Raw genomic sequence first — 115,343 nt, 5'->3', positions numbered from 1 at the left:
AAGGAATGCCCAGGTTGATCTTTTCAACCGGGAACCCTGCTTTTGTGTGCATGTCCACCGCATTAACTACGCTGTTCATGTCCAGCTCCGGTTGAGCCGAAGGATACAGGTTGCTGTGGTGTCCGTTAACGGTATGTAATCCGTTGTAAAAATCGTAGGTCATAATGTTCAGAAAATCGAGGTATTCGCCCAGTTTGCCCAGTTCGGTGTTATCAACATAAGCTTGGTCGGCTCCCGTGGCAATACTAAGCAGGTAATGTTTGCCCTTGCCTTCTTCCACAGCCATTTTATCCAGCTCTTCCCGCACTGCCTTCAGCATTAAGGTGAAGTTGTGAACATCCTCCGGACGGTGGATATTTCCTGCTCCGGTTTGGTTGGGGTATTCCCAGTCGAGGTCGATTCCATCGAGTTGATAGTCCTTTACAAACTTCGCACAACTTTGGGCAAAGCGGGCACGCGATGCTTCGCTTAGTGCCGCATCAGAAAAACCACCCGACCATGACCAGCCACCGATGGAAGCCAAAACTTTCAAGTCAGGATTTTTTGATTTCAGCGAGTTTAGCTTTACAATGTCAGCGGGAGTCAGGTTTTTGCCATCAATTTTTGTGGTGTCAAATATGGCTTCTCCATCGCGAATGTTTCCAAAAGCATAATTGATGTGCGTAATTCCCGATACATCAATGGTCGAGAAATCAAAGTCGCGATAGCCCGCCACATAGGCTACCACCATATAATCTTTCGAAGTGTTGTCTGTCTGGGCTTCCGTTTTGGGTTTTGGCGCCGGGTTGCAGCCTGATAAGATCAGCAAAACGGCAAGGGTTAAAGTAGATAGAAAGGATTGTTTCATGATGTACAGCTTTAATTATTGAGGGTAAAAATATGGCTTTTCCAAATTCAATCTAAAAACTTTTTTAAAAAATTTAAAATCCTTATTGAAATCTCTAAAAAGAAATAAATTATAATGTAATTTCGAATCCTCGTTTTTAGACGAATCAATCAACCGGATGAATTAAAATCTATTACATGCTGAAAGAAAGAAAGAAACAGGTAAAGCCGGCATATTTTTGGGTGCCAACTGCTTATTTTGCGATGGGCCTTCCTTTTATTGCCATTAATCTGGTCTCCGTATTTATGTTCAAGGATCTTGGAATCTCGGATACACAAATTGCATTTTGGACCTCTCTTATTATGATGCCCTGGACACTGAAGTTCTTATGGAGTCCGTTTCTTGAAATGTACCGGACCAAAAAGTTCTTTGTAGTAGTAACGCAATTAACAAGTGGCGTTTTATTCGGAATCGTGGCTTTCTCCTTGTTTTTCGACTACTTTTTTGCGATCAGCATTTCTACCATGGCGGTGATTGCCTTTAGCGGAGCTACCCACGACATTGCCTGCGACGGCGTTTACATGGCCGAGCTCGATAAAGAAACACAGGCGAAATACATAGGAGTGCAAGGTGCTTTTTACAATGTGGCCAAACTGGTAGCCAACGGAGGTTTGGTGGCATTGGCCGGAGCATTGGCCCAGCATTTTGGAGCGATCGAGGGAGCTTCTTTAAGTGTGAACAAGGAAGCTTATTCGTCGGCCTGGATGATTATTTTCGGCGTTATTGCTGCCGTTATGGTTTTGATAGGAATGTATCACATACGGGTTTTGCCTTCCACGCAGGTTCCGTCAACTACCAAAAAAACATCGCGTGAAGTGGGGCGGGAGCTTGTTGCCGTAATTGCCAATTTCTTTACGAAAAAACACATTCTCTACTATATCAGCTTTATTATTCTGTACCGCTTGGGAGAAGGCTTTATCATGAAGATTGCACCTTTGTTTTTAAGGGCCTCAAGAGACGTGGGCGGACTTGGACTGACACTTACCGAGATTGGGACTCTGAATGGTGTTTTTGGCTCTGCTGCCTTTGTTATTGGTTCTTTACTGGCTGGCATTTATGTTTCCCGGTTTGGATTAAAGAGAACTCTTTTTACCCTGTGTTGTGTATTTAACCTTCCTTTTATGGCTTATACATTTCTGGCGGTTACACAGCCCACTAATCTTTATTTAATCGGAAGTTGCATCACCTTGGAATATTTTGGCTATGGATTTGGTTTTGTGGGCTTGATATTGTTTATGATGCAACAAATTGCTCCCGGAAAGCACCAGATGTCGCATTACGCATTTGCTTCCGGAATTATGAATCTGGGAGTAATGCTTCCGGGAATGGCAAGTGGTTATTTTAGTGATTTACTGGGGTACCGTGACTTCTTTATCTATGTGCTGATTGCCACAATCCCGGCATTCCTGATAACTTATTTTATCCCCTTCACGTATGACGATTCAAAAAAGAAACAACATAAAAATCAATGATTATGAGTAAGATTCAAATTCCTTTTGAAGAGCGCCCGCAGGGATGCCCCGATGTAATGTGGCGCTACTCACAAAATCCGGTGATCGGTCGTTACCACATTCCTACTTCGAATAGTATTTTTAACAGTGCTGTGGTACCGTTTGAAGATGGTTTTGCCGGTGTTTTCCGTTGCGACAACAAAGCGGTTCAGATGAATATTTTTGCCGGGTTCAGCAAAGACGGCATCAATTGGGAGATCAATCACGAACCCATTGAAATGATAGCCGGAAATACCGAAATGATTGAATCGGCTTATAAATACGACCCGCGCGTAACCTGGATCGAGGACCGCTACTGGGTTACCTGGTGTAACGGCTACCACGGCCCAACCATCGGGATTGCCTATACTTTCGATTTTAAGACTTTTCATCAGTGCGAAAATGCCTTTCTTCCTTTTAACCGGAACGGAGTGCTTTTCCCTGAAAAGATCAATGGGAAATATGCCATGCTAAGCCGCCCCAGCGACAACGGGCACACGCCGTTTGGAGACATCTGGATCAGTTACAGCCCGGACATGAAATACTGGGGCGAACACCGTTGTGTTATGAAAGTTACTCCTTTTGAACTCAGCGCGTGGCAGTGTACCAAAATCGGAGCCGGTTCGGTGCCGATCAAAACAAAAGATGGCTGGCTGGAATTTTATCACGGCGTAATCAATACCTGTAATGGTTTTCGCTATTCGATGGGTGCTGCTCTGCTCGATTTGGAAGATCCTTCGAAAGTGCTGTACCGCACACAACCGTATTTGCTGGCTCCGGCCGAGTCGTACGAGTTGGCCGGTGATGTGCCGAACGTAGTATTCCCGTGTGCTGCTCTTAGCGACGGAGAAAAAGTAGCTGTTTATTACGGTGCCGCCGACACGGTGGTAGGAATGGCCTTTGGCTACCAACAGGAGATCATCGACTTTATTAAAGCCAATTCAATCTGATTTTAGTGCTTGCGCATCATACAATATTCACCGGTTGATAGTTGTTCAGCCGGTGAATTTTTGTTTCTACAGAATAGAGTGCTTTATCTGAAGTTTGGAGCGTAGCCGCCAGATCGTAGCCGATGGTGCAAAGATCGTGGCTCTCAGCTTCTAACAATTTTCTTTTTCCTGAATTTTGGCCCCCTTTTAACTTTACTTTAAATCGTTTACTTTAAACTTGTTAAGAGGAGCCATCCTGCCAAATTCCCCGTATTTTTGGAGCGCTTTTCGAAAAATCAATTAATACATATTAAAATGAATATTAGCGCATTACAAAAAGAAAGGGCCAAATACCAGCCAAAACTCCCGAAATCGTTAAAAGGAGCTGTTAAAGTGGTGGAAGGTGCAAAAACCGAATCGGTTGCCGATCAGAAGGAGATTGCAGCCTTGTTCCCGAACACCTACGGCATGCCCATCCTTACGTTTGAAGAAGGTGGAAAGGCTGCTGAAAGTGCTCCTGTTAATGTGGGTGTAATTCTTTCGGGTGGTCAGGCTCCGGGCGGACACAATGTGATTTCCGGAATTTTTGACGGCATCAAAAACATTCATCCCGACAGCAAACTTTTTGGATTTTTAGGTGGTCCCGGCGGATTGGTAGATCATAAATATGTTGAGCTGACTGCCGAGATTGTGGATGAATACCGCAACACCGGTGGTTTTGACATCATTGGTTCGGGCCGTACAAAACTGGAAGACGAAGCCCAGTTCGACAAAGGCTTGGAAATTGCCAAAGACCTGAACCTGAATGCGCTGGTTATTATTGGTGGCGACGATTCAAACACCAACGCCTGTGTGTTGGCTGAATACTATGCTAGAATCAATGCTGGTGTGCAGGTAATCGGTTGTCCGAAAACCATCGATGGTGACCTGAAAAACGAAATGATTGAAACTTCGTTTGGTTTCGATACCGCTACAAAAGTTTATTCTGAGCTGATCGGTAACATCCAGCGTGATGCCAATTCTGCTAAAAAATACTGGCACTTTATTAAACTGATGGGGCGTTCAGCTTCGCATATCGGTTTGGAATGTGCGTTAAAAACACAACCCAACATTACGCTTATTTCAGAAGAAATTGCCGATAAAAAACTGACTTTGGGCGAAGTGGTTGATTACATGGCAAAAGTGGTTGCCAAACGTGCCGACAACGGTGATAATTTTGGTGTAGCGCTAATTCCTGAAGGTTTGGTTGAGTTCATTCCTGAAATGAAAGTGCTGATTTCGGAATTGAACGACCTGCTAGCTGAAGGCACTGATTCAGAAAAGGAATTCAAAATGTTGCGTAAAAGCCACCGTAACGAGTGGGTTGCTACGCACCTGACTGAAATTTCTTCGAGCGTATTCCGTTCGTTGCCTGATGGTATTGCTACCCAGTTGACACTTGATCGCGACCCGCACGGAAACGTTCAGGTTTCATTGATTGAAACTGAAAAGTTACTGGGCGAAATGGTTAGCACCCGTTTGGATGAAATGAAAGCAAACGGAGAATACGTTGGTAAATTCGGAACACAATACCACTTCTTCGGTTACGAAGGACGTTGTGCTGCTCCGTCGAATTTCGATGCCGACTACTGCTATTCTTTGGGTTACACAGCTTCTGTTTTGGTGGCTGCCGGAAAAACCGGTTATATGTCATCGGTAAGAAATACGACTGCTCCGGCCGATAAATGGATTGCCGGTGGTGTGCCTGTAACCATGATGATGAACATGGAAAAACGTCACGGTCATATGAAACCGGTGATTCAAAAAGCTTTGGTTGAATTGGAAGGCGCTCCGTTCAAATACTTTGTATCGAAAAGAGGAGAGTGGGCTTACAATACCGACTTTGTTTACCCGGGCCCGATCCAGTATTTTGGACCAACCGAGGTTTGCGACCTTACTACCGAAACGCTGAAATTCGAGCAAAATAAGTAAGACTCAATTAGACTATATAGTATATTATAGCAAGGCCATCCGTCAATTGACGGATGGCCTTTTTTTACCTGCCAAAAATCAACGAGAAAATACAGTTGTATTATTTCGACGAAGCTATCAGAAAAGCAAAAGAGATAATTTAAACCAAATAGAACACCGATAACTCAGATACTACTGTTTTTCGCTGTTTTATTCGTGATTATCTGTCAAAATCAATGCTCCCAGCGTTCCGTTTTCACGTTTTGCTTTCATTGTAAAACTTCTGGCAGGTAACGTATCATTATGAACGCGAAATTCGTTAATATAGCGTAATAAAAATCAGAAAGGTATGAACAGGTTATTTATTGCAGTGATCTTGGTAACAGTAGCAGTTTCCTGCCAGAATTATAAAAAGGATGTATCAAAACTTACCCAGGAAAGAGACAGCATTACGCGGGAGGCCGAGCTAAAGGATTCCGCAGTGACAGGCTATCTCGAAGATTTCAACGAGATAATGGCCACGCTCGATTCCATTAAAACGATGGAAAAGTTGGTGACCGTGAAATCAAGCGGACAACGTGAGATGAGCTACAGCCAGAAACAGGCGATACTGGATGATGTGGCGCTGCTGAATGAGATGTTGCAAAAGAACAAGGAGCAGTTGGCTGCCTTGCAAAAAAAGCTGAACAACGCGAACTACAAAGTTGGAAAGCTGAATTCGACCATTGCCGAGCTTGAACGGCTGGTAAGCAGTTTGCAAAAGCAGGTAGACGAAAAGGATGCAGAAATTGCGCGTTTGAATACCGACGTTCAGAACCTAAGCCGCGACGTGATTCAGCTGAATGAGAAGATTGCGGTGATGGAATCGGAAAGCCAGGAGAAATCGAATACCATTGACAGACAGGTGCATGAGCTCAACAAGGCTTTTTATGTAATTGGCAGCCGCAAGGAACTGGAGGAAAGTGGTGTGGTTGACCGGAGCGGCGGTTTCCTGGGAATTGGCCGTACATCGGTTGTAAAAGAAGATTTCAACAAAGAAGTATTTACCGCGGTTGATATTCGCGACTTTGCCTATATCCCGTTAAATACCAAAAAAGCAGAGGTGATCACGGTTCATCCGGCGGGATCGTTTCATATTTCGGGTGAAAAAACAGCCGACACCTTGTTTGTTGACAACCAGAATATTTTCTGGAACGCTTCGAAGTTTTTGGTGGTAGTAACCAAATAAAACCTACTTTTTTAGTTGATTGAGGAGCCAGACCATGTTGTCGGCCAGGGTGCGAATGGTTTGCATACCTTCGTCATCGTTTAGCACATCTCCCGGATTACGCCCGATGGCAAAGTTCCAGTAACTCGATCCCGGAACGATCATTTGGTTGATCAAGAAAAAGTTGTTGATCGTTTCAAAGGCATGAAGTGCTCCGCCGCGACGGACCGCGATAACACCGGCTCCCACTTTTCTTTTCAGAAGATGGCCACTTGCACGGGTTGCATATCCGGCTACGTCAATCAAAGCTTTAATTTCGGTGGTGACATCGGCAAAATACACCGGCGATCCGATGATGATCCCATCTGCTTCCAGCATTTTCCCGATGCACAAGTTCAGGTGATCGTTTTTGATGTGGCACCGTCCGTCTTGCTCTTCTTTGCATTTGGCACAAGCGGTGCAGCCATGCACAGGTTTGTTCCCCAATTGTACCAAGTCGGTTTGAAAACCTTCCGCTTCAAAAATTTTGAACATCTCATGGATCAAAAGTGCAGTGTTTCCGTTTTTCCGTGGGCTTCCGTTTATGGCTAGTATCTTCATAATTAATGCTAAAATGCTTGAATGCGTTAATGCTTTAATGATTATTTATCTCAATATGTAAGCTAATTGGGCATAAAATAGCTGCAGGCTTTAGCTTATTCAATTTGTGCTGAATCGCGGTTTTTGGTATTCTTTCCGTTTTATTATCTTATTGCAAGTGTATTATTTGCAGTTGTTTTCAGTATTTATGCATTTCAGCATTCACGCATTTCTTCTACTACTGATTAAACACAAATGAAATGATGTTGGCACCCATTTGAAGTGCTTTCTCGCGGAGTTCGGGCGGATCGTTGTGTACGGCTTCGTCTTCCCAGCCATCGCCCAAGTCACATTCGTAGGTATACAAACAAACGAGGCGGTCTTCAATAAAAATTCCAAAGGCCTGCGCAGGTTTCCCATCGTGTTCGTGGATTTTGGGAATTCCGTTGGGAAAATCAAACTTCTGGTGAAAAACCGGATGCGAAGGTGGTAATTCAACCAGCTCTTTTTCAGGGAAAACTTTTTTCATTTCCCTGCGAAAATATTCATCCATCCCGTAATTGTCGTCAGCATATAAAAAGCCGCCGCCTTCGAGGTAGTGGCGCAGGTTTGTGGCATCGCTTTCCGAGAAAATAATATTGCCGTGCCCGGTTAAGCCTACAAACGGGAAATTAAAAATCTCAGGACTGCCCACTTCAATGGTAGATGGTTCAGTTTGAATGTTGGTGTTTATCGTGCGGTTGCAATATTCGATCAGGTTTGGGAGTGCGGTCGGATCAGAATACCAGTCGCCACCTCCGTTGTATTTCAGCAAAGCGATTTTTACACCGCTGTTTTGCGCATTTACAGCCGCTGCCAGAAAAATAATCCAAATTACCAGTTGAAACCGCATGTCTTAAATTTTCCGAAAAATACAACACGAATCTGAAACCCAAAACTATTCCTTCAATTTTTAAAAGATGTGGAGAGGTGTTTCTCGTGCCTCTACCCATCAGTTACAAAGTTCCTGGACGATGAATAAATCGTAGTGTTTTTGGGAATAAGGATAATCCCAGCAACCCATTCGGTGATACAAATTGCCGCCGAAACCTTTCTTGTAAATATGAATTCCGTGCAAAGGATGGCTCTGGTTGATGTTGGGAGCCGAGCCAAACATATCGTACTCGGAACAGCCCCAGTTCTTCGCCATTTTTATGGACTCCCACTGCAGGGCATAGCTGGCCATAATGTTTTGCTTATTGGTGGCTGAAGCTCCGTAAAGATAGGTGCCGCGCTTGTGCGACAGCGCCAAAAACATAGAGGCCATGTATTCTCCTTTCCAGTCGGCCATTAGCATTTTTACCTTCACCCCTTTTTTGTTATTATCCTGTTTTTTAAGGATGCTCAGAAAATACTGTTCGTTTTGCAAAGGCAGGTTGTGCCGAACCGCTGTATCGTAATACAAACGGTACCATTCGCTGATGTGTTCGACGCCGTATTCCTGAATTCTGATGCCCTGGTTCAGCGCCCGTTTTACATTGTAGCGGGTGTTGTAACGCATGTTCGACAAAAGTGTATCTTCCTGCTGGGTGAGATCCAGGAAAAACGTATTCTTGGGGAGAATGTCGCTCGGGCTTTTTTTCAGTCTCCAGTTAATGGTTTTATAATTAACCCTGAACTCCTGAACCTGCTCGTCGGGTGGCCCGGTCCAGTTTCCATGGGCATCAAAATAATCGTCATCGGCCGACCACTGGTTTTGCCAGGCCAGATCGTAGCGGATGAAAATACAGTTGTGCGGAAGGTAAGGCTTGATGGTTTCCGACAGTTGTTCCAGAAAAACACCCTGGTTTTCGAACTCCGGCTCCAACTCCGGACCGTACGGAACATAGGCAAAACAATGAGTGGCATCGATGTATTTGATGAGCACCAAAAGATCATCGCTCTCACTTCCCAGCACATCGCCATGGCTGAAAAGTGTATCCTTTGACACTGAAATTTCAAATCCTTTGGGTTGAAAGCCTTGCTTATCCTTTAATCTTCCCCAGAAAGGTGTTTGAGAGAGAATGTTGCTTGGCTTAATCTCCTCAATATCCTTTTGAACAATCGTACAATCCATCTCCAAAATTTTGGGCAAAGCTATCCAATATAAAGGGGAATAAAAATTTAATTGTCAAAACACCGGGTATTTCAGCTTTGGTTACATACTGCTAACATTGCCCCAAAAGAGGCGGCAGAATTCGGATGGAAAGAGGATTTATGGGGCTATTTTTTCAGGAATTTTGTTAAGGGAGTGATGAATTGATCAAAGCTTTCAATGTGCGGCAGATGACCAATATTCGGAATCTCTACTAATTCAGAGTGGGGGATGGCTGCCTGTGTTTTTTTCCCAAGTTCTTCGTACAATCCCATTTTTTCCCTGACTTCTTCCGAAACCAGTCCTTTTCCCAGTGCCGTCCGGTCGCGGGTTCCGATAATCAGCAGGGTAGGCACCTGTACCTGCGGAAATTCGTACAATACCGGTTGCGTAAAAATCATATCGTAGGTTAGCGCCGCATTCCAGGCAATACGCGGGTAATCCGAATTTAATGTCCATCCGGCCAAAAGGTTTACCCATTCATCGTAATCGGGGCTCCATTTTCCGTCGTAATAACTTGCCAGCTGGTAATCCTTTATTTGCTGATAGCTTTTTTTAAGCTCGTTTTCGTACCACCATTCCACCGGTTTGTAAGGAGCAACCAGTTTCCAGTCTTCCAGCCCGATTGGGTTTTCAAGAACCAGTTTTTCGGTTGTTTCCGGAAACATCAACGCAAAGCGGGTGGCCAGCATTCCGCCCATGGAGTGCCCCAAAACGGCGGTTTTTGTAACCTGAAGATAATACAGCAGCATTTTTGTATTGATTGCCAATTGCTGAAATGTATAATGAAAATGCTCGGGTTTCGACGATTTCCCAAAGCCAACCTGGTCGGGCACAATCACCCTGAAACCTTCTTTTGTCAAAGCTTCGATTGTGGTTTTCCAGTAAGCCCCGTTAAAATTTTTTCCGTGAAGAAGTACGATGTTTTTTCCGTTGTAATTGTCGGGTTTAACATCCATGTAAGCCATTTTCAGGTTTTGCAATTGCACATTTAACCGAAGGTATTCAACCGGATAGGGGTAGTCATAATTTGTCAGCTCCAGATCGAGCCATTTTAGCTGGTTCGATTGTGCGGATGCCGCTGCCTGAACAAAAATAAATAGAATAAAAGCAGTCATCATTCTCGTTGTCTTCATGGTAATTTCTGTTTTAATCTTTCTGAAACGAAATTCTTTCGTTCAATGTTCAGGCTTGCGGCTTTATTCGTTGGCCAGGTTTACGATGTGGCAGGCCACCACGCCGGCGGTTTCGGTACGCAGCCGGGCTTTCCCGAGCGAAATTTCGGTGAAGCCTGCAGCTTTGGCCTGTTCAACTTCTTCGGGGCTGAAATCACCTTCGGGGCCAATCAGTATCAGAACATCTTTTCCCATTGAAACTTGTTTCTGTAAATGTGGTTTTTCTCCGTCGTTACAGTGGGCAATGTATTTTTCTCCCTGAAAATCAGCGCTGACCAAGTCTTCAAAACGGGTGAGTTCGTTGAGCTTCGGAAGGTATGCTTTGACCGATTGCTTCATGGCTGAAACAAGGATCTTTTCCAGCCGTTCGGGTTTGATGATTTTTCGTTCTGAATGCGCCGAAAGCAAGGGAGTAATCGTATCAATGCCTATTTCAGTGCATTTCTCCAGAGACCATTCAAAACGGTCGATGTTTTTGGTTGGGGCAATGGCCAGGTGCAGGCTAAAGTCGCGCTTTTCAAATTCTTTATGGGTTTCCAGAATCGAAAGGCTGCAGCTTTTGGGGTGGGCATCCAGTATTTCAGCCCGGTAAAAACCACCCTTCCCGTCCACAATCTGTATTTGGTCGCCGCTGATTAATCGCAGTACTTTTACCGCATGTTTCGATTCATCGGCATCAAGTGTGACTGTGTTTCCTGTTATTTCCGGGATGTAAAAAAGCTGCATTTTGTTTCGATTTGTGATTTACACAAAAGTAATCAAATCATGCTTATTGCTTACTTTTGCCGGCATTCGAGCTTCAGCCCGCCGGATTTATTTTCCAGTTAACCAAACTTGAATTGTGTAAAAACCTGTGATTGCCAATGTTTGGTGGTTTATTCATTTTCCCTGACCGACTTTTCTTCGAATTTGAAAACCTTGTAAAGGTAAGCAACCGACGGAAGGATAATTATAACACCTACCACGAGTGCGATCAGCAGATACAACTGAACTTTGTAGGGTGCCCCGGCATTTTGCAGGGTGATATCCGGTGCGTCTTTGATGTTTACAATAATTGGAAATTGTATGGCAAACCAACCAATCACGATCATGGTGGTTTGAAAACCCCCGATCAGCCGAAGCATCAACCGGTTCGGGTTGTTCAGGTATTTCCACAAAAAGGGTAGGGCGAGTGTTGCCAGCACAATGGCTGCAATACTTACCGGCGACTGGATAAATTCCATCAGCAAAGGATGGCCTTCGAGTTCGGCGGTGATAAAAACCAAGGCTCCGGTGAGTACCAATCCCAACAGCAGGCGTTTGGTCACTTTGGCAAAATACTGCACGTACTCTTGGTCTTTTATTTCGCTTACGGTAAAAATGCCGGCCAGAAATGCGAACAGCAAAACCAGGAACAAGCCCATGCTCATTGAGAAGAGATTCAACCAGGGGTGAATGTACACCTCGAAAAAGCCTTCGCGGTAATCGACAGTGATTTCGCCCAGAATAATTCCGCCCAGCGTAACACCTAAAAAGAAGGTAGTAACAAGACTGGAATACTGAAAGATGGCTGAATAGATTTTCATCGGGCGCTTCTCATCAATGTCGTAATGCCTGAAGGTAAAAGCCGATCCGCGCATGATGATGCCCAGCAGCACAAGCAAAACCGGAATATGCAAAGCCGTCAGAACCGTGGAGTAAACCGTTGGAAATCCAACAAAAAGGATTACCACCACCAGGATCAGCCACATGTGGTTGGCCTCCCAAACCGGGGCGATCGCTTTGGTGACAATTTTGGCCGCTTTCCCGCGGGTAAATAATTCAAGAATTCCACCTCCAAAATCGGCCCCTCCGAGCAGCACGTACAAAAAGAGGCTGATGACCATTATCAGGAAATTTATTTCAACCATTGGACATGTATTTAGCTTGTAATACTTTGATTTGCCTGCTCAGAAGCCAGATAACCACAAAGCTCAGGATGAGGTAAACCACTGATATGGTGTAAAAAGTATATTGGATTCCCGGCATGGGTGTGAGCGAGTCCTTTGTTTTCATAATGCCGTAAATGATCCAGGGTTGACGGCCCACTTCGGTAACAATCCAGCCGGCTTCTACGGCAATGAAGCCCAGAGGCGTGGCAATAAACAACATTCTCAGCCACCATTTCTTTTCCAGCCAGTGTTTGTATTTGAAGGTAGCGGCCAGGAAAATTGCCGCAATCAGCATTAGAAACATGCCGATGCCCACCATAATCTGAAACGAATAATGCGTGATCGGAATGGGTGGCCATTCATCTTTTGGGAACTGGTCCAAACCTTTTACTTCGGCATTGAAATCGCCATGTGCCAGAAAGCTCAGGAAGCCCGGAAGTTTGATGGCGTATTTTACGGTTTCATTTTCTACATCGGGTATTCCGCCAATAATAAGCGGTGCGCGTTCCTGGGTTTCGAAATGAGACTCAAAAGCAGCCAGCTTGGCGGGTTGCAGTTTGGCCACATTTTTTGCTGCCAGGTCGCCACTTATGGGCTGCAGAATTGCTGCCGCTGAAGCAAAGGTCAATGCAATGGTAATGGCTTTTGCATGAATCTCCAGTTTGTTTTTCAAATAAAGAATGGCATGTACGCCCGCTACGGCAAAGCCTGTGGCCGAGAAGGCAGCAATGGTCATGTGATGCGCCTGCGAGAACCAGGCTTTGTTAAACATTGCTTTTACTGGGTCGATATTATAGGCTTTTCCATCTATCCAATCGAAGCCGGAAGGAGCATTCATCCAGCCATTGGCGGCCACTACAAAAATTCCTGAAAGTACTCCGGCGATTCCTACTATCAGGCCTGTGTAAAGGTGTACCCATTTATTCAGGCGTTTCCATCCGTAAAGGAACAAGCCCAGTGCAATGGCTTCCACAAAAAAGGCGGTTCCTTCCCACGAGAAAGGCATCCCGAAAATGGGGCCGGCGTGCTCCATAAAGCCGGGCCAAAGCATGCCCAGTTCAAACGATAGAACGGTACCCGAAACGGCACCAACGGCAAAGAAAATTGCCACTCCTTTCGACCAGGCCTTGGCCAGATCGAGATAAACCGGGTTATTGGTTCGCAGCCATTTCCATTCGGCCACAAACATAAACCAGGGCATCACCATGCCAATACAGGCAAAAATGATATGAAATCCAAGCGAAACCCCCATTTGCATGCGGGCAGCCATAAATGCATCCATGTTGTAGTATTAATTGTTTGTAACTGTTTTCACATTCATCAACATTTTAAATACGTTTCGGTTTGATGAAACACAAAAAGTTAACATCCTGCAAGGATAAGAGAGGATTCAATATGTTGATAATTGGTGGATTAAGAGGCTTTGGAGAACGGCCGAAAAGAATCATATTTAACGTTGGATGTATTCTGTTAATTTAGTTTAGACTTTGTCGTATTGCCCATTGTTAATGTTCAGCAATCATACATTCCAATGGCATTATTTTAACATCCGCGGAACCAAATGAAACGCCAGCGAACCGGTACGTGCATTTACTTCTTTCCAGTCATCCACTTCGAAATTAATTCCGACGGTGGAGGTGGTAGGCATGTCGCCGTGAAACGATTGCAACAGGTTGGCTACGTAGTAATAAAAACCCGGATTATGCCCGAAAAAGAAAACCGTGTCTGCATTTTCGGGCAATTCCCGGATAAGGTCGACAAACTCACCGGTTGTAAGTCCATCGTAAATATCTTCCACTTCCTGAATTTTATTTTGGCTGAAGCCCAGGTTGTCAGCAAAAATACGCGCGGTTTTAAGCGCTCTTTTGGCCGGGCTCGATATCATCAGGTCGGGTGCAACTTTTCGCTGGTTTAATTCGGAACTCACCAGTGCCGCATCGCTTTTGCCCCGATCCTGAAGGTCGCGGTTGAAATCGTCGTCGTAACCGTACGGTACGGCTTTTCCGTGTCGAACTATCACTACCTGTTTCATTTTGCTATTTTAAGATGGAAGTTTTACGTAAAACTCGGTGGCGCGGTTCGCTTACACTCTTAAAGACTTGTGTAAACATCAATTTCAGCCCCGGCAAGTTCTACTATTTTGGGGACAATTCCGGTAAAATGAGGCGTGTTGTTGTGGAAATCTACGGCTTCCTGGTCTTTCCATTTTTCAATTAAACAATAGATATTGGCGTTTTTAACATCTTTATGCAAGATGTATTCAAGGCATCCGGCTTCCGCTCTCGACGCTTCTCCCAATTCGTTAATCAATTTCAGGAACTCTGTTTCTTTTCCCTGCTTTACCGTAAATTTGGCTACTATTGAAATCATGCTTATTATTTTTGGTTATTTGATTTTGGTTCAAACAAATTTAACTTAATTTATCGCAATAGAAAATACAGAAATGAGGCGCATCGGACTTTTATCAGACACACACGGATTTATCCACGACCGGATTTTTACTTTTTTTGAAAAGGTGGACGAGATTTGGCACGCAGGCGATATTGGCAACATTCAAACTGCCGACCGGCTGGCGGCCTTTAAACCCTTAAAAGCCGTTTACGGCAACATCGATGGACAGGATGTTCGGATTGTTCACCCCATGCATCAGCGCTTTAAGTGCGAACAGGTAGATGTTTGGATGACACACATTGGTGGTTACCCGGGGCGCTACGAACGCTATGTAAAGCCGGATATTTTTACCAACTCACCCGATCTGTTCATCAGCGGGCACTCACACATTCTGAAAGTGATTTACGATCAGAAATATAATTTCTTGCACATAAACCCCGGGGCTGCCGGCTACAAAGGCTTTCACAAAGTGTGCACCGCTGTGCGTTTTACAATTGAAGGGAAGGAAATACGCGACCTGGAAGTTTGGCAAATTCCAAGAGACGAAGTGGCTCCTACTTTTTAAATGAATAAGCTACCCAGTTGTTTTTTTCTTTGAACCCGGCATCTTTCAAGCCCAAACTTTCGGCTTTTGTTTTGATGGCCGGAATATCCTCTTTGTAAAAACCACTCATGATCAGGATTCCGCCGTTGTTCAGAACGTGGTTGTAGGCGGGCAGGTCGTTGAGCAATACATTGCGTTGGATATTGGCAAAAATCACATCGTAAGACTCATCGTTCAGCAGTTTGGCGTCGCCCAGCTTTACAGCGAGGTTTTGGATGTTGTTGAGTTTTGCATTTTCCTGGCTCCCTTCGTACGACCACTTGTCGATGTCGATGGCAGTGATTTTATCCGCACCTTTCATCGAAGCCATAATGCCGAGTATTCCTGTTCCGCAACCCATATCGAGCACCGATTTTCCTGACATATCGTTCTGAAGTATCGACTCCAGCACCAGCGAAGTAGTTTCGTGGTTTCCGGTTCCGAAAGCCATGTTGGGCTCAATCACAATCTCGTATTTCAGCTTTGGGTAATCGGTATGAAAAGGAGCCCTGACCACGCATTCGTTGGCAATTACCAGCGGTTTAAAATAATTTTTCTCCCATTCTTCGTTCCAGTTCTGGTCCTCAATCAGTTCCGATTTTACATCAAAACAAAAGTCTTCGGAGAACTCGTTCAGTACCTCGTTCAATTCTCCTTTGTGGTATTCCGAAGCCGGAATATAAGCGTCGAATCCCATTTCTGAATCCACAAAACTATCAAACCCAATGTCGGCAAGCTGCGCTGTCAACACTTCGCGAAGCCATTCCTGGAAGGGGGTTATTTCGATGCTTACTTTTTTGTAGTCCATGGGAAATTTTTTTTGTGAAGGTATAAAAAAAACAGCCATCCGTGTATCGAATGGCTGCTTCTATTTATCTTTTTCCTTCTAGCTGAAAAATTTGTTGGGGAAGAAATTTACTGCCAAAAAACCAACAATTCCTGTTAGACAGATAATCAGGATATCGGGTAACTGATTGAGTAATTTTTGTTTTCTTTTCCGGATAAGGATAAACTGAACAAAGGCAAGCAGAAGGCTTGCTGCAAAGCAATAATAAGTAGTACTTGGTTGAAAATAAAAGTTGATAAATTCGGAGTTGGGATCGGTCATGCTTAGTTGAACAGGGAATAGAGCAGCGGCTATTTTCCCTTCTTTTCGTTGGCTTTGAACCGGCCAGTTTTCTGAATATTCATCCACCGGATTCAGGTTGCGGTCGAAAATATGCGAGCGGACAAAGCCTTCGCCCAAAACACTGACATTGAAATTCAGCAGATCGCCGTATATGCGTATTTCGTGCTTTTCGGGGTCAATGTTATCCACCGGGAAACGTTCCAGCAGGTAGTCGTACTGTGTTAGCATGTACAGGTGCTTATCTTCCGAAAAAAGGTAGGCATAATAAAGTTTGTCGCTGTTGTCGGTACACTGAACGGTTTTGAACTTCAGTCCTTCGGGTAAATCAACCTGTCGGACAAAAGGTTTTCCTTCCACCATTTTTATATGAAAGAGCTGATTGGCCGAATCGACCACCAGGTAACCTTCGTCGCACGATTTGAGCGTAGTGGGAATGCCGTTGATGGAGGTGGCCGGAAACTGAAAGCCGCGTTTGTACAAAACGGCTGAAAACATGCGGCTTTTCTCTTCGTTAATTTGGTTGGTTTGGGCATTGATAAACTCCATCCGCCAGGTGATGCGGAAAAAATCTTCGGGCATTTCAAGATTTACGCGGCCCGATTGCGACTCAAACAAAGGGAACAGCGAGGGCTGGGGAGCGCGAATGTCTTCCGGTTTTAGTCTGAAAATGGAACGGTACTTACTGATTTGGTGCGGATCCATCTCTTCTCCGTTCAGCGAATCGGGTAAAGTCTGATTCATGAGTAGCTGTCGCGTATACACAAACGGAAGCCGGGCTTCGTACTCTTCGCGTGTGAATGTTTCCCCTTTTGTGTTGGTAAAAACTGTCTCCCCTTCGTTGCGAAGGATCATGAAATCATGGTCGACTGCACTGTACTGGACAAACGGGCTTTTTATGGGCTGGGCAAAGGCTATCCAGTAAAGTTTCGGAAGGGCAATTGCCAACCCGGTAATGGCAATAAGTATTAATATGTATCGGCTAAGTTTTACCATTTTACATTTCTCCTTTTCTAAACCGGTAACCCGAGAACAACAATGAAATACTTAATAAAACAGTAAGAACAGCCAGCGTAATGTTGACCGGCTGGTAGGCTGCGGTGGAACCGTTAATAAAAAACAACGGAATAAATGTGGCAGCCACCAGCAAGTACAGAAAACGGAATTTCCAAACCGGTTCCAGAACGATCAGCGCCACCAGGTAGTAGGTGGAAAAACCCGCCAGAAACCAGGGAATAAGCGAAACCAGTGCCGGAAGAATAATGTTGGAAGGGAAATAAAACGCGGCAATTCCTGAAAAGAGTGTTATTAAAATGAGGTACACCGCCAGCAGGCAACACGAGCCAAAGCCCATCATGCACAGCAGAACTTTGTTTTCGTTAAACGGCAGATGAAAAGTAAGTTTTATGCGTTTGTTCACCGTTTCGGGGAAATACTGGGCTACAGCTACCAGTAAGCCGCCTGCCAGGGGGATAAATTTTAGGGGGCTGAAAAATTTAAGACCTTTAAAAAGAATAAGATTCCAGTAGTTATTGGGCTGGTTAAAGGTGGTGTCGTGTTGCACTTTCAAAAAAAGATAGCCCACTGCCAACATGCCCAACAGAGCATAAAGGATGGTAAACCACCTGATTTTTAGCCACTCTTTGTATATCATTGCTTTCCACATATTCCTAATACTTTCCGGTTAAACCAATAAAGGCATCTTCCAGTCCCATTTCCACCTGTTGAAAGGCACGGTGTTCAATGCCATTTTTCTCCAGAAACTTCTTCACAAACTCTTCCGATTCGTAGGTGTAAATCTCCACCTTGTTGTGTACTTTTTCGACGTTCACCACAAAATCCTCCTTTTTCAGGTCGATGGACGGATCTTCCACTTCGAGGTAAAACTGTTTGAAGGAGCGCATAAAATCGTTTACGTTTTGTTGTGCCAGCACGCAGTTGTAATCCATAATCAGCACATCGTCGATCAGGCGCTCCATGTCCTGGATAATGTGCGAAGTGGTGAAAATGGTTTTCTTTTTGGCTTTGGCATATTCGCGCAGGTAATCGATAAACAGCCGCCGGTAACCCGGATCAAGCCCCATCGAGAAGTCGTCGAGAATCAGCAGATCGGGGTCTTGCGCCAAAATCAGTCCGAGAGCTACCTGTGACCGCTGTCCGCACGACATGGTCGAAATTTTTTGCCGCGAGGTAACTTTTAGTTTCGACATCAACTCCCAGTACGGCTCCGGATTCCATTGCCGGTAAACACGGGCATAGAATTTTTCGATCTGGTGAATGTTCATAAAAGTATATTGAACGTGGCCTTCGATCAGAAAACCAATACGTGCCTTGTTTTGCGGTGTAAGGTGTTGCGTATTCTCGCCATAGATGAGGCACTCGCCGCTGCGGGGCTGTAAAAAACCATTCAAAATATTGATGGTGGTGGTTTTGCCCGCTCCGTTTTTCCCCAGTAGCCCCAGTATGCTTCCGTCTTCTACCCGGAAATTCAGGTTCTCATAAACCATTTTTTTCCCGTAATAGTGGGTGAGATTATTGCATTCTATCGCGTATGAAGTCATGTTTCGTTAAAAGTTGATTCCTACTTGTATGCTTGTACTGTTCTTCTCTGGATCGCCAGTCATTTGCGAGAAGCGTTTTGTATAATCGATACCTGTATAGAGCTGTACTCTGTGTTCGTACATTTTTACTCTTCTTGCCAGCTGTATTTTTCCACCCAGCTCTGTCATTCCTTTGTTCCAAAAATCGAAATCGTGTTGTACCATTGCAGTATGCGTCGTTTCCAGCAAAGCCGGGTCGCTAACCAGGTTCAACCGACTGTTAAATCCTTTTCGGTAGGCTCCGTTGGCTGAAAGAATAATATCGGCCACGTTTGTGCTAATCTCTTTCTCGATGGCCGCATTGATTTTATACTGGTTAAGTTTCTGTTTGTTTTTCTCCGGAACAAAGTAATAAGAGGTTTCCGAGCCTGTGATCATGGCACTGGCTTTCACTCCCCAATTTATGTGATCCCTGTCTTGAAACGTGTACCACGAATAATCAAATCCGAAATTATCTTCCCGGTGCCAGTACAGAACGTATTTGGCAATGGTTTCCCACTGAAATTTTTCCTGCGTGGCTTTGGGTTCCATTACCGGCTCGTGTCCGTAAATGTGTTTATCCGTAAAGTACAATTTGAGTTTATGAATACTTCCGTTAGTGTTGCGCAGGATAAAAGTGGATGCTGCATCGGTTTGGAATTTCTCGAGCAACACCAGTTGAATGGGCGACAGTTTGCCGCGTTTTATGTCGGTTTCTTTTTGAAAGAAAGAGATTTCGGTGAGGTTTGACAAGCGATCTCCTTTCCATCCCAATTGAAGGCCTGCCCCCAAAAGAGTGGATTGGTTGCTTCGGTCGTCCATTTCGGTGGTGGCGGAGTACACACCCATTCCTCTGAAATGAAAGAAATTATAGGTAGAATCGCTGAGCGTTTTCAGTGAAATGTCTTCTTTGGCAGTTTGAAGATGAAGGTTTAAACCCGCCATGAACTTTCCGGGGCTGAAAACGATCCCCGGTTTAAAGTCGAACTCGGTTGCTTTGTTGGTTGGCCTTGGATCTTTTCTGCGGGCTCCAACTCCTGTTTGGTACTTTACATCAAAACCCAGATCGATCAGCGAACTTAACTTTAAGGCACCGCGCACCTGCATGTCAAAAAATTCTTTGCGATAGGTACCTCCGGTTCCATCTCCCAAAGTATAGGGGTTGTCGTCATAAGGATTCAGTACATCTACCCATTTTACTTTTTTCTCTTCCTGGCTGTAATACGAAAACGCCCCGTAAAATTTCCAGTTGTTGAGTTTCTGGTAACCGTAGGTCTGAAATCCATACTGGTTTTGTTTTTCCCCTTCCTGGAAGCGATGATAATCGCCGTTCTCGTGCTGATACAAAAGACGTGCTGTGCCTAAGCGGTGCTGTATGTCGAAAGATTGCAAACCGGCCGCATTGCCCGACTCCGACCAAAGCGTATTCAAAAGCAGTATTTTTTCTGATGACAAAGAATTTCGCAACGAATCCTGCTTCTGTGCCAAAGTCTGAAAACTCATGACCAGAGCCATAAAAAAGAGCGGTATTTTGCGGTGTCCTTTCATTATTGTTGTGCGATCACTCCCGGTGTTGGCACCTGGTTGGTGAGAAAATCGTTGCTTGAGTTGTTGGTATCCTGGTAAACGGTTCGCCCGTTGATCACTTCTTTTACTTTTCGTCTGATAGATACCCCTTCGTATCCACCTCTGGTTTGAATGTAGCCCACATCAATGCTGTTGGGCAATCGTTTGTAAACAGTCTCATTTAATTGCGGGTTTTCAATACCGTCAATGATCCAGCCGTATGGAACCATGAAGCAATTCATTGATCCTCCCGGCTCTGTCATAAAGTTGTCGGGATTTGTAAAAATATTTTCATATTCATCAGAAGGCAGTCTGAACAGAATGCAGATCATTCCCCGTGTATCCATCAGCATGGTGGTGCCTGCCGTGATTCTTTGCATTAGCAGATTGGGGACTGATGGAACATCTGCGTATTTGCCGTTTTCTACATACATTTCCCACGCAGCACCCGAAAGGTCCACCGAGTTTGAGTTTCCGTTTGGATCGTCGCGGTGATTCAGTCCCGATAAAGCAATGATAAAAGACTCTCCGGGCTGAACCGGATGTTCCTGTCCTGATCCGGGAACAATGGGGACAAAACTCCACAGGGGAATACGGGGCATAAGATTGCCGTTTGCATCTACCCAGGGAGTAGGCTCGTACGTTCTGGTATAACGAACAGCCCCGAAACACAAGCCATCAGAGTAGAGCACTTTGTCGCTGTTGTTATAAATTTCAACAAACTTATCGGCGCTGTAAACAGCTCCTTCCGGAGTTCTGCTACCCGATGAATAGAGTTCTTTTATTACAAAGCCTTCTGATTCAATCACGTATTCGGTGTTTATTTTTAACTGAATTCCGTTCTCCATAATCTGTTGCCCGGTGAGGCTCCCGCTGAACAAAAGCATTTTCATACTTGGGTAGCCATCCAGCTCTATTTGGTGTTTTTCCTGGAACGAGATCACCAGATCGTAATTTCCTCCCCTTACATCAAAAACGGCCACTCCACTGGCATTGGTTGTTGCCATAAATTCGCGGCCTGTTTGCGTGTTTCGAACCAATATATCGGTATTGGCAACAGGGCCTCCGCTTTCAACGTTTTCAGGATAAAATACTTTTACCGTAAAACTATAGGTTGTCGGTTCGTCGTACTTTTCACAAGCCACCATCAAGGCAATCAGTAGTATAAATACTATTCTTTTCATTTGTCAGGTTTGTTAAAATTGCATTTGTATATCTGCTCCAAAATAAGGTTCTGCATTTCTTCTAAGGTAAGTGCCTTCCCGTTTATCAAGTTCCCAGGGGCGTATGTTTAGAAAGTTATTGGCAAAAAAGGATAATTTAAGACGTTGTGCAATTTCTTTCGAAATTTTAATGTTAAAAACAAAAAGCGGATCAAGAGTGCGGGCTGCAAACCGGTAACGTTTTTCTTTTTCGATGGCTTGCTGTGCCAGGGTATTCTGAAAGTCCGCAACCAGGTAGGGGTGCTCCACGTCGTCGTAGTTCCGGTAACTTACCGGCAGGTAATAGTAATATTCATCTTCTTGCTCGTTTTGAAACAGGTTGGGCTGTCCGAGGTAGTCGCGAAGATCGCTGAGCGAATATAATTGATAATCATCGTAACGTTTTCTCCAGTCTTTTTCGTACCATATTGCCTGTGTTGTGAGGGTTACCAGCATCCTTATCTCCGGGATGTGGGTGATAATGCTGAGGTTCGAGTTAAGTCGTTCCTGAACAACCCCATAGCCGTACTGGTTGGGGAATTTTACCACAAATGATTCCTGCGTGCTGGTGTTGTTGTTATAAGTGGTGTAACGTTGCTGGCTCCAGTAAGGTACATCCGTTTTGTACGATTCTGTTTGTAACCAGGCGCCGTTCAAAACAAAGGAGGTGTGCAATGCTTCAATCCTGCCAAAATCAATGTTGTACTCAATGCCTTTTTTCCTCCGGCTTTGTGCATTCCGGTAGATACCGTAGCTGTAAAATTTTTCATTCATTTCATAAGGAACTGCTACCGGCGTTTCCGTGTCCGGGGCAGTGTAATAAACTCCTTGGCCTTTTACAAAATAAGGATGAAGTCCCGGTGCAATTTGTTCGTACTGACGATACATTAACAGGAAAAAGTTATGATCCAGGATAAAACCACCTTCCTGCTTTTCATAAAAACCGGTAATTCGTGCTTTTACATTGTTGATCCGGAAGTCGATTCCCGCTTCCAGTTTTTCGCTGGTAGAAGCTTTCAGTTCCGGATTACGCGTGTCTTCCTTCACGTTGGTGGTTGCTACTGCAAGGTCGGGGTAGTAGTTAAAGTTGACGTAGTCGCTGTAATGCTTGTCGGGATATAAATGAAGGAGGGTAGGAGCTTTGGTGGTTTGTCCGTAACCCGCCCTAAGCGTGAGATTTCGGAAGGTGTGCGAACTGTTTCTGTTGAAGAGTGTGTAACTTACATTCAGACGCGGATCAACAGCCAAAGTGCCATTTGTTTTCAGCAAACCTTTGGGCTGAATGTTGTCCATGCGAATACCGGCCATAATGTGAAGAACGGTTTTTCCCAGTTTCAGATCGATTTTATCTTCGGCAAAAATAGAAAGTTGGTGCAACGAGGGGATATCAGTAAAAGGCCGCGGGCGGGTTCCTTCTCCTGCCGGAGGATGCGTGGGGTCAAAAGTTCGTCCTTCCCCGTTGTTGCCGGTGGTTCGCCATTCGGTTCCAAGCAGAACATTGTTGCTTAAACGCCCTGTTTGGTGGTAAAACTTTGCCTTGAGCTTCGAATAAATATCAAACGGACGTCCGTTGTAATTCACTTCCGAGTAATAGGTAGCAGGGCCGTACTCAACCGGAAATTCACCATCGACCAAAGAGGTAACAAAAAAGTTGGCTCCTGTCGAAGTTGTTTCAAGCGTTTTTTCGTAGCCTTCCTGCCAGGTTTTACTTACTCCCAAATCGAATGAAAGACTTTTGAAAAGGCTTTTGTTGACCGACCACAAAGCAGAAATTTTGGAATTCAGGTTTTTGTCTTTTGCAAAATGTTCTTCCCGGGCTTTCATATCCGGGTCCCATTTTTTCCCATCGAGCGAGCTCGTAAAATCCATCTTCCATTCGATGTTCAGAGGTGTGGAATTCCGAAAGAAAGTATTGGAGTACTTGGCCGAAGTGTTGACTCTTTTGAAACGATCGGTTTGGCGGTTCAGGTCTCCGTAAGAATCGGTATAACCGGCATCGATGTTAATAACCCCCTGGTTGCCGGAAAGCAAATAGCCTTTTCCTAGGTAGGCCTGTTTGGTATGCGGGTCGGCTTGCAGCTTAACGCGATAAGGTGAGCCACCCGTTTTTGTTTTTATGTGAACTGCCCCCGAAGTAAGGTTGCCCTGTTCGGCCGACGGGATGCCGACATCTACCGTTATTGATTCGATGTTATCGACGGCTATTTGCCGGAGGTCTATTCCAGTTCCGGCCACCGAAGAGAAACCTCCCTGGATGCTTTGCTGCATATTTCCGTCGTTCGAAAATGGGATGCCGTCAACGACAATGGCTGTTCCGAGCGCACTGTTTATGTCGGTTCCAATTTCACGGATACTTATTCTTGCAGGAGTTTTCAGGTTGGGATTTACAACCAGGTTCCCAGGTATCAGCTGCATTACTTCGTTCAGGCTGGTTGCCTGCACATGGTTAATAGCTTCGCTCCCGATTAAGGATGAAGTGGTTGCTCCGGTGTTGTTTTCGGCGGTTACCACCACTTCTTTTAATCCGAGCGATTGTTGTTTTAAACTGACTTTTAGATCAACGTCGTTTTGAAGCGTCATACTTACGGTGTATTCCTGGTAGCCAATATAAGTTACGGTGAAATTATAGGTGCCAGGCGGAACATTCCGAAGGGTGAATTCGCCGTTTTCGTTGGAAGAAGTTCCAATGCCCAGTTCCGGAAAAGCAATGTTGGCATACATTACCGGATCTCCGGTTTTTGCATCGCTTATTTTCCCGTTAACAGCAATCCTCTCCTGGGCAAAAACATTCCCCAGGTTAAAAAGGCCGAACCAAAAAATAAAAAGTAGTATGAATCGCTTTCCTGACATAGCTGATATGCATAAAGTCTGAGTTTTCCTGATCCTGTACTTAGGTATGCAGAATCAGGAAATATCATTTTTATTTGAAAATGACCTTATTGGAAAAGGCTCTTCCTCCAACAACACAGTGTACAATGTAAATCCCGGGTTGGTAATTACGCGTGTCGAAACGGTAAGTACGGTTGTTCGGTTGGTGTACCGATATCATTTTTCCATTGATGGAATACAGGGTACATCTTTCAATTTCGTCGTTGTCAGCAACCACCTGAACCGAATGTGAACCATAATAAACGTTTAGGCCTTTTCTCAACTGGGTTATGGGAACCGAGGTTTTAATATCAAGACCTTCGATGCTGGTTGAATAAATATCGCCTTTAGCCAGGGCATAAATTTTACCGTTGTACACGCCGCCTATAGTGTAAATGTTTACTCCCGGGGAACAATCAACCCAGTCAGTCATGTTATTGGTGAATCGGGATTTTGTGCTGCTTCCAAGTAACATTACTGAATTATTGTCAAAACGATAAAAATCGTTGCTTCCTATTGTCTCGCCAAATGCGGAAAACGAGGAGCCCCCGTTGGTTGACATAAAACAGCTGTCGCTTGTTGTGATTACGAAGAGCTCGTCTTTATCGGCCCAAACCGAATTAACCGACATGGCATCGTCTTCTCCTTCGTCCAAAATAGGGTAGAGGTTGGTAAAATCAATAATGGAGGTACCTGTTTTTATTTCAGCATTGGTCGACTTTTGCAGGGTTTTGTAACCCCCAATGTACATTGTGTCTCCCTGAACAAGTAAACTATTAATAGAAAGTTTTAAAAAATCGTCACTTACAGGAAACCAGTTTTTTCCGCCATCCATTGTTTTGAATATGCGCCCGTGCTCGGCTCTTTCGGCAATGTAATCATTCCAGTCGCAGTATAGCAGTAGCACATCATCTGAAGTATATTTCAGCATCCCGGTGTTAACTCCACCGCAATTGGTGTGGTTCGGATTCATGCTTATGTCTTCGGGGTTATTTTTACCAATTTTGGAGACGTCGAGAAAGTTCCAGGTTTCCCAGTTGTCTTTGGTGTAAATAATGCCTCCGGACCAATAAATGTCGTCTTTGGTTTTATAATCTACAAACCTGATTTTGTTAAAGCTTGCATAGCCTTTATCGCCTACCATACTTAGTCCGTTAAAATCAATTTTCTCGCAGAAACGATCCATGGCCGGAATATGTGGGATTTCAACCGAATTCCAGTTAACTCCTCCATCGGTTGTTTTCAGAAAGCTTGCTTCGTAGCCAACCACCGTCATTTCATTTTCATTGGCAATATATGCTTTTTGTAAATTTCCGTTTCCGAGTGTTTCTGAAGAGAACGTATAATTCTCGGATAAAAGGTCGTTGATCGCAATCTTGTAGATGGCCGAATTGGCCAGCAAAATCAGTGAATCGCTCATTATTCCGACAATCTCATAAATGGACGTGCTTAGGTTTAGGTTTTTCCATGATTGTCCCGAGTCGGTCGAAACAAAAGAATTGTTGGAGATACCACTAACCACCATCGTCGAGTCATTTACATTGAAGATGTCCTGTCCTCCTTTTATGCCGGGATATTTGGTGAAATGTATACCTCCGTCCGTCGAATAAAAAACGCTATCACGGGATGTAACCAGGTGTATCTCATTTTCACTGACCATTGAGATGTCATTGATAAAGCCTTGTCCATTGTCCGATAACTTATCAAAACATTTAATCACAGTATCTGCATTGGCTGATAATTTGAACAAATGTTTGTTTCCTCCGGCAAACCCGTTATCGCCCCAAAAAGTGATGCACGATGTTACATTGCTTCCCATGTCCCCACTTATGTTGGTCCAGGTAGAGCCTCCGTCTTGGGTTTTGAAAATTCCGTTGTGTATAACTCGGTTGGTATTGGTGTACGAAAACCATCTCACACCGCAAAAAGCAACAGTGTCGTTCACCGTTTCGATGGATTGATAGTCGATGGCATAGCAAAGTGTATCGTTCGGGCTTAGAGCCGGGTTATTGGCCAGTTCAAATACAGGTGCATCCACTACGGCCCAAGTGGTCCCACCATCGCTTGTTTTCATAATAAAGCCATCGGCGTAAACGTCGTGTTTGGCATTGTAAAGCATTTTTGATCGGGCAATTGAATACCCGGTATTTCCTTTTACACTTATGTCAAAAAGATTGAATACGGGCTGAATCAGATTTAGAGTATCCCAGCTTGCTCCACCGTCGGTTGATTTAAAGAAGGCATTGTCGTAACCCGCAATAATGGCGTTATTTCCGTTTATTTCCATCCTTTTCAGGAGGTTTTCGCTAAGCACTGTTTTCTCCCAGTTAAATACCGGGTTTTGCCCCACAGCCAGAAAACTTAGCCCCGCAATAAAAAACAGTAAGGTAAAGATCTTCATAGTTCACATCTATATGGTTGAATACTTATTTTCTTTATTGGTTTGTTTTGACTGTGCAATTTCAATTGAAAAATCAAACTTGGAAAGCACTTTGCCTGTCTGCTTAGAAGAGTAGAAAATGCTTAACGAGTCGCTTAAAAGCGCTTGCTCCACATTCACAATGCCAGTCGTTGTGTATGTATGGGTAATCGCAATAATCTGCTTGACATTATCGTCAGCTTTTGTGTTTACCGCCACCACTCCGTTGTCGTTGTTAATGTTAGGTAAATTCATTCTGACTGATTTATTTATGAGTTTAGTGTTAGCCAAGTTAATTATGTTATGTCGTCATCCCGTTAGCCGAAGGTCAGCATGGCGTTACGAGGTTTCATGCCCTATACATCGCTAGTTTGCTGTTGTTCCTTCTGCCAGCTTGTAGATTTTCATTTTTTTGAGCGCTTCTATGGCTTCTTCCTTGCTAAGGTACAAATCCCCCTCCTTTTCATCCCAGATTTCGCCTTTGCTGATACCCATTTTAGAGCAGCTTTCAAATTCGACCAGGCTAACCGTTTCAAGCGCTTTCATTTTTACAGCATCTTTGCCTATTTGCACCACTTTGGCTTTTACAGGCCTGCCTTTCACCGGATTCTTTTCCTGATCAATCTGTACGACCAGCCCGTAGCAGATGGTTCCTTCTTTTACCCACGCCGGAATGGCGGCTTTTAACTGATTGTTCATTTCCACTTTCTCTTCCTCGTAAGTATAGGAAGCCACTTCCTCTGATCTTTGGGCTGTATTGTTACAGCTTGTAAAGGAAAGGGTTATCGTGAAACATGCAAGTACAATCAGATACTTCATCCTGCCTTATTTATTGAGCAATTCTGTAAATGCTGAGCCGGTCTTTGACCTTTTTAAATTATTGGTTGGGTATAATTCATTCAGCTTTACGCAACTAAATTACAAATTAAGTGATACGAAGCTTCAAAAAAGTGAATTTGAAGGGCAATTTTCGCTTAAATGGACGGGGAATAGTTCTGAGGGAAGCAAAAAAAAAACCACGATTCTGTTGCGTTCAGAACCATGGTTTTTGAAAATATCGTTAAAGAATAAAGAGCTTATTCTTAGAAACCGTTGATGATGCCGATGAAATCTTCGGCTTTTAATGAAGCACCACCGATCAATCCGCCGTCAACATCTTTGTTGGCGAATAATTCATTGGCATTGCTAGGCTTGCAGCTTCCTCCGTATAAAATAGAAGTTCCTTCAGCTACTTCTTCACCAAACTTAGCAGTGATGGCAGCACGGATGTTTGCGTGCATATCCTGAGCCTGGTCTGAGGTAGCAGTTTTTCCTGTTCCGATTGCCCAGATGGGTTCGTAAGCAATGACGATTTTTTTGAAATCTTCAGCAGAAAGCTGGAAAACAGTTTCTTCCAACTGGTTTACAACAAACTCGTTGTGTGTGCCGGCTTCGCGGATATCCAGTGCTTCGCCACAGCAGTAAATCGGAGTTAATCCGTTTGCCAGGGCAAGTGCTACTTTTTTGTTCAGAATTTCGCTGGTTTCAGCATAGTATTCACGACGTTCAGAGTGCCCAAGGATCACGTATTCCGCACCAGTTGATTTAATCATCTCGGCAGAAACTTCTCCGGTGAAAGCACCGCTGGCTTCGGCTGCACAGTTTTGAGCAGCAACGCCGATTCTTGCAGTGTTTACTGTTTCAACTACTTTGGTAATGTGGGTGAAAGGAGTTCCAACCACCACCACTACATCGCTTGCAGCTTCTTTTGCCACAACAGCATCTACTGCTTTTGCCAATTCGATACCTTCCTGCAGAGTTGTGTTGCATTTCCAGTTACCGGCTACTATTTTTTGTCTCATATTCTGGTAATTTATTTAATAGATTAGATGAATCTTAAAACGCACACAAAATTAGCAGCTTAAACGATACTAGCCTGCATCTCAAGATTGTCGCGTTTACAATTAACCATTTATTTACTCATGAATTCCGTGCTAAATGCTTCGGGCGACGGAATATCGTTGGCGTGGTATTTGGCGATTACCGTACCGTTTTTCAGCACCATCAAGCCCGGGTTCGACCGGATGATGGTTTTCAATGTCACTTCATCCACGTTGAAATACTCGTAGGGTGTACCGTATTGGTCGGCAAAATCCATGGCTTCATCGGGCAACGACGAAGTGAGGCAAACAAACGAATAGCCCTGTTCGAGCGCCCAATCTGCCAGGGCATTAATCTGGTCTTGCGAACGGGTGTTCGCTTTACTCAGATCGTAGGCAATGAGCATAAACACATAATTCTCGTCGTAAATAAAAAAGTCGGTAATGTCTTCTCCTTCGGGCGATTCAATCATAAAATTATGAATGGGAGCCTCGTATCCTTTTTGAATCAGGTTCGACACCATATCGTCGTATTCCCAGTTGGCCGTATCCTGCCAGGGGTAATTCTCTTCGGTGAATTCTTTTACTTCGCCTGTTTTTTTATTCTTGTAGTAGAAAATGTTTTCATATTCATCCTGAGGAGCGCCTTCCGGAATGCTCATGGCCTCCGGAATGTGGGTGCCTACTTTGTAAGGCCTGAAATCAATCAGCGGCAAGTGATTGTAAGAATAATAAACCATGCCGAAATACACCACAAAAGTAAGGGAACTCAGTACCAGCGGAGTTTTGGTTTTTACCTGCTCCGAGTACCATTGGCGGTTGAACACCGCGATAATGGCTAGTGCCGAGAATAACAGGTTTTTGTAAAAGGTTTCCCAGTTCGAGATTACAAGTGCATCGCCAAAACAGCCACAGTCGGTAACCGGGTTTTTTACGGCAATCCACAACGTAAGCGGCGTAAAGAAAGCCATAAAAAGCAGGCCCAGCCACGAGAACCACTTCATGCGCCAGTTAAAGAGAAAGGCCACGCCAATGGCAAATTCGGCAAAAGCCAGCAATATTCCGAGCGGGAAAGCTGCCCACACCAGGCTGTCGAGCCCCAGTGCATGAAAATAATCGGTGAATTTATAGGTAGATCCCAACGGATCGATTCCTTTTACAAAACCGGAAAATATAAAAACAAGTCCGAAAAGAATCCGGGCCAGGTGTTTCAGAATTTTTACCATAGTTTTTTAGTCTTCGTTTTCGAATTCAATTTTGATCATCGCAAACACCGCGTAATTGATCATGTCCATGTAGTTGGCGTCAATTCCTTCCGATACAAGGGTTTTTCCCAGGTTGTCCTCGATCTGCTTGGTGCGTTTTATTTTCATGAGGATCAGGTCGGTGTAAGAGCTGATTCGCATGTTTCGCCAGGCCTCGCCGTAATCATGGTTTTTGTCCATCATTAGTTTTTTGGCCTGCTGAAAATGTTTGTCGTAGAGCTCAAGTGTTTGTTCTCCCGGAAGTTCCTCGTCGGAGGGGCCCAGTTCGAGTTGCACCAAACCCATGATGCAGTAATTGATGATACCGATAAATTCAGGTTTAATACCTTCGCCCACTTTTGAAACACCTTTTTCTTCGATGCTTCTAATGCGCTGGGCTTTTATGTAAATTTGGTCGGTCAGGGATTGAGGCCGCAAAATACGCCAGGCAGTACCATAGTCTGTCATTTTCTGGTTAAACAAATTTCGGCATATTTCTATTACCCGATCGTATTGCTGGTTTGTCTTCTCCATGTTCAATTTATTACTGCTTTTCCGGATTTCAATTCAGGGCGGAAAGATAGACCAATTAATCGTTTCCACATTGCTAAATTAAGAGATAAAAGTATGAAAAAATGGCAAATTTGACTTGTTTTATTCTACTTTTGTAGTTAACGGCTTGTTATAAGTCCTTAATGATTTGTTAAACATAAATGGCACTAATGTTATGTTGATTACACAGTCCGCTGGCAAATTTCTTAAACGTAATAGTTCGATTCAGTTGGGAGAAAGTCAGGTTGATCTCTCCATTCCGGTTGTGATGGGAATCGTGAATATCACACCTGATTCGTTTTACGACGGGGGCAAAATGGAAGACGAGACCACCATGCTGAATGCAGTGGAAAATATGATCAGTGAAGGAGTGGGTATTATTGATGTGGGAGCCGTGTCGACCCGCCCCGGGGCCGAAAATGTTTCAACCAAGCTTGAGCTGGGGCGCTTGCTCCCGGCCGTTCAGGCCATTCGGAAGAACTTCCCCGATATTCCGATCTCGATCGATACCTTTCGCTCGTGGGTGGCTGTTCGCGTGGTTGACGAGATAGGGCCGATCATCGTGAATGATATTTCGGGAGGAATGCTCGACTCTAAAATGTTTGAAACAGTGGCACAGCTGCAGGTTCCGTATATTTTGTCGCACATACAGGGAACTCCGAAAGACATGCAGGACAGCCCGGAATATACCGACATTATCAAGGATATTTCGTCCTATTTTGCTGAAAAGTATAAGAAACTTACCAAGTTGGGCGTAAAAGATGTAATTATTGACCCCGGCTTTGGGTTTGGGAAAAACCTGGACCATAATTACGAATTGCTGAACCGGCTCGATGCTTTCAAAGTATTTCAACTGCCGGTAATGGTTGGTTTAAGCCGTAAGTCGATGATTTGGAAGGCGCTGGACATTACACCTGAAGAAGCGTTGAATGGCACCAGCGTAGCTAACACACTGGCTTTGCTGGGAGGTGCCGATATCCTTCGTGTTCACGACGTTAAAGAAGCGGTGGAAGCCGTAAAAATCTTTTGTGAAATTAAAGCATCTATTAAGTGATCTCTGCTTTTATTACCATACGGTTTCTCGATATCCTTGATATAATCCTGGTGGCTATTTTGATTTACCAGTTGTATCGTCTTATAAAAGGAACGGTGGCTTTTAATATTGCTGTCGGACTGTTTTCGCTTTACCTGTTATGGCTGGTGGTAAAGGCACTAAATATGGAATTGCTCGGGTCGATCATGGGGCAGTTCATCGGGGTAGGGGTGCTCGCGCTGATTATTGTATTTCACCCCGAGATCCGGAAATTCCTGGTGCTTATCGGGAGCAGGTACAACCTGAACCGGCTTTTGTCGTTTGACAAACTTTTTGGTGCCGGGAAGGAAAAGGTGATCAATCACCAGCAGATTGCCAGCCTGGTAGATGCCTGTGAGTCGATGTCGAAAACCAAAACCGGCGCCCTGATCATTATTGCCGGAAACTCGGAACTCAACGAGCAGATCAATACGGGAGAGCAGATCAATGCTGCGGTTTCTTCTTCGCTGATTCGTACCCTGTTTTTTAAAAATTCTCCGCTTCACGACGGGGCGATCATCATCAAAGGGAACCAGATTGTGGCCGCCGGGTGTATTCTTCCGCTAACATCTAAATCGCTCGATAAAGCGCTGGGGCTGCGACACCGGGCTGCAGTGGGAATGTCGGAAAACTCCGATGCTTTGTCGATTGTTGTTTCCGAAGAACGTGGTTCCATTTCCGTAGCCGAAAAAGGCGAGATCAAACGCCGTATTTCCAAAGAAGCACTTATTCAAATACTGGAACAAAGATTCCAGGAAGAAGTGCCGGTTTAATGGCCGCACTTGTTCTATGCTGATTTTGTAAAGTCCATCCACCCGCTCATACGTTGACGCTTGTGCTAAAATCAATAATAAAGGATGCCGGCAGGCAAAAGGCATATTACAAACGCAATTTACTTTATGGAACTGCGTAATTTCCTAAAGAAAAGGTGACGATATTTTATCAGATTACGTAGTTTCCTAAAGATATAAGCGCAAATTTTTATCAAACTGCGTAGTTTCCTAAAGATTTGACTGAGATATTTTATGAAACTACGTAGATTCCTAAAGACTTGACTGAGATATTTTATCAAACTACGTAGTTTTCTAAAGATACGACCATGATATTTTATCAAATTACGTAGTTTTCTAAAGAGTAGACAACTTGACGGAGAAGTTCACTGTTGAAGCGAATAAGCCGCTGTCCGGGGCCTGGTTCCGTGGAATGGCAACAGGGATAAGAGGTTTTTAACCTCGTAAAGAACATCCGGCAAATAAAATTCACCGATCCTTCTAACCCTACTTTAGCAACAGGAAACGTGTTTCCGAATTATTAGCGCGTGTCCCTTTAAACCTAAATAATCAATATTCTCAATGGCTACCATCGCGGAGCAAGCGCTAAGCGGTTAAAATCCGCTAAGTGCATTAATGGTTGTGTTGTGCAGAAGTGGTGCGAACTATTTCTCGACTGTTGAATTTTGTAGAGGGAGTTTTAATGTTTCTGAAAATTGAAGAATCCGCTTTTCGGGATCAACGAAAGCCCAAATGTGCGGGATAATTGTTTCCTTCGCATAAATCTTTTGGAACGATGAACAGAATCTGTGATTTATTTGGTATTCAGTATCCCGTAATACAGGGCGGAATGGTTTGGTGTTCGGGCTGGAAACTGGCTTCAGCAGTCAGTAACAGTGGCGGATTGGGATTGCTGGGTGCCGGCTCAATGCATCCGGAAACGCTGGAAGAGCACATTGTGAAAATGAAGCAGGCCACCGACAAACCGTATGGCGTGAATGTTCCGCTGATGTACCCCGAGCAGGAAAAAGTCATGGAGATTATTGCCCGGCACAAGGTTCCGGTGGTGTTTACTTCGGCCGGTAGTCCCAAAAAATGGACAGGCTGGTTAAAGGAGCGGGGTATTAAAGTGGTGCATGTGGTTTCGAGCTCCTATTTTGCGCAGAAATGCGAGGAAGCCGGTGTGGATGCCATTGTTGCCGAAGGGTTTGAAGCCGGGGGACACAACGGACGGGAAGAAACCACCACCTTGTCGTTGATTCCGTCGGTACGGAAAGTGACCGGTTTGCCCCTGATGGCTGCCGGAGGTATTGGCTCGGGCGAAGCCATGCTGGCCACCATGGTGTTGGGGGCCGATGGTGTACAGATAGGATCGGCCTTTGCCGTGGCGGAAGAGTCGTCGGCACATCCCGATTTTAAGAAGCTGGTGATCGCCCTGTCGGAGGGTGGAACAAAGCTCGCACTTAAAAAACTGGCTCCTGTGCGCTTGGTCAAAAACAGCTTTTTTATGCAGGTGGATGAAGCCGAAAAAGCGGGAACATCAACCGACGACTTAAAGGAATTACTGGGGCGCGGACGTGCCAAGAAAGGCATGTTTGAGGGCGATCTGGATGAAGGCGAACTCGAAATAGGGCAGGTGTCGGCACAGTTGACAGAGATACTTCCGGTGCATGTAATCATGGAAAAACTGATCCGTGAATACCGTGCGGCCAAAGAAGCCCTGCAAAACGAAAAGTTTGCCTGGTAGCCGCAGCCTTTAGGGTTTCACTTTGATTTCCACAAACAGCGAATAATAGTAAGGATCAGCATTGGTGGCACTTTCGATGTACAAGCCCGACTCGCGCAGATTTTGCAGAAAATGATCCCATTTTACGGCTGAAGCAAAGGTATCCACGCTGTCGTTCCAAAGGGTGTTGGCATACAGAATTTTGTCGCTGTAATACATCACGATCTTTTTGAAAAGCGTAAGTTCCTTTTGTTTTTCAGCCAGTTGTTCTTTTAAGGACTCGATTCCCGAGAAATACTGGCAGAGCAGGATGGAACCTCCCTTTTTAAGCAACGATGCCGCTTTTTTCAGAACCGCTTTCTGATCTTCCTGGCTGAAATAGAACAGCACATAGTTCATCAGCACAAAATTGTAACGTTTAAGGGTATTCAGTTCAAAAAAGTCGGTGTTGATGATCTCCACGTTTGCGTCGGTTGAGAATTTTTCACGGGTTGCGTGGTAAACTTCCGGGTTGATTTCAACGCCGGTAAGCTGCGAACCGGGAAAGGTTTCGCGAACCAGTTCTACGTAATTGCCATAGCCGCAGCCCAGGTCGAATACCTTGGGGTGTTGCAGGTTTGCCGCAAGTTGGCTGATGTATTTTTGAAACAGGTGGCGGGTAAAATTGTGAAAGGCGCTGCGTCCTGATTCGGTATAATAAGCTTCGTCGAATGGACTGCGGATTTTGTTGCCTGCCTGAAACTTCCAGAGATGAAACAAAGTCTCGCTTAGCCGTATTTCGTAATCCAGTTGATTCGACTGCACCAGCCTTTCCCAGGTTTTGCGGTGTTTTCGGATGTGCTTAAATGGGGTTTCAGGCTGGCGGTATTTTTTTACCAGGTCGCGAATGTGCAGAAAATCATCCACCAGCTGCCGCTCCGCTTCTGATACTTTTGTGCTCGCGGGCTTTTCACTTTTTTTCAGCAAAACAAGGAGCTGATCTTTAGCCAGGCTGCTGTATTCAGCCTTTACTTTCCATTGGCTGTCCTGTTTTTCAACAAGGCCCAGATGGATAAGAAAGCGGGCAAAAGAATGGTTGGTAGATTCATCTTCAGAATTTAAGTCATCCAAAACAGACTGATTTTGAGAAAGCGAAGCCAAACCGATTACGCGTAAATAATTCAGAAAGCGTTCGTAGAAATCGAGTTTGTAAGCCATCTTCCCCGGTTTCAGAAAACGAATGGTTTGAACCAGAAAACGGATGGATGCGGATAACTCAACGGGGGAAGAGGATTCGTTAAAACTCAGGAAGTTTAATTCGTTATTTCGGATCATTTTCAATGAAAGTTAGGGATGTTTTATACTATGTTAGCGAAGCCATTTTTCCAGTCGGGGGAAGGTGGTAGCGCCTGGTTTATTCTCATCATTTTTGCAAAAGCCCATCCAGGTTAAAAGCGGTAGGCCAATGTAGTTTTTGTTTTCAAATTGTTCGATCAGCCAGTCGGCATCGCCTTTGTACCCATCGGGATGAAATACAACCCGGGGAGGTATTTCCAAATGAAGCAGTGCTGCATACGACCAAAGAATGGCTCCCGGTTCGTCGCCTGGTTTGGGCCATTGCTCCGGCATTTCCGAAGTGCCGATCAGGGGGCGTAAATGAGCTTCGGTAACCGCCACATGTCCGGCTTCGTGCAGCAGGTCGCCCGGATATTTCAGCCGGGTTCTGTCGAGAAGTATCCCGCTTTCTTTGGGAAACAGCCCCGGTAGAAAACAATCATCCTTCAAACCGGTTTCCTTTACTTTTATGCCTATTCCATTCAGAAAATCAATGATCCGGCCGAGCATCATTTCATCGTAAGCGGTAGGGGCCGCTTTTGTTTTTGTGTTCATTTTCAAAAGGGTGATAATTTAAAGGAGTATAACAGCCGGTAGCCGGCAAAGTTGAATGGTATAAAAAAGAGCGTCGTTAATAAATGACATTGGTGCAGATTAATTAACAAACGCTGCCGGAATAAAAATATTGACGGACTTTCAGACAACGACGTCCGATTGTCTATACATTTGCGGCTTAATTTTTAGATCTGGTCGTTCATGGCACATTTATTTCAACCCAAATTCTTAAGTGTATTAAAACAGGGATACACCAAACAACAGTTTACCAAAGACCTTTTTGCCGGAATCATCGTAGGTATTGTGGCTTTGCCGCTGGCCATCGCTTTTGCAGTGGCTTCGGGTGTTTCTCCCGAAAAAGGATTGATCACGGCAGTAGTGGCAGGGTTTATCATTTCGGTACTTGGAGGAAGCCGCGTACAGATTGGCGGACCTACCGGTGCTTTTATTGTTATTGTACTCGGAATTCTGCAAACCTACGGTTTTAATGGTTTGCTTATTTCCACCATGATGGCCGGTGTTATCTTGATTTTGTTTGGCCTTCTGAGGCTGGGATCTTTGCTGAAGTTTATCCCGCATCCGTTGATCGTTGGCTTTACCAGTGGTATTGCACTGGTTATTTTCTCAACCCAGATAAAAGATGCGCTGGGCCTAACGATCGAAGAACTTCCATCGGCCTTTATTCCCAAGTGGGGAGCCTATTTTTCGGGGCTGGGAAGTATGAATTACTGGGCGGTTGGTATTACGATTGTTACAATACTGATCACTGTGTTTTTCAAAAAAGTAACCAGCAAAATTCCGGGTTCGTTTGTGGCTATTTTGGTGATAACCGCCCTGGTTCAACTGCTGGATGTGCCGGTAACCACCATTGAAACAGTTTTTGGAGAGATTCCCAATAAAATAGAACTGGCTGTTCCGTCGATAGAATGGAGCGAGTTGGGCGCCTACCTGGCTCCCGCACTTACCATTGCTTTGCTGGGCGGTATCGAGTCGCTGCTATCGGCCGTTGTAGCCGACGGGATGATCGGAGGTAACCACCGTTCCAACACGGAACTGATTGCACAAGGGGTAGCCAATGTGGTAACTCCTTTGTTTGGCGGAATTCCGGCCACCGGAGCCATTGCACGTACGGCCACCAACGTAAAAAACGGAGGGCGTACACCCATCGCCGGATTGATACATGCGATTACTTTATTGCTGATTATGTTGTTTGTCGGGAAGTGGGCAAAGCTGATCCCGATGTCGTGTCTGGCAGGTATTCTGATTGTGGTAGCCTATAACATGAGCGAATGGCGTTCGTTTGTGTCCATTCTGAAAGGATCGGGTTTTGATATCCTGGTGTTGTTGGTTACTTTCTTCCTGACGGTTTTGGTCGATCTTACGTATGCAATTCAGATCGGAGTGGTACTTTCTTCGCTGTTGTTTATGAAACGCATGGCCGACTCGGGTAAAAATGCCACCATGGAAGTGGACAGCGATGTGCTGGAAAACTATGCGTCGTTGCCCGAAGGTGTGGCGATTTACGAAATTAGCGGGCCTTTCTTTTTTGCATCGGCCAAACAATATTGTTCCATTCTGAAATCGATCGGATCGAGATCGCGGGTGCTGATCATCCGTATGCGCCACGTTCCTTTTATCGACGCAACGGGTATTCATAACCTCAAGGCGGTGGTATCGGAACTAAAACACGGGCACACAAGGGTTATCCTTTCGGGTGTTCGTCCCGAGGTGTTAAAAGAGCTGGAAAAACATGAAGTAACCGGATTGCTGGGCGAAGGAATGATTCTTCCGAGTTTTGACCTGGCTATTTCAAAAGCGCGGGAATTGTAGCAGGGTGTCCCGAAAGCAACTTTGGAACACCCTTGTTGGAGTTTCTTTACAAACAGGGAAGCTATAAGTCTTCCCCGTATTGCCAGCCGTCACGAACCGGTTCCTTTATATAATTGTTTAAGGCCTCGTTGTTGGTGACTTTCATATTTTGAGCATCGTATTCAACCCGGGTGTTAAAGCGTTGGGCCAAAACACCTAGTAGTGCCATTTCGGTCAAGTCGGCGGCATAATCAAAATTCGAGCCCGGTAGCGGGCCTTCTCCTGTCAGTGCCCGGAAGAATTCCTGCTGCGGGCCTCCTTCAATCCGGGGAATGCTTGCTTCGGGCATTTCTTTCTCCACCCAGTTGTCCCAATCAGCTTTCGACATCATTAGCTGGGCATTGTTGGGTCGTCCGCCGGTTATAATGTTTTGCTTTTCGCCAACCATAATCATTCCCGATCCGGGTAGTTCCGGAATTTTCCATTCGGGCCGGTTTTCGGGTTTTAACCCCCCTTCGTACCACATTAAGGTAACAGGCGGTTGGTTGCCACGCTCCGCGAATTCAAATTTTATGATCGACTGATCGGGTAAAAATCCTTCGGGAGCACCCGAGTGAAAAAGTGCTTCGGTGGTGTGGGGCATTCCCAGGTTGAGCGACCAGAAAGGTGCGTCGAGCGTATGACAGGCCCAGTCGCCCAGTTCGCCATTCCCGAAATCGTAAAAGCCGCGCCAGGTTTTCGGAGCATAAACACTGTTGTAAGGTCTTTTGGCAGCCGGGCCAAGCCACAAATCCCAATCAAGAGATTCAGGGATAGCCTGTGCCTGTGGCGGATAATTATCAGCTTTGTTAAAATATTTGTCGGGGCCAAATTCAGGGCCGTCAAACCAGGCAATTACTTCTTTTACCTGTCCCAGAACGCCGGCATCCACCCATTCTTTTACGCGTCGGATTCCGTCGGTGGCATGTCCCTGATTCCCCATTTGGGTGATTACGTTGTAATAATGAGCTGCCTTTTTCAAGGTTCTCAGCTGCCACACGTTGTGCGCAAGCGGTTTTTCAACATACACGTGCTTCCCCAGTTGCATGGCCGCTACGGCTGCCGGGAAATGCGTATGGTCGGGTGTGGAGATCATCACCGCATCGATCTCGTTGCTCATTTCATCCAGCATTTTCCGGAAGTCTTTGAACTTACGCGCATTCGGAAAGGTGTTAAAACCTTTTGCTGCTCGCTGGTCATCTACATCGCACATGGCAACCACATTGTGTATGGCTTGCCCGTTTTCATCGAGGCAGGAGCTCCACTGGGCTTCTCCGCGGCCGCCAACGCCTACAATGGCAATGTTTAATTTTTTGGAAGGAGAGCAACTCAGGAGGTGGGGGATGATGGCTGTTCCGGCAACCACAGCAGAAGTCGACCGAATGAAATTTCTTCTTGTAAGTGAATTCATTGTATCAGGTTAAATGGTTTAGAATGCTATCAAATATATTAATTAATATTCAGAATGTGGAAGTTATACAAATGGTTTTAAGGGTTTCAAAGTTCAGTCGTTGGCTGTTTTCTGAAAGGTTCTCAGAGATTAACAGCAAGATACCGTTACTTTATTCAGATTCACCCTGATTCTGAGTGCTCAGGATCGCTTACCCGCAGTTATTATTGTTCCTCCCTTCCAAGGTGATGATTAGATCAGTTGTTAGACACTGAAAGTGTCGGATATCAATAACCCGGTGCAAAGCGCCGGGTAAATAACAAGTCCACTTTTTCGTCCGGCGAAGAAAGTTGTTTTGTAATGGTTCGTGATTCCGGACGAAAAAACATTGACCTGGAATTAAATGCGAGCTATAAAAAGATATGATAAGATTGACTCAATCAGCAACAACCTGTTTTCAATCTTAAATCAATCCCGGAGATTACTGAAAGTAGTCGGAGTATGCTTCGCCTTCGTTGAAATACTGTTTGGGCGACATGCCCGAGAGTTTCTGAAAATCGTTTGTCATGTGCGATTGGTCGTAATAACCGCATTTGAAAGTAAGCTCCGTGAGGTTTTGTTCTTTGTTTTTTGCTTTTTGAGCCAGGGCATTTTGAAAACGGACAATTTTCAAAAATTGTTTGGGCGAAGTTCCGATAGTGTGCGAGAAAGCTCTTTCAAATTGTTTTCGGCTGTAACAGGCTGCCAATGCCAGAAAGTCGATGCTGGCAAGCCCTTTTGATTGGTTGATTTGCTGAACACTTTCTTCTATCCGGTTGAAATAATTGTTGCCCGTGTTCTTTTGCAAAATACGGAGCAAATGGCTTTCTGCAATCGCTATTCTTTCTGCAAACGAAGTGGCTTCGTACAAACGCGATTCCAATTCATCGGTCTCTTCTTTGTATATAAATTTCAACGGAACATTTTGATTGGACAACTCCGAAAGCGGGAGGTCGGTGAACATTGACAGACCGTGTGGATAAAAAAGGATGGAGAAGAGGGAAAGCTTTCCTGTAATCTGAATGTCGTAAAACTCGCTTAACTGACCTGTCAGCAAAGTGTTTTCGCTAAACGACTTGCCCGGGGTTTTTGATACAGGTCTATCGCCCAGGTAAAACGTAAGTTCTAACAGTCCGTGAGGAACGATTCGCTGGGTATGTTCCTGACCGGCAGGAATGCAATTGTCAATGCTCCAGTACTGCTTCACAAACTTTGACAGCCGCGGCGAAGGCTTGGAAATATAGTATTTCATAGGCAGGCTATTCAGGAATACAAATCTAATGTTTTGGAATAGAGATGAAGGTTTTGCAGGTACAAAACCTTCATCTCATTTTTCTGCTATTCGTCTCCGTAAAGTCCAACCTTGTTTCCTTCGCTATCGATAAACAGGGCAAAGTATCCCAGGTTTTCGACCTCAATCTTTGTTTTCGTTCGTACCATTGTTCCGTTGTTCTTTTTAATTCTTTCGATGGTGCCGTCCAGGTCTTTTCCGGTGTTGAAACTTACCAGCGTTCCGTCTTTGCTAGGATTAAAATCAGGAGCTTGCGAAATGGCGCCTTCTCCGTTGGGGAAACAAGCCATTTTTTCGTGGCCGTAATCCGCCACATGAAGCTCGATATTTAGCACCGAACTGTAGAATTTTACTGCTCTTTCGAAATCTGTCGCCGGGATCTCTACCCATGAAATTAACTTTGTCATTGTTTTGCCTTTTTAAAAATTACAACACAAAAGTATCTCCCGTCAATTGCTTAAACTTGGAAAATTGCGACATCCTGCATTCTGAGGTTTTTATTTTTGGGATGGAACCGCATTGAAAAAACAATGACTCTTAAAGATTGAGGGAGAGAAAATGCCGGCAACGGTTTCTTTATAGCCTTTGCGATGTGGATTCAGCGCTTAGCTTTTATCTTCAAGCCTTATTCTCATTAAACACTGTTTGCAATCAAACTGTAGCAAATATTTTCTGTTTTGATCTTCCAGGTAGAGTGGTTCGGGTGGTGTGTTTTGGGCTCCCTGAAATCGTTCGCAATAACCCAATTCATACTTTAAGCAGTAACGCGTTGTCATTAACAGCTGGTTTTCTTTTGCTGAACTTACTTCAAGCGCCTCTTCCTGCTTTTCTACGCCATGTTCCCGGTAAAACTGCGCCGCTTTTTCGTTTGAAATATTCGCAGAAAAATCTACTTCTTTTTGAGGGAAGTCAATCGTTTTTAGTTGTTGATCTGTATCTTTTCTTGCAAACGCTGCAATCCGGGCCGCTTCGTGTTTTTCAAACAGTATCCTTCTGATCTCGTTCAATTCCGACATGCGGAAAAAATAACTCGCTTGGCAGTTGTTCTTCACTTCCGTAATGTTGAACATTGAATTGCCCGACTTGGAAAGCTGAGAAACAAGATTTCTGTCAGCAGATTCAGGGTTTTTGGCCGGTTCGGGTAATTCCGTCATCACGTAATCGGATGACAGATGATCCTCGTCGGAAAGTTCAAAATGCAGCGAGCTATCCTTTTCTGTCACACTAATAGTGGCCGCTACTTTGCGCACCGATTTATCTGCTTCCAGCATTTTAATGAACTCGTGATCATGGTTGCGGTAAAGGTCGACTCCCGGCGAAAGGTTGGAGGTACTGCTTATAAAGACCTTGTTGTCAACTACCTTGTCAACTCTGAATCCAATGAGTTCATTTTTCAGGATAAAACACAATCCATCGCCGTTATTTACGGTTTCAGTCGCTTTCAGAGTTATGTAACCTGAGCCAACTTTTTCAACGGTTCCAATTTTTTTGCCGATTGATTTCGGAGAATAGGTGTTGATCAGTTTTTTTGATCGCCCCTGCAGAAAGTAATGAGTGCTGTGCCGGTTGAAGCTTCTTTCCGGGTCAGGTTCAAAACTGATCTCCGTGTTCCCGGATGATGCTTTAGCATATTCCCGATCGGAGTTCAGAATTTCGTCCAGTTTTCTCCGGTAATAACTTACCACATTTTTGATGTAATTGATGTCTTTCAGCCTTCCCTCAATTTTCAGGCTGCTTATTCCGGCACGAATCAATTCGGATAAATTGCTACTTAGGTTCAGATCTTTCAGCGAAAGCAGATGACTATGGAGGATGATTTTTTTGCCGTTTCCATCCACCAAATTGTAAGGATGCCGGCAGGCCTGGGTACACATTCCCCGGTTGGCACTTCTTCCGGTTGTAACCTCGCTAAAATAGCACTGCCCGCTAAGACTGACGCACAATGCACCGTGAACAAAATATTCCAGCTCGGTACTGGTTGCAGCTCTGATCTTTTGGATTTCCCGAAGCGACAACTCACGCGCCAGCACTATGCGGTCAAAACCAAGCTGGTCGTGAAAGCAGATTCGATCGGTTGTATAATTATTGGTTTGTGTACTGGCGTGAAGCGGAATACGGGGGATGTTCATTTTCAAAATGCCCATATCCTGAATAATAAGTGCATCGGCTCCGGCATTGTAAATCTGGTGAATTAGTTTTTCGGCTTCTTCCAGTTCGTTGTTGTACAAAATGGTATTTAGTGCGACAAAAACTTTCGCCCTGTACTTGTGTGCAAACTGAACCAGCTCCTCAATATCGGCCACTGAATTTGACGCAGCAGCTCTTGCTCCAAAACGGCTGGCCCCGATGTATACCGCATCGGCTCCGTAGTTTATTGCAGCCTTTCCGGATTCAAGGTTTTTGGCAGGAGCTAAAAGTTCTATTTCTGTCATATTTTTCAATGGTAAATATAAATCTACCGGATCATTATTTGCCGATTCACATTCTTTTGGCAAAAGTAAACCAATTTCACCATTTTTCTTTTTTGAAGGAGGGTTTATAACGCGAGTGTTATTTGCAACGAAAGATTCAGATAATAGTAACAGACCTGGTCCGAGAGTGATATTTTTGCTAGTCTGTTGTTTGGTTATTTGAAAGGAAACAGGGAACAGCTATTGCTGCGGCCGTAGTTATTGGCTTTTGCTTTACTGGATGGAAAACAGCTCGTTTTTCTATGTGGTTCTAACAGGATCATTAAAATTGTGGGGTTGTGCAACAGCTATCATTGTTAGGTGCTGGTATTATTTAGTTATTATTTCTCTTAATCTATTTCTTGTGTCTTTATACATGTCTTGTATTTTCAATCCTTTCGTTAATTTCTCCAATTGTCGTCTATTTTTTAAAGTATATATAAGAAATGTTACAATTCCTAAATCAATGTATAAATCCTTTAAATCAAAAACGAACCAAGGTTTAAGGTATATATAGTCAAGTGTCCCATTTTTCCATATTAGATTACCAATCAACGCACAGATTACAGCAGCCATCATAAATACAATTGCTATATCAATCAGTTTTTTATTCGCAGGAATATTATTTCTCAAGAATGAAAAAAACATTGGGATAAATATTCCAATCAATATGTATAATATAACATGGGGAAACAATCCGACGTTTACTCCGAAATTTTTATTTAATAGTGTATTTACCCAACTATGCTTTACATTAAATGTTGGTTTAAATTCAAAAAGTGAAGGAATAATCTCAAAATGTATATCTCCGTATAAATTATGAATCAAAATCTTGATAGCTTGGTCTAGAGTTATTAGCAGGAAAATCCATGTTATAATATCCCGTGTTTTCATCTCAAACTATTCTGTTGATTATCCATTTATGTTTTATTTTTTGGAGGTTCGCTCTTCTTACTCCTAACGGTTGGTGTAAATTTTTGTGGCGGATTTGGAATGCATTTTGTCAGCAAGCAAACATAAAAATTTGGGAAACCCAATTTGCCCCAAACCTTTCAGCGCCATAATGTTTACACGTTGTTAGCGTGTCGTTTTTTATGTTCTTCATTTGTCTAATTTTAAATAACTATTAAAGTGATTTTCTTGACTAATATTTATTCAGATTATCCTTTCCTAGAATAAATAAGTTTTTTCTATTTGATTTTTGAGGTCCAACAAATACAGAGTCAGAGTATATATTCTTATAAATCCACATTCCTGGTTTAATATAATCTCCTATATACTCAGGATACAGATGGTAATTGTAAGCTCCGTCTAGATATACTTTTCCCGATAAGTTGGTAATTTCTAAAACGGTCCATCCTCTATTATTCTTAGCGGAAGTGATATGTCCGTCCAGTTTCATTTGATAAGTTGTTTCTTTTCTTACAATACACTCCTTTTTATTCTTGGGGTATACATATAGTATTCCATAACTAATAAATGCTCCCAAAAATAAGATTGGTATTAATCCATTTGAAATTTTCATATAATTAAAGATTAAACTTATTCAAGAGTACAATCTTTCTAAATTTCTTTGCTTAGTTTACGCATTTAAGAAATCAGTAAATTTCCCTCTTTGGTTACATAATTTTTTAATTTTATTTTAGACAGATATTTATTTTTTGTAAAATCGTACTGTGGTTTCTTCATTAATCCAATAACCTATTTTATATTTTTCATCTTCGATCGGTTCTCCCGTGATATGTACCTCGTCCGATGGAAAATATTTTGAATATCTATCAATTAGTTCGTTTGCTTTATCAATAACATTTGGATCAACTTTTTTTGCCATTTCAAGTTTGTCAACCACCAAACAGAATATCATATCTCTCATGAAATAATTATCCTTGCACGTTTTGCTAAATTCGATATATATTCTGGCAATCATAAAGTATGCTTCACCATAGTTTGGTTTTACATTCAAGGCTTTAAGTGAATAGTCTCTTGCTTGCTCATATTTGCCATTTTGCAAACTTCTCTCAGCTTGAACCAAATATTCTTTCGCATCAGTTGTGTCAGCAACTTGAGCATGATTGGTATTAATTAAAATAAATAGAGACAGTAATGTTAATCTCTTTATATTTTTCATAATTATAATTGAAAATTGAGAGCATTTTAAAATGCTTGCTAACGGCCGGGTATATGGCAAGTAAGGCAATTCGGAGTACAAACCTATCAAGTTTGCACTGAGCCGAAGCTTTTGTTTTGGCACCACTAAAACATTTTTATAGTAGCCGAAGCAAAAGCTTCGGCGGTATTCTATCAAAGAACTGCCGTTCAAAAAATCACTACCTGCCTTATTTGCTATATACATTGTTGTGCGTAGGCTTTTGTTTTCATTTTAGTCATTTTAATGTTCTCAAATAGTCCAATATTTCGTCCGAAGTCTGAATCATTTTGGTTTTTATTTGTTCGGTTAGTTTGTCCAGATTATTAAAATCAGGATTTTCAACCAAGTTCGTTTCAAGAATCGAATATTTGGGCATTTCCATTTTTCCCTTATTCCATTCTGTCTTTTTTAGCAATTCCCAATATTTTTTTTGAATCGGTATCGTATTTCCCAAAAGCCAAATCTCAAATCTCATATCCAAGTGATTTAACACGAGTCCAAATTTTAGCTTTTTACTTTTTAAAAAATCGTTAGAATAATAGAAATATGTAAAGTCCATATATCCATGAAGAATTCCAGCAAAGGAATATTGGTCTGAAAGAGTTTTAATGAATTCCGTTCTTAAATTCATAACTAATTTCACTAACTCATTGTAAGCAATTAAGATGTCTCCTTTTTTCAGTTGGTCTTGATAAATCGAAACATATTTATTCAAATCTTTCATTCTTCCTTTTATTCGGTTTGGTTTTTTAGCTTACGCACAACTAAAATATATATTCCCCTCAAGCTTATCTCTTTGCATAGATTCTAATTTTTTAAGTTCTTAAAATACAGTAAAATATCCATTTACAAACGCTTGCAAACGTTTATTGTCGTTTATAAATGTTTAACAACCGAATAAGCTTTTCGTAGCCCTGTACCTTTGTTTCAGTTCTTTCGTTCAAGGGGCCCGAAGCAGAAAACGGCTCCACTATATTAACAAAAAAATTACACATCATGAATGCATTAAAAAACAGCGTCAGGCTTCTCGGACATCTGGGCGACAACCCGCAGGTAAGAAAGCTCGGCAGTGGGAAAACCGTTGCTAATTTCAGTATAGCAACCAACGAAATTTACCGTGACAGTAACGGCGAAAAGAAGAGTGAAACCACCTGGCACCGGCTGGTAGCTTGGGGCAAACAGGCCGAAATTGCGGAAAAATACCTGAAAAAAGGATCGGAAATATCGATCGAGGGGAAACTGACCAACCGGACGTATGAAGATAAAAAGGGTGAGAAGCAGTACATCACCGAAATTGTAATCAATCAAATGCTGATGCTGGATAAATCCGCCATTTAGACTGGCTTCATTCAGCACCAAAAGAAAAGCAGGGAGCCTACTGCATCCCTGCTTTCAGATTTATCCTCAACTAAACCTGAACAACGTTCTATCTAATCGGTACCTCCCGGTTTATTTCCCTTGATTTGCCCACGAATCTCACCCCCTCGGTTCTGCGAGGTATGAACGTTTACGTATGCTCCATCGGCATAAAAGGCATCAATGAGGTCCATTAAAGTTATCCCCGCCAGGTTGGCATCGGTAATCACTCCCTCGGCAAGTATGCCGCTGGTCATTCCGGGAATTAAAACCGGCGGTGCTGATGACGGGTAAAGCCATACTACAACAGATCCATTTTGTCCCGCAGGAGCTAAATGGATGTGAGACATTAAGACGTTCTCAATGCTGTCGACAATAAGTTTATACGACAATTCTGTTCCTTCTTTATTCAGCTGAAAGATGGCCTGTCCGCTTGCATCGGTCCAAACGGGCGGAACTTCGTTTTCTCCCGAAAGATGAGTCCTGAAATTCAGCACCTTTTTAGCACTCTTAAGTTGAAGCTCGTTTTGCTGATCAGTTGTTAGATCTTCCTTTTCGCAGGATACAATGGCGAAAACGAGAAAGAATAACAAGGTAAATTTGAATGTTTTCATGTTGTTTTATTTTAAAATGGATTATTAAACTCCTACAATATCTTTCTTCAGCGAGTAGGCGATGGCCAAAACATCCTTTTGGGTTTGTTCATCCACCTTGTTTTTCCCCAAGGCTTTCATGATATCGTCTACTACATGCATATATTCTCCCTGGCTGATGTTCATGCCTTTATGCGACGCCAGCATGTCTTTGCCTTTGTATTCCTGCGGTCCTCCACTGCCGGCAGCCAGAAAGTTGATTAAATGTTGCCGTACTTCAGTAAAATGAGCGGGATGCTCTTTAAGTGGAAGAAAACGGGCATTCACGGCCGGGTTGGTCATGTGGTTTTCTACAATGTCGTCGACGAGCGTGGTTATTCCATCTATGCCTCCAAGTCTTTCATACAATGTCTTTGTTTGCGCCTGATCTTCTTTCATTCTTTTTGTTTTTAGTTAGAAATATGTCGGATAATTGCGGAAACCTGAGACAGGATGTCGGATAAGTGTCCACTTTTTCCCATAAAATCGATTCACATTACTTCACAGAACCTTTGACATGCGGCAAGATTTGGTTGATTTTTTGAACAGAAATGTTCTTTGCTTCTATTAAATTTAGTTCATAACACATTTAAATCCAATAGGGTGACAAATAAATACTCGCAGGTGTTTTATTGTTGTAATTACAATTAGTTTGGAAATGCTCAGAAAATGAGAAAAAAGACCGATGGTTCTTGTTTGCATTTTCGGAAGGAGCAGATTTCATTTTCTCTTTTAATAAAAAATATGTTAATGATTGAGAAAAATAGGTCAGTAAAGCATTGAGTCAGTTTATAGTTATTTCAGAGTTGGTATCAGGCAAAAAGTGGTGCTTGTTGCTTCAAAAATGCCGAATAAGAATCGTTTAACACACTTTAAGGATATCTGTGTCTTTTATTCTTGCGATTGGTTGTTAATTGAACTAACTTGTTTATTATTAGGGGTAAAGGAACTTGTTTTTATTCATTGTAAACAAAAGGAGGATAAATTATGGGAAGCGTAAAAGTTGTTCGTTGCAGCGATGCGGGATTTGATTGCAATGCTGTTTTCCGGTCCGAATCAGAAGAAGAATTGATGGCACAGGTGGCGGCTCATGCCAAAGAAGCGCACAACCTGACGGAGATTACTGATGAGGTGGTGCAGAAAGTTAAATCCATAATGAAGGTAGAGGCCTGAATTGGCTTTCGAAATGTTAAGACTGGTGCTGATCAGTCGGAGAGAAGCGTTTTTTATTTTAAAATTATTTTAAAATGATAGCGAGTTTTATTAAACATAAGGTAGATGATTTCGAAGCATGGAAGAAAGTTTATGAAGAGTTTTCGAAGGTGCGAAAAGAAAAGGGGGTTATTGGAGCCAGTGTTTTACAGGAAATCAGTGACCCGGAAACGGTAATTGTTGTTCATGAGTTTGATAGCCTGGATGTGGCAAGTCGTTTTTTTGAATCGGAAGAGCTGAAAAATGCCATGAAAAATGCCGGAGTCCAGGGACAGCCCGAAATTTGGATCGGGAATGTAAAAGAACGTACACCTTTCTGAAAAGGGGGGGATGCAACAAATAAAGGAGCCTGAATTTTCCGGCTCCTTTATTTGTTTGTCCTTTCCTATTGGGATGAGGGCGCGTTTTGACTTTTTTATTTTTGGGGAACAAACTGTTTGAAACTTCCATAGAAATACTCCAGTTGCTCTTTGGTGAGGTTGTGTTCAACACGGGTACAATTTCCTTCCTTGTTGAGAAAAACTTTGATAAGGGATATATCTTTTTGATAGATTGTATATTCCGGTGCATTGGTTCGTGTGCTGGCATTGGAGTATTGCCAGTTAAGATGTTGCTGGGTGTTTCCCATATCACCGGTATAGTTTAGTGTTAATTTGGATTTGTTGGGAGTGGTAAACATGCCCTTGCTTTGGTATTCATAAAGCATCTCTTTTCCTCCGTCAGAAGTGCTTGTTACGCTCGAGGGAGCTCCCAGTCTTTTAAAAATAATCTTTTCATTTTGTCCGACTAGGGCATAATGGATGGCTTCGTTGGCCAATTTACTGGTTGTTGAACAGGCTCCGAGCAGCATGAGCAAGATAAGTAGAGAAACAGGTAATTTTTTCATGATTGAAGATTGTTGATTTTGGGACTTTTACGCAAACCTAAATTGGATGGTTTGTTTTGTAAAGGTAAAAAATCAGCCTTAAAATCATACCGCGCTGGAAAATGAATTTCGGAGAGGATCGAATCGCTAATCCGGTTCAGGGTTTAAGAGTAAATGCTTGTTTGATATAGTTGACAGATTCTCATGTCGTTGAAGAACGGGATCGCTTCCTGTACTAAGTTTGTTGCTGGTTGCTGAAAAGAATACGATTGGCTTTTAACGGGATAATAAATCTTCTCATTTTTCATGATGGAGTAACGGCTATTAACATTCTTTAAATAAATAAAGATGGATTGGTATTTTAATTGATGCATAAATTTAATAACTTGTAAATCATTTGATTAACAATTTAAGGGGAGGATTTACAATGAGTAGGGAAGCTGTATTTAATGAGATCGAACAGATGTTTGGCTTGGTTCCGGCAATGTTTAAAAGCGTACCGGAATCGACCATTGAGTTGGAATGGAATCTGTTCAAAAGTATTCACCTGGCAGAAGGCGCTATTCCGAACAAAGACCGGGAATTAATTGGGGTAGCGATTTCAGCCGCTACCAAGTGTCGCTATTGTGCCTATTTCCATACCGAAATGGCAAAATTGAACGGGGCAACGGAAGAGGAAATTGAGGAAGCTGTGCATTACGCAAAATCGACTGCCGGTTGGAGTGCTTATGTAAACGGGCTTCAATTAAATTTCGATGAGTTCACAAAAGAAGTGGACCAGGCATGCGAACATGTAAGAAGCACGATGGTAAATGCTTGATGAATTTTCAAACTGAGAATTTTCAAAAATCCATCTATTCGCGATTTTCAAGGATGGATGGATTTTTGTTAGGGTAAATATTTCCTCAATAGTGACTTTAGTTCTATGTTAGCCGTAATCGAACGGTACACTTCACACATTTTACAGTCTCTGTTTTTACATTCTTCTCCTTTTTGGGAGGCTACCCAGCAAGGATGACTGGATGAGTAGTAAGCATCACAGTTTTTTCTGGATACCAGCGAACAGTTGGTAATTTTCCAACAGGGAATCAACGCCAGTTTGGCCTTTATTCCTGCAAAATTTAACCCGTTTTCTTCCAGGCATTTTCTTATCCAGATCAACCGTTGGATATCTGAATTTGAGAATAAATGCCGTCTGGATTCTTTTTTATGGGGAATGAGCAGGCCTCTGTCGATATACTGCCGGATAGAATGCTGAGCCGTTTGTGAAAGTTTTGCGGCAATACTCAGCGTATAGAGAGGTTCATTATCGCTGACAATTACTCCTGACATGGCTCAACTTTCATTTGAACTAAAAAAACATTTTTATTGCCTAAACAAGTTAACGAATAAAAACGGATTTGAGATTCGAATCTACGGTGCCATTTATTCCTTTTTCGCGTATTTTGTTTCTAATGTTTTGTTATACAGATAGGTAGATGCGAGTGTTGAACTAATTTAAATTGCTTCTAACTTTAAAAATCTGTATCTTTTAGTACATAAAAGCTGAGTTCTTCAGTAGCTATAAATCCAAATGCATACATCTTCTGTTATCCGGTTAAATTGTGAAAGCCAGGAGTTTATTGTTTCATCTAAATTCAAAATTATGAAAAGCTTAAGTAAGTTATTTCTCTTGGTGTTAGGCATTGGAATTTGTTTTTCATGCTCAGAAATCTCTGATGAGGTTGGCGACAATCAATTAAAGAGTGGTGAATTGGGAGCGAGTAAATCGGATGACTCCAAAATGGTTACTGTCCCTTTCGTGGTGGATTATGTAGGTACCTATTTGTATGGTCCGTTTGGAATACCTACCGACAAATGCAACATTAATGTTTTTGTCGATGGGGTTGGAACGGGTACGCATGTAGGGCAATCGATGGTGCATTTTGATTTTTGCGTAACGCCTTATTTTACACCCGAAGGTCAATTGGATCATGGCGATTATGGGGATGCGTACGCCTACATTGTCGCAGCAAATGGCGATACTCTGTTTGTTACCGTAAGCGGAACTGTATTTCCCGGCAGATTGGAAGACCATCCCGATTATGTGGTTTCGTATTGGAGAGATCCGTTTGAAATTATCGGAGGAACAGGAAGATTTGAAGATGCTTCGGGCGGTGGTATGACCAATGATTACAACAGCAGCGAGGATACAAATTCTCATCACCATTGGGAAGGAACCATTACCATGAAAAAAGGAAAGCGGTAAGGAAATTATTTTCTAATAGGGTTTAACAATCAGTTAAGCCCTTTTTGTTGCGGCTATTTGTTTTAGTGGGAAGAGGGAAGGTTTCGTTGAATTTATAAAGTTTGGTTCGAAAAACTATTTGCGACAATAACCGTATGATAGTTAGTTGCTTGTATCGATTTTATTCAGAAAAAACGGATCAACTCATAATACCTTTGCCATGAAAAATGTAATCATCTTTGATCTGCCCCGCAAATTCAGTTTGTTTTTAATTTTAGCTATTGCCTTCAATTTTGTTCAAAATAATTCTTGTTATGCACAAGAGAATTTAAATGATAAGAATACTCTTCTGACCGGAATATTTAAAGAATTAGTAGAAATTAATACCTCCACTTCAGATGGGAATACAACAATTGCATCGCAGGCAATGGAAAAAACGCTAATTGATGCAGGATTTCCGAAAGAAGATGTGCATGTTTTATCGCTGGAACCAACCAAAGGAAATTTGGTTGCCCGTTACAGAGGTATCGGGAAGAACAGACCTTTATTACTTCTTGCTCATATTGACGTGGTAGATGCTAAAAAGGGAGAATGGTCTGCTGATCCTTTTAAACTGACCGAATCAGACGGATTTTATTATGGAAGAGGAACAGCAGATGATAAAGCAATGGCTGCCATTTTTATCACCAATCTGATTTCTTATTTCCGGGAAGGATATGTACCCGAAAGAGATATTGTTGTTTGTTTAACCTCAGACGAGGAGAATGGTGGTCCTAACGGATTACAGTGGATTTTAAAGGAACATTTTGACTTGCTTGATGCAGGGTTTTGTATCAACGAGGGAGGTTCCGGACAAATTATAAACGGAGAATATAAATTAAACGAAATTCAGGTCGCTGAAAAAATATATCAAAGTTATGATTTGGAAGTAAAGACCAAGGGAGGGCACAGTTCGATGCCGACAAAAAACAATGCCATCTTTGAACTGGCTGAAGCACTTTCGAGATTAGCCAAGTACGAATTTCCGTGTGAACTGAATGAAAGCACCCGTAATTATTTTGAAGTCATGTCGAATATCGAAAAAGGACAGGTTGCAGTTGATATGAAAGCCATTTTGAATTCACCTCCTGATGCGGAAGCAATTTCAAGACTTTCTAAAGTACCATTCTACAATGCTCTGTTACGAACAACTTGTGTTGCTACCCTGATTGAAGGAGGTCATGCCGAGAATGCTTTGCCTCAGACTGCTAAAGCAACGGTTAATTGCCGTATATTACCCGATACTCCAATCGATGACGTGTATAATACAATCAAAAGCGTAGTGGCAAACGAAAGGATTAAAATAACTCCTGTTTGGGATAATATTTCCGGTGAGTCGTCACCGTTATCTTCTGAAATAATGGATAAGGTAACCAACGTTACCAACGATATGTGGCCTGGTGTGGCAGTGATTTCTACCATGTCAACGGGGGCTTCTGATGGATTATTTTTAAGAAATGCAGGAATCCCGACGTATGGCGTCAGTGGAATATTTGAGGATATTAATGAGAACAGAGCACATGGGAAGGACGAGCGAATTGCGATCAACGTCCTTTTTGAGGCACAGGAATTTCTTTACCGGCTGGTGAAAGAACTAAGCTCAGGCAATTGATAAAATGCATACTCTACCAGGCATTCCACATCGAAACGAAATCACCCATGTGTAACTGATTGTTCTTGTTAACATATTTATCTGAAAACCTGCCATCAACAATTAAATCATCATTTACGAATACTTGAACAGGCTCTGCAACAAAAACGGTATGGTCGCCTGTAATAAACTGGTCAGTTACCTTGCATTCAACATTAAGAAAGCATTCTTCAATTAACGGGGCGCTAATTTTACCCGCGTGCAAAGGAGTCAAGCCTGTTTCTTTAAATTTATCTACCTCGTTACTATGGGACGTACCGATTTTCACGATTGCTTCGGTAAGATCAGGGGTCGGAACATTTATCCCGAATTCTTTTGTTTCGTTGATTAATGAGTAACAATATCGATATGCTCTATCGCCTGTTTCTTTCCCTCCGCTGCCGATGGAAGCAATTACCAGAAATGGTTCAAATGATGTAGGATTACACCAGCCCAGAGTAATTATCCCATTAATCGTTTTTTCCTTATTGGTGCTTGTCAACAGCATTATCTGCCCATTACTGAGTAGCCATGCTAATTTTAGCACATTCGGACTGTTAAGATCTAAATTGATTTTGCTCATATCATAATGATTTTGGATTTTTACTGTGATAGGTGTTGAGATTAAAATCAAATGAAAATATGGCAACAAAGAGACCGCCCTTTTGAGACTGCCTCTTTGTTTGAAGAAACAGCATAATAGCACTTAACTAATCACGGCTTTATATCGCTGTTTCCAAATATTCCTTATCTGTATTTATTCATAAGGCCAACTGTCCCATATACCACAATGTCCACCAATATCTGTCCCTTGCAATTCAGTTAGTACATCCCAATATACAACGTTCATAACGGCTCGGGGTGAAAACTTAACAGTCCCATCATTTTTTATCAATACTGTTCCAAAATGCCCCTGACTCAAGCAATGCCCAATTTCATGAACAGCCACTGTTTCAACCTCAATATATCCTTCTGCCAATTGGTTTGGTAATTGCCAATTGTAATTATCACTATAGTAGGTTTCTCTAAAAGCAGCATCTAATAATCCATCACTGTTAATGTCAGTATAACCGTTGTCATCTACAAACACATAAGTTACAGTATAGCCAAGTATACCTGATTCAGGTGCAAAAGGCAAATCACCCCATCCGCACTGATGAATATCTGCAAAAATAAAAGGACTTCCCTGCCAAAATTCTGGTTCAGGAAAACCATTTACATTATAAAAATTTGACCACCAGGAATACGCAAAAACGCCAATATCTTCTCCACCGTCAGGGATTTGAGTTAATCCGAGGTCTGAACAAATAGTAGCATCCCATGTTCCAAAACCTCTTTTTATTGCATCAGTGGTTTCGGAAGCATCTAATCCTCCATTCTGGGGTACAGCATCAAGTTGATCAATGACATAGGTAATTTTCGTAGCTCCATTTCCACTCCATTCTCTTCTTGTATCTCCGGGAACAAAGTGTGCTATTAATTTTTTGTTTCCAACAATCTGAGAATAAATGGTTGCTCCGTTATCGCTACCATTTGCCGTAACTAATTTCTCAATCATCGCAATTCTGTAATTCACACCTTCTGCTTCAAGATTATTATTTATTTGATTAAGAAGAGTTGAAGTAATATCCTCAGGATTTGATGAACTTGCAGATTTCAAGTTTGCAGGAACTTGAATCTCTTGATCTAAGCATGCAGTGCTTCCGATAATCAAAAGCACTAACAAAATAAGTTTTGCTTTCATAACAGTTGATTTTTAGTTTTTGAAATATTTTCTGGAAATCACAGGTTAATTGGGTGTAACAAAAGGAGTATAAAAGTTACAAAAATCGTGTTTGAAATACAAAAAATGATGATATACATATATCAACTAATCAGGTTTTTATGCTGTGTATTTTCCTCATGTTTTTTTGAGAAAAATTTTAGTCTGTAAGGTGGGTGAAAATTAAGATACTCTGGAAAAACGGCAAAAAAAGGAGGCTTTTGCCTCCCTTTTATCTATTCTTTAATTGATCGAATAAAGTTGATACTATTCGGTGATCACAGAAATGACCGGTTTTAGTGAATAGCTACCATTTCCTTTGCTGATCACTGAATTTTCTGCATCAAAGTCCAGTGTCATTTCAAAAGTTTGTTCTTCAGCAATATCAGCATGAATATTGAATTTTAATCCGGATTGTTGTGCAGATGGAGTTTCCAAATCTAACGTATCACCGGCAACAACAATTTGATTGTTTGACCCCAAAATCATTCGCATCTGGTTGATCCTTCCAACGGGGATTTCATCTTCGGTCAGCAATATCGAATTGCCATTCATTAAGGTAAGCAGGTCAATCTGCCCCATAGTATCAAGCGCTAAATCCTGCCATTCACTGATGTCCGAAGTGTCGTTCGAAGCATTTATTTTTAAACCTTGAAGGTCGACTAATACTGCCTCGTAGTCTCCCGGAGCATCTGTTAGTGATACTCTAAGTACACCAGACCCGTTTTCATCGTTACAGCCAATCAAAAGGACTGAAAATGCGAAAAGTGTCAATAAAATCTTTTTCATGTTCGTTTTGTATTTATGTTTTGTGTTGCCGGCAACGATAACAATTGAAGATCTTTTTTGCTAAAGAATACTCTTCATCGCAAGTCTTCTGCCTAATTTGAGCGAATGAGAATAATGGTGTATTATATCTGTTTGCTGGATACAAAAGAAATAGGCAGGGGAGAATTTTACACCCTTCTTTAATCGTTTTGTTGAATGGATAATATGAGAAGGAAATTTGCCGGAGATGCGAAAAAAATGAAGATCATATTCTGCTTCAACGTCTTCATCTTAATGTTGCATCCGTCAAAACAAAAAGGAGCCAGACTTTCATCTAACTCCTTTATTATCAGTGAGCGGGAAACGGGGGTCGAACCCGCGACCCTCAGCTTGGGAAGCTGATGCTCTACCACTGAGCTACTCCCGCATATTTTTAGTTTTGAAACCCCTCAGCTTGGGATCCCGAGCACTCGGGACTACCACTGAGTACTCCTGCTAGTTTATGTTTTTTGCGATCCTCAGCTTGGGAGCCCGAATGCTCCGGACAACCTCTGAGTTTTGTCCATCCGTTGACGGGCACACTCGCTTTTTAAGAACGCCCAAAAATAAATAATAAATGCATTCGATAATCACTTTTGTGCATTAAAATGACCATTTAATTCGTGTAAAAACAGCTTGTCCGTAATCGCCGTATTCGGTGCCTGCGCGGCCAAGGAATAATTGGCCGTTTAGCATCACTTCCCAGTTGTTGCCAATGGAGTAAGTCAGCGAAGGTCCGATATAGGAAGAACCGTCGCAGGGATTGAGCATGGCGGAGATATTGCCCGAGAAAAGAGGCGTAAAAGGGTAGGAGCTTTGTGCAAAAAGGTTGTAGCGTCCAAACGAAAGCATTTTGGCCGACAAGTTGCTGGCAAAGAAACTTCTTCCTCCTGCATCGTGGGTGGTGCCATGGCTGTTGTAAAGGACGGCGGCATGCAGATAGAGGCTGTTGCGGAAGGTATAATCGCCCGAAACGGAGGCTACAAAACTTTCAAAATTTTCAGGATCATCGTTGTTGCGTGGTTTGAACCAGGTGGCTTCGCCACGAAATCCTCCGCCTTTTATATCGCCCGACCAGCCGGCTCCCAGCACATAATCGGGGCCAACCCAGCCTCCCATAATCTGAATGTCGTAGTTAAATTTCGAAAAGCGATACATTCCTGCGATTGCTGTTTCAGCTGAATCTTTACGGCCGATCTTATAAACCAGCTCTGCCGAGGATGTTTCGCTGGTGTAATACTGCATACGGATACCATCGGTTCCGGGGCGCTCCTCGTAATCAAAATCGAAGTAGGAAAAGGTATTGAACACATCGTTAGGATTCCAGACGAGGTTGGTGCCCCAGTTAATTCGCTGACGCCCCAGACGAAACTGGAGCTTCCCATTGGTGTAATCAACCCATGCACGATCGATCATCGAATGCATGAACCATCCGCTTCCCGAGGCTAAAACAGCTCCCATATCCAGTAGCCCGTTATCCGATTCTATCATGCTTTGGTATTCCGGGAAGTCCTTGATCATCTGTCCAAAAAACAGGCGGTTTCGGGCTTCCACAGCAAAGGTTAAGTTTGAACTGGCGTACCACTTAAAATTCAGACGGTTATGGAATTGGTTGAGGAAAAGGTCATCCAGCGACTTTGTTTCTGAAACCGGCATTGGCTCTATCGGCTTGTAATACATACTCAACTCCTTGATGTATCCGTTGAATCCGATGCTGGATTGAGCATTTGAATTCATCACGGGGATTAAAACGAGCGAGAATATGAAAAAAACAATACCTACATGGATGCTGGAAATCAGCAGCCGGAATCCTGATAGAAATTTTTGGATATTATTTTTGCGCCAATATTTATCTTGTTTGTTACTCATTACTAACTACTTTTTACTTACTATCTATTCTATTTCGCCATTCCTCCGGCAAAATCAATCACACACATGGTTTCGTATACAGGGTGAGTGCCACAGGCCACTCCTACCAGTTTAAAAACAGGGTGGAGGAGGGTGGCCCTGTGTCCGCGGTCTTTTACGCCGTCATCGATCAAGAGAAAAATCACAATTTGGCGAGCGCTCGAATTTCCATAGGCAATGTTTTCCCCGATGCGCACCTGCCACCTGCCAAATTTTTCAACCCGTTGCCGCATGTTTGAACCGTCGCTGCCGATATGGCCGGTTTTTCCTGTCTTTTGCTGATCTTTCTGATGTTTCCGTGCAGCTTGCGACAGCTCTTTGCTGGGATACATAATGCCCTGCGGATTTGCTTTTTTAAGCTCCCTCACACATTCGTTCAGCGCTCTGACACCTTCGATCGTTTGAATGGATCGATCTCCCGGGTAATGAAGAATTTTTTTGTCGTAATACCTGGCGAGGGGCTCAATGTACAGTTCGGCATACCGGGCAGGATTAGAGCGGAACAGGTTGACTTCGTATATCACATCCTTCTCCAGAGGAGTCAGGTAATTTGCTTTTTCTGCCGTATTCAGTGCCGAATGCTTTCCATCTTCTGCCGTTGCCAAAAGAGAAATCACCAGCAATAATATGAGTCCCTGAATTTTCTTCATTTTGAAATGTCGCTTATTATTTTCCCATCTTCGACCGTAATTACGCGGCGTGCTTTGTTTACCACGCGTTGGTCGTGTGTCGAAAAAATAAACGTAATTTTTTCTTCTTTATTAAGTTGTTCCATGATATCAAGAAGATTTTCAGTGGAGTGTGAATCCAGGTTGGCAGTTGGTTCATCGGCCAAAACAAATTTGGGTTTCGATGCCAGCGCACGGGCTACCGCTACGCGTTGCTGTTGCCCTCCCGAAAGTTTTGATGGCCGGCGATCCATCATTTCCCCCAATCCTACCGCTTTTAAAAGTTCAGAGGTTCTGGCTTCGCGGTCGGTTTTGTTGGTCCCTTGCAGGTGCATGATAAACTCCACGTTTTCTTTGGCAGTCAGAACCGGAATCAGGTTGTAGGCCTGAAAAACAAAGCCGATGTTTTTCATCCGGAAATCGGTTAGTTTTCGCGCCGAAAGTTCATTGATTTTTACTCCTTCAATTTCAACGCTGCCTTCCGTGGCATCATCCAGCCCGCCGATAATGTTCAGCAAAGTGGTTTTTCCCGATCCCGAAGGACCAACAATGGCGGTGAATTCGCCTTCTTCAAACGAAACATCGATCCCATTTACGGCATGCACCGCTACCGAATCGCTGTTGTAAATCTTGTGCAGGTTTTTTATTTCTATGATTTTCATGATGTATATTTTTGCTACGAGCCATGAGCAGTGAGTCATGAGCTTCTGGTTTACTGATTCATTCCTTCAATCCCTCTCCAAATCAATCCCTAGTCTTATTCTGTTCTCGTCGCTTCCGCCGGGTTGAGTTTCAACGCTTTTCGTGCCGGGTAAATGGCCGAGATCATACCGGTTATAATTACCAGGATGGTTATAATTACCAGCGTATCGGGCTGAAGGGTCGTATATACCTTTGTTGCGTATCCGTATTTCTCCAGCCCTTCTGAAAATGCCGAGACATCTATTGGCCGCGTTTCAAAATACTTGGTAATAAGCGAGCCGATCAGAACTCCGAGTAATCCTCCGGTCAATGTCAGCATCACCGATTCGAGCATAATCATCCCAAAAACTTTTCGTTTGTTCATCCCTACTGCCATCAGCATTCCGATTTCCTTGGTGCGCTCGAGCACAGCCATCAACATGGTGTTGACGATGCCAAAACAGAGCCCCAGCAAGATGATCAGAATAAAAATGTACATGTACTGGTCCATCGATTCGGTAAGGATCGACATTTCGGGGCTGATTTCTTTCCAGGTTTTAACATCGTCGTTTCCGGTTAGTTGCTGCACTTTTGTTTTTACGTCATCCACCGTGTTGGCATCGTCGCAAATCATGGCTATTTCGTGCGCCACGTCGCCCTGCATACCCAACTGCTTTTTCAGGTCGTCGTACAAAACAAAAAGGTTGGTTTCATCAAAACCGGTATTTACGGTCCGGTAAATTCCACTTACGCGGTAGCCTTTCGACGACAGATCGCCGTTCATATCCACCATTTGTACGTTTAGCTTCGAACCGACTTTCAACTTTAGTTTCTTGGCCAGTTTTTCACCAATCAGTACTGGGGGCATCCGACTGGTTTTTTCAAGGTAGGTTCCTTCAACGAGTTTTTGCGAGATGTTGGTGACCTCTTTCTCCATTTCCGGAACAATTCCCAACATTTTCCCTCCGCCGGTTCCGTGTGCCGCCATAATAAACGGCTCGGCAATTAACCGGTAGCTGGCAGCGTCCACTTCATCGAGCTGTTCGATTTTCCGTGTTAATTCACCGGCGTTGTTGATGAATAATCCGGTTTCGTTGTTATCCATGAAATGAGGAGCATGTACCTGCAAGTGTGCCAATTCTGTACGGGTCGCCGATTCAATCCTGGATTCAACCGCGCCCAGCATAAAAGCTGTCGCAAAAACACCGGCGATCAATCCCAGGGCAATGGCAACAATCATAATAATGCTGCGCAGCTTGTTCCTCCATACATTTCTCCAGGCTATTGATAAGATCATAATTCGTAAAATTTGATTGAAGTTAGAAGACCGAAGACGGAAGTATTTTCCGCAACTTGTAATGCCAATTTTTGCTTACTGCTATTTTTATTTCTCATTTTGTTATCTCTTAACTGTGCACTGCGACTGCTCACTGTTAACTGATTTAATTTCGCATGGCTTTGGTAATTTTCAGCCGTTGAATATTGTACATCGGGAAGACGGAAATAAACACACTGAGCAGGAACACCAGTATCATCTGGCTGTAGAAGAGCGAGGCTTTCAGCGAAAAGTAAAGAAAGGGCTCCATTCCGTATTGCTCGTAGGCTTCAGCCATTTTTCCCGACATGGGGATCGGATGAAAGTAGAAGTAGGTGCAAAACAGGTAACTGATGAGTACGCCCACCGAACAGCCGATGAGACCGATGAAGATCGTTTCAAGAAATACAATCGTCGAGAGTTTGCTTTTTTGCATTCCCACGGCATGGACCACTCCAAACTCGCGGGAGCGTTCTTTTACCATCATTAGTACAACGCTGAACATGCCAAATGCAATAACCATGTACAAGATTCCCAGCATGATTTTGCCACTTCCCCGGTCGCTTTCAATAAGCTGCTCCAGGTCGGGTTGCATTTCGGTCCAGGTCATTACACGGTTGCCCGCCAGAAGAAGCTTTGAAATTTCTTTTTTCAGGTGTTTCACCTCGTAATGGTTGTGTGCCATTACCACCAGCGAGGTTGAAAGCCCGTTGGCTGAGTAGAAATCCCGCGCGGCATCAATGTCCAGGTACACCATGCGGTTGTTAAATTCCTGGTTGGGGTGGGAGAGTAGACCTGTAATTAAGAATAACCCGCTGGCGCTTATTCCGTGATAGCCCTGACTGATCATTACCAGTGTATCGCCAACATCCAGGTTCAGGTACCTGGCCAGTCCTTCGCCTAGCAGTGCGCCTTTGTCCCCGGTTTTCAGGAAACTGCCTTTTTTAACTTTCTGCGATATTTTGGTGATCTGGTCTTCTGCTTTGGGCTCAATTCCCATTACCATGGCCGGTTTGCTTTTCAGATGATTGGCTGCCAGTGCAAAAGACTCGATTCGATTCGCCACCAGTGTGACATCGGGAATTTGACTGATCGATTCCTTTAATTCATCACTTGCGGCAAAGCTGTTGTCAAGCGTTCGTTCGTTCCAGAAAGCGGTGTCCTGCACCTGCAGATAACCGGAATAAAATTTGACCGAATTTTCGATCATGCTGTCGTACGAGCCTTCCTGCATCGATCGCATCCACGATGCCAGCAACACGCTAAAAACAATCGAGGATATCGCTATGAACGTTCTCCGTCGGTTGCGCCAGAGGTTGCGCCAGGCCAGTTTGATGTTGGTTCTCATTGTAAGGATTGATTTGTTGAAGGATTGACGGACTGATCAGTTAAAATGTTGACGAACAGATGAGATGAAGGATTGAATGGTTTATTTTGAATAAATTTCATGTTTCTAAAGTTTTGTGTTTTTTCTGGCCGATGCCATTATTTTGAGTATTTCCAGACTTTCCCGATAGAGTTGTTTGGTTTCTTCAGTGTCGCTTAGTTTGGATTCAATTAATAAATCCAACCACATTTCGGTTTCATCTGCTTCTTCTACCACAATACTGAGTTTGCTAAAGAATTCAGCTTTAGATCGAGCGCGGCAGGCAGCCCGGTAATTGGCGTAGACAGAACTTCCGGATCTTAATAATTGATTTTTAATAATGTTGGTTTCCTGTGTATGCGGTAATCCCTGGCAGATCCTGATAAGATCAAGTACAAACTTTTTCAGGCGAGCCTTCATCTCTTCTCTGAATCGGATGTTGTCATTTTCGTGCATTGCTATTTTGTTTTAGAGTTAGCCAATTTTTAAAACTCAATCCTTCTATCCTTCAATCCTTCTGTCCTTCAGTCCCTCCATCCCTATCTAATGCTCTTCATATTCTGCTGCGAGAAAAAGCTTTCTTCGATTTTTACGTTAAAGTCGATTTGATTGAAGATCAGGACTGTTTTGTTGCCTTCTTCATCGGCCGGAATCATTTCCAGCCGGGTCGGCATCACGCGGTCATCCATTTTTTTTATGTCGCTCAGAATTTCGGTGTTAACAAGGTATCCGTCTTCATCGTAAAACTCAGCTTTCAGCCAATGATGCTCTTCTTTGGATATCCACATGATCACTTCCCCCCAAACCACCGCCGCATCGTCGTGGGGGATGAGTTGAATTTTATAGCACAGGTAGTCCTGTATTTTCTCTTCTCCCAGCAGTTCCTGGTCATAATCGTCGGCCATCGAAGATTCCTTTACCAGGTCGTCGTTGGTAAAGTCGGAGCCCATCCACGACTGCATCATCATCGACGGCGGAATTTTGATCATCCGTTCGATGTTGGGCACCCAGTTCCACATTTCGTTGTCGCGTTTCAGAAACACCTGCCCCTTTTCCTTGGCCGGAGCGCTGATGTAGATCAGCGAATAATCGTTTCCGAGGGTCCAGTTCTTCATCGAAACGGTGCGCGACCAGGTGGGCCGTTCAATGATCATCGTTAGCTCTCCGATGCTGGAGGTTCCCCTAAATTTCTCATCGGCCTGCCGTACTATTTCTTCTATGTTGATGGATTGGGCTTTTCCTGGCAGGGCGCCGGCCACTAGCAGAAAGGTGAAAAATACCTTGAATGCCTGTTTTATTGGTAGTTTCATACGATGCATGGTGTGTATTTTAGTTTGTTTTTATGATTTTCAGACAGTTGTCGATAACAGCCTGCTCCATTTTATCGCCCTCGAACATTTCGGGAGCTGCAACCAGGTAAAGAAAGGCGCCCTCAATCATCGCCGATACGGCCATCAGATCCTTTTCGGGTTCTTTGCTGCCGCACGAAACAATAAACTGGTAGAACATTCCCATGATCGGCCCGGCTTTTTCCTTGTAATTTTCAGCAAAAAGCAGCGAAACTTTTGGCTGTAGGAGGAGCGAGAAAAGTAGTTTCCAGTACTGCGTGTTTTCGCGCACCAGCTCAAAATTTCGGCGAATAAAATATTTGAATTCTTCTTCGGTTAAAGCACCGTCGTGATTGATGTCAAGGTTGTCATAGATCTCGTTAAAACCCTGGTCCATGATCTCGTAAAGAATCTGATCTTTGCTTTCAAAATAATTGTAGGTAAGGCCTTTCGAAATTTTGGCTTTGCTGGCGATCTGGCTGATGGAGGTGGCGTGGAACCCGTTTTCTGCAAAGAGTTCCAGCGCCGTATCCATGATCAATTGTTTCTTCTGTTTTCTGATATCGTTAAATTGTTCCGGACTTCGAGGCATCGTTTTATGTTTTTATGAATGAACGGTCGGTCAAAGGTAGGCGCTTCTTTTGAAACATCCAAGAAAATGGATAAGAAAATGACCGGATGGTCAATTAAAAGTGTTTTTCGAACTTTGGACGAATAAGTTTGATGAATGGACAGGCGATTGAAGATTAATTCAAAATAAGCCGACAAAATGACTGGATGCACTAATAGTTGCAAATTGCTTCGGAATTCCTTGCTTACTTTGTCTTCGAATATATGAACGATAACCTGGAACGAGAGTCACATTCCGTTCCTTTTTTTATGCAGCTTTATATGAAGATTTTTGAAGGACATTCTTTCCACATCCCGGTTCTGGGAGTGGGATATTCCATAGACACACCCATTAATGTTGCGCCTTATGGTATTTCGTCGGTCATCTCGCTGGTAGATGATGGACTGATGGAGAAAATGCGGGAATTTTACTGCAAAAAGTTTGATATTCCCTTTAAGGGCATAACTCAAAAGGTGGATGATTTTCGGGCCAAACGTATTACTTCGTACCTGAACATGGTAGAAGAAATTGTGGCGCGAAAGTTCGACGAGTTAAAACATAGTGTAACACATGCTGGCGGAGAGTTTGAAAAGTACCTGGAGTTACTGCCCGATACCTCTTCGCTGAAGAAAAAACTAAACATCGGCGAAAAAGGTAAAAAGGCGGTGGAAGAGTTTTCGAAGTGGGTACACGAGAAATTACCGCTGGGATCTATCGATGTTAACATCATGACAAAGCTTGACCAGGCACACCAGAAGGATGGTGAAGATCTGCCCGCCGAGTACAACGATGCGCACGCAGCCCTACGTGGTTTTGCCAACAGTACGCTGAGCTCGTCGCTGGTGCTTTCTGCCGGAATGAGTCCGCGCTTGTACAGCTACATCGAAAATTTTGAAGATTTCTTTCCCGACAGTGAAGGCCACATCAAAAAGAAAATTGTTCTGAAGGTGAGCGATTTTCGCTCGGCACTGGTGCAGGGAAAAATGCTTGCCGCCAAAGGATTGTGGATTTCTGAATACCGGATTGAATCGGGCGTGAATTGCGGAGGGCATGCGTTCCCAACGCAAGGCGTTTTGCTGGGGCCGATCCTAGAAGAATTCAGGCAAAACCGCGACCAACTGTATACAACCTGTTTGGAAGGCTACAGAGAGGCCTTGCAAAAGAAAGCCTTGCCGCAGCCTGCCGAAACGCCCGAGATTAAAGTTACCGCACAGGGCGGAGTAGGAACCAACGACGAGCACAATTTCCTGCTCGATTATTACAACATGGACAGTGTGGGCTGGGGATCTCCCTTTCTTTTGGTGCCCGAAGCAGTAAGCATCGACACCGAAACAATGGACCTGTTGGCCAAAGGCAGTGAAAAGGAATACTACTTTAGCGGTTTGTCGCCGTTGGGCGTGCCGTTTAACAGCATTAAAGGCGCCTCGATGAGCGTGAGAAGGCTGGCACTTGCTGCCGAAGGAAAAGCCGGTACTCCGTGTACCAAAGGCTTTTTGAAATTCAATACCGAATACACCGAAAAACCCATTTGTACGGCATCGCGCCAGTACCAGACCCAAAAGCTGCAAGAGCTGGAAGAACAGAAGCTAAGCGGCGAAGCATATCAGAAAGCCTACGATAAAATTATTGAGCCCGAGTGTTTGTGCATTGGGCTGGGGGTTTCGGCTTTGCTGTCGAAAGACCTTAAAGTGGCCTCTACCGATAAAGTAACGATTTGCCCGGGACCTAACCTGGCTTATTTCGACAAGGTGGCGACACTAAAGGAGATGGTGGACCATATTTATGGCCGAATAAACCTGCTGAGCAAAATGCCGCGTCCGAACATGTTTATCAAGGAGCTAAGCATGTACCTCGATATTTTTAAGGAGAGAGTGGAAGCCTTTCTTCAGAATACGGAAGATGTGAAGGAGAAGCGGAACCTCGAGAAATTCAGAAAGAACCTGCAGGATGGGATCGCTTACTACCAAAACCTTTTTGGTGAAAAGAAAAGGGAAGTGGTACAGGAGCTGGAACTGCTGTTAAAGAAATACCCGGCGCTGAATGCGGATTTGTAAGTCATAAAAAAGACGATAAGGAAAACGGAATTTACGAAAGTGAGTTCCGTTTTTTTGTGATGGGCGCTTTGTAATTCAGACCTTCAACTTCTGTAATATTTCCTATATTCGAAGAATGGTTGGTTGGGCGGAATTCAAAACCATAAGCCTGCAAACTTCTGCAAAGGTCTAAAGTCTTTATTATGTTGGCTCTTGCAGCGGTTGTATTAAACGCAAAAACACTATGAACAAAAACGTTTTGGGTATCGACATCGGGGGAACAAAAACAGCCCTTGTATATGCCCGGGAAGTACCCGTAGGGATAGAGATCGTGGATAAAACGATGTTTGCCACAAGCGATGTGGAAGCTACGCTCACTAAGCTTTTTGAACATGTGGAGCAAACGATGCAGAAACACGGCTTAACCCGGCAGAATACAAGTGCCATAGGAATCAGCTGCGGAGGGCCTTTGAACAGTGAAAAGGGAGTGATTATGTCGCCACCCAATTTGCCGGGATGGGATAACATTCCGATTGTGCAGAAGATTTTCGAACGTTTCCGAATTCCCTGTGCGCTACAGAACGATGCCAATGCCTGTGCCCTGGCCGAATGGAAATTTGGAGCAGGAAGAGGAACCCGGAACATGGTTTTTCTGACCTTTGGAACCGGTTTGGGGGCAGGTATCATCCTTAACGGACAGTTGTATAGCGGCACCAACGATAACGCCGGAGAAGTAGGCCACATCAGGCTCGCTGATTTTGGTCCCGTGGGATACGGAAAAGCGGGGTCGTTTGAAGGCTTTGCCAGCGGAGGGGGAATTGCCCAGCTGGCAAAAATGGCGCTGATGGAAAAGTACCAGATGGGAGAGACGGTCGACTGGTGTGCACGAGAGAACATTGATGATGTTTCAGCAAAAATGGTGGCTGAAAATGCCCAGGCCGGAGATGCACTGGCACTGGAAATCATCCGGACATCGGCCAGTTACCTGGGGCTGGGTTTATCGGTTTTGATTGACATTCTTAACCCCGAGTGCATTGTGTTGGGAAGCATTTATGCGCGCAACGAAAACCTTTTTTATCCCTGGGTTGAAAAAACACTGGAAAAAGAAGCCCTGAGCGTGGCTCGGCAGGTATGCCGGATCAAACCGGCCGAACTGGGGGAAAGTATTGGCGATTATGCCGCCGTGTCGATCGCTTTTAACTTAATCAACCAAACAGTTTAGAGATGAGAGAAATCATTCAGAGTAGTCTGGGCGAGTCGATGGACAAGCTGCAGCAATTCATGAACAATGCTGCCAACATAGAAGCCATCGAACAAACGGCGCAGGCAATGGCCGGGGCTTTAAAAGCCGGGAAGAAAATAATCAGTTGCGGGAATGGCGGTTCGTTGTGCGACGCAAGCCACTTTGCCGAAGAATTGACCGGAAGGTACCGCACCAACCGGGAGCCCTTGCCGGCAGTCGCGATCAATGATCCGGCTTACATTACCTGTGTGGGAAATGATTTTTCGTTTGAGGAGGTTTTCAGTCGGTATGTGGAGGCATTCGGGCAAAAAGGTGACGTGCTTCTTGCGATTAGTACGAGTGGCAACTCCACCAATGTGGTGAATGCGGCATTGGCGGCAAAAAACAAGGGAATGACGGTAGTGGCGCTCACCGGCGACAGCGATAACCTGCTGCGCAAACATTCTGATAGGGCCATTTGTGCCCCTGTTTCTGCTTTTTCAGACCGGATGCAGGAAATTCACATAAAAGTGATTCATGTGCTGATACAGTTGATTGAAAAACAGCTGTATGGCCTGTGATCTCCAATAACCTAAATATCTGGCTTTGTATGTAAGGTAAGCGGGCGATGAAAAATATCCTTCGCTAAAGCATGTGGGGTAGGCTCCTGGTTTACTTCCCCTTTCGCCAGCGCAACTTGGTTTTTACCATCGGAAAAACGCCTTCGTTGACAAACTTGATGTCTTCGATCGAGTAAAAAGCTTTGGGATTGGTGGCTTTGATAATGTTTTCCACCTTCTTTATTTCAGCGCGTTTGATAATGCTGTGGATGATGCTGACTTTCTCACTTGCTCCCTGCGCATTGTGAAAAGTAACACCGTAACCGGCCGTTTTCAGGTTTTCGATCAGTTTGGTGGCTTCTTTGCGCGTAATGATCTGGATTTTTACGATTCCCACGGCCAGCCTTTCCTCCAGGTTAAGCCCCACGTAATTTCCGGCAGCAAACCCCAGCGCGTAGGCAACATAGCACATCCAGTTGTCGAGGTTCTCAAATATTTTAGAAATGGCAATCAGCCAGATCAGTATCTCGAAAAAACCAAGAATGGGCGCCCAGAATTTATGTCCCTTCGAAACCATCACAATACGAACGGTTCCAATGGTTACGTCCATGATCCGGGAGAAAAAAATCAAGCCCGGGAGAAGTACATAGGTGAAAAGCGAACTATCGTAAAAACTCGTTTCCATAGAGTAAAAATAATAAAACTAATGTCAATCAAAATCAATACAACACGAATTCTTTTGAACAGGTATTTTATCCACAGTAAGCAGATACTGAGACAACTAGTAACTGGCTAACTATCGGGAAATATGTCGCTCAAAAATGTGGGTTATACCGTATTTCTATTTTCCCGGAAACATCAGAATTCCGAAGTAAAATGGAAGCGAATGTTTTTAAACTCGTCCTGTGCCATTTGCAAAATAAAGGACGAATCGGCCATAAATACATCGCGGCCCAGTTTGTCTTTGGCCATTTTCTGGTATTTCCTTTTTTTGAATTCGGTCAGTACTTTTGGGTCGTCGCTTTCAATCCAGCAGGCCTTGTACATCTGCAAGGGTTCAAAACGGCATTTGGCGTTGTATTCGTGCTCCAGCCTGTATTGGATAACTTCAAACTGCAGTTGCCCCACGGTCCCAATTATTTTCCGGCCGTTAAACGTGCTGGTGAAAAGCTGGGCCACCCCTTCGTCCATCAGCTGGTCAACACCTTTTGCCAGCTGTTTCGATTTCATCGGGTCGGCATTTTCCACAAAACGGAACAACTCGGGCGAAAAGCTTGGCAAGCCTTTGAAGTGGATTTCTTCTCCCTCCGTCAGCGTGTCGCCAATAATGAGGTTGCCTGTATCCGGCACCCCGATGATATCACCCGGGAAAGCTTCATCGATGACTTCTTTCTGTGAAGCCATAAAAGCAGTGGGGCTGGAAATACGAAAGGTTTTCCCGAGCCGGATGTTTTTATACACTTTGTTTCGCTCAAAACGCCCGGAGCATATTTTCACAAAGGCAATACGGCTGCGGTGGTTCGGGTCGATGTTGGCGTGTATCTTAAAAACAAAGCCGCTGAAAGCTTCTTCTTTTGGATCGATCACTCTTTCTTTTGTTGTACTTGGCTGCGGAATTGGTGCGATTTGCACAAAACTGTCGAGCAGTTCCTGTACACCAAAGTTGTAAAGGGCACTTCCAAAAAACACGGGGGCAAGGTTACCCGCAAGGTATTCGTCCTGCTCAAATTCAGGATAAATTCCTTCCACCAGTTCCAGTTCTTCCCGCAGAACTTCGGCATCGCTGCCAATGTGATCTTCCAGTCGCGGGTCGGAAAGGTCTTCAAATTTGATGCGTTCCTGAATTTCCTGGATATCGGGGGTGAATAATTTCAGGCTGCGGTTAAAAATATTGTAAACGCCTTTAAAATCGGGGCCGTTGTTGATGGGCCAGCTCAAAGGGCGTACTTTTATTTTGAGTTGGTTTTCCACTTCGTCCATGAGGGTGAAGGGATCTTGTGCCGGGCGGTCCATTTTGTTGACAAAAACAATGACGGGTGTTTTGCGCATCCGGCAAACGTTCATGAGCTTTTCTGTTTGCGGCTCCACACCTTTGGCGGCGTCGATCACAATAATTACACTGTCTACCGCGGTAAGTGTGCGGAAGGTGTCTTCCTGGAAGTCCTGGTGACCGGGCGTATCTAGAATGTTGACTTTGTAGCCACTGTATTCAAACCCCATTACCGAAGTGGCCACCGAAATACCACGCTGGCGTTCGATTTCCATAAAGTCAGAAGTGGCACCTTTTTTAATTTTGTTGTTTTTAACGGCACCGGCCACCCGAATGGCTCCTCCGAATAAAAGCAGCTTTTCGGTAAGCGTAGTTTTACCGGCATCGGGATGACTCACAATTCCAAAGGTACGTCGGCGTTTTATTTCTTCCAGAAATGTCATTATCAGCGTTTTTAAAAATAGGGCGCAAAATTAGTAAAGAAGTTGGAAGTTTTTGTTTTTATATTCAAGGTTTATATGTCAATAGTTCGTTAAGTTTTTATAAATGCTTGACTTTTAGAGTTTTGTGAATTTATTGAATAGTTTGCTAAAACACTTTAAATTAAGGCATTACAAATGACTGACAGTCTGGAATCTAAAAATCTAACGATCTATTGTATGTGAAAGTTAAAGTATTCAGTTTCAGTTAACAGAATTGGATAGGTGCTGGCGCAGTATTCAGTCTCAGTATTCAGTTTGGAGATGAATTGTGATAAAAGGCTTGAAGCTCGTGGCTCGGAGCTCGCAGCATATTCTCGCATTAAAGCATTTACGCATTCAAGCATTGGTTACTGAGACTGCAAACTGAATACTGTGACTGATCACTGATCACTGATCACTGAACACTCAATCCCTCAATCCCTCAGTCCCTACTCCTGTTGCAGCGCTTTTACTTTTGCAACCATCAGCGTGATTCCGATGCCAAAAATGCCAATTACGGCGTAGGAGTAACGTAGTCCAAATGCTTCAGCAATAAAACCGATCAGTGGCGGGCCCATCAAAAAGCCCAGAAAGCTAACGCTTGAAACAGTGGCAAGGGCAATTCCCGGAGGGATTTTTTCATGTTTTCCGGCAGTGCTGTAAACCGTTGGAACAATACTCGAAACACCCAGGCCAACCAGCATAAAAGCAAGGGTGCTGGGAACGAGGTAAGGGAAAATGACAGAGGTAAAAAGCCCGGTGGAGATCATTACCCCGCAAATTTGCATCAGGCGTTTTCTTCCTATTTTCGAAATAAGGTAATCAGCTAAAAACCGTCCGGTAGCCATCATAATCATAAAAGAGGTGTAGCCCAGTATCACCAGTGATTCGGGTGCTTTTACCACATCTTTGAAATATACCCCGCTCCAGTCGAACATAGCGCCTTCGCTGGCCATGCTAAAAAAACCAATGATTCCGAGCTGGAGCAAGACACCGTCGGGTTTCATAAAAAACTTTCGCCGGGGTTCATGTTTTTGGGGATCGGCATCCACCCTTACCAGGTAGGGGTAATTGATGCGGACAATCACCCACACGATAAAAATAATGGTAATGAAGTGCCACACGGGCTGAACTTTCAGGTTGATCATCAGTAAGCCGATCAGTGCTCCGGTAAAGCCAGCAAGACTCCAGCCTCCGTGGAACGACGCCATAATGGGGCGACCGTAGAGACGCTCGGCAGCCACTCCCTGGGTGTTGACCGAAATGTTGCACATGTTTCCAGTAAGTCCAAAGAGAAAAAGAACGACCGCCAGTTGCCAGCCCGCCTGCACCAGCCCAATGCCGGTTAGCGCCAAGGTGTAAAGGGGTAAACCCACTTTTAGGACGTTGTGGCTGCCAAAACGGGTAACCAGTTTTCCGGAGAAAGGCATCATCAGAAACTGCCCGACCGGCAGAGCAAAGAGGATACTGCCGAAAGCTCCGTCGCTTAGGTGAAGGCTTGTTTTGATATCGGGGATACGACTTGCCCACGATGCAAAGGCCAAACCCATACTGAAATAAACCAGTGCAACAGCAAGGCGGGTTCTTCGCTTTCCGGAGGTAACGCCCTCTTCTAGTATGCTTTCGAGTGTGATTCCTGACATTGGTTACTTATCAATTTGCGGACAAAATTAGGAAAAGGCACCAGCACGCGCCTGATTTTGATAAAATTAGCCTTGAATGTTAAGAAATCAGTATCTGCTTGTCTTTTTTTGTTTTGCTGTTTATAGGAATGATTTGACGAATGTTTTTGTACAGGGATTCTTTTCCTCTAATGATTTAGTTTTTGACTGATTGAAGGGCCTTAGAGATGTGTTTCCAGTAAGCTTTGTGAAAGCGGACGCCTTCTTTCCCGATAATCTCGTGGTATGTTTTTGGCTTATCGTCGGGAGCGAATTTCAGAGCGGCCATGTTTTCGTATAAGGATGCAACTTCCGGGTGAAACTGGACGGCAAAAACATTGGGGTAAACGCAGTGGGCGAGGGCTTCCACCACTTTCCCGTCGTGCGAAAGCGCTGTTACTTCCAGGTTTTTTCCAATTTTCTCTGCTGCCTGGTGATGGGCACTCAGAATTTTGGGTGTTCTGTTCTTTTTTACTTTCACCGTTTTTCCAAAGAAGCTATTCCCGGTAAACTGGATCGGGTGCAGGTTAATACCCATCAAAAGGGTATCTTCTACCAGTTCCTGCCAGTAATTGCGGTGCAGGTCTTCGCGATTTGTTTTTACAGTTTGTTCAGCGTTTTCTGCTCCGTAAATTTCCTCCGGAATATCCTGAACGAGTGTACCTCCCGTTGCCACATTCATGGTTTGCATGCCCAGGCAAAAACCGGTGACCAGGTAATCGGGCCTGGAGGCGAGGAAGGGTGTAAACGTTTCATCCTGAAAGCCGCCAAGCAAATGAAACAGAAAGCTGGCTTCGTAAAAGTGCCTTTCCGGATCGGTCACCACCGAGAGCGTATTTTCCTCCCCATAAACGGCTGGCGGAATATCGGGGCCTCCAAAAAAGATAACGCCTGCCGAATTGTCAAAAGCCTTTTTTAATTGCCGGCTAATCTCGTTTTCCTGAAACAGGTTGTTTTCATCTAAATCCCCGGAGATGGCCTGCAGGTGAAACTTATCCAGCTTTTTTTCTTCAATGTATTGCTGCGTTTTAGCAAAATCGTACTTCTGATCTTCAAAATAAACTCCCACGAATTCTACTTTGTCCTGTACCTTGAAAATCTTGTTTTCAGTAAGGTAGCGGATGGTCTGAACCCGGGAAACAGTCGGGTCGCAAAGGAGTACATAGCGTTTGTCAGGATCAAAATTTGTATCAAAAAAATCCTGAGAGTAAGAGCTCAGTACTGTAAATACGAACAGAAGCAGGAAGAGTATTTTTTGCATGTTGAATTGTTTTGAATCCTTTCAAATATACTACAATGCCGCGATTTTAAAGTGTATCTGATTCCTTTAAATAAAACATAATGAATGGTAGGTATGAAGCTAAAACTTGTACATTTGTGAAGTAACCTTAAATAGTAAAGAATGAAATTTAATTTTAAATCGTCTTATGTAGTTATTGCTGTTATTGGTTTGATTGTGATCCTGCTTTTTGGAGGCCGGATGTTTATGATCATTGAGCCTGGTGAACGGGGAGTCATATTCCGTCCTTATACAAGCGGTCTCGATAAAGACAATATTTATACCGAAGGTTTTCATGTAATTGCTCCGTGGAACGACATGAAAGTGTACAACGTACGTGAGCAGCAACGTGAAGAAACCATGGATGTTCTGGACAAAAACGGGCTTTCCATCAATACCGATGTAACGGTTCGTTTTAACCCGCATTATACGAAAATCGGTCATTTGCACGAAAAATTTGGTGTCAATTTCGTGAACGTTCTGGTGATTCCCGAAGTTCGTTCATCGGTTCGGCAGGTAGCAGGTCGTTACACTGCAGAAGAGATTTACTCGACCAAAAGAGCCGAGGTTGAACAGGCCATTATCTCGGAAACCCGTGAAACGCTGGGCGAGAACTTTATTGATATGAAGGCTTTGCTGATCCGTTCGATCAACCTGCCAGCCCAGATTAAGGGAGCTATTGAAGCCAAACTTCAGCAGGAACAGGAGTCGCTGGCGTATGAATACAAATTGACAAAGGAAACAGCAGAAGCAGAACGCCGCCGGATTGAAGCGGAAGGGATTGCGAACTATAACCGGATCATTAACGAGAGTTTGACGGATAAGATTCTGAAACAGCGTGGAATAGAAGCTACGCAGGATTTGGCCGAATCGCCTAACGCGAAGGTAGTGGTGATTGGCAGCGGAAAAGACGGTCTGCCACTGATATTGGGAGGAAATTAATAAAAGATAAAGACAGGCTGATGAAAATCAGCCTTTTTTTGTGGCCAAAGAAAGCAGGCGACTTACCCGAAAGAGAATCGAATTTCAGTAACGATAGCAGCAAAAGATAAAAACGAATTTTATGAAGAAAATCAGAAACCCATGGAAAGACCCGCAAAACGATGGAGTGTACAATTGTTTTGCCTGCTCGCCTTACAACAGTGCCGGATTGCAACTTGAGTTCTGGGAAGACGGCGATGAAATTGTAAGCAAATGGAATCCGGAAAAGGCGTACGAGGGCTGGGTAGGTGTATTACACGGCGGAATCCAGGCCACCCTGCTGGACGAGATCGGTGGTTGGGTAGTTATGTTAAAACTAAAAACTACCGGGGTAACCAGCGACATGTTTGTTCAATACCTGAAGCCTGTAACCATGGGAAACAGCGAGATTACCATTCGCGGGAAGCTTGTGTCGCACGAGGGAAGAACGGCAAAAATCGATGCCTCCCTCCTGAACAAGGCAGGAGAAGAATGTGCAAAAGCTACGCTCTCGTATTTTGTTTTCCCGGAACGTATAGCCAAAGCACGGTACAACTACCCCGGAATTGAGGCATTCCACGAAGAGTTAAATTCCTGATGTCAACACAAGCAGGAAGTTTTCAAAATAAAAAGTATGGTACTAATTTAAGCGTCGTCGTCTTCTTTGTCGTAAGAAGAGTCGTCTAGAGCTTCTTCATCAAATTCATCATAAATAGAGAATTTATGTTTTGAACTTTTTTCCTTGGAACCGGGATGTCTCTTTTGTTTTCGGTCGAATTTGTCAAATTCAGAGAAACTCTTACGGTTATCTTTCTTTTTCATCGCTTTAAAAACCTTAGTCTTATAGAGTTGTACGATGGAGCCGGCAGTATCTTTATTTTCGCATTAATTACCTGTTCGGCTCACTAAATTTGAATCTCTTTTTAAATTTGTATTTTAGAGCAAAATAGGAAAAAAAATAATTCAAAGAAATACCATCATTCGTAAAAATGAATTTCCGGAATAAAACTTATAATCGATTGATAGATAGTGTTTACAGGGGATCGTTGTTGCTGGTTCTTGTGTTTCTGACTGTTAGTTCAGTGCTTGGGCAAAGCACCAAACGCACCGAAAAACTGTTTGAAACCGCGCGAAGCCTGTACTCTTCTGACCAATATTCGAAAGCCATCGACGTTTGCCAGCAGATTCTGGGTATCGACAGTCAAAACGTAAATACGCATCTCTTGCTGTCCGAAATGTACAAGGATATGGATTCGACCCGGCTCGAAATCAGTCATCTTTCGAAGGCCCGGAAAGCGAGTGACAATCCTTTGATCGATTTTCGTCTGGGAGAGGCGTTTTACAAGTTAGGAATGTACTCCGAAGCTTTGAATTTCTACGATCAATACAAGGAAAACAAAAACATTCCGGAGAAACGGCAGTTTTTGCTGGCATGTAAAATAGCCAGTTGCAAATTTGCGATGCAGGCCATTGCCAACCCGGTAGATTTTGAACCCAACCGGTTGGGAGAAGGCGTAAACAGCGAGTTTGACGAATACTGGCCCACGCCCACTTTAGACGGAAAGCACCTGGTATTTACCCGTTTGGTTCGCGATTCAGTAAACCGGCCGCAGGAAGATTTTTTTATGGTTGAGCTGGATTCGCTGAACTGGGAAGCTAAACCAATGAGTGGTGTAAATACCGAAGAAAATGAAGGAGCCCAGACTTTGTCGGCCGATTCGCGCATCATGTTTTTTACAGCTTGTAACCGTCCTGATGGTTTTGGGAGTTGCGATATTTATTTTTCGCGTTTTCTGAACGGAAAATGGACCGAGCCTCGAAACGCAGGCGAGCCGCTAAATACTTCGTCGTGGGAAGCGCAACCTTCGTTTTCGTCGGATAACCACTACCTGTATTTTTCGAGCAATCGTGCAGGTGGAAAGGGGAAAAAGGACATTTGGCGGATCGAGTTCAGAGGATTTGGCGAGGATGGAAATCCCCGGTGGAGCCAAGCACAAAACCTGGCAGAAGTAAACACCAAAGGCGATGAAGTTTCGCCGTTTATTCATGCCAATAATCAGAACTTCTACTTTGCTTCGGATACACACATTGGAATGGGCGGTCTTGATCTTTTCTCTGCTTTTGTAGATGAAACCGGTGCGGTTCACGATGTTAAAAACCTGGGCTACCCGATCAATACCAACAAAGACGATATGGGCTTAACCATCAGTTCGATTGGAGATGTGGCTTATTTTTCGTCGGCGCGAGAGTCTGACCGGGGACTGGATATTTTCTCGTTTAACCTCGACCGTGGGTTGCAACCGCAGGCGGTAACGTATGTAAAAGCTACCATAAGAAATAAGAAGACACAGCAACCGATTGCTGCCAGCATTGAGTTGGTAAATGTTAACTCGAAACAGGATAACAGCCGTATTCAGAAAGCGGATGAAAACGGGGAAGCGATGCTGGCTTTGCCTTTGCGGCGTAACTATGCCTTTAATGTGTCGGAAGACGGTTACCTGTTTTATTCACAGTCGATGCAACTGGCCGAAGTTAACTCGCTTACCGATCCGATCGTTCTGAACATTGACCTGGAACCCATTGAAATTGGTGCGCAGATGGAGTTGTACAATATTTACTTCCAGACCGATTCGTTCCGCATTTTGCCTCAGTCGGAACCAGAGTTGCAAAAACTGGTTACTTTCCTGCAAACAAATCCGAAGCTGAAAGTGGAGATTCAGGGGCATACCGACAGTTCGGGTAATCCGGATAAGAACCTGGAACTATCGAAGTTAAGGGCCAAATCAGTGGTGGATTACCTGGTTGAGAACGAAATTCAGTTGGGTCGTCTGAAATGGGATGGTTACGGTGATACGCGTCCGATTGCTACCAACGACACCGCCGAAGGGAAACGACAAAACAGACGTACAACCATTAAAATCATTGAAAAGTAAGAGGTATGAGTGTTGATTATCGCATCGATCATGATTCCGAAATACCCAAATATAAGCAGGTGGTCGATCTGATCATCTCGGATATAGAGGCAGGAATTTTTAAGAAAGGGCAGCGGGTGCCATCGATTAACGAAACCAGTGAAGAGCTGTTGCTTTCGCGCGACACGGTTGAAAAGGCGTATGTTTCGCTTAAAAAGAAAGGCGTATTGGCATCGGTTCGTGGGAAGGGTTATTATGTAAATCAGGTAAGCGTTCAGAAAAAGCTAAAGGTGGCGCTGATCTTTAATAAGCTGAGTAATTACAAACGTAACATCTATTATTCGTTTGTGGAAACCCTTGGCAGCAAAGCAGGGGTGGACGTGTTTATTTACAATTACAGCATCGAGAAGTTTGAGGAGATCATCAACGATCATCTTACCACGTACGATTATTTTGTGATACTGCCACAGTTTAACGACGAGAATGCCAAAGCTGCGGATGTGATCCGGAGGATACCCAAAAAAAAGGTGTTGCTGATTGACCGTAACCTGGATGGACTGAACGGTTATCCGGTGGTGTACCAGGAATTTGAAAAGGACATTCAGGCTGCCTTGGGAGAGGCGCTTTCGCTTATTCGCAAATACAGCCAGCTTAACCTGGTTTTTCCGCAAAACGAGTTTTACTCGAAAAACATCATTCGTGGATTCCGGGTTTTCTGTCAGGTAAACAAACTGGCATTTTCGGTGATTCATCAGTTTGCCGGGGAAGATGTAAAAAGGGGAGAAGCCTATGTGTTGGTTTCCGACGACGATCTGTACCGCTTTATTAAGATCTGCCGCGAGCGGAAGTGGAAAACCGGCACCGATGTGGGGGTGGTGGCCTACAACGACAACCCGGTAAAAGAGATTCTGGAGGACGGCATTACAACCATCACCACCAACCACGATGAAATTGGGCGCACGGTTGCCCGCATGATTCTGAACAGTGATTTCAGAAGAATAAAAAGCCCGTTCGAATTTATTAAGCGAAATTCATTGTAGAAAAACGAGGTTCAGTATTTTTTGTGAGTTTCGTTAAGGAATCCAGTCAATAATGGGCTGATCGTTGATTTGTGCTTTTTTCCATTCGGTAAATGCGTGGTAATTTCGGATGCCATCTCTGATTACTGCCATGTAAATCTCAATCCCCATTACTTTTTCATCAGCGGGAACCTCGTTTTTGATGGACAAGATGGCTTCTTTGGTTTCGGGTGTCAGCACTTCGTTTATCCGGCGGGCAACTTCTTCCATTCTGCCCGCATAAAACGAACCCTTCAGAATATGAATCATATCGATTTGCCACTCGTCGTTTTTGTCGTCTAAATACCACATGTGCCATTCCAGGCATTTTTCTTCCGTATCCAGTAAATTGGTGTAAGTGATTCGTTTAACCTGCGGGTTGGTTGCCAGTTCTGCTATGGCTTTAAAACTGTCAACGATTGAAAATTGATCGGAATAAACGTGAAAATCAATGTCCCGGTTTTTCATCAGTAATCCTGTAGGAACCGAGCCGATTAAATGGGCCGTAATTCCGTATTTCTGCCAGGTTTCCTGAATCTGAAGTTCATTTATGATTTTATATGCTTGTTTTAAATTCTTCTCCGCAGTTTCTAAATATCCTTTTTCTGTTTTCATCGATGTTGATTTTCAATGGATTTTTTGTGACTTGTGTGATTTGTAGAAAAATGCAATTCGTTTGTGGGTGATTCTTGACTCCTGTTCATTTAATCACGCTCGCATTCGGATTTCCTTTGTTTTTTTGCACAACAAATATATCCCGCTTCGTATCCCGAACCAAGCGAATTGAATTCTATTTAGGTGTTTCTTACCAACAGGTCGGCTACTGCTCAATGTGTTCAGGCTTCGGAAGATTTGGCTTTGGCCCTTTTAGTGTGCTTTAGGTTGTTTGTGTTGTCACAAAATAGCTTTGATATTATCCTGACTTTTAAATGCCGAAATCTACCTGAATTTATGAAGCGATATTTCTTTCAACGGCGCTCCTCCATCAATGAAAAGTCGTCCATTTATGGTTAATGCCAGGGCGATTTTTTGCAAAGCTTGTTCTTCTATTTCGGGATGTCGTCCATCTAAAGCCCCAACTCTTACTGCCACAGCAATGTCAAACGGTTGCTCATTGTTCTTGAATGTAAAATCTTCGATGGCCACTTGCCGGAAGGAAAGACTACCGGTTGCCATTTCGGCCTGTGAACCGGAACTGGCTTGCTGAATCGCTTTGGATGAACGATCAATGGCAAGAATGTGTCCATTTCCAATTCGTTGTGCTATTTCCCGAGCCATGGCGCCCGGACCACAACCAATTTCCAAAACACGAATGCCATTTTTTAAGGGCAACGCCTCAACAATCTGCTCAAGCCTTTGTGAAAGTTTTCGCATGGCTACTTTTTAACGTCGTACCAAAGCTGAACCAATCCTGACGGGTAACCAATGCTTCGCTTGAATACAAGCTGCTGCTCAACGTTGCCCTCTTTAAACAAACGAATCCCGTCGCCGAGTAAGTGCGGAATTACACTTACAATTATCCGGTCAATTAAGCGGGTGTTTAAAAGTTCGTAAACGATTTCGGCACCACCATCACAATAAATATTCTGTCCCTCCTGTTGTTGCAGGGATTTTACCAGCTTAACCACATCGTCAGTATACTCCGCATGTTCTTTCTTCCCCGTCCTGGTTCGGGAAATTACATAGACCTTTTTACCTTTATGTGGAACTCCCTGACCAAACGACAACACTTTATCAAAGGTCTTTCGCCCCCAGATTACCGTGTCAATGCTTTGCAAAAAATCTGCATGGCCGTAGTCTTCATTTGCTGTTTCCACCATTGACAAGAAATCGATGTTGTCATCTTTCTTGGCAATGTAACCATCCAAACTCATGGCAATGTATAAGGCTAATTTTCTTTTCATGACTGAACTGTTTTATACAATTAACTGGTTGTTGTTAATCCCTGTCCACTGAATAGTTCAGCTCTGTTACCCCTGAAGTAAATTGCCGGGTAGTCAACAGGTTTAATTTTATCTTGTCTTTGATGTCTGCAAACAAAGGAATGCCACGTCCAAGAACAATTGGATTTACAAATAGCCAATAGCCATCAATTAAGTTTAGTTGAATAAGTGAATGTGTCGCAGAAGGGCTACCAAAAAGTAAGATCTCGTTACCTGCCTGTTGTTTTATTTCGTTTATCCGGTCTGAAAGGTTTTCGCGAATTATCGTTGTGTTAGCTAAACCGGAATCTTTCATCGTTCTTGATAAAACAACTTTGTGCGTCTTCATGTACCACTTTGAATGTTCAATATCGTGTTTGGTCGCTGTTGGCTTATCTCCTGCGGTAGGCCAGTAATTTTCCATCATCTGGTACGTTACTCGCCCATATAATGCAGTGTCCCCCTCGCTTATCCGCTTGCCGACATAATCAAAAATCTCTTCATCCACTTTAATCCAATCCATTTCTCCGTTCGGTCCTGCCACAAAACCGTCCAGCGATATGTGCATAAATGAAATGATCTTTCGCATGGGTTTCTTTTTTGAATGATCGCTCATAATCAGAAATTTAAGTTTGATTCAAATTTTAATAACCGTTTCTCTCTTGAATAAAACAAGCGTGACAAAACAATGGTTTTGTTGATATCGAATTTGCAATCAATCATTTTATCACGGCTTCAGGTTCTTCTGAATTGATCAGTGGCAATAACTTATCTGTCAGATATTGCGCCCACGAAGCGGAGCAGGTATCATAGCATTCCAGCTTTGGAGTTAGCCCTTTGTGCGTAAATACCAATTGTGTTTGATTTCCTTTTTCTGAAATTTCAAAAATTACTTCTGTGTTTGTCCACTCATTTGGATTTTCAACGAAGCTAAAACTACTGTGAGTCGTGAGCCATACGATTTTTCTGTTGGGAATCACTTCCACCAATTTGTGCTCGGTATAGTGGGCACCCCCGCCTGCAAAAAAACTGAATTTATCATGAAGCTTTTCCGTACCTCCATTTATTTCTTCCGCATGAAATCCGGACCACCAAGCCCGAACGTTGCTAATTGCCTGGAATACTTTTTCCGGGCTTTTGTCTACCAAAAGAGTAAACGTAAAATCTGCTGTTTCCATTTTCTATTGTTTTAGTTGTGAATCATTAACGGTGAAATGTATTGGTGGTAGATTTGCCAAACCAATACATATCACTAAAAACCAGTGGAGTATAACAATATTATCTTAGCTCATCTGAACGATGTCCGGGAGTAGTTATTAGGATGTTGCCTCAATCCATTTATTGACGAGGTTCTTAAGTTCTGCTTCTTTACTTTCAATATCATCCAGGTTTTTAAATGTGGCAACAGCCCGGTCATTTTCCTTCCAGGCAAGAAGCCCGGATAGGTCGTTAATTAGCTTGTTATCGGGCTGAGCCAGTTTTTTAGCTCCCCGGTGAAAAATAACCTGAACTTGTTTGGGAGGTTGAATTCTCATCGTTATCCGGTCTTCATTCTGAAAACTATAATTGGGGCCGTTCCACTTTATATTTTCAGTTAGTTCGCATCCGGCACTTACTATTAAATCCCGCAAACGCTCTATTTCATTTCTCAACGGATGCTTAGTCCCATTAAGAAATTTGGTGACCTCCTCATTTTTCATTTTCACAAGCTTTGTGTATTCTAAGAATTGTTTTCATGGCTCTGTTTTTTCATTTGCTTGTAAATTTTTGAATCCAGGCAGTTCAGCTCTCGCAATAGTTTTTCAAACGGAATAAGAACATGGCCCAGTTGTAATTACACCATCTGTAAAAGTCAGTAAGTTCTCTCCAGTCAAGATGTTTGAGAATGACGGTTGTTATTCCATCTTTTTCCGATAATTCAAAAGAAATTGTTGTTCCTACCCATTCTTTGTCAGACTCAACGCATTCCCAAACAACTTTTTGGTTCTCCTTCAATTCAACAGTTTTCAATTTTGTCAGGTAGCCTTCGTCAAAATCAAATTCATTGATAAAACCAACTTCGGCTTTTACCTTCAATTTCTTTGTCCATACATTTCCCAATCCTTCTTCGGAAGTTAAGGCCTGATATACTGTTGATGCAGGAGCTTTTAGGTAATTGATGTGCTCAATATCTAACATTTGCTTCGGGTATCTTACTTCATCGAGTGCAATCCAATGATGTTTCCTTCGGTATCTACTGCTAAGGAAATAAAACCATGTTCACCAATAGACATTTTGGATTGGTGCACTTGTCCACCACTGGCAACTACACGGCTTTCTTCCACTGCACAGTCTTCGCAACCCAGGTAAACGATTGTACTGTTTCCTCCAGCTTTCATTCCCTCCATTTTAACCAAGGCCCCGGGAACTCCATAGCTTTCCATGTTGCCGGGAAAAACTTTCATTAGTATAGATGGATTTGAGGGGTCAGCCATATCATCGAGTTGAACGCCAAAAACACTTTCGTAAAATTTGGCAGCCCGGTTTATATCTTCCACATAAATTTCGAACCATACTACAGGATTCTGTTTCTTCATTTTTTAAGCTTTTATAAATTTATATTACACAAAGCTCAAAAAACAGAACCAGAAAAATCTTGCCATAGGATAAGTTTTACGTTTCTTTTGAAATTTCCTTTCTGATCCTACTCAACGAAGTGTCGGTAATGCCTAAATAAGTAGCAATGTGTTTTAACGGAACCTGTTTGATTATTTGAGGCTTTTCGCGCAACAGATTCAAATACCGTTCGGTGGCCGTTAAAGTGATCATGCCAATGGAGCGTTGTTTGGAACTCATAAGCTGGCTAGCCATCCAGGCTCGTCCCCATTCTCTGAACCCTTCAATTTTATGAAACAGTTCCTGAAATGTTGGGTATTCAATCTTCCACAAAACGCCATCGCTTAGCGCCTGGATATTTTCCATGGCCGGAATACGCTGAAACAAGGAAGACACATCGATCAAAACATCGCCATCAATGAAGAAATCGGTCGTAATTTCATCGCCACTGTAGTTAAATACAAACGATCGAAACAGTCCTTTTTCCACCAAGTAGTATTCGTTACACCTTTCGCCTGAACGGATGACAACATCGTTTTTTGAAAATTTAACCCTCGCATGAACGGCCTTAATTTCTTCGTACTCCTCTTTTAAAATGGACGGATAGCTGTAGGCTTTTTCGAATAAAGAATTTTTCATTATATGTTCACTGGTTTGGCCAACGGGTAAGGACTGTCTCATTTTCGGGGTTGGTAAATGGATTTTTTGCCGGTGTTTCGATTCGAATTGAGTGTTCCTTTGGTTAGCGGTTTGTTGTTCTATCTCTGTAAAGTATTATATTCTCAGTTTGTGGCAACTTAAATCATGTGAGGCTTTCTTTTGAGAAAGCTCTTAATACTCTTTCAACACTTCGCGGTTAAAGTTTGTTTACAGCAGGCAACGCTGGATTTTTATATTTATTGGAAGCAAGAAGACACGGGTTTACCGTATAACAAATGTCCGGTACATTTTTGTTTGACTGAGATGCTTCTTTTGAGGGACTGATAAATGAAAGCTTTTGCCCTGGAAGCGGTTTTTCCGTTGCTTGTTATGGATTCACACCACCCGGGTTTTCACGCTCTTCCAGGTTGAAATACTGAAAGGCCAGGAAAGTAACCGGGATAACGCTCAAAAGAGTCGTAAGAACCGAGGCAAAACCTGTCCACATCCAATACCAGTCGGGGAAATCGGCGAGATTAACATCGGCCGGAGCGAATATGCCGGTAGAAAAACCCAACAGGATGGTGGGCAGCGACAAAATGGTACCTACAGCGTAAACTATCAGAATGGAAACAATATTCAAGGCCAGTGTATTCCACCATTGCGAGTTTACCAGTCGCCACGATTTTGACACGGCATCGCTGATTCCCTTCTTCTCAAAAATAGCGATAAAGGCAATCAGTGAGAGGGTGTTGGCGATGTAGATACCTGGCAATACGCACATAAAAATACCCAGAATAATGGCTGCTGTGTATAAAAGTCCGGCACCAAGCGCCAGCAAACTGTTGCTAAAAAAACGGGAGCTGATGTCGTGAAGCGTAAAATTGCCTTTCCCCAGTTTTATATAGGCCTCGAGGTAGGAATAATAAGTGCCCACCAGCAGCGAATTAATAAACAGCCCGAACAACATAAAAAGAAAGAGGTTCGAATAAAAGGGGCCGATGTTGGCCATCAGGTTTTCCGGGTCATTGAGGTCGAAACGACTCAATACATTTCGTTGCATGTAAATTTGCGCGACTACATACAGTACCACAAATGGCAAAACATACACCAGCAAAATCCTGGAAATGGGTTTTATTTCCTGTTTTAAAAATTCAAAAGAATCGGTAATAATCGCGCCCAGATCGCGCGTTTTCCTGAATCGGATATCTTTCTGCTCCATAAAAACCGTTGCCCTTATTCAAAGGTCCTCTCTTCAATCTGGTATTTGTTTCGTTCGCTCGAACTTCTGGATACCAGTTCTCCCAGAAATCCTCCCATAAAAAACTGTGCCCCGATAATCATGGAAGTCAGGGCGATGTAAAAATAAGGACTGTCGGTAACCAAATGTCCGGTAATTCCGCGGCTGAGCAAAATAAGTTTTTGTACACCAAGATATCCGGCCGAAAGAAAACCGATGATAAAAATAATGGCTCCGAGTACGCCAAAAAAGTGCATGGGGCGTTTTACAAAGCGCGAGATAAACATCACCGAAAGCAGGTCGAGTGGCCCGCGCACAAAGCGTTCGAGCCCAAATTTGGTAACGCCGTATTTTCGTTCGGCATGAACCACTACTTTTTCCCCGATTTTTTTGTAGCCCGCCCACTTGGCCAGCACTGGAATGTAGCGGTGCATTTCGCCATAAACCTCAATGCTTTTGATAACGTTTTTGCGGTACGCTTTCAGTCCGCAATTCATGTCATGAAGCTTAATGCCGGACATCCGGCGAACGGTCCAGTTATAAAGTTTACTCGGAAGATTTTTGGTGAGGACCGGGTCGTGGCGTTTCTTTTTCCAGCCCGAAACCAAGTCGTAGCCGTCTTTCTGTATCATCCGGTAAAGCTCCGGAATCTCGTCGGGGCTGTCCTGCAGGTCGGCATCCATGGTAATGACCACATCACCCTGAACGGCCTCAAATCCGCAATACAAAGCAGCCGATTTCCCGTAGTTGCGCCTGAATTTAATCCCTTTAATCAGCGGGTTTTCTTGTTGAAGTTTCTGAATCACTTTCCACGAGTCATCACGACTCCCGTCATCGATCATCATAATTTCGTACGAGAACTGGTTCTCGTCCATTACTCGTTTGATCCAGGCCGCTAATTCTGGAAGCGATTCCTCTTCATTAAAAAGAGGCACAACTACGGAAATATCCATTGCTAAAAGTTAATGTTCTTATTCAGGAACCAGGTCCGATGGGTTCTTTTTAGTAAATATTGCTGTGATTAAGCTAATGATCAATCCTACAAAAGCACCTCCCAATATGCCAAAGGCAGCCAGTATGGCCGGTTTCTGGAATTTGGTGGCCATTCCCACTACCATATCCAGTTGCTCTTCGGGTACCTTCCCTTGTTCAATGATTCGCTGTTCGGTAAGGATGCGCAGCTGCTCCTGTAACGAAGGATCAATAACTGCATACAACAAATAGGCATAAATCGACGATAGTACAGAAGCGAAAATCAATGCCAAAACACCCACTCCCAGTGCCTGTCCGTAAGTCATTTCACCACCCAGACTCTTTCTGTAAGCGAGCTGTGCCCAAACTGCACCGCCTAATAAAATAGGCCACGAAACATATTGTGCCCAAGTTTCAAACATTAAACCAGCTACGTAAAGAATAACCGAGATCAGAATCAGGGCAACGCCAATGTAAATACCCGAGGTTAGTGACGATTTCAATAAAGATGCAGGTTTTTGTTCTTCCATGTCTTTTGTTTTTTTGATTAGGTTCAACAAATATAAACGTATTTTTAATGATCGGCTGAATTGGCGGCCTTAATTTTGGGTTTATCGTCAGCTCTCTTCCGCTACATTATGTAATTTGCGGGGCTCACTTTCTTCCGTTTTTTCTTTTCATCTTCTGAAAAAAGATTAGTCTGCCGCGGAATTTTTACTGTTCCAAACATGCTATTACTTCTTTGTTAGCCGAAGGAGAGGAGCTTTTTCAAAAATTTTCCGAGAATAGTAAAAAAAATGCTTGTTTTTAGTGTCAGGTTTTCAGTAGGATAGCAAGAAAGTACAAAACTTGTGGAGGGTGAAAGCTAAATTTTGTTTGGCGGGAAATGAAAATTTTCTACTTTTGCGCCGGGTAAGTCCTGTGCGACCAGCTCCTGCTGAATCCCCCCAGGGTCGGAAGGCAGCAAGGGTAGGCGGTTGAGCGGTGCGACACAGGTCGCTTACCCACTTTTTTCGAAAGAAAAAACGTTCTGAAAAAAAGCTGAAAAAAGAGGAAAAAAAGTTTGGAAGTTCACAAAGAAATACTTTCCTTTGCACCCGCTGATTCAGACAGCAACGTTCTAAAAAAAGACTGACAAAATAATAAGCCGAATTAGCTCAGTTGGCCAGAGCACGTGATTTGTAATCTCGGGGTCCTCAGTTCGAATCTGAGATTCGGCTCTTATTAAAATACTTGGGAAGATACCGAAGCGGTCAAACGGGGCAGACTGTAAATCTGTTGGCTCAGCCTTCGTAGGTTCGAATCCTGCTCTTCCCACCCGTAAGTTAAAGCCGTAATTGACATTCAGTTAGTTACGGTTTTTTTTTGTCTTTTTGCACAACATTTGCACAACACAGAGAAATTCTAACTCGTTTGTTATTCTCGTTTCCGAAGGTAGATAAAAAAATCCTCAGCCGAAAATCCATTGCAGGAACAACTGAGGATTCATTGGTCAATCACACCTGTATTTATTCGTCATAGGGAGTCTCTGTCATTCCTGTTTCTGGTTGCCCTTCCGTCCACTCTAAATGATAGTGGAGTTTAAAGCCATTGGTAGCCTTCAAGGTCACATTAGTTTCATAAACATAGACATCACTTTCATCATTATCATCTTCTTCTTCATCGACAAAATAAAATTTCTCTGGTTCGATCTCTTCCAGCTTAGAGCCATACAGTAATTCGAAGATGAGGTTGTAATCTTTGTCCGAAACGACCTTGTAACGATTCTCTTCAGTTTTTATATCCTTTGCAATTCGATCGATTCGTTCTTGCTCGGTAGGTAACGACCTGAGTTCACCCAATAAGATATTTATCCGATACTCCAGTTTGTTTTCATCTGTTGGGTTTTTCACCATCTTCATGGCTGTCCTAAACTCTTCTTCTCCTTCGCCATGAAAGCCACAGTAAGGGCATCCCCAACGGAGGCTTTTATTCGAGAAGTAAATGTAAAATTTGCAACATCGGGGACAGCTAGCAAGCCACTGATTAACACCGTTTGCATTAGGATGAGGGTTTAATCCGTATTTTTCGAATAGGGATGTAAGTTGAGGAGGATTCTTTAAGGCTTCCTTTTCATTACGTTCAAGCTCTGCAACCAGTTCTGCTTTCATTGAGTTAAACTCTTGTTGCGAGAAAAGACCATCAGTAGCAGCTTCTGTCGGAAATCCAGAGAAAAGCCTCGATTCTTTTATGTATTCTTTCAGGATTGTTTTCGACTGGATACTTATTGGTTCTGAAGACCGTTTAAATTGTGCAATAATATTAAACTCCAAATCTTCGATTTTACTTACTAGCTGAAGATACTCATCTTCTGTTTCGAGATAATAAATTGACTGCACTACTGTATCAACAAAGATATTCAGATTAAAAGTAGTCAGAAGTTGAAACTGGTCAAAATACTCACTGGGATCGCCAAAATCATGGCGAGATGAAAGGTTGAAACCTTCTTTTTGTACTGATGCGTTCATAGCAATAATGTTTTTAATGAATAACTATAAACACCTCGAAAACCTTGGGATGGATGCATTTTATTTTGACGACCGTCCACATACTAAACCACCGTTGTGTTGCCCACTCGGTTGGTGACAGTATTCACTGTTCTCTTGATGTTGGGTTAAAGATAATATTATTTTTGAATGCCTATCGAACCAAGCTGGGATCCTTTGTACTTTATGCAGTTTGGTTATTCGTTGAAACTCGTCTTTATTTATAAAAAGAAATACATTAATGGTATACCTACTAAGTCACCAAGCAGTACTCCCAGTTCAAATTCTTTGAATGGTCTCGTGTTGTAACGGTTAATATTGTTGATCAACACCAAAACGGTGATAATGACGACATAAAGCAGCGTGATACGCAAGTCGAACCATGAGAAGACCCAGATTGACATCAATACCAATGCTACACTTTCTATACCTCCCATGATAATTCCAGTGAAAGTTTTTGGAGGCTCTGGTATTAGTGAATATTCTTTTTTGATGTATTGGATAACAAAAAGCAGCGGACTTGTTATCAGCATTGCAAGAGGATAAGCCAAAACAAAGGCTAAAATAGAAGCAATAATCTTCATGTTTGATGTATTTATTGGTTTTGCCAAATATATTAAATTCAGACTATAGTCCGTAGACTTAGGTGTGTTATTATTGGATTTTTGTGCTGACTAAAGTCAGCGAAATGATAATCAGTACATTTGGTAAGGTTATTCGGGAGTTGAGAGAAGAGAAAAAGCTCTCACAGGAAAAGCTTGCCGAGTTGTGCGATCTTGACAGGACGTATATTTCGCTTCTTGAAAGAGGCCTAAGGCAACCAACAATTACCACCATATTTAAACTTGGAAAGGCACTTGGTATTTCTCCGTCCAAACTGGTCGAGCAAGTAGAGGACAAAGAACAATAATCACTGTCCAATATTCGGTTTAGAATAGAAATACTTATCACTTCCTACTTACTATAAGCCACAGCGAGAAACCCAACATATACGTTATGTTATAAATCAGATTTTAGTTTTTTCTGAAATTCATATGTTGCTAAATAGATGAATATTACTACATTTCGAGAAATCTTGCTGATGTAATGATTCAACCTCGGACTTTTCTCTCAGAAATTAAATTGTGTTATGATCCTTTTACTGGGAATACACTGCTTAAGACAACAGACATTTGTATCCTCGTGAGCAAAAGATCTCTTGCAAATATCAGAAGTCCATTCGACCTGCCCCTTGATAATAAGGGTTTGAATAACAATAAAATACAAAAACGACATATAGTAATATGTAAAGTGCATTGCAACTTATAAATAAGTTAGCGATAAGTTTAAAAATTAACGAATGAGAAGTTTAGTAATCATATTGGGTATTTTAGTATTCGTTGGATGTACAAAAAATGCAAAACGATACCAAACCAAGGTTCTCAATAATTACATTGAAAACGATAAAAAAGAATGGCTTGAAAATAAACTTGATAATAATGTCTTGTATCTATTTTTCCTTTATGGCTTTAACAATGAAATAATTGAAATTGATTATCACAACGTCACACTCAAAGAGACATCAGTTACAACAGATGAATCTTTAGGATTAGCAACAGTCTTGGTTATTAACAAAAACGCAGATACAAATCTTAAAATTAAAGTGTCTAAAGGAACTGAATTGGTGTTTAATCCATTTGAATTTGAGAGCAATAAAATCGGAATATATTTTAACGAAGACACATTGATATGTCAACCATTCAGATATGCACCAACATTTGAATAAAATAAATAAAAACCAATCGCTAACAATTTGTAATATGGCAGGCGGGTGTCTTAGCGGTCTGACAAGTCAGACCTGTCGCCCACTTTCCTGCGGGTCTGACAGGATTTCTCTTCGAAATCCCGCCCGACCACATACAAGTGACCGTTACCAACAAGGCTAAAAAGATAACAGCAAAATTTGAAAAAGAATGAAAAAATGGGATAAAAAGGATGCTATAAATGCAATTCAAAATCTTATCGACCAGATTCCAGATGTTAGAAAATCTGGGAGAAAATCACAAAACCATATGAGGTGGTTAGCAAATGCATTAAGACTGTTAGAAGAAATATTCGGTGCAAACTCAAGATATTATTTAACCTTGGCAAATTTTTCTTGGCAACAAACAGGACAAATGATTTTTCAAAGTTGGGATATTGAAGGTGCAATTGAAGAAAGACATGAAAGTGCATTTAGAGAACAAATGAATCAAGCTTCAGGATTACTATTAGCAGCAAAAGACCATTTAGATAATTCTGAAATATCCGAGGTGTATGAAGGTAAAAACACACCTGATGAGACAAGTGAATTATTTAAAATAATTAATCTAGGGGCTAATAAACTGAGAAAAATAATTAGAGAAATTCCAGAAAAAGAAAAAGATATTCAGGATAAATATGAAGATTTATTAGTTGCGAATGACATTGAATACTCAAGAGAATTTCCTCATATCGAATATTCATCTAAACAATATGTACCTGATTTCAGCTTCCAAAAGATAAACCTAGCAGTTGAGATTAAATTATGCAAAAAAGATGAGAAAGGATTAATTGCACAACTAAATGATGACATACTCGCTTATAAAACAGTATTTAGGAATATCTTATTTATAATTTACGACTTAGGACAGATTAGAGATGAAGATTCTTTTAAATCATCTTTTGAGACAAATCCAGACATCATAATTCAAATAATAAAACATTGAAAGCCCAGTTGGTAACAAATTGTAAATTGCATTGCGGGGTTCGTGTGGTGTCGTTCGCTGGATTCTCGTTTCGCAGTTCCGTGTCCTTCGGACAGGAACGCTCTCCGAAATCCGCAACGACAACTTACAAGTGACCGTTATGCCCAACTTTAAACAACGACACAAATGCAGAAATTCATCTTCTTAGATACAAATAACTGGATTTACCTTTCAAATGGATTCAATATTTATTCAAACAAACATGATGAACTTCATTTAAAAGTATTTGAAACAATTCGAAAAAGAGTGAAAGAGGGAAATCTTGTATTTCTGATAAATGATATTGTTCTTAGCGAATGGGAAAGGAATAAAGAACAGTCAGAGAATCAAATAAAAGAAATTGAGAAAAAATTTAAAGGTCATACTGGAAATCTAAAATCGCTAAATGAATTTATTGGTGGAGAAAAAACGGAAGAGATTGATGCTTTAAAGAAAAGCCTTGAAGAAAAGTATAAAGAAAAAATAGCACGACATAAAAATCATATTAAAAATGTAGAATTCTTCCTGAAAAATGAAACCGTAAAAATTCAGATTTCTGATAAAACAAAAATTGATGCCTCCAATCTAGCATTAGAAAAAAAAGCCCCATTTATAGGAGACAAAAGAAATAGTATGGCTGACGCTTTAATACTTCTTAGTTCAATTGAGTATTTGTATGAAAACCATAAATTCCCAGATTTCTCATTAGGAAACGACGGAAATTATTTCTTCCCTGATTCGTTTTTCGTGTCAAGCAATAGTGGAGATTTTTCCTCTAGTGAGGATAAAGAAAAAATTCATAAAGACCTAGAGCCTTTTCTGAAAAAGACAAATACTAAGTTTTTTTACACACTCGGAAAGTTAATTAATTCATTAGAAGTAGAGTTCTTAACTGAGGAAGAAGAAAATATCATTGAACACGTGGATGATAGAGTGTATTGTGATATTTGTGATTGTGATTACTATCCTTCTGTAAATTTCTCAGACTATTTTGAAGTTTATAATCCGAATAAAAAATTTGTAGACAAGAACCAATATTCTTTTGAGTTCCCAGAAATAGAACACAATCTGATAATTAGTGAAGAAATGGCATCACCTATGTCAAGTATTAGAACGGCAGAATGTGAACACTGTGGAGCTGAGTTTATAGAGTGTCTTTGTGGCGAAATTAATCATATAGAAGATTACAATACAATTATTGAATGTATTGGTGGTTGCGGGACTAAATTTAGAATTAATGCAGATATTGATAGAAAAGGAATGGTTCACAGCATAGAATATGAATTAATTAAGGAATTTAGATGTACTAAATGCGGAGATGAATTTGAAGAGGTTGACGAGAATGGTCTTTGTGAGGAGTGCGCAGAATATGAAAGAATAAGTAACGAAGAATAAAAAGCAGGGCATAACATTTAGTATAAGTAATGGCAGGCAATGTGGCAAATATCAAGGTTTGCATCCCGCTCAAACTACGTAGCGGTTTGACAGGAAACTACCACGCAATCTGCCACTACTCATACAATTTACCGTCAGACTGTCTAAAAACCTTTTTGCATGAGGGTATTATTCGGATAGCTGACTTTGAAAAGAATGAAATATTGAAATCTCAACGGCTTAATTTTACTTTTTAGACAGACTGCCGTTACCTGCAAGTGTAAAAAAACAAAACTGCAATACTAAAACAGGATTAAAAAAATTGAAAAAACAGATAGAAAATATTAGCTCTTTGATTGAAGGTTGGTACAAGAAAAAATTAGTTTTTGCCTACCCACTTCTGCCCTTCGGGACAGTTGGTGAAGCCCTCGCGCATTGCACACATTTGCAAATCGCACTGACTTCCCCACAAACCAAAATTTGCAAAAGAGGGCAATTCTTTCAGAACGCACAATTAATCAAAAAATAACCGATTATAAAATAAAACTATGTGGAGAGATAGCGAAACAAATATAGACTTATTGGATTTTGATTATCTAATAGGAATCACAAAAGACATAATTACAAATGACGAGTTATCTCCTTCGAGTATCGGCGTTTATGGAGATTGGGGCAGTGGTAAGTCAAGTCTAATTGAAATGACTTTAAACGAATTATCACAAGATGTAGATTATTTGTGTTTAAAGTTTAATGGCTGGTTATTTGAAGGATATGAAGATGCAAAGACAGCTTTAATTGGAACAATTTTAGATGAAATAAATCAAAAGAAGAAGCTTTCTGCAAAGGCGAAAGAAGTAATTACAAGACTATATAAAAACATAGACTTTTTTAAATTAGCAAGTAAAGGTGTAAAATATGGTTTGGATTTCTTAATAACAGGAGGAATAGGAACAATAGCAGATATAACATTACAATCTATTGTTGGAAAAGCAAAAGAAAAAGCATCTGAAGTTTCAGAAGAAGACATAAAAGGAGCGTTAGGTGAAGCATTTAGCAGTAGTGAAATTAGAAATAATTTAAAGTCCTTTCAAAATGATTTTGCAGAATTGTTGAATAAAACAAAAATTAAAAGATTAGTTGTATTTATTGATGAATTAGATAGATGTAATCCAGACACTATATTAGAAACACTAGAAGCTATCAGACTATTTCTTTTTGCAGAAGGAACTTCTTTTATCATTGGTGCAGATGAACGTCAAGTAATGTATGCCGTCAGAAAAAAATTCCCTGAAGTTAAAGGCAACAAAATCGATATTGGGAAAGAATACCTAGAAAAAATAATTCAATACCCCGTTAAAATACCACAATTAGGAGTACAAGAAGTTCAATTCTATATTATGTGCTTATTATTGAAATCTGAACTAAAAGAGAATTACGAAAAGGTTTTAGATTTTATTAAAGAAGAAAAGAAAAAAGATTTCTTGAATTTTAGAATGTCATTTAACTTAATTGAAGGAAAATTTCCAGATATTGAGGACAATATAAAGGATGTCATTGCATTATCAAATCAAATATCAGCAGTTCTTTCTAAAGGATTAAATGGTAACCCTAGACATTGTAAACGCTTTTTAAATTCTTTATCAATGCGTATTACAATGGCAAAATTAAAAGGGATTGATTTAGATAAGAAAGTTCTATCAAAATTAATGCTTCTTGAATATTTTAAAGATAATGTTTTCAAAGAACTTGGGGAAATGCAATCTTTAGAAAACGGATTACCTCAAGAAATAAACTTAATAGAAGCAGATGATTGGGATAATGTAAAGAGATTAAAACTATGGCAAGAAGATGATTGGTTTAAAAATTGGATTAAAATAGTGCCCAAACTTAGTAATGTTAATTTACAATCCTATTTCTATTTTACAAGAGAAAGTTTACAACTTAGAAACACATCAGAAAATCAACAGCTAAGCATTGAAGCTGAAAATATATTAAATGGATTATTAGCAGGTAGTGATTCAGCAAGGACAGAAGCTCTAAAAAAGACAAGTTCTATTAGTGATTTTGAAGCTTTACAGATACTAAAAGTGATTATTAACGAAATAGAAACAGCATCAGATATTACACCAGAAATATTTAAATCTTTTATTTCATGGGGCAGTTCCAGAACAGAATTATTTACTGAAACTATAGTCTGCTTAAATGCTATTCCGAGTAATAATATTAGAGCATCATTTGTACCAAGAATAAAACAGTTTGGTAATATAGCAAACAAAAGCAAAGACATAACTGAACTTTTTAGAAAATGGCAAAAGGAAAATCCAAAACTAAATAGTGCAATTATTAATGAACTAAATAACTAATTATGGGAACCTCTACTCGATATACGGGTCCATCAAGAAATCCTTTATTACCTGACGATTTTAATGATTCATCAACCCCAGATAATGAAGCTCCTCAAGAAACAGGAGAAGATAACTCAAATGGACAAGATGATTTAAACAACAATGAAACTGCTAACAACCAGCAAAGCTCAAACAATGTAGATTCAGAATGGACAGCTGCTAAGACAAATATGTCCAAATATGCATCTGGTTCTTCGTCTAATTATAAAAACGCTGTTTCAAGCTATGTTAAAGCATATGGTGGAGCAAGAAATGCTGCAAAATCTGCATCCAGCGGAGTTCGCTCAACAGTTAGTTTTGGACAATTCTTAAATAACACTTCTAGTCAAGGAATTAGAGAAACACTTTCCTCATATAAAATTGATTACGAAGGAAGGTCTGCAAAAGATATTCTTACTGATGTTATTAATAAAATTGCTCCAATACCTATAACAAAAGAGGATTCTGTCGCTCGTAAAGCATTAATAAGGACAATGGAAACCCTTTATGAAAAAATAGAAGATGAAAATAAAGATATTTCCACTTTAGAAAAAATCGACAGCAATCTCTTGAATGAGATGATACCAATACAAATCGAATCATATATCTATGAACGTATTATTAATGATTTAGGAAGTCGTATCGAAGAAAACTCATCTTCTCCTTTTGAAGCTATAAACAAAGAAAAAGAATTGCAAGAATACATCCACTCAAAGGTGGATACAACACTTCAACAGAAAGATTTTACACAAATAATTATAAATGAGAATGCAAGTCGTGATGTAGAGAGTCTATATCAACAATGCTATAAAGTTATGGAGGATATGCTATGAACCATATAGTTTGCAAACTTAATACAGACGATAAATTTTCCATTTCAGAACAGAATATTGAAATTGATTTAACTAATAAAGACTATTATCACTTATCTTTTTTCAACAAAGCTAGAAGGTTATATCAATTCCCAACTTTTTTCAAAAAAGAGGCATTAGACCTTTTCTATATTTCATTAATAGTTTTTTTTGCTGACAGGAAAATTATTAGGAGCAAATCTGCCGATGCTTGGACAAGAGAAATAACATTACATATTCCTGTTTTAGAACTTAATAAATGGCAAGAAAATAAAACTCGTTTAGAAGAAATGGTTTCTTTTCTAAGTGGCGACATTTGGAAATTTGAATTTAGAGAGAGAGAAGAAAATGAAACAGAGATGAAATTTTCAGCAGGTATGGAAAAATCAAAGAAAAATTTCATACCTGATTTCTTTTGTATGCTATCTGGTGGTCTTGATTCATATATTGGTGCAATAGATTTACTACAAGAATCTAAAAATATTGCATTTATAAGTCATTATGGTGGGGGGAAAGGGGTAAAACCTTATCAAGACTTAGTTATTTCAAATTTGATAAAAGAGTATTCTCTTCCCAAAGAGTTATTTTTTACATTCAATGCTGTCCCAATTAAAACTAAAGAGGAAATTGAAAACAAGATATCCCTTGAAGATTCAACCAGAACTCGTTCTCTTATGTTTTTTGCACACGCAATACTCCTTGCATCCGCAACAGACAAACCGATTGATTTATATATTCCTGAAAATGGGTTAATTTCATTAAATATTCCTTTGACAAATACAAGACTTGGTAGTAATAGCACAAGAACAACACACCCCTATTATATGTCAATGTTACAAAATCTTATGAATAATTTAGGAATTGCAGTAACACTCAAAAACCCTTTTCAATTTTTCACAAAAGGCGAGATGATAAAGAATTGTAAAAACCCAAACTTTCTAAAAGGGACTCTTGCCAATACAATGTCTTGTTCTCACCCCGATAATGATTGGAAACTAAGAAAAGAAACGCCCTCCCATTGTGGATATTGTTTGCCTTGCGTTATTCGCAGAGCAGCTATTGAATTTGCCTTTGAAAATGATAATTCGTATTATAGGATACCAAATTTCGACAAAGGAAATCAAGCTCCCAAGGAACTACAATCATATAAAATTGGAATATTGGACTATAAAAACAATATGACTAATGTTTCATTTAAAATCCAAGCTTCAGGTCCAATACAAAATAAATTTAATGAATTTGAAGAACTTTATAAAAGAGGAATGAATGAATTGATGAAATTATTGGATAAGTATAATGGCTAATCATTTATATGATACACACTTTCACTTAGATTTATTTAAATCTACTGATGAAATAATTAATGCAATAGAAAAGAATCAGATTTATACTATTGCAGTTACTAACTTACCGGTACTTTTTAAAAAACTAAATGATACATTGTCAAGTAAATATATCAGACCTGCATTAGGTTTTCATCCTGAATTATTAGCTCAATATAAGCATCATATTCCTCAAATGTGGGATATGCTTAACGAGGCAAGATACATTGGGGAAATTGGGTTGGATTTCAAAATAGGGAAAGAATCAAAGGAACTCCAACTTTCCTTTTTTACAGAATTAATAGAACGTTGTAATGAGCATAATAATAAGATATTAACCATACATTCTCGACAAAGTGCAAACGATGTCGTTTCAATTATTGGCTCATCATTTAGAAATAAAGTAATTCTACATTGGTATTCAGGAAGTATAAAGACATTAAAACAAGCATTGGAAAATGGATATTATTTCTCGATAAATTATTCAATGATAAATTCTGATTCTGGTAAAAGTTTAATTAAACAAATACCTTTAGAAAGGATGCTGCTAGAAACTGATGCCCCATTTATACAATATAACGGGAAGCCATTTACTCCATTAGACATAAAACATATTGTTTATGAACTTTCTAAATTTTTAGAGATTGACTATAATAAAATGGCTTCAATACTTTGGGCTAATTTTAAGGGACTATTAGAGTGAATCACACACAGCCAAGCACATTTGCAATTCGCAGAGCCAATGCTTGACCAAAAAATGCAAAAGAGCTTGTCTGTCTGCTATCGCTTTTTTGCCGCCGCTAAAAACTAATTTTTTCAGGAACAGCAGTGCTTCGATTGAGCGGATTTGTGAATGTAAAAGACCGATAAACAATTGATAATAAATAAACACCAGCAGCTAACATTTTGAAAATTGCATTGCTGGTGCAGTGGTGTGCGTTCCCTCTGCTCCTTTCTTGACCGTCATTTCCGATAGCCTTCATCCATTTCCCCACAACCACGAAAAAATTACAAAGCTGCAAGTTCCCGCGATAATACGGTAAACAACCGCATGAATTTCTGCATAAAATGGCATTTTTAAAGAGTAACCTTTAAAGCTATTCTATGTCGACAGAGCAATTATTCTGGGATTTGGTTAGGGGAGGCAAACCAATTATAAAATCACTCCCGCCAAGTTTCGATGGACAGGGAGCCAAAAGTGGATATCGTTATTACCGATTACAACAAAGCAGTGTTGCGTACCTGTACGAAGTAACCAATACAAACACCCGAGAAAAGCATTACGAAGTTTTCGAAAAGTGGATAAATGGTGACGAAAAACGGGAACTGCTTCCCTTCGAAGAACCAGTGGTAAACGAGATTCTTTCGTCGAACAACAACGCGACAGCAATGCAAATATGGGTTCAGGTAACAAGGGAACGGGGCATCCAGAATATGGAAGATTATAGTTGGTGTAAAAAGTGCTGAAAATGTATGCCAAATAAAAAACTTTTATTTTTTCGTCCTTTCGTAAATTAATGACACCTCCCTTTTTATATTCCGACACCCACCAGAACCTTGTCTCAATTTGTGTTTTTAACAATTTAGAACCAACATATAATCAATGCATTATAGCACGTTCTTTCAAGAAAAATAACATAAAATGATTACGTTTATTGTTATACTAGTGTTATTCAGGCTAATGCAAATTCTGAATTCAAGATCGTAAAGTAGTCGGCGATATCCCATCCCTTTTCTCGCTGTGATTCGGTTGATTTTCTTTCTAGCAAGTCAGATAAGTAGACATTGGGGGCTATCTGTTTGATTTGACTCATTTTCCTTTCCCATTGTTCGTATGGTGTCCCCAGTATTCCATCTGTCCCTGCATCTGGGAATAGTAGTATAAACCTTTCCTTCAATGGAACGAACATTTCTGCTTTTAAGAAACTCAACCCTCCTGTGGCCATCCATAGATAATCAGGGAAAATGATCGACATTATAATAGCAGTCTTCTCCGATTCTACGATCGCTATAGTTTTCTCGGGATACTTTTCAGCCAAATGCAAGCCAAACAGGCATTGATCCGGTTTATTCTTCAGTTTTAATATGCTGTGTACCCAAGTAGGATTAAATTGTCTGTTCCTTTTCCCCGTATCTGGACTATATAACATAACCTTACCTCGTCTAACCCCATGTACCTCATCGATGTAAAAAAACACTGTTGCACCATCCCAGAACCTTGAAGTGCCTACCTGATATTCTTTTAGTGCAAATTCCCCCTTTTCGTTGCCATACTGATTACTAATCCATTCCCTGAAATTGTTTTTCTCTCGGGATTGTATGGATGCTTGAACCATCGATGATGGGACGTAATCGGGAGGAAGTATTTTTTTACTCTTTATTAGAGGAGAGGCGTCTACCTGCCCCAAGTAATTTTGCTCAAGATAAGTAATGCTTTCTGCGATATCCAATCCCTTGAATTTCATTATGAAGTCAATTGTAGAGCCTCCTGATTCACAAGAGAAACACTTAAAGTAGTTCTTCCCGATACCCTCATCAATACTAAAGGCACTGTCAGAATTTCCATGTTCATTATTACCACTGTTACAGAAGGGGCAATGTTGAAGTCTGTTCTTCCTAAAACCGATACCGGTTTCTCGCTCGATAAGTGATCTTATGCTGATTGCTTTCGCTGCTTCTATGCTCATAAAAAATAAAAGTTTTTTAAAACCACTTCATTTTTTACACTTTTAGCACTACCCCCAGTTCCTCCATCCGCCTTTAGGGGGTAGTGCCTTTAATTGTTGTTAGTATGCCAGATTTTTATCTACTTTCGATATGTACACCCTGTAATCGCCACTGTTTATTCTTTGTAAACGGATTCCTTTGCTTTCCAATCTGCTTCTGAATTTTGCCATACTCATGGCTTTATAACCATTTATTTGACAAAATGCGCTATAATCGGGATACAATCTTTTAGCAAACTCGAAGTTTACCGAGTCGGCTTTATAACCATTTTCGTCAAGGAACATTCCGACATTATCGGCTTCCAGTTTATACTTCATCAGTGCTTTTTCTGATTTCTCGCAGTAGGTGAAGTTCTTGTTCTCTAGAAGCCTTTGTAAGCCTTCTAATACCCAATTAAACACACCTGACAGTTCTGTGCTAATTATTTTATTTGCCAGTTCCTTGTCTTGCTCTGACTCAGATATATGCTCTTCAAACGGAATTATCAATAGCCTTCTGAAAAAGCCTTCCGTATGTTCGGTCACTCGGGGCAGTTCATTTACGTTAACGATTATCTTCGGGTATTGGGAAATCTGGAATGGTCTACCGTAAGGGTGTCTTGCCTCCATTGGTTCTCCTGATACCATTTGTTTAAATCTGTCAGGATTCAAGTTACTGGGAACTTCGCTGGAATAATTCAGTAGCTTGTCCGAAAACATCGCTCTTGTATACCCACTGTTGTCGGTCAGGTTGTCAAGAGCATAGTTGGAAACGTTATCTACCCCAAACAGTGCGTTCACAATTTCAAAGAGGACTGACTTCCCATTCGCTCCACTTCCGTAAGGCATTAATGCTTTCTCCAGTTTCAGCGTTGAGCCATTGATGAATGCTGACCCAATAAACTCAGCCACAACATACTGAGAAGCGATATCGGGTAGAACCCTGTTTAAGTACTTCTCAAACTGAGGGCATTTAGCATCTGGGGAGTACTCAAACGGTAATTGGTATGTCAGAAAATCCTCTGCCCGAAATTCTCGAAGTTTTTGAACTTTATCGCCAATTTCAAATGTACCGTTCAACAGATTTATCAAAACACCCTTTTGCTTTCGTATGACGGATTTGAAATAACCAGTGGCACGAAACTGTTTGAAGAAACTGTCGAGATTTTCGTAGTAAGTGGAATCAACATACGACACCCCCATCCTTTGGGCGCACTTTCCTAGAAAAGACATAAAACGTTCGTCTTCCACACGCTCCCAGAACATATTGTTATATGCGTAGATATTGTCTTGAAATGTACATATTCCAAGTTTCAGATGTCCTGCGATACGGATTATTGCTTCTACTACCAAAACGATGTAGTGCTTCTTCATAATCTTACCTTTCTCTCCAATTTCAGCTTCCTTTCGAAAATCGATTGGCTTTACCTCCTGTTGAATTGACTCCAAGGGATCATTCTCTTTTATATGTGTGTTCATAACTTCTTGATTTTTAGGATTAAACTTTAGTGATTCATTCTGAATGTCTGCTACCGTTATTTTTCTTGACGGTGCGACAGGTTTTGTTTCAAAATTTTCTTTCATTGTTAGAAAAATTTAAGGGGTTAATAAATGATGACTTGGTTGGCGAGTCTGATTGATTCAACTCCAACCATCCGTCAATTTCTGATTGCTTAAATACATACTGCCCGTCTTGCTCATGGAAAGGTATCTCACCTTCAGCAACCATCCTAAGGATTTTGCTCGGTGGCAACAGTCGATGTATATATCGAATCAATTCTGACAGGCTGAGAAATTCCGTCGGCAGTGTCTTTGATTCGTCAGGATCCTTAATAATATTGTGATCCTCTTTTAATGTCTTGATCATGAGTCTAATGAGTTGGGGCGTAATACTGCTCCACCCAACAGAATGGACTTGTGTTCCGTCTGGCTTGGTAACAAGACATAGGTCGTAATTGTCAACCGAAGATGTTCGTTTTAGTGTTTTAAAAAAAATCATATTAAAAAAAATTGTTTTCGTCCTTCCCCCGATGCTGCAGACTACGGGTTATTTGACTCCTGCAAAATAGTGGCAAGTGATTACGGTGTGTATTCGGTATTTTCACTTTTTCTACAAATTAAAAATCCGCTAAATAACTAATATTTAGCGGATTGAGCATGTGCGTGCAAACTATTTTTACGGTATTACTTCGGTGGCAATAATAAGTCAAGTTCTTCTGCCCATTTGTCGAACTCCAACTTTCCCCTTAGACCACTACAGTACCTCTTTTCCCATCCCAATGATGCAACAACTTGTCCGTACCATTTTTCCCCCATTTTCGAAGAAAGGGAGTAGATCAAATGTTGCACCTTAATTTTCACCTTTACATTCAGATGGGAAAAATCGGCAGTTTCAATTGCCCGAAAGAAATCTTCATCACTGCAGTCCATGATCTTACCATAATCCCTAGTCTCTTTACTTGAGATTTCGAAAATATTACGCATCAAGTCTGGGGCACATCTGAAGTGTGGTGAATATTCTTCCTCTTTTTTTAGCCGTTTGAGTAATTCTTTCTCGTCCACATTCGCTATTGGATATTGCATGATCACTTCATATGCTTTTCTGTTTATTCTCTGAGCCATGAAATTATAAGCGTAAACGGCAGTCGGTTCATTCTGGACAGCCTTCATTAGCCAGTGTTCCGCATATAAGATTAACTTGAGATCAACGGCATCAATATTGTCAAAAATCTTCTTTGTCTGCGATCTTGAGTGACGAACAGCATCCAACTCCGTTGTCCAATTCAGCATGAAATTGTAAAGTTCCTCAGCAACAGGCTGTGATTCAAAATTATCCACCATAAGGCTCTGAAAAAAATCCCCTTTCATCGTTTCAAAGTAATCTTTAATCTTCATTCCAACTTTTTTCCCTTAAAGATAGTCGGTAATGTAGGTGTTCCATTTCGATGCCAAGGGATTATTCTCCACAAATACCACGTAAATGTCAACAACTCGAGAGAGATATCTGGACGTGCTTGCATGGTGTATGTAACCGAACCCTGATCATTACTATTCCAGTAGCTTAACGAGGTCGCATTTGATTTCCTCATCAATCTCCCTGTATCGGGAAAATGCCTTACTACCTTCCTTGTGTCCTGTAAGCGATCCAACCAGATTGGGGTCTTTCACTTTTTTGTACAGGTTTCCCGCAAAGGTTCTTCGGGCTAGATGCGAACTGGCAACCTCATTCAGCGGTTTTTTCTCCTCCTCTCCAGTGATTGTATTAATCACGGTTACTTTACGAGTTAACCCTGCCAATTCAAAAATGTCCTTGATGGCGTAGTTGTAGTTCTGCTCCGCAATGAAGGGTAGAAGCTTCTGCGAGTAGGTGTCAGCATATCTGGCAAGGATTTCCTTGGCAGTTTCATTGAGTGGGACACGAACTGTAATCGGTCTTCCTTCCTTTGTTTTTCTGGGAATGTATTCGATTGCTCCATTAATCAGGTTATCCTTCGTCAGGTTTACGAGATCACCAACCCTACATCCGATGAGACACTGGAATACGAAAATATCCCTCTGGATAGCCAATCGTTCATTTGAACTGAGATCAAAGTGGAGTAAGTTGTTTCTCTCCGTAATGTTTATATAAATAGGAGAGCCTACTACATCCTCCTTAATTTTGAATCGGGAGAACGGATTGTTGGAGGTAATATCGTTGTCGTTTGCCCACTTGTAGAAAGTACGTATGTATCGGAAGATTTTATTCCGCCTGTTCTGTCCACGCTGTTTTGGTGGACGACTGTCAGGGACAGCCTCAAATATCTGCTTGTGCTTCTTGAAAAGCTTCGGTTCATCGATAAGGTAGGTGTCGAATGCTCGGAGTAAGCTTGCATCCACCTCATCCAACTTTAACTGGAAATTGGGGTTGTCAATCTGGCTAAATAATTCGAAACGCTGCATCATTCGCTTGACAGCCGTGTAGTGCTGTTTTATCCGGTCAGTACTATTCCTTTCGGCTAAGAACTGGTCATAGAGAGAAAAAAATACGCTCTCCGTTTTTACCACACGCTCTGTCTCTGTTCGTTCTGGGTGGAGGATCGTTTGTATCTTGTTGTCAAGCCAGTTCTTTTCTTTTCTGTCTGCCTCGGTTGATTCAATGTAAATTTCGAGGATCAGCTGTCTTCTATTGCCAATGAACTTATTGAATGCATTACGTTTGGTCTTGTCGTAGGCGACTTTGGGATTGATGCCTTCCGATTTTGAGTCCCAAACGTTGGGATCGATAAGTTGTTCACTCGTGTAAAAATACTGTTCATTCCGTCCTGCTGACAGTCTGAACCTCACATTTGCTGATTGCGATTTGGTTTTTGAAACCCGAATAAATGCTTTTACAGTTGCCATAAAAATGGTGATTTCGTCAGGCTTGCACAACATTTGCACAACCAATCTCTGAAAATCCCACAAATAGGGCATCTTAGGTGCATTTCCTTGCACAACATTTGCACAACACGTGTCATTTTCAAGCCAAAACAGTTAATAATTACTCTTTTTCACGAGAGAGAATTATTCTATTTAGTGTTCGTGTAATGTGCAGTTAGACAGGAAGATACCGAAGCGGTCAAACGGGGCAGACTGTAAATCTGTTGGCTCAGCCTTCGTAGGTTCGAATCCTGCTCTTCCCACCCGTAAGTTAAAATCGCGACTGATATTTATCGGTTGCGATTTTTTTTTGCCCATTTATTACCTCGAACTCACGTTCAATTGTAAAACCTGCAGTTTGTCCGTAAAAGCATTGTTGGCAATAAGATTGTCAGCAAATCATTTTACGATATGCATTTGTATTCTATTTTTGCCGCCTCGTAAAATACTTAAGATGACGGATCGATGCGAATGTGCCTGTTTGACACAGGCTCAATATGAAAAAACGGAGTTGATGGGCAAAAATGACAAACGTTATTCTTCCTATATAAGCATTTTACACGAAGAGCTTGTGCCGGCCATGGGCTGTACCGAACCGATTGCCATCGCTTATGCCGCAGCTATGGCACGCAAGGTGCTTGAAAAATTACCCGAACGTGTTTATGTGGAAGCAAGCGATAACATCATCAAAAATGTAAAGAGCGTTGTGGTTCCGAATACCGGCAACCTTAAAGGGATTAAAGCAGCTGCCGTGGCAGGTATTGTTGCAGGTGACGCTGATAAGGTATTGGAAGTTATTTCAGATGTCGACGATGATGCGCGTAAAGCCATAGCAGAATATTTGTCAACCAAAGAGGTAACTGTTGTTGCCTCGAAAAGTGGATTGATTTTCGACCTTATTGTTTCTGTTTTCCATGGTAAAAACTCCGTTTCTGTTCAAATCTCGCATTATCATACAAATATCGTCCGGATCACAAAAGATGAGGAGGTTGTATACCATACCCAGCCTTGTGACGATGTAAGTGCTGAGAACAAGACCGATCGTTCAATAATGAATGTAAAAGATATTCTTGATTTTGCCGCATCTGTAGAGCTATCGGAGGTAGAAGATCTTTTGCAGAGACAAATTGGTTATAACTCGGCAATTGCCGAAAAAGGATTACACGGAAATTGGGGAGCCAATGTAGGGACAGTGTTGTTGCAGGCCTGGGACACCGATGATATAAAGGTAAGAGCAAAAGCGATGGCTGCTGCCGGTTCTGATGCCAGAATGAGTGGTTGCGAACTTCCTGTTGTAATTGTTTCTGGTAGTGGAAACCAGGGACTTGCCGCTTCGGTTCCGGTGATCGAATATGCGAAGGAACTGAAGGTTGATCAGGAAACCTTGTACCGTGCACTAATTGTTTCGAATCTTGTTACCATTCATCAGAAAACAGGCATTGGCCGCCTGTCTGCTTACTGCGGGGCCATTTCGGCGGGTGTTGGCGCCGGTGCCGGAATTGCCTGGTTACATGGTGGAGGTTTTAAAGAAGTGGCACATACCATTGTTAACGCTTTGGCAATTGTGTCGGGAATAGTATGCGATGGAGCCAAACCATCGTGTGCCGGAAAAATTGCCACAGCAGTGGAAGCCGGTATATTAGGCTTTCATATGTATAAAAACGGTCAACAGTTTTACGGAGGTGATGGAATTATCCAGAAAGGTGTTGAAAATACTATTCAAAGTATTGGTCGCCTTGGCCGCATCGGGATGAAAGAAACCGATAAAGAGATCATTCGTATCATGTTGGGAGAATAAAAAACTGCTACGATTATAACCGGGAACTAACCTTGAGTTCAACAGAATTTTACATGAAGCTATTTCCAATTTCGGTTCGATGTTATGCTTTCTAATGAGTCAACAGGTCTGATTCATACGTCAAAAATTTATTCCACATGATTTCTGAATGGTTATTTTATTGTTTCGTCCTGCCCAGTAAATAATCTTGTTCCATTTCACAACTATCCTATGTTTTAGCCGTATACGATGTGCTGAATTACCTTCTGATTCAACGTTTTCTCTGAAATTATCCTTTGTCAAATCTTTAAAATAAATTCATTATGAAAAAGATTGTTTTTGTAGTGTTTATTGCATTGCTGACCATGAGCACAATGGGACAGGATGGTGAGCGGAAAGGCTATCTCGGAATGATGATCGGTCCCTCATTTCCTTATGGAAGCTTTGCTAGTAGCGAACAGTACTCGGATGGTTTTGCTAAAACCGGCGTAAACATTAGCCTCTTGAATTTTGGATACAAGCTTTGGGGGAATGTGGGAATTACCGCAGGATGGTTTGGTATTGCAAATCCGATCGACCAAATGAGTGTCGATGGAATGTGGAGTGCCGGAGCTTTAATGGCTGGCCCGCTCTTTTCGGTTCCGTTAAGCGATAAATTTGATCTGGACTTTAAAGGTATGTTTGGTTTTGTTCTACTAAGAAGAAGTTTTGACTATTCCGAAACAGCAGAAGCTACAGGCTCTGGTTACGAAGTCGGAATAATGCTGCGCTATAATTTTGTTCAAAAATGGTGTTTGATGATGAACCTGGAGACTTTTAACACCCGTTTGGATATTCAGCGAGACGAGGACCCGCGGGTGTCAGTAATTAATTTGTCATTTGGAATTGCATACCGGTTAAAATAAACCGAAAAAACAGGTTCGATTATGCTTTCCCATTAAGCTTTTTCTTTTCCTTTTTGGTCATCTCCAACTCCCGGATTTCCTTGGGATGAACAACGGTGTACTCCTTGTTTATTTCCAGCGAATTGGAATTGGCATTCGATAAATGAAATTTGGGACTTAAAAAAATGTAATCGTTGGAGAATAAACGATTGTAATAAACGGCCACTATTAACCGGTCAGATACTTCATTAAGACTGGAAAACGCATCGCCCGGGTAGATGGTCTGATTAAGTTTTAACGGCTTGTTTTCGCTTGTCGCATTAAAATATGTCGCAAGGGTTCCGTCATCATGGAGCAAGGTAATATAGGAGTATTCTTTCGTTGATCCATCTTCCGGTTCTTCATTTAAGTTCGAAAAAATATCCACCACAACACCTTTTCTGGAGGCACATATCTCTTGCCCCGGAATCGCAAGAAAAGCATAAAAAAATCCATCCTCTCTATTGGGAATTACAGAGAGTACCTTATCGGAGGTATCAACTTTCTGCGGAACCGCTGCTTCTCCTTCGCGAAACGGAAGCAGATAAGGAAAATCGAGGTTTAGATCAACCAGGGGATTCGAAGGATACACTTTAAACTCGAACGGAAACCGGGGGAGATTTCGCTCGTGCGATTGCTCCAAAACGAATAGATCGGTAAAACCGGGAGGAATTTTTTTGATGTAAGGCTGTTCCTCGAAAAAGGAAAGTCTGCTGACTTCCTTGAAACTAATATGAATAAATACAGGATATTCGGCTTCGTTGTATGCACTGAAAAAAGTGCTGTTTCTGGCTTGGTTGTAGGAAAGGCGGATTTGAACTTTTTCCGCCTCAATAAAATTTATTTCGGGCAAATATTGATTTTGTGCATAAGTGTCTATCGAAAAAAGAAGCAAAAGGATCAGTACAAATCTTTGGGCCATTTTTTCTATGAAAAACGTAAATATGCTGTCTTTTATTGCTTTATGATAAATGAAATAATTCCCGTCTGGTTAATCTTTTGGATGAGGCTGTCCAAAAAGGCAAGCTGTTTTAAAAGAAACTTACAATTTATAATCGACTTTCATTTTACCCCTCCAAACCTCTCCGTCAGCTGACGGAAGGCTTAAAGTCCCCTACAGGGGATTTAGGGGTGAAAAACCCTGGTGGTTACTTACAAATTGTAACATCAATCTAACACAAGAGAACTTTTGAGACAGCCCCATCTGTTCTTCTGTAAATATTTTACCTCGACAACAGAGGTCATAATTATAAAGATTCGTTCTCTTTCTCTTTTTTGAGTTCTTCCACAAATGGCATTAAATGATCCACGTGCACATGTTCCATCATTACTATTTTGTACCAGCGGGCATTGTCGTTGTGCTGATCGGGTACAAGCCCGTATTTATGGGCCAGCTCGGGCTTGATGTGTTTCGCACGGATGGTTACGATGTTCGAACTTGGGTGACGATAGAAGTCAATCCCGATTTCTTTCAGCTGTCTGCACAACCAGTTGGTGCGGTAATTAAGAATGTGGATTTTCTCAAACCAGTCGTGCGGTCCATAGGTTTGCAGAATCATCCAAACAGCAATGGCATTGGCGCCCGAGCGGCTTCCGATAAGCGTTGCATCCAGTCCGTGTACGTATTGTGCCTCGTTGGTAAACACATAGTCGATAAGGCCTTTCCCGGCCACAAAAATACCTGTGCCAAACGGCGCCTGTACCATTTTGTGGGCATCGAGTGTTACCGAACTAATGTGCGGGTTTTTAAAGGTCATCCGATCGTTGTCGGTACTGAAGGGATAAACAAAGCCTCCAAAGGCTCCGTCGATATGAATTTTGAAATCAACACCGGCAGCCTCCAGCGTTTCCGAATAGATGGTAACATCGTCAACCGACCCAAACATGGTGGTCATCATGTTAGCTACCACAATAAAATATTTTTTACCACTTAAAATGGCTTTCGAAATGCTTGCTGTTACCTGTTGGCGGGTGATTTCGCGGGTGTCGTCGGTAACCGGAATCTGCACAAGATCCAGGTTCAACAGGTTGGCGGCTTTGTGCATAGAATAGTGCGAATCTTCGGAGCAGAGAATACAAATCTCGTTGTACGAAGCCCCGTGGTTTCTTTTAAATAGGTTCCGGTAGATCCATATGGCCTGAATGTTGGCCTCGGTGCCGCCCGAAGCTACATATCCGTCGTACTGTCCGGCCGGGCACAGTAAAATATCTTCCGCCACAATTCCGATCAGTTCCTTTTCCAGCTTTTGGGTGCCGGCAAAAAAAGGCTCCGATTCACCCATTGTATGGCAACCAATGTGGTTGGGATTGTCTACCATTGTTTTAAGAAAAGGCGCATTGTTCTGAAACGCAGCGTCTCTGTTAAATACGGTTTCGTCGAGGTGGGAGGCCGGAATTCCCAGGATGGTTCGTTCGTGGTAATCGACGTTTTGATTCAGCGCTTCATCCACGCGTTGGTTGATTTCGTTTCGGGTTAGTTTCTTCCAGTATTGCATATAAATTTGTTTTTCAGCATGTAATCCCGACAAATGTACTTTTTGTCGATTTTTGATTCAATGATTTACACCTTAAAAATTGAATAAAATTGCCTTTCTCTTGACATGATCCGAAGAGTTTCACAGGGGCAATGCCTTTTGAATGTTAGTTGGCCACTTCAAAAAGCAATTTTACTTCCGGGTCTAATTCAATGTCGCGGACGTTTCCGCTTACCTGTAAAACTTGTTGGGTGGTTGAGTCTGAAACATCAATCCGGAAAGTAGCAAACCCGCCATTTTCGTAGTATAGTTTTAACTCAAGCGGAAAGCTGAACAAAGCTTGCTTTTGAGTCTGTTTGATGTTTATTTCGATGGTTTTGTCCGATGTTTGTTGCCAGTTCCAGTCAATAAGCGGATGCCCGGCTTGCCGAAGCCATTGGGCAAAAAAGCTTTCGAGATTTTCGCCCGAGGTTTCTTCCATTACTTTTCTGTAATCGGAAGTAAGTGCCGTTTTGTTTTGGTATTCACAGTAGTAGTTTCTTAGTCCGGCAAAAAAAACATCATCGCCCAGTTTGTGGCGCAGCATGTGTAAAAACCAGCTGGCTTTTTGGTACGAGTTGGCATTCAGCAGCTGTATGTATTCGGTAACGGTGGTATCAATGATCGGGGCAGGATGACGGTGAAAATACCCGATTACCCGCGCGCGGTCTTTTTTCAGTCCGTTCCGGAACATTTCTTCTCCGTAAAAGTGCTGGTTGTAAACATGCGTAAGGTAAGTGGCAAAACCTTCGCTAAGCCAAACGTGGTGCCAGTTTTCCTCGGTGGCCGAATTTCCGAACCATTGATGTGCCACCTCGTGTGCAAACAAGTCTTCCTGACTTTTGTCGGAGATGGCGCTGTTTTCGTTGTAAAAAATACAGCCGGCATTTTCCATTCCACCATAACGTGTTTTGGATTGAACATGCGCCAGCTTTTCATACGAATAAGGTCCGATCAATGCAGAAAAGTATTCGAGCGCTTTTGTGCCATAGCGGTAGTTGCGAAAACCCTTTTCCCGGTTTTCCTTAAATACCCAAGAATTAACCGGAATCTGGTTCCAAACGGTATCGTTTCCTACGGCAAAATCGGCGGCGCCAAATACCATTACTTTGGTAGATAAAGGAACTTTTTCTTCCCAGTGCGTAAGTATTTGATGATTGTCCAGTCCTTTCTCTTCAACGAGTTTGCCGCTGGAGACGACTTTGTAATGACCGGGCGCTTTTACAACAAATTCCAGCGTGGCTTTGTCCGAAGGATGGTCAACGACAGGCAGCCAGTAGTGCGCGCGATTGGGCCAGTTATCGCCAAAAAAAGTGCGGTCTCCGTAACGGTTCTGGTCAATAATCAGCCCGTCGGCCGGAACCCCGGAGTATTCGATCGTCAACTCAAGTGTTTCTCCTACATTTATTTCCTTGCCGGAATTGATAAGCAGCTGCTTTTTAGTTTGAATGAACTTCGCTTCTGCAGAATTTGCGAAAACTTTTTCCACTTTCATGCCCTTGCCGGAGGAGGGATCAAAAGCATCCAGATCGAGTTGAATTTCGTTGGTCTTTTTGAGAAAATGGAGGAGGATATTTGTGTTTCCTGCGATCCGGTTGTTGTCGTCGTTGATCGTAATTTCAAAACGATAATGCTGCACGTCAAGGCTTTCAAATCGCTGCTGGTGATTTTGGGCCTTTGCCTGAAAAAGAAAAAAAGCAAAGCAGAGCGAAAACAGGATGGATGAAATGCGCATGTTACCAGACCGTTTTTAAAATTCCACCATCCACTGCAAGACTTACTCCGGTGATGTACGATGCTGCCGGAGAAAGCAGAAAAGCGCCTGCTTTCCCAAATTCTTCAACAGTGCCATATCTTCCGAGCGGAATACTTGCTTCAAACTTTTCTTTCACTTGCTGTGCTGTTGCTCCCGATTTTTCTGAAATATTTTGATCAAGGGCTTTTACCCGGTCGGTATCTATTCGGCCGGGAACCAGGTTGTTTACCCGGATGTTTTCGGCTGCCAACTCATTCGACAGGCTTTTTACAAGACTCGTAACTCCCGAGCGAAAAACATTGGAAAGCAACAGTCCGTTGATGGGCTCTTTCACCGAGAGGGAAGTGATGGTGAGAATGGAACCTCCGCCACTGGTGCGCATGGCTGGAAGTACGCCGCGAATCAGGCGAACGGCACTCATCAGCGTCAGGTTAAACGCAGCTTCCCAGTGCTGGTCGTCAAAGTCGTCGAAATTCCCGGGAGGCGGACCGCCTGCGTTTACCACCAATCCATCGATTTGCTCAAAAGCCAGTGTAACATCGGATATCCAGTTCCGAATTGAATCCGGATCTGCCATATCTGCCACCGAAGCATAAACGTTAGCCCCGGTTTTCGAACGAAGCTTTTCCGCTGCTTTCTCCACATCGGCTTCCGTGCGGCTGGCAATACAAACCGTGGCTCCGTTTCGGGCCAGTTCCTGTGCGATGCCAAATCCAAGCCCTTTGCTCGATGCGGCTACCATAAAGATTTTATCCTGTAATTGTAAATCCATACTTGTTAAGTTTAACGTTCAGCGTTCAATGTTCAAAGTCTGACCTTTCATGAATATGTTTTGTATTCCATCCCATTAAAGCATTTTCGCATTCAAGCATTCATTCAATCCCTCAATCCTTCATTCCTTCATACTTTTCCAAGGCGTACGTTGCAAAAGAGGCCAGCCAGTGTGCCCCGGCATATTCGCCCGAATCCATTTTTTCGTAACTGTAATTAAAATGCGCCACTCCCAGTTCCATCATTTTGGGATTGTTTAATCCGTGTCCCATTTCAAAGAGGCACCAGGCGCGGCTAAAGTTTAAGCCGTCGAGATGTGCGAGTTTACCATCGCTGCGGTCGGTCACTTCCGCAATTTGTATGTATTTCGCCGGATTCCTTTCAAAACCCGGAAGAAACTTCTTCATCCATTTTTCAAATTCCTTTTTGGGCGTTATTTTCTGCATCAATGAGGCTTCCTGCAAACAGGGCGACAGAAAATCAAAACCACCGGGCTCCCATGTCAGCGGGCATTTGCAATCGTTGATGTAATATTCCATGGCTTTCTTTCGAATCTCTTCAGCCAGCTGCGGATGGTATTTTTCTGCCCAATCGTAGGCGAACGACATTCCGAAAGCGATGTTGCTGTGTTCCCCGATTCGGATCGGGTATTTTAGCTTTTCGAGAAACTCAATAAATTTTTCCGAGATCACGGCTACCAGTGGCGATAGGTTTTCCTGCATTTCTTTTGCTTCCGGTGTTTCCCATTCGCGAAGGGCCTCGTCAAGTTTCAGCAGCCAGGCCCAACCGTAAGTGCGCTCGAATGTGGTGTTTTGCCCGTCGTTGAAATATTCAATTTCTTCCAGGATGTTTTCGCGGGTAAGGTTTTTCCGAAGTTTTGCGATGATTTCATTCCGGTGTTCAAAATCAGAAAAGCGGGAGAGGAGAGTAACCAAAGTCCAGTGTCCGTGAACCGACGAGTGCCAGTCGAAACATCCGTAAAAAGCCGGGTGAATTTCGCGTGGTGGCATTAAAAAACTGTCGTCGCCCAACACGCCTCCGGGTTTATTCGGATATTCCTGGTCGATGCATTCGTAAGCGAAATGATACAGGTATTCGGCTTTCTTTTGGTCGAATTCGATAGCGGACTGGGCCATCGCAGCAACTGAAATAAGAAACAGGGTGACACTTGAAATGCAGACTTTCATGGGTATTGTATTTTGTCGATGAAAATAGAACTAATTCATGAAAGCTAAAATCATTTCCTGTATTTGTCGTTCAACGCGCGTTGTTTCTTTTTGACAAAAGAATAAAGGCTTCTTTTTATTCGGAATCATTTCTTAAAGCTTCCTGTCCACATTTCCAATTTTAGAGCTCTTTATTTCTTACGGGTAAAAATGGCCACAATGGCAGAAGTAAACAATCCCATCAGCGGGGCAAACATCGTGCTTTCGACCATATACGACTGCAGGTTAAAGGTAGCTTCTGCCTCTTCGCGGCTCATTTGCCCTTTTTCAACCACAAAGGCGATCATGTTTTCGAAGTAATGTGGCGTGATCACTTCCAGCGTTATGTACTGGGCAACTGGTGTAAGAACGGTGATTCCCAATGTGAGGATAAGGCCGGAAATAAATCCCTGGATCCAGTTCATTTTCCCGCCAAAGTCTTTTTTGCGTTTATCGAGCAAAGCCAGTGCATAAACGGCAATGGCTGCCACTGCAAAGAAATTGGTTACGAGGTAGTGGTATTCGATGTTTTTGTCGTGAAGGCCGGTAATGCGTTCTGCTACCATCCAAAGAAGCATGACCAGGATGAAAATGAAGGCCCACTTAATTTCTATTCCGACTTTTTTCATAAGAATGCATTTTTCAGAATTAAAAGCTTCCTACAAATTACAACAGAATTTTTTAGGGACATCAGTATTTATTCTTTTTGTGTTCTTTCATCACCGCTTTAACCATTTTTCCGAACTCTTTTCCTTTTTGTCGCTTCTCATGAATGGTACTTGAGAAATGTTGCTGCTCGCGTTTTAGTTTCAGATAGTTTTCATAGGTTTCTTCCGAAAGCTCACCGTTCTGAATGGCTGCGAGCACGGCGCATCCTTTTTCTCCGGTGTGCGAGCAGTCGTCGTACCTGCACGAATTCGAGAGTTCAGTTATCTGGTCGTAGGTGAGTTCGATCCCCGAACTTTCGTCGGTCATTCCCAGCTCGCGCATCCCCGGCGTATCGATTACAATACTGCCGTTTTCGAGTACAAACAACTCGCGGTGCGTGGTAGTGTGCCTCCCTTTTTGCGTGCTGGTGCTGATGGCCGAGGTGGTGAGTTTCACTTGGTTGGAAAGATGATTGATAATGGTCGATTTTCCAACGCCCGAAGAACCCACAAAACAATAGGTAACATTGGCTTGCATCGCTTCTTTCAGGGTGTTGTAACCTGTTCGGCTTTCACTGCTGATGGCGATCAGTTTTACATTGGGCAGCCGTTTCCGGGTCATTTCCACTAAAGAATCGATTTCATTTTGAGCGATGAGGTCGATCTTGGTGAGAAGGATCATCGGTTCAATCTTCCCCGAATAGCAAATGGCAAGGTATCTTTCGAGGCGATTGATGTTGAAATCGTGCCCGACCGATTGCACAATAAAAGCTACATCGATGTTACTGGCGATAATCTGTATGTCGGCTTGTTTTCCAACTGCCTGTCGTGAGAGGGAAGAATACCGGGGAAAAACCTCCAGTATAATGGCATTTTGCGCATCCATCGGAGTAATTCTTACCCAGTCGCCAACAGCAGGGAAGTCGGCGCGCGACCGGGCAGAAAAACGGATGTTCCCCGTTATTTCTGCCTGGTAAACGCCTGCTTCGGTTTGTACTATGTATCGTTCTTTGTGTTCGATGATTACCCGTGCCAGCTCCGACGAATCCACTGATCCGATCAATCCGGCCATTTTTTCTGAGAATCCTGGTAATTTCATAGGGCTATTCTCCTATACTTTTTTGAATTTCCATTTTCCTTTTCTGAAAAGATAAAGGGCCAGCAAGGCGAGAAGTGTCTCGGCCACCACAATGGATGTGGCAGCGCCTGCCAGTCCCATTCCAAGTGTAACCGCCAGTACATAGGCGAGGGGAACTTCAAAGAGCCAGAAACAAAAAAAGTTGATCTTCGTTGGGGTGATCGTATCACCGCTTCCGTTAAAGGCCTGCATCAGCACCATGCCCATCGCGTAACAGAGAAATCCAAGACTGATAATGCGCAGCGAAAGAATTCCGTTTTGCATGACGGCACCTTCTTCCACAAAAACGCCTATCCAGAAATCGGGGAAAAATACAAACAAGGCTCCGATTATTCCCATAAAAACCACGTTGGCATAAGCGGCTATCCATACCGATCGTTCGGCACGTTCGGGATGGTTGGCACCCAGATTTTGCCCCACAAGGGTAGCGGCGGCATTGCTCAATCCCCAGGCAAGCAGCAAAGGGAAAATTACGATGCGGATGGCGATGGTATAACCCGCAATGGCATCGGCACCAAATACGGCAATAATGCGCATTAGCAGAATCCAGCTAGAAGTGGCAATCAGGTTTTGCAGAATTCCTCCTCCCGAAATCCGAAGAAGTTTCCACATTACGCTTAACTTAACTTTCACGCTGTCCCAGTACAATTTGATCCGGTATTTTCCGCTCCACAGCAGGTAAAACTGGTAGATTACTGCAATTCCCCGTCCAATGGTGGTGGCAATGGCAGCCCCGGTTACACCCAGCTCGGGGAAGGGGCCATAGCCAAAAATCAATAGCGGGTCGAGTATAATGTTGATGATGTTGGCCAGCCACATAACACGCATGGAAATGGCCGCATCGCCCGAGCTGCGAAAAACGGCATTGATAATAAACAGCAGCATAATGATGAGGTTGCCGCCAAACATGATGGCCGGGTACATGTAGCCCTCGTTGATCACTTCTTCGGTACCGCCCATTAGCCGCAGAAAGTCTTTGGCAAAAATAACTCCCGGAATGGCGATCAATACCGATACGATGGCACCCACCAAAATGGCCTGGAAAGCAACCACTCCCGCCTGTTTTTGTTTCTTCTCCCCAATCCGGCGCGAAACAAGGGCCGTAGTAGCCATGGCCAGTCCACTGCCCACCGCATAAATAATGGTCATAACCGATTCGGTAAGCCCA

114 protein-coding genes, 4 tRNA genes, 1 other RNA gene and 1 riboswitch (2 of these 120 only partly in view) are annotated in these 115,343 nt (G+C 42.5%); of the genes, 38 read left to right on the top strand and 81 right to left on the bottom strand.

The window, feature by feature from the left end:
• On the bottom strand, positions 1-847 hold the 5' portion of the coding sequence (locus tag INQ51_RS08995; protein WP_233377638.1) for a glycoside hydrolase family 18 protein. The gene continues 332 nt to the left of window position 1, outside the view; only the first 847 of its 1,179 coding nucleotides appear in the window; it begins with the start codon at positions 845-847; the stop codon falls past the left edge of the window.
• A 176-nt stretch (positions 848-1,023) separates the two neighbouring features.
• Here INQ51_RS08995 and INQ51_RS08990 point away from each other — a divergent pair, with 176 nt between their 5' ends.
• The 4 genes from INQ51_RS08990 to INQ51_RS08975 all read left to right on the top strand — a co-directional run bounded on the left by INQ51_RS08990 (position 1,024) and on the right by INQ51_RS08975 (position 6,483).
• Entirely contained in the window at positions 1,024-2,358 is a 1,335-nt protein-coding gene (locus INQ51_RS08990) for an MFS transporter (RefSeq protein ID WP_233377637.1), read from the top strand.
• 2 nt (positions 2,359-2,360) lie between these two features.
• Positions 2,361-3,326: a glycoside hydrolase family 130 protein gene (locus tag INQ51_RS08985; protein WP_194086718.1), complete on the top strand. Its 966-nt coding sequence runs from the start codon at positions 2,361-2,363 to the stop codon at positions 3,324-3,326.
• 294 nt (positions 3,327-3,620) lie between these two features.
• On the top strand, positions 3,621-5,276 hold the full coding sequence (locus INQ51_RS08980; RefSeq protein WP_119439921.1) for a diphosphate--fructose-6-phosphate 1-phosphotransferase: 1,656 nt from the start codon (positions 3,621-3,623) through the stop codon (positions 5,274-5,276).
• Positions 5,277-5,604: 328 nt separating this feature from the next.
• Positions 5,605-6,483, top strand: a complete 879-nt coding sequence (locus tag INQ51_RS08975) for a hypothetical protein (RefSeq protein ID WP_233377636.1) — start codon at positions 5,605-5,607, stop codon at positions 6,481-6,483.
• Between the two features lie 3 nt (positions 6,484-6,486).
• On the opposite strand, the gene INQ51_RS08970 is transcribed toward INQ51_RS08975, so the two are convergent.
• The 9 genes from INQ51_RS08970 to INQ51_RS08930 form a co-directional block, all read right to left on the bottom strand.
• A complete protein-coding gene (locus INQ51_RS08970; RefSeq protein WP_233377635.1) occupies positions 6,487-7,062 on the bottom strand; it encodes a flavodoxin family protein in 576 nt (191 codons plus the stop codon).
• Positions 7,063-7,279: 217 nt separating this feature from the next.
• Positions 7,280-7,933, bottom strand: coding sequence for a DUF4159 domain-containing protein (locus INQ51_RS08965; RefSeq protein WP_233377634.1), 654 nt, complete (start codon positions 7,931-7,933; stop codon positions 7,280-7,282).
• 99 nt (positions 7,934-8,032) lie between these two features.
• On the bottom strand, positions 8,033-9,136 hold the full coding sequence (locus tag INQ51_RS08960; RefSeq protein WP_233377633.1) for a lipid II:glycine glycyltransferase FemX: 1,104 nt from the start codon (positions 9,134-9,136) through the stop codon (positions 8,033-8,035).
• Positions 9,137-9,282: 146 nt separating this feature from the next.
• Positions 9,283-10,290, bottom strand: coding sequence for an alpha/beta fold hydrolase (locus tag INQ51_RS08955; protein WP_233377632.1), 1,008 nt, complete (start codon positions 10,288-10,290; stop codon positions 9,283-9,285).
• A gap of 63 nt (positions 10,291-10,353) precedes the next feature.
• Positions 10,354-11,055, bottom strand: a complete 702-nt coding sequence (locus tag INQ51_RS08950; RefSeq protein ID WP_233377631.1) for a 16S rRNA (uracil(1498)-N(3))-methyltransferase — start codon at positions 11,053-11,055, stop codon at positions 10,354-10,356.
• A gap of 149 nt (positions 11,056-11,204) precedes the next feature.
• Positions 11,205-12,218 carry a cytochrome d ubiquinol oxidase subunit II gene (locus INQ51_RS08945; protein ID WP_233377630.1) on the bottom strand — a complete coding sequence of 338 codons (1,014 nt, stop codon included), beginning with the start codon at positions 12,216-12,218 and terminating at the stop codon, positions 11,205-11,207.
• The gene (locus tag INQ51_RS08940; RefSeq protein ID WP_233377629.1) at positions 12,211-13,521 is read right to left on the bottom strand and encodes a cytochrome ubiquinol oxidase subunit I; all 1,311 of its coding nucleotides are present in this window, start codon (positions 13,519-13,521) and stop codon (positions 12,211-12,213) included. The genes INQ51_RS08945 and INQ51_RS08940 overlap by 8 nt, the downstream gene beginning before the upstream one ends.
• Positions 13,522-13,776: 255 nt before the next feature.
• A complete protein-coding gene (locus INQ51_RS08935) occupies positions 13,777-14,271 on the bottom strand; it encodes a SixA phosphatase family protein (RefSeq protein ID WP_233377628.1) in 495 nt (164 codons plus the stop codon).
• 59 nt (positions 14,272-14,330) lie between these two features.
• Positions 14,331-14,609, bottom strand: coding sequence for a putative quinol monooxygenase (locus INQ51_RS08930; protein ID WP_233377627.1), 279 nt, complete (start codon positions 14,607-14,609; stop codon positions 14,331-14,333).
• A 73-nt stretch (positions 14,610-14,682) separates the two neighbouring features.
• On the opposite strand from INQ51_RS08930, the gene INQ51_RS08925 reads away from it, so the two are divergent.
• Positions 14,683-15,195, top strand: a complete 513-nt coding sequence (locus INQ51_RS08925) for a metallophosphoesterase family protein (RefSeq protein ID WP_233377626.1) — start codon at positions 14,683-14,685, stop codon at positions 15,193-15,195.
• Here the strand turns inward: INQ51_RS08925 and prmA are convergent.
• The 13 genes from prmA to INQ51_RS08860 form a co-directional block, all read right to left on the bottom strand.
• The gene (gene prmA / locus INQ51_RS08920; RefSeq protein WP_233377625.1) at positions 15,185-16,021 is read right to left on the bottom strand and encodes a 50S ribosomal protein L11 methyltransferase; all 837 of its coding nucleotides are present in this window, start codon (positions 16,019-16,021) and stop codon (positions 15,185-15,187) included. The genes INQ51_RS08925 and prmA overlap by 11 nt on opposite strands.
• A gap of 78 nt (positions 16,022-16,099) precedes the next feature.
• Positions 16,100-17,335, bottom strand: coding sequence for a DUF4857 domain-containing protein (locus tag INQ51_RS08915; protein ID WP_233377624.1), 1,236 nt, complete (start codon positions 17,333-17,335; stop codon positions 16,100-16,102).
• A 1-nt stretch (position 17,336) separates the two neighbouring features.
• On the bottom strand, positions 17,337-18,005 hold the full coding sequence (locus INQ51_RS08910; protein WP_233377623.1) for a hypothetical protein: 669 nt from the start codon (positions 18,003-18,005) through the stop codon (positions 17,337-17,339).
• 4 nt (positions 18,006-18,009) lie between these two features.
• Positions 18,010-18,900: an ABC transporter ATP-binding protein gene (locus INQ51_RS08905; RefSeq protein WP_233377622.1), complete on the bottom strand. Its 891-nt coding sequence runs from the start codon at positions 18,898-18,900 to the stop codon at positions 18,010-18,012.
• Positions 18,901-18,906: 6 nt separating this feature from the next.
• Positions 18,907-20,433 carry a DUF6850 family outer membrane beta-barrel protein gene (locus INQ51_RS08900; RefSeq protein WP_233377621.1) on the bottom strand — a complete coding sequence of 509 codons (1,527 nt, stop codon included), beginning with the start codon at positions 20,431-20,433 and terminating at the stop codon, positions 18,907-18,909.
• Between the two features lie 32 nt (positions 20,434-20,465).
• Entirely contained in the window at positions 20,466-21,668 is a 1,203-nt protein-coding gene (locus tag INQ51_RS08895; protein ID WP_233377620.1) for a DUF4876 domain-containing protein, read from the bottom strand.
• Between the two features lie 12 nt (positions 21,669-21,680).
• On the bottom strand, positions 21,681-24,536 hold the full coding sequence (locus tag INQ51_RS08890; protein ID WP_233377619.1) for a TonB-dependent receptor: 2,856 nt from the start codon (positions 24,534-24,536) through the stop codon (positions 21,681-21,683).
• Between the two features lie 70 nt (positions 24,537-24,606).
• Positions 24,607-26,955 carry a T9SS type A sorting domain-containing protein gene (locus INQ51_RS08885; protein WP_233377618.1) on the bottom strand — a complete coding sequence of 783 codons (2,349 nt, stop codon included), beginning with the start codon at positions 26,953-26,955 and terminating at the stop codon, positions 24,607-24,609.
• Positions 26,956-26,964: 9 nt separating this feature from the next.
• A complete protein-coding gene (locus tag INQ51_RS08880; protein WP_233377617.1) occupies positions 26,965-27,228 on the bottom strand; it encodes a hypothetical protein in 264 nt (87 codons plus the stop codon).
• A gap of 111 nt (positions 27,229-27,339) precedes the next feature.
• Positions 27,340-27,792 carry a hypothetical protein gene (locus INQ51_RS08875; RefSeq protein WP_233377616.1) on the bottom strand — a complete coding sequence of 151 codons (453 nt, stop codon included), beginning with the start codon at positions 27,790-27,792 and terminating at the stop codon, positions 27,340-27,342.
• A 263-nt stretch (positions 27,793-28,055) separates the two neighbouring features.
• On the bottom strand, positions 28,056-28,814 hold the full coding sequence (gene tpiA / locus INQ51_RS08870) for a triose-phosphate isomerase (RefSeq protein ID WP_233377615.1): 759 nt from the start codon (positions 28,812-28,814) through the stop codon (positions 28,056-28,058).
• Positions 28,815-28,924: 110 nt separating this feature from the next.
• The gene (locus tag INQ51_RS08865) at positions 28,925-30,058 is read right to left on the bottom strand and encodes a BT_3928 family protein (RefSeq protein WP_233377614.1); all 1,134 of its coding nucleotides are present in this window, start codon (positions 30,056-30,058) and stop codon (positions 28,925-28,927) included.
• Between the two features lie 6 nt (positions 30,059-30,064).
• Positions 30,065-30,610, bottom strand: a complete 546-nt coding sequence (locus INQ51_RS08860; protein WP_233377613.1) for a DUF1599 domain-containing protein — start codon at positions 30,608-30,610, stop codon at positions 30,065-30,067.
• A 193-nt stretch (positions 30,611-30,803) separates the two neighbouring features.
• Between INQ51_RS08860 and folP the strand changes: the two genes are divergently transcribed.
• From folP to INQ51_RS08845, 3 genes are all read left to right on the top strand, one after another.
• On the top strand, positions 30,804-31,682 hold the full coding sequence (gene folP, locus INQ51_RS08855; RefSeq protein ID WP_233377612.1) for a dihydropteroate synthase: 879 nt from the start codon (positions 30,804-30,806) through the stop codon (positions 31,680-31,682).
• Positions 31,679-32,473, top strand: coding sequence for a diadenylate cyclase CdaA (gene cdaA, locus INQ51_RS08850; protein ID WP_233377611.1), 795 nt, complete (start codon positions 31,679-31,681; stop codon positions 32,471-32,473). Before folP ends, cdaA begins: the two co-directional genes overlap by 4 nt.
• A 793-nt stretch (positions 32,474-33,266) precedes the next feature.
• Positions 33,267-34,217, top strand: coding sequence for an NAD(P)H-dependent flavin oxidoreductase (locus INQ51_RS08845; protein ID WP_233377610.1), 951 nt, complete (start codon positions 33,267-33,269; stop codon positions 34,215-34,217).
• Positions 34,218-34,226: 9 nt separating this feature from the next.
• On the opposite strand, the gene INQ51_RS08840 is transcribed toward INQ51_RS08845, so the two are convergent.
• On the bottom strand, positions 34,227-35,510 hold the full coding sequence (locus tag INQ51_RS08840) for a class I SAM-dependent methyltransferase (RefSeq protein ID WP_233377609.1): 1,284 nt from the start codon (positions 35,508-35,510) through the stop codon (positions 34,227-34,229).
• Between the two features lie 33 nt (positions 35,511-35,543).
• Positions 35,544-36,065, bottom strand: coding sequence for a hypothetical protein (locus INQ51_RS08835; RefSeq protein ID WP_233377608.1), 522 nt, complete (start codon positions 36,063-36,065; stop codon positions 35,544-35,546).
• 201 nt (positions 36,066-36,266) lie between these two features.
• Here INQ51_RS08835 and INQ51_RS08830 point away from each other — a divergent pair, with 201 nt between their 5' ends.
• The gene (locus tag INQ51_RS08830) at positions 36,267-37,895 is read left to right on the top strand and encodes a SulP family inorganic anion transporter (protein WP_233377607.1); all 1,629 of its coding nucleotides are present in this window, start codon (positions 36,267-36,269) and stop codon (positions 37,893-37,895) included.
• Between the two features lie 61 nt (positions 37,896-37,956).
• Here the strand turns inward: INQ51_RS08830 and INQ51_RS08825 are convergent, their stop codons facing one another.
• The 8 genes from INQ51_RS08825 to INQ51_RS08790 all read right to left on the bottom strand — a co-directional run bounded on the left by INQ51_RS08825 (position 37,957) and on the right by INQ51_RS08790 (position 45,956).
• Positions 37,957-39,324, bottom strand: coding sequence for a Gfo/Idh/MocA family protein (locus tag INQ51_RS08825; RefSeq protein ID WP_233377606.1), 1,368 nt, complete (start codon positions 39,322-39,324; stop codon positions 37,957-37,959).
• 460 nt (positions 39,325-39,784) lie between these two features.
• On the bottom strand, positions 39,785-40,594 hold the full coding sequence (locus INQ51_RS08820) for a DUF6597 domain-containing transcriptional factor (RefSeq protein ID WP_233377605.1): 810 nt from the start codon (positions 40,592-40,594) through the stop codon (positions 39,785-39,787).
• Between the two features lie 86 nt (positions 40,595-40,680).
• Complete coding sequence (locus tag INQ51_RS08815; RefSeq protein ID WP_233377604.1) at positions 40,681-41,040, bottom strand: VOC family protein; 360 nt, start codon at positions 41,038-41,040, stop codon at positions 40,681-40,683.
• Positions 41,041-41,238: 198 nt separating this feature from the next.
• Entirely contained in the window at positions 41,239-43,065 is a 1,827-nt protein-coding gene (locus INQ51_RS08810; protein WP_233377603.1) for a peptidase U32 family protein, read from the bottom strand.
• Between the two features lie 348 nt (positions 43,066-43,413).
• Complete coding sequence (locus tag INQ51_RS08805; RefSeq protein WP_233377602.1) at positions 43,414-43,977, bottom strand: signal peptidase II; 564 nt, start codon at positions 43,975-43,977, stop codon at positions 43,414-43,416.
• Between the two features lie 250 nt (positions 43,978-44,227).
• Positions 44,228-44,608: a hypothetical protein gene (locus INQ51_RS08800; protein WP_233377601.1), complete on the bottom strand. Its 381-nt coding sequence runs from the start codon at positions 44,606-44,608 to the stop codon at positions 44,228-44,230.
• A gap of 129 nt (positions 44,609-44,737) precedes the next feature.
• Positions 44,738-45,211 (bottom strand): tetratricopeptide repeat protein, encoded by a 474-nt coding sequence (locus tag INQ51_RS08795; protein WP_233377600.1) that lies wholly within the window; start codon positions 45,209-45,211, stop codon positions 44,738-44,740.
• Between the two features lie 256 nt (positions 45,212-45,467).
• A complete protein-coding gene (locus tag INQ51_RS08790; RefSeq protein ID WP_233377599.1) occupies positions 45,468-45,956 on the bottom strand; it encodes a DUF7000 family protein in 489 nt (162 codons plus the stop codon).
• A 272-nt stretch (positions 45,957-46,228) separates the two neighbouring features.
• Between INQ51_RS08790 and INQ51_RS08785 the strand changes: the two genes are divergently transcribed.
• Positions 46,229-46,570, top strand: a complete 342-nt coding sequence (locus tag INQ51_RS08785) for a single-stranded DNA-binding protein (protein ID WP_233377598.1) — start codon at positions 46,229-46,231, stop codon at positions 46,568-46,570.
• Between the two features lie 92 nt (positions 46,571-46,662).
• Here INQ51_RS08785 and INQ51_RS08780 read toward each other — a convergent pair whose 3' ends face one another.
• Positions 46,663-47,202, bottom strand: coding sequence for a CHRD domain-containing protein (locus INQ51_RS08780; protein WP_233377597.1), 540 nt, complete (start codon positions 47,200-47,202; stop codon positions 46,663-46,665).
• A 24-nt stretch (positions 47,203-47,226) separates the two neighbouring features.
• Entirely contained in the window at positions 47,227-47,619 is a 393-nt protein-coding gene (locus tag INQ51_RS08775; protein WP_233377596.1) for a group I truncated hemoglobin, read from the bottom strand.
• A 588-nt stretch (positions 47,620-48,207) separates the two neighbouring features.
• Here INQ51_RS08775 and INQ51_RS08770 point away from each other — a divergent pair.
• Both INQ51_RS08770 and INQ51_RS08765 read left to right on the top strand, forming a co-directional pair.
• A complete protein-coding gene (locus INQ51_RS08770) occupies positions 48,208-48,393 on the top strand; it encodes a DUF1059 domain-containing protein (RefSeq protein ID WP_233377595.1) in 186 nt (61 codons plus the stop codon).
• Positions 48,394-48,467: 74 nt separating this feature from the next.
• On the top strand, positions 48,468-48,752 hold the full coding sequence (locus INQ51_RS08765; RefSeq protein ID WP_233377594.1) for a putative quinol monooxygenase: 285 nt from the start codon (positions 48,468-48,470) through the stop codon (positions 48,750-48,752).
• Between the two features lie 95 nt (positions 48,753-48,847).
• On the opposite strand, the gene INQ51_RS08760 is transcribed toward INQ51_RS08765, so the two are convergent.
• Positions 48,848-49,318 (bottom strand): hypothetical protein, encoded by a 471-nt coding sequence (locus INQ51_RS08760; protein WP_233377593.1) that lies wholly within the window; start codon positions 49,316-49,318, stop codon positions 48,848-48,850.
• Between the two features lie 406 nt (positions 49,319-49,724).
• Between INQ51_RS08760 and INQ51_RS08755 the strand changes: the two genes are divergently transcribed.
• Complete coding sequence (locus INQ51_RS08755; RefSeq protein ID WP_233377592.1) at positions 49,725-50,117, top strand: carboxymuconolactone decarboxylase family protein; 393 nt, start codon at positions 49,725-49,727, stop codon at positions 50,115-50,117.
• Between the two features lie 68 nt (positions 50,118-50,185).
• On the opposite strand, the gene INQ51_RS08750 is transcribed toward INQ51_RS08755, so the two are convergent.
• The gene (locus INQ51_RS08750) at positions 50,186-50,629 is read right to left on the bottom strand and encodes a MerR family transcriptional regulator (RefSeq protein ID WP_233377591.1); all 444 of its coding nucleotides are present in this window, start codon (positions 50,627-50,629) and stop codon (positions 50,186-50,188) included.
• A 313-nt stretch (positions 50,630-50,942) separates the two neighbouring features.
• Here INQ51_RS08750 and INQ51_RS08745 point away from each other — a divergent pair, with 313 nt between their 5' ends.
• Together INQ51_RS08745 and INQ51_RS08740 are read left to right on the top strand one after the other, a co-directional pair.
• The gene (locus INQ51_RS08745; protein ID WP_233377590.1) at positions 50,943-51,545 is read left to right on the top strand and encodes a hypothetical protein; all 603 of its coding nucleotides are present in this window, start codon (positions 50,943-50,945) and stop codon (positions 51,543-51,545) included.
• A gap of 199 nt (positions 51,546-51,744) precedes the next feature.
• Positions 51,745-53,175: a M20/M25/M40 family metallo-hydrolase gene (locus INQ51_RS08740; protein ID WP_233377589.1), complete on the top strand. Its 1,431-nt coding sequence runs from the start codon at positions 51,745-51,747 to the stop codon at positions 53,173-53,175.
• 13 nt (positions 53,176-53,188) lie between these two features.
• On the opposite strand, the gene INQ51_RS08735 is transcribed toward INQ51_RS08740, so the two are convergent.
• The 12 genes from INQ51_RS08735 to INQ51_RS08680 form a co-directional block, all read right to left on the bottom strand.
• A complete protein-coding gene (locus INQ51_RS08735; protein WP_233377588.1) occupies positions 53,189-53,776 on the bottom strand; it encodes a flavin reductase family protein in 588 nt (195 codons plus the stop codon).
• Positions 53,777-53,950: 174 nt separating this feature from the next.
• Positions 53,951-54,937 (bottom strand): hypothetical protein, encoded by a 987-nt coding sequence (locus INQ51_RS08730; protein ID WP_233377587.1) that lies wholly within the window; start codon positions 54,935-54,937, stop codon positions 53,951-53,953.
• Positions 54,938-55,222: 285 nt separating this feature from the next.
• On the bottom strand, positions 55,223-55,744 hold the full coding sequence (locus INQ51_RS08725; RefSeq protein WP_233377586.1) for a DUF4382 domain-containing protein: 522 nt from the start codon (positions 55,742-55,744) through the stop codon (positions 55,223-55,225).
• Between the two features lie 334 nt (positions 55,745-56,078).
• A tRNA-Gly gene (locus INQ51_RS08720) sits at positions 56,079-56,150 on the bottom strand.
• Positions 56,151-56,365: 215 nt separating this feature from the next.
• Positions 56,366-57,631, bottom strand: a complete 1,266-nt coding sequence (locus INQ51_RS08715; RefSeq protein ID WP_233377585.1) for a hypothetical protein — start codon at positions 57,629-57,631, stop codon at positions 56,366-56,368.
• A 29-nt stretch (positions 57,632-57,660) separates the two neighbouring features.
• Positions 57,661-58,320: a CAP domain-containing protein gene (locus INQ51_RS08710; RefSeq protein ID WP_233377584.1), complete on the bottom strand. Its 660-nt coding sequence runs from the start codon at positions 58,318-58,320 to the stop codon at positions 57,661-57,663.
• Positions 58,317-59,000 (bottom strand): ABC transporter ATP-binding protein, encoded by a 684-nt coding sequence (locus INQ51_RS08705; protein ID WP_233377583.1) that lies wholly within the window; start codon positions 58,998-59,000, stop codon positions 58,317-58,319. The genes INQ51_RS08710 and INQ51_RS08705 overlap by 4 nt, the downstream gene beginning before the upstream one ends.
• Before the next feature lie 95 nt (positions 59,001-59,095).
• The gene (locus INQ51_RS08700) at positions 59,096-60,316 is read right to left on the bottom strand and encodes an ABC transporter permease (protein ID WP_233377582.1); all 1,221 of its coding nucleotides are present in this window, start codon (positions 60,314-60,316) and stop codon (positions 59,096-59,098) included.
• A gap of 145 nt (positions 60,317-60,461) precedes the next feature.
• Positions 60,462-61,682 carry an ABC transporter permease gene (locus INQ51_RS08695; protein WP_233377581.1) on the bottom strand — a complete coding sequence of 407 codons (1,221 nt, stop codon included), beginning with the start codon at positions 61,680-61,682 and terminating at the stop codon, positions 60,462-60,464.
• 105 nt (positions 61,683-61,787) lie between these two features.
• Complete coding sequence (locus INQ51_RS08690; protein ID WP_233377580.1) at positions 61,788-62,156, bottom strand: four helix bundle protein; 369 nt, start codon at positions 62,154-62,156, stop codon at positions 61,788-61,790.
• Positions 62,157-62,239: 83 nt separating this feature from the next.
• Entirely contained in the window at positions 62,240-63,010 is a 771-nt protein-coding gene (locus INQ51_RS08685; RefSeq protein ID WP_233377579.1) for an outer membrane lipoprotein-sorting protein, read from the bottom strand.
• A gap of 19 nt (positions 63,011-63,029) precedes the next feature.
• Positions 63,030-63,620, bottom strand: coding sequence for a TetR/AcrR family transcriptional regulator (locus INQ51_RS08680; protein ID WP_233377578.1), 591 nt, complete (start codon positions 63,618-63,620; stop codon positions 63,030-63,032).
• A 299-nt stretch (positions 63,621-63,919) separates the two neighbouring features.
• Between INQ51_RS08680 and INQ51_RS08675 the strand changes: the two genes are divergently transcribed.
• From INQ51_RS08675 to INQ51_RS08665, 3 genes are all read left to right on the top strand, one after another.
• Positions 63,920-65,692 (top strand): hypothetical protein, encoded by a 1,773-nt coding sequence (locus INQ51_RS08675; RefSeq protein WP_233377577.1) that lies wholly within the window; start codon positions 63,920-63,922, stop codon positions 65,690-65,692.
• A gap of 223 nt (positions 65,693-65,915) precedes the next feature.
• Positions 65,916-66,893: an ROK family protein gene (locus INQ51_RS08670; RefSeq protein WP_233377576.1), complete on the top strand. Its 978-nt coding sequence runs from the start codon at positions 65,916-65,918 to the stop codon at positions 66,891-66,893.
• A 2-nt stretch (positions 66,894-66,895) separates the two neighbouring features.
• A complete protein-coding gene (locus INQ51_RS08665) occupies positions 66,896-67,474 on the top strand; it encodes an SIS domain-containing protein (RefSeq protein WP_233377575.1) in 579 nt (192 codons plus the stop codon).
• Positions 67,475-67,565: 91 nt separating this feature from the next.
• On the opposite strand, the gene INQ51_RS08660 is transcribed toward INQ51_RS08665, so the two are convergent.
• The 4 genes from INQ51_RS08660 to INQ51_RS08645 form a co-directional block, all read right to left on the bottom strand.
• Positions 67,566-68,138 carry a DUF2179 domain-containing protein gene (locus tag INQ51_RS08660; protein WP_119436129.1) on the bottom strand — a complete coding sequence of 191 codons (573 nt, stop codon included), beginning with the start codon at positions 68,136-68,138 and terminating at the stop codon, positions 67,566-67,568.
• A gap of 173 nt (positions 68,139-68,311) precedes the next feature.
• A complete protein-coding gene (locus INQ51_RS08655) occupies positions 68,312-69,886 on the bottom strand; it encodes a peptide chain release factor 3 (protein WP_233377574.1) in 1,575 nt (524 codons plus the stop codon).
• Between the two features lie 467 nt (positions 69,887-70,353).
• On the bottom strand, positions 70,354-71,547 hold the full coding sequence (locus INQ51_RS08650) for an MFS transporter (RefSeq protein ID WP_233377573.1): 1,194 nt from the start codon (positions 71,545-71,547) through the stop codon (positions 70,354-70,356).
• A 175-nt stretch (positions 71,548-71,722) separates the two neighbouring features.
• The gene (locus tag INQ51_RS08645; protein ID WP_233377572.1) at positions 71,723-72,826 is read right to left on the bottom strand and encodes a gamma-glutamyl-gamma-aminobutyrate hydrolase family protein; all 1,104 of its coding nucleotides are present in this window, start codon (positions 72,824-72,826) and stop codon (positions 71,723-71,725) included.
• A gap of 141 nt (positions 72,827-72,967) precedes the next feature.
• On the opposite strand from INQ51_RS08645, the gene INQ51_RS08640 reads away from it, so the two are divergent.
• Both INQ51_RS08640 and INQ51_RS08635 read left to right on the top strand, forming a co-directional pair.
• Positions 72,968-73,786 carry a prohibitin family protein gene (locus INQ51_RS08640; RefSeq protein ID WP_233377571.1) on the top strand — a complete coding sequence of 273 codons (819 nt, stop codon included), beginning with the start codon at positions 72,968-72,970 and terminating at the stop codon, positions 73,784-73,786.
• A gap of 121 nt (positions 73,787-73,907) precedes the next feature.
• Positions 73,908-74,402: a PaaI family thioesterase gene (locus INQ51_RS08635; protein ID WP_233377570.1), complete on the top strand. Its 495-nt coding sequence runs from the start codon at positions 73,908-73,910 to the stop codon at positions 74,400-74,402.
• A gap of 47 nt (positions 74,403-74,449) precedes the next feature.
• On the opposite strand, the gene INQ51_RS08630 is transcribed toward INQ51_RS08635, so the two are convergent.
• Positions 74,450-74,626 carry a hypothetical protein gene (locus INQ51_RS08630; RefSeq protein ID WP_233377569.1) on the bottom strand — a complete coding sequence of 59 codons (177 nt, stop codon included), beginning with the start codon at positions 74,624-74,626 and terminating at the stop codon, positions 74,450-74,452.
• A 197-nt stretch (positions 74,627-74,823) separates the two neighbouring features.
• On the opposite strand from INQ51_RS08630, the gene INQ51_RS08625 reads away from it, so the two are divergent.
• Together INQ51_RS08625 and INQ51_RS08620 are read left to right on the top strand one after the other, a co-directional pair.
• On the top strand, positions 74,824-76,737 hold the full coding sequence (locus INQ51_RS08625) for an OmpA family protein (protein ID WP_233377568.1): 1,914 nt from the start codon (positions 74,824-74,826) through the stop codon (positions 76,735-76,737).
• 5 nt (positions 76,738-76,742) lie between these two features.
• Complete coding sequence (locus INQ51_RS08620; RefSeq protein WP_233377567.1) at positions 76,743-77,756, top strand: GntR family transcriptional regulator; 1,014 nt, start codon at positions 76,743-76,745, stop codon at positions 77,754-77,756.
• Between the two features lie 33 nt (positions 77,757-77,789).
• On the opposite strand, the gene INQ51_RS08615 is transcribed toward INQ51_RS08620, so the two are convergent.
• The 12 genes from INQ51_RS08615 to INQ51_RS08560 all read right to left on the bottom strand — a co-directional run bounded on the left by INQ51_RS08615 (position 77,790) and on the right by INQ51_RS08560 (position 85,672).
• Entirely contained in the window at positions 77,790-78,389 is a 600-nt protein-coding gene (locus INQ51_RS08615; protein WP_233377566.1) for a hypothetical protein, read from the bottom strand.
• Positions 78,390-78,713: 324 nt separating this feature from the next.
• Positions 78,714-79,148, bottom strand: a complete 435-nt coding sequence (locus INQ51_RS08610) for a class I SAM-dependent methyltransferase (RefSeq protein WP_233377565.1) — start codon at positions 79,146-79,148, stop codon at positions 78,714-78,716.
• Positions 79,149-79,150: 2 nt separating this feature from the next.
• Complete coding sequence (locus tag INQ51_RS08605) at positions 79,151-79,678, bottom strand: dihydrofolate reductase family protein (protein ID WP_233377564.1); 528 nt, start codon at positions 79,676-79,678, stop codon at positions 79,151-79,153.
• A 34-nt stretch (positions 79,679-79,712) separates the two neighbouring features.
• Positions 79,713-80,312 (bottom strand): dihydrofolate reductase family protein, encoded by a 600-nt coding sequence (locus tag INQ51_RS08600; RefSeq protein WP_233377563.1) that lies wholly within the window; start codon positions 80,310-80,312, stop codon positions 79,713-79,715.
• Positions 80,313-80,415: 103 nt separating this feature from the next.
• Positions 80,416-80,874 (bottom strand): SRPBCC family protein, encoded by a 459-nt coding sequence (locus INQ51_RS08595; protein WP_233377562.1) that lies wholly within the window; start codon positions 80,872-80,874, stop codon positions 80,416-80,418.
• A 138-nt stretch (positions 80,875-81,012) separates the two neighbouring features.
• Complete coding sequence (locus INQ51_RS08590) at positions 81,013-81,396, bottom strand: DUF1801 domain-containing protein (protein ID WP_233377561.1); 384 nt, start codon at positions 81,394-81,396, stop codon at positions 81,013-81,015.
• A gap of 82 nt (positions 81,397-81,478) precedes the next feature.
• A complete protein-coding gene (locus tag INQ51_RS08585; RefSeq protein WP_233377560.1) occupies positions 81,479-81,874 on the bottom strand; it encodes an SRPBCC family protein in 396 nt (131 codons plus the stop codon).
• A 14-nt stretch (positions 81,875-81,888) separates the two neighbouring features.
• Positions 81,889-82,272: a VOC family protein gene (locus INQ51_RS08580; protein ID WP_233377559.1), complete on the bottom strand. Its 384-nt coding sequence runs from the start codon at positions 82,270-82,272 to the stop codon at positions 81,889-81,891.
• 76 nt (positions 82,273-82,348) lie between these two features.
• Complete coding sequence (locus INQ51_RS08575; protein ID WP_233377558.1) at positions 82,349-82,930, bottom strand: Crp/Fnr family transcriptional regulator; 582 nt, start codon at positions 82,928-82,930, stop codon at positions 82,349-82,351.
• A 388-nt stretch (positions 82,931-83,318) separates the two neighbouring features.
• Positions 83,319-84,152 (bottom strand): hypothetical protein, encoded by an 834-nt coding sequence (locus tag INQ51_RS08570; protein WP_233377557.1) that lies wholly within the window; start codon positions 84,150-84,152, stop codon positions 83,319-83,321.
• A 14-nt stretch (positions 84,153-84,166) separates the two neighbouring features.
• Positions 84,167-85,123 (bottom strand): glycosyltransferase family 2 protein, encoded by a 957-nt coding sequence (locus tag INQ51_RS08565; protein WP_233377556.1) that lies wholly within the window; start codon positions 85,121-85,123, stop codon positions 84,167-84,169.
• A gap of 18 nt (positions 85,124-85,141) precedes the next feature.
• Positions 85,142-85,672: a DUF4199 domain-containing protein gene (locus INQ51_RS08560; RefSeq protein WP_233377555.1), complete on the bottom strand. Its 531-nt coding sequence runs from the start codon at positions 85,670-85,672 to the stop codon at positions 85,142-85,144.
• Between the two features lie 380 nt (positions 85,673-86,052).
• On the opposite strand from INQ51_RS08560, the gene ffs reads away from it, so the two are divergent.
• The 3 genes from ffs (at position 86,053) to INQ51_RS08545 (ending at position 86,459) form a co-directional block, all read left to right on the top strand.
• An RNA gene (gene ffs, locus INQ51_RS08555) (signal recognition particle sRNA small type) lies at positions 86,053-86,151 on the top strand.
• Between the two features lie 137 nt (positions 86,152-86,288).
• A tRNA-Thr gene (locus INQ51_RS08550) sits at positions 86,289-86,362 on the top strand.
• Between the two features lie 15 nt (positions 86,363-86,377).
• A tRNA-Tyr gene (locus INQ51_RS08545) sits at positions 86,378-86,459 on the top strand.
• A gap of 191 nt (positions 86,460-86,650) precedes the next feature.
• Here INQ51_RS08545 and INQ51_RS08540 read toward each other — a convergent pair.
• Both INQ51_RS08540 and INQ51_RS08535 read right to left on the bottom strand, forming a co-directional pair.
• The gene (locus INQ51_RS08540; RefSeq protein ID WP_233377554.1) at positions 86,651-87,649 is read right to left on the bottom strand and encodes a hypothetical protein; all 999 of its coding nucleotides are present in this window, start codon (positions 87,647-87,649) and stop codon (positions 86,651-86,653) included.
• Positions 87,650-87,700: 51 nt separating this feature from the next.
• Positions 87,701-87,796, bottom strand: a riboswitch (SAM-I-IV-variant riboswitch).
• Between the two features lie 92 nt (positions 87,797-87,888).
• Positions 87,889-88,251 carry a hypothetical protein gene (locus INQ51_RS08535; RefSeq protein ID WP_233377553.1) on the bottom strand — a complete coding sequence of 121 codons (363 nt, stop codon included), beginning with the start codon at positions 88,249-88,251 and terminating at the stop codon, positions 87,889-87,891.
• A gap of 104 nt (positions 88,252-88,355) precedes the next feature.
• Between INQ51_RS08535 and INQ51_RS08530 the strand changes: the two genes are divergently transcribed.
• From INQ51_RS08530 to INQ51_RS08485, 10 genes are all read left to right on the top strand, one after another.
• Entirely contained in the window at positions 88,356-88,577 is a 222-nt protein-coding gene (locus INQ51_RS08530; protein ID WP_233377552.1) for a helix-turn-helix domain-containing protein, read from the top strand.
• Between the two features lie 429 nt (positions 88,578-89,006).
• Entirely contained in the window at positions 89,007-89,432 is a 426-nt protein-coding gene (locus tag INQ51_RS08525) for a hypothetical protein (protein WP_233377551.1), read from the top strand.
• Between the two features lie 187 nt (positions 89,433-89,619).
• Positions 89,620-90,393, top strand: coding sequence for a hypothetical protein (locus INQ51_RS08520; protein ID WP_233377550.1), 774 nt, complete (start codon positions 89,620-89,622; stop codon positions 90,391-90,393).
• Between the two features lie 165 nt (positions 90,394-90,558).
• Positions 90,559-91,806 (top strand): PIN domain-containing protein, encoded by a 1,248-nt coding sequence (locus INQ51_RS08515; RefSeq protein WP_233377549.1) that lies wholly within the window; start codon positions 90,559-90,561, stop codon positions 91,804-91,806.
• A gap of 301 nt (positions 91,807-92,107) precedes the next feature.
• A complete protein-coding gene (locus INQ51_RS08510) occupies positions 92,108-92,314 on the top strand; it encodes a hypothetical protein (RefSeq protein WP_233377548.1) in 207 nt (68 codons plus the stop codon).
• Between the two features lie 19 nt (positions 92,315-92,333).
• On the top strand, positions 92,334-94,148 hold the full coding sequence (locus INQ51_RS08505; RefSeq protein ID WP_233377547.1) for a P-loop NTPase fold protein: 1,815 nt from the start codon (positions 92,334-92,336) through the stop codon (positions 94,146-94,148).
• A gap of 2 nt (positions 94,149-94,150) precedes the next feature.
• Positions 94,151-95,002, top strand: coding sequence for a Qat anti-phage system associated protein QatB (gene qatB, locus INQ51_RS08500; RefSeq protein WP_233377546.1), 852 nt, complete (start codon positions 94,151-94,153; stop codon positions 95,000-95,002).
• On the top strand, positions 94,999-96,324 hold the full coding sequence (qatC, locus tag INQ51_RS08495; protein WP_233377545.1) for a Qat anti-phage system QueC-like protein QatC: 1,326 nt from the start codon (positions 94,999-95,001) through the stop codon (positions 96,322-96,324). Before qatB ends, qatC begins: the two co-directional genes overlap by 4 nt.
• Complete coding sequence (qatD, locus tag INQ51_RS08490; RefSeq protein WP_233377544.1) at positions 96,317-97,045, top strand: Qat anti-phage system TatD family nuclease QatD; 729 nt, start codon at positions 96,317-96,319, stop codon at positions 97,043-97,045. The genes qatC and qatD overlap by 8 nt, the downstream gene beginning before the upstream one ends.
• A gap of 401 nt (positions 97,046-97,446) precedes the next feature.
• Positions 97,447-97,809, top strand: coding sequence for a hypothetical protein (locus INQ51_RS08485; RefSeq protein WP_233377543.1), 363 nt, complete (start codon positions 97,447-97,449; stop codon positions 97,807-97,809).
• Between the two features lie 206 nt (positions 97,810-98,015).
• Here the strand turns inward: INQ51_RS08485 and INQ51_RS08480 are convergent, their stop codons facing one another.
• From INQ51_RS08480 to INQ51_RS08460, 5 genes are all read right to left on the bottom strand, one after another.
• Complete coding sequence (locus INQ51_RS08480) at positions 98,016-99,029, bottom strand: DUF6371 domain-containing protein (RefSeq protein WP_233377542.1); 1,014 nt, start codon at positions 99,027-99,029, stop codon at positions 98,016-98,018.
• Between the two features lie 99 nt (positions 99,030-99,128).
• The gene (locus INQ51_RS08475; protein WP_233377541.1) at positions 99,129-100,631 is read right to left on the bottom strand and encodes a phage/plasmid primase, P4 family; all 1,503 of its coding nucleotides are present in this window, start codon (positions 100,629-100,631) and stop codon (positions 99,129-99,131) included.
• Positions 100,615-100,914, bottom strand: coding sequence for a helix-turn-helix domain-containing protein (locus tag INQ51_RS08470; RefSeq protein ID WP_233377540.1), 300 nt, complete (start codon positions 100,912-100,914; stop codon positions 100,615-100,617). The genes INQ51_RS08475 and INQ51_RS08470 overlap by 17 nt, the downstream gene beginning before the upstream one ends.
• Positions 100,915-101,231: 317 nt before the next feature.
• Positions 101,232-101,942, bottom strand: coding sequence for a hypothetical protein (locus INQ51_RS08465; RefSeq protein WP_233377539.1), 711 nt, complete (start codon positions 101,940-101,942; stop codon positions 101,232-101,234).
• Positions 101,943-102,095: 153 nt separating this feature from the next.
• Entirely contained in the window at positions 102,096-103,427 is a 1,332-nt protein-coding gene (locus tag INQ51_RS08460) for a site-specific integrase (protein ID WP_233377538.1), read from the bottom strand.
• Between the two features lie 200 nt (positions 103,428-103,627).
• Here INQ51_RS08460 and INQ51_RS08455 point away from each other — a divergent pair.
• From INQ51_RS08455 to INQ51_RS08445, 3 genes are all read left to right on the top strand, one after another.
• Positions 103,628-103,708 (top strand) — tRNA-Tyr (locus INQ51_RS08455).
• A 191-nt stretch (positions 103,709-103,899) separates the two neighbouring features.
• Positions 103,900-105,243 (top strand): serine dehydratase subunit alpha family protein, encoded by a 1,344-nt coding sequence (locus INQ51_RS08450; RefSeq protein WP_233377537.1) that lies wholly within the window; start codon positions 103,900-103,902, stop codon positions 105,241-105,243.
• A gap of 302 nt (positions 105,244-105,545) precedes the next feature.
• Positions 105,546-106,127 carry a hypothetical protein gene (locus INQ51_RS08445; RefSeq protein ID WP_233377536.1) on the top strand — a complete coding sequence of 194 codons (582 nt, stop codon included), beginning with the start codon at positions 105,546-105,548 and terminating at the stop codon, positions 106,125-106,127.
• Between the two features lie 19 nt (positions 106,128-106,146).
• Here INQ51_RS08445 and INQ51_RS08440 read toward each other — a convergent pair whose 3' ends face one another.
• From INQ51_RS08440 to INQ51_RS08405, 8 genes are all read right to left on the bottom strand, one after another.
• Entirely contained in the window at positions 106,147-107,067 is a 921-nt protein-coding gene (locus INQ51_RS08440; protein ID WP_233377535.1) for a hypothetical protein, read from the bottom strand.
• 325 nt (positions 107,068-107,392) lie between these two features.
• On the bottom strand, positions 107,393-108,640 hold the full coding sequence (locus INQ51_RS08435; protein WP_233377534.1) for a pyridoxal phosphate-dependent decarboxylase family protein: 1,248 nt from the start codon (positions 108,638-108,640) through the stop codon (positions 107,393-107,395).
• A 145-nt stretch (positions 108,641-108,785) separates the two neighbouring features.
• Positions 108,786-110,393 (bottom strand): M1 family metallopeptidase, encoded by a 1,608-nt coding sequence (locus tag INQ51_RS08430; protein ID WP_233377533.1) that lies wholly within the window; start codon positions 110,391-110,393, stop codon positions 108,786-108,788.
• Between the two features lies 1 nt (position 110,394).
• Positions 110,395-111,186, bottom strand: a complete 792-nt coding sequence (locus INQ51_RS08425; RefSeq protein WP_233377532.1) for an SDR family oxidoreductase — start codon at positions 111,184-111,186, stop codon at positions 110,395-110,397.
• 112 nt (positions 111,187-111,298) lie between these two features.
• On the bottom strand, positions 111,299-112,372 hold the full coding sequence (locus INQ51_RS08420) for a DUF2891 domain-containing protein (RefSeq protein ID WP_233377531.1): 1,074 nt from the start codon (positions 112,370-112,372) through the stop codon (positions 111,299-111,301).
• Positions 112,373-112,542: 170 nt separating this feature from the next.
• On the bottom strand, positions 112,543-113,019 hold the full coding sequence (locus INQ51_RS08415; protein WP_233377530.1) for a DUF4199 domain-containing protein: 477 nt from the start codon (positions 113,017-113,019) through the stop codon (positions 112,543-112,545).
• 61 nt (positions 113,020-113,080) lie between these two features.
• Positions 113,081-114,136 (bottom strand): ribosome small subunit-dependent GTPase A, encoded by a 1,056-nt coding sequence (gene rsgA, locus INQ51_RS08410; protein ID WP_233377529.1) that lies wholly within the window; start codon positions 114,134-114,136, stop codon positions 113,081-113,083.
• Positions 114,137-114,148: 12 nt separating this feature from the next.
• Positions 114,149-115,343: the 3' portion of an MATE family efflux transporter gene (locus INQ51_RS08405; RefSeq protein WP_233377528.1), read on the bottom strand. It continues 215 nt past the right edge of the window; only the last 1,195 of its 1,410 coding nucleotides appear in the window; its start codon lies beyond the right edge, outside the window; the stop codon is at positions 114,149-114,151.

This window comes from Maribellus sp. CM-23 (assembly GCF_021354595.1).
Lineage (GTDB): Bacteria > Bacteroidota > Bacteroidia > Bacteroidales > Prolixibacteraceae > Draconibacterium.
Note: the sequence above shows the minus strand (reverse complement) of the source record. Positions and strands in the feature narration are given on the sequence as shown.

Coding starts and splice junctions, on each gene's coding strand:
- INQ51_RS08790 (WP_233377599.1), bottom strand. CDS start 45,956: ATGAAAGATTTGAATAAATATGTTTCGATTTATCAAGACCAACTGAAA.
- INQ51_RS08695 (WP_233377581.1), bottom strand. CDS start 61,682: ATGAGAACCAACATCAAACTGGCCTGGCGCAACCTCTGGCGCAACCGA.
- INQ51_RS08565 (WP_233377556.1), bottom strand. CDS start 85,123: ATGGATATTTCCGTAGTTGTGCCTCTTTTTAATGAAGAGGAATCGCTT.
- INQ51_RS08805 (WP_233377602.1), bottom strand. CDS start 43,977: ATGAAAACACGGGATATTATAACATGGATTTTCCTGCTAATAACTCTA.
- INQ51_RS08915 (WP_233377624.1), bottom strand. CDS start 17,335: ATGGTAAAACTTAGCCGATACATATTAATACTTATTGCCATTACCGGG.
- INQ51_RS08795 (WP_233377600.1), bottom strand. CDS start 45,211: ATGAAAAATATAAAGAGATTAACATTACTGTCTCTATTTATTTTAATT.
- INQ51_RS08860 (WP_233377613.1), bottom strand. CDS start 30,610: ATGGAGAAGACAAACCAGCAATACGATCGGGTAATAGAAATATGCCGA.
- INQ51_RS08515 (WP_233377549.1), top strand. CDS start 90,559: ATGCAGAAATTCATCTTCTTAGATACAAATAACTGGATTTACCTTTCA.
- INQ51_RS08735 (WP_233377588.1), bottom strand. CDS start 53,776: ATGAGCAAAATCAATTTAGATCTTAACAGTCCGAATGTGCTAAAATTA.
- INQ51_RS08975 (WP_233377636.1), top strand. CDS start 5,605: ATGAACAGGTTATTTATTGCAGTGATCTTGGTAACAGTAGCAGTTTCC.
- INQ51_RS08765 (WP_233377594.1), top strand. CDS start 48,468: ATGATAGCGAGTTTTATTAAACATAAGGTAGATGATTTCGAAGCATGG.
- INQ51_RS08470 (WP_233377540.1), bottom strand. CDS start 100,914: ATGATCAAGACATTAAAAGAGGATCACAATATTATTAAGGATCCTGAC.
- INQ51_RS08560 (WP_233377555.1), bottom strand. CDS start 85,672: ATGGAAGAACAAAAACCTGCATCTTTATTGAAATCGTCACTAACCTCG.
- INQ51_RS08665 (WP_233377575.1), top strand. CDS start 66,896: ATGAGAGAAATCATTCAGAGTAGTCTGGGCGAGTCGATGGACAAGCTG.
- INQ51_RS08750 (WP_233377591.1), bottom strand. CDS start 50,629: ATGTCAGGAGTAATTGTCAGCGATAATGAACCTCTCTATACGCTGAGT.
- INQ51_RS08420 (WP_233377531.1), bottom strand. CDS start 112,372: ATGAAAGTCTGCATTTCAAGTGTCACCCTGTTTCTTATTTCAGTTGCT.
- INQ51_RS08845 (WP_233377610.1), top strand. CDS start 33,267: ATGAACAGAATCTGTGATTTATTTGGTATTCAGTATCCCGTAATACAG.
- qatD (WP_233377544.1), top strand. CDS start 96,317: ATGGCTAATCATTTATATGATACACACTTTCACTTAGATTTATTTAAA.
- INQ51_RS08930 (WP_233377627.1), bottom strand. CDS start 14,609: ATGATTTCAATAGTAGCCAAATTTACGGTAAAGCAGGGAAAAGAAACA.
- INQ51_RS08660 (WP_119436129.1), bottom strand. CDS start 68,138: ATGGAAACGAGTTTTTACGATAGTTCGCTTTTCACCTATGTACTTCTC.
- INQ51_RS08815 (WP_233377604.1), bottom strand. CDS start 41,040: ATGACAAAGTTAATTTCATGGGTAGAGATCCCGGCGACAGATTTCGAA.
- INQ51_RS08745 (WP_233377590.1), top strand. CDS start 50,943: ATGAAAAGCTTAAGTAAGTTATTTCTCTTGGTGTTAGGCATTGGAATT.
- qatC (WP_233377545.1), top strand. CDS start 94,999: ATGAACCATATAGTTTGCAAACTTAATACAGACGATAAATTTTCCATT.
- INQ51_RS08575 (WP_233377558.1), bottom strand. CDS start 82,930: ATGAAAAATTCTTTATTCGAAAAAGCCTACAGCTATCCGTCCATTTTA.
- INQ51_RS08685 (WP_233377579.1), bottom strand. CDS start 63,010: ATGAAACTACCAATAAAACAGGCATTCAAGGTATTTTTCACCTTTCTG.
- INQ51_RS08940 (WP_233377629.1), bottom strand. CDS start 13,521: ATGGATGCATTTATGGCTGCCCGCATGCAAATGGGGGTTTCGCTTGGA.
- INQ51_RS08540 (WP_233377554.1), bottom strand. CDS start 87,649: ATGAACGCATCAGTACAAAAAGAAGGTTTCAACCTTTCATCTCGCCAT.
- INQ51_RS08985 (WP_194086718.1), top strand. CDS start 2,361: ATGAGTAAGATTCAAATTCCTTTTGAAGAGCGCCCGCAGGGATGCCCC.
- INQ51_RS08630 (WP_233377569.1), bottom strand. CDS start 74,626: ATGAAAAAGAAAGATAACCGTAAGAGTTTCTCTGAATTTGACAAATTC.
- INQ51_RS08530 (WP_233377552.1), top strand. CDS start 88,356: ATGATAATCAGTACATTTGGTAAGGTTATTCGGGAGTTGAGAGAAGAG.
- INQ51_RS08955 (WP_233377632.1), bottom strand. CDS start 10,290: ATGAAGACAACGAGAATGATGACTGCTTTTATTCTATTTATTTTTGTT.
- INQ51_RS08840 (WP_233377609.1), bottom strand. CDS start 35,510: ATGATCCGAAATAACGAATTAAACTTCCTGAGTTTTAACGAATCCTCT.
- INQ51_RS08595 (WP_233377562.1), bottom strand. CDS start 80,874: ATGGAAACAGCAGATTTTACGTTTACTCTTTTGGTAGACAAAAGCCCG.
- INQ51_RS08755 (WP_233377592.1), top strand. CDS start 49,725: ATGAGTAGGGAAGCTGTATTTAATGAGATCGAACAGATGTTTGGCTTG.
- INQ51_RS08775 (WP_233377596.1), bottom strand. CDS start 47,619: ATGAAAGAAGATCAGGCGCAAACAAAGACATTGTATGAAAGACTTGGA.
- INQ51_RS08715 (WP_233377585.1), bottom strand. CDS start 57,631: ATGAGTAACAAACAAGATAAATATTGGCGCAAAAATAATATCCAAAAA.
- INQ51_RS08875 (WP_233377616.1), bottom strand. CDS start 27,792: ATGAAGTATCTGATTGTACTTGCATGTTTCACGATAACCCTTTCCTTT.
- INQ51_RS08415 (WP_233377530.1), bottom strand. CDS start 113,019: ATGAAAAAAGTCGGAATAGAAATTAAGTGGGCCTTCATTTTCATCCTG.
- INQ51_RS08435 (WP_233377534.1), bottom strand. CDS start 108,640: ATGCAATACTGGAAGAAACTAACCCGAAACGAAATCAACCAACGCGTG.
- prmA (WP_233377625.1), bottom strand. CDS start 16,021: ATGGACTACAAAAAAGTAAGCATCGAAATAACCCCCTTCCAGGAATGG.
- INQ51_RS08590 (WP_233377561.1), bottom strand. CDS start 81,396: ATGAAAAATGAGGAGGTCACCAAATTTCTTAATGGGACTAAGCATCCG.
- INQ51_RS08480 (WP_233377542.1), bottom strand. CDS start 99,029: ATGAGCATAGAAGCAGCGAAAGCAATCAGCATAAGATCACTTATCGAG.
- INQ51_RS08730 (WP_233377587.1), bottom strand. CDS start 54,937: ATGAAAGCAAAACTTATTTTGTTAGTGCTTTTGATTATCGGAAGCACT.
- INQ51_RS08620 (WP_233377567.1), top strand. CDS start 76,743: ATGAGTGTTGATTATCGCATCGATCATGATTCCGAAATACCCAAATAT.
- INQ51_RS08690 (WP_233377580.1), bottom strand. CDS start 62,156: ATGCACGAAAATGACAACATCCGATTCAGAGAAGAGATGAAGGCTCGC.
- INQ51_RS08945 (WP_233377630.1), bottom strand. CDS start 12,218: ATGGTTGAAATAAATTTCCTGATAATGGTCATCAGCCTCTTTTTGTAC.
- INQ51_RS08780 (WP_233377597.1), bottom strand. CDS start 47,202: ATGAAAACATTCAAATTTACCTTGTTATTCTTTCTCGTTTTCGCCATT.
- INQ51_RS08770 (WP_233377595.1), top strand. CDS start 48,208: ATGGGAAGCGTAAAAGTTGTTCGTTGCAGCGATGCGGGATTTGATTGC.
- INQ51_RS08580 (WP_233377559.1), bottom strand. CDS start 82,272: ATGAAGAAACAGAATCCTGTAGTATGGTTCGAAATTTATGTGGAAGAT.
- INQ51_RS08760 (WP_233377593.1), bottom strand. CDS start 49,318: ATGAAAAAATTACCTGTTTCTCTACTTATCTTGCTCATGCTGCTCGGA.
- rsgA (WP_233377529.1), bottom strand. CDS start 114,136: ATGAAATTACCAGGATTCTCAGAAAAAATGGCCGGATTGATCGGATCA.
- INQ51_RS08640 (WP_233377571.1), top strand. CDS start 72,968: ATGAAATTTAATTTTAAATCGTCTTATGTAGTTATTGCTGTTATTGGT.
- INQ51_RS08520 (WP_233377550.1), top strand. CDS start 89,620: ATGAAAAAATGGGATAAAAAGGATGCTATAAATGCAATTCAAAATCTT.
- INQ51_RS08785 (WP_233377598.1), top strand. CDS start 46,229: ATGAATGCATTAAAAAACAGCGTCAGGCTTCTCGGACATCTGGGCGAC.
- INQ51_RS08700 (WP_233377582.1), bottom strand. CDS start 60,316: ATGATCTTATCAATAGCCTGGAGAAATGTATGGAGGAACAAGCTGCGC.
- INQ51_RS08505 (WP_233377547.1), top strand. CDS start 92,334: ATGTGGAGAGATAGCGAAACAAATATAGACTTATTGGATTTTGATTAT.
- INQ51_RS08680 (WP_233377578.1), bottom strand. CDS start 63,620: ATGCCTCGAAGTCCGGAACAATTTAACGATATCAGAAAACAGAAGAAA.
- INQ51_RS08670 (WP_233377576.1), top strand. CDS start 65,916: ATGAACAAAAACGTTTTGGGTATCGACATCGGGGGAACAAAAACAGCC.
- INQ51_RS08600 (WP_233377563.1), bottom strand. CDS start 80,312: ATGAGCGATCATTCAAAAAAGAAACCCATGCGAAAGATCATTTCATTT.
- INQ51_RS08440 (WP_233377535.1), bottom strand. CDS start 107,067: ATGGCCCAAAGATTTGTACTGATCCTTTTGCTTCTTTTTTCGATAGAC.
- INQ51_RS08675 (WP_233377577.1), top strand. CDS start 63,920: ATGAAGATTTTTGAAGGACATTCTTTCCACATCCCGGTTCTGGGAGTG.
- INQ51_RS08605 (WP_233377564.1), bottom strand. CDS start 79,678: ATGAAAAGAAAATTAGCCTTATACATTGCCATGAGTTTGGATGGTTAC.
- INQ51_RS08810 (WP_233377603.1), bottom strand. CDS start 43,065: ATGACAGAAATAGAACTTTTAGCTCCTGCCAAAAACCTTGAATCCGGA.
- INQ51_RS08460 (WP_233377538.1), bottom strand. CDS start 103,427: ATGGCAACTGTAAAAGCATTTATTCGGGTTTCAAAAACCAAATCGCAA.
- INQ51_RS08865 (WP_233377614.1), bottom strand. CDS start 30,058: ATGGTAAAAATTCTGAAACACCTGGCCCGGATTCTTTTCGGACTTGTT.
- INQ51_RS08935 (WP_233377628.1), bottom strand. CDS start 14,271: ATGAAACAGGTAGTGATAGTTCGACACGGAAAAGCCGTACCGTACGGT.
- INQ51_RS08950 (WP_233377631.1), bottom strand. CDS start 11,055: ATGCAGCTTTTTTACATCCCGGAAATAACAGGAAACACAGTCACACTT.
- INQ51_RS08425 (WP_233377532.1), bottom strand. CDS start 111,186: ATGGATTTACAATTACAGGATAAAATCTTTATGGTAGCCGCATCGAGC.
- INQ51_RS08725 (WP_233377586.1), bottom strand. CDS start 55,744: ATGAAAAAGATTTTATTGACACTTTTCGCATTTTCAGTCCTTTTGATT.
- INQ51_RS08570 (WP_233377557.1), bottom strand. CDS start 84,152: ATGGAGCAGAAAGATATCCGATTCAGGAAAACGCGCGATCTGGGCGCG.
- INQ51_RS08980 (WP_119439921.1), top strand. CDS start 3,621: ATGAATATTAGCGCATTACAAAAAGAAAGGGCCAAATACCAGCCAAAA.
- INQ51_RS08925 (WP_233377626.1), top strand. CDS start 14,683: ATGAGGCGCATCGGACTTTTATCAGACACACACGGATTTATCCACGAC.
- INQ51_RS08910 (WP_233377623.1), bottom strand. CDS start 18,005: ATGTGGAAAGCAATGATATACAAAGAGTGGCTAAAAATCAGGTGGTTT.
- INQ51_RS08900 (WP_233377621.1), bottom strand. CDS start 20,433: ATGGCTCTGGTCATGAGTTTTCAGACTTTGGCACAGAAGCAGGATTCG.
- INQ51_RS08825 (WP_233377606.1), bottom strand. CDS start 39,324: ATGAATTCACTTACAAGAAGAAATTTCATTCGGTCGACTTCTGCTGTG.
- INQ51_RS08970 (WP_233377635.1), bottom strand. CDS start 7,062: ATGAAGATACTAGCCATAAACGGAAGCCCACGGAAAAACGGAAACACT.
- INQ51_RS08965 (WP_233377634.1), bottom strand. CDS start 7,933: ATGCGGTTTCAACTGGTAATTTGGATTATTTTTCTGGCAGCGGCTGTA.
- INQ51_RS08450 (WP_233377537.1), top strand. CDS start 103,900: ATGACGGATCGATGCGAATGTGCCTGTTTGACACAGGCTCAATATGAA.
- qatB (WP_233377546.1), top strand. CDS start 94,151: ATGGGAACCTCTACTCGATATACGGGTCCATCAAGAAATCCTTTATTA.
- folP (WP_233377612.1), top strand. CDS start 30,804: ATGTTGATTACACAGTCCGCTGGCAAATTTCTTAAACGTAATAGTTCG.
- INQ51_RS08445 (WP_233377536.1), top strand. CDS start 105,546: ATGAAAAAGATTGTTTTTGTAGTGTTTATTGCATTGCTGACCATGAGC.
- INQ51_RS08525 (WP_233377551.1), top strand. CDS start 89,007: ATGAGAAGTTTAGTAATCATATTGGGTATTTTAGTATTCGTTGGATGT.
- INQ51_RS08710 (WP_233377584.1), bottom strand. CDS start 58,320: ATGAAGAAAATTCAGGGACTCATATTATTGCTGGTGATTTCTCTTTTG.
- INQ51_RS08740 (WP_233377589.1), top strand. CDS start 51,745: ATGAAAAATGTAATCATCTTTGATCTGCCCCGCAAATTCAGTTTGTTT.
- INQ51_RS08880 (WP_233377617.1), bottom strand. CDS start 27,228: ATGAATTTACCTAACATTAACAACGACAACGGAGTGGTGGCGGTAAAC.
- INQ51_RS08705 (WP_233377583.1), bottom strand. CDS start 59,000: ATGAAAATCATAGAAATAAAAAACCTGCACAAGATTTACAACAGCGAT.
- INQ51_RS08835 (WP_233377608.1), bottom strand. CDS start 36,065: ATGAACACAAAAACAAAAGCGGCCCCTACCGCTTACGATGAAATGATG.
- INQ51_RS08895 (WP_233377620.1), bottom strand. CDS start 21,668: ATGAAAAGAATAGTATTTATACTACTGATTGCCTTGATGGTGGCTTGT.
- INQ51_RS08615 (WP_233377566.1), bottom strand. CDS start 78,389: ATGAAAACAGAAAAAGGATATTTAGAAACTGCGGAGAAGAATTTAAAA.
- INQ51_RS08990 (WP_233377637.1), top strand. CDS start 1,024: ATGCTGAAAGAAAGAAAGAAACAGGTAAAGCCGGCATATTTTTGGGTG.
- INQ51_RS08430 (WP_233377533.1), bottom strand. CDS start 110,393: ATGCGCATTTCATCCATCCTGTTTTCGCTCTGCTTTGCTTTTTTTCTT.
- INQ51_RS08905 (WP_233377622.1), bottom strand. CDS start 18,900: ATGACTTCATACGCGATAGAATGCAATAATCTCACCCACTATTACGGG.
- INQ51_RS08645 (WP_233377572.1), bottom strand. CDS start 72,826: ATGCAAAAAATACTCTTCCTGCTTCTGTTCGTATTTACAGTACTGAGC.
- INQ51_RS08610 (WP_233377565.1), bottom strand. CDS start 79,148: ATGCGAAAACTTTCACAAAGGCTTGAGCAGATTGTTGAGGCGTTGCCC.
- INQ51_RS08485 (WP_233377543.1), top strand. CDS start 97,447: ATGTCGACAGAGCAATTATTCTGGGATTTGGTTAGGGGAGGCAAACCA.
- INQ51_RS08585 (WP_233377560.1), bottom strand. CDS start 81,874: ATGTTAGATATTGAGCACATCAATTACCTAAAAGCTCCTGCATCAACA.
- INQ51_RS08475 (WP_233377541.1), bottom strand. CDS start 100,631: ATGAAAGAAAATTTTGAAACAAAACCTGTCGCACCGTCAAGAAAAATA.
- INQ51_RS08800 (WP_233377601.1), bottom strand. CDS start 44,608: ATGAAAATTTCAAATGGATTAATACCAATCTTATTTTTGGGAGCATTT.
- INQ51_RS08465 (WP_233377539.1), bottom strand. CDS start 101,942: ATGAAGATTAAAGATTACTTTGAAACGATGAAAGGGGATTTTTTTCAG.
- INQ51_RS08960 (WP_233377633.1), bottom strand. CDS start 9,136: ATGGATTGTACGATTGTTCAAAAGGATATTGAGGAGATTAAGCCAAGC.
- INQ51_RS08655 (WP_233377574.1), bottom strand. CDS start 69,886: ATGACATTTCTGGAAGAAATAAAACGCCGACGTACCTTTGGAATTGTG.
- INQ51_RS08830 (WP_233377607.1), top strand. CDS start 36,267: ATGGCACATTTATTTCAACCCAAATTCTTAAGTGTATTAAAACAGGGA.
- INQ51_RS08890 (WP_233377619.1), bottom strand. CDS start 24,536: ATGTCAGGAAAGCGATTCATACTACTTTTTATTTTTTGGTTCGGCCTT.
- INQ51_RS08635 (WP_233377570.1), top strand. CDS start 73,908: ATGAAGAAAATCAGAAACCCATGGAAAGACCCGCAAAACGATGGAGTG.
- INQ51_RS08820 (WP_233377605.1), bottom strand. CDS start 40,594: ATGAAATACTATATTTCCAAGCCTTCGCCGCGGCTGTCAAAGTTTGTG.
- tpiA (WP_233377615.1), bottom strand. CDS start 28,814: ATGAGACAAAAAATAGTAGCCGGTAACTGGAAATGCAACACAACTCTG.
- INQ51_RS08650 (WP_233377573.1), bottom strand. CDS start 71,547: ATGTCAGGAATCACACTCGAAAGCATACTAGAAGAGGGCGTTACCTCC.
- INQ51_RS08535 (WP_233377553.1), bottom strand. CDS start 88,251: ATGAAGATTATTGCTTCTATTTTAGCCTTTGTTTTGGCTTATCCTCTT.
- INQ51_RS08885 (WP_233377618.1), bottom strand. CDS start 26,955: ATGAAGATCTTTACCTTACTGTTTTTTATTGCGGGGCTAAGTTTTCTG.